The sequence below is a fragment of the Bradyrhizobium jicamae genome (assembly GCF_018130215.1).
Lineage (GTDB): Bacteria > Pseudomonadota > Alphaproteobacteria > Rhizobiales > Xanthobacteraceae > Bradyrhizobium > Bradyrhizobium jicamae_A.
The window spans coordinates 1-105399 of the sequence record NZ_JAFCKQ010000025.1 but is presented as its reverse complement, the minus strand read 5'-3'; the positions used below and the strand labels follow the sequence as shown (position 1 = coordinate 105399).

At 64.5% G+C, this 105399-nt stretch carries 111 protein-coding genes, 1 tRNA gene and 1 pseudogene; 48 read left to right on the top strand and 65 right to left on the bottom strand.

The window, feature by feature from the left end:
• Positions 1–579 (top strand): TCP-1/cpn60 chaperonin family protein (locus JQ586_RS24665; protein ID WP_283815479.1); only part of this gene is annotated, 579 nt, incomplete at its 5' end.
• 84 nt (positions 580–663) lie between these two features.
• Here JQ586_RS24665 and JQ586_RS24660 read toward each other — a convergent pair.
• Together JQ586_RS24660 and JQ586_RS24655 are read right to left on the bottom strand one after the other, a co-directional pair.
• Positions 664–4023, bottom strand: coding sequence for an adenylate/guanylate cyclase domain-containing protein (locus tag JQ586_RS24660; protein WP_212397203.1), 3360 nt, complete (start codon positions 4021–4023; stop codon positions 664–666).
• Positions 4024–4207: 184 nt separating this feature from the next.
• A pseudogene (locus JQ586_RS24655) lies at positions 4208–4407 on the bottom strand (slipin family protein); the annotation flags it as partial.
• Positions 4408–4711: 304 nt separating this feature from the next.
• On the opposite strand from JQ586_RS24655, the gene JQ586_RS24650 reads away from it, so the two are divergent.
• Together JQ586_RS24650 and JQ586_RS24645 are read left to right on the top strand one after the other, a co-directional pair.
• Entirely contained in the window at positions 4712–8053 is a 3342-nt protein-coding gene (locus tag JQ586_RS24650; protein WP_212397202.1) for an AAA family ATPase, read from the top strand.
• 165 nt (positions 8054–8218) lie between these two features.
• Positions 8219–8533 (top strand): hypothetical protein, encoded by a 315-nt coding sequence (locus JQ586_RS24645; protein WP_212397201.1) that lies wholly within the window; start codon positions 8219–8221, stop codon positions 8531–8533.
• A 120-nt stretch (positions 8534–8653) separates the two neighbouring features.
• On the opposite strand, the gene JQ586_RS24640 is transcribed toward JQ586_RS24645, so the two are convergent.
• From JQ586_RS24640 to JQ586_RS24630, 3 genes are all read right to left on the bottom strand, one after another.
• Positions 8654–9817 (bottom strand): slipin family protein, encoded by a 1164-nt coding sequence (locus JQ586_RS24640; protein WP_212397200.1) that lies wholly within the window; start codon positions 9815–9817, stop codon positions 8654–8656.
• Between the two features lie 338 nt (positions 9818–10155).
• A tRNA-Ile gene (locus tag JQ586_RS24635) sits at positions 10156–10221 on the bottom strand.
• 264 nt (positions 10222–10485) lie between these two features.
• Positions 10486–11322, bottom strand: a complete 837-nt coding sequence (locus tag JQ586_RS24630; protein WP_212397199.1) for a LysR family transcriptional regulator — start codon at positions 11320–11322, stop codon at positions 10486–10488.
• A 128-nt stretch (positions 11323–11450) separates the two neighbouring features.
• On the opposite strand from JQ586_RS24630, the gene JQ586_RS24625 reads away from it, so the two are divergent.
• Positions 11451–12044: a cysteine hydrolase family protein gene (locus JQ586_RS24625; protein ID WP_212397198.1), complete on the top strand. Its 594-nt coding sequence runs from the start codon at positions 11451–11453 to the stop codon at positions 12042–12044.
• Positions 12045–12055: 11 nt separating this feature from the next.
• The gene (locus JQ586_RS24620; protein ID WP_212397197.1) at positions 12056–12685 is read left to right on the top strand and encodes a glutathione binding-like protein; all 630 of its coding nucleotides are present in this window, start codon (positions 12056–12058) and stop codon (positions 12683–12685) included.
• A 3-nt stretch (positions 12686–12688) separates the two neighbouring features.
• On the opposite strand, the gene JQ586_RS24615 is transcribed toward JQ586_RS24620, so the two are convergent.
• Positions 12689–14173, bottom strand: a complete 1485-nt coding sequence (locus JQ586_RS24615; protein ID WP_212397196.1) for an AMP nucleosidase — start codon at positions 14171–14173, stop codon at positions 12689–12691.
• A gap of 194 nt (positions 14174–14367) precedes the next feature.
• On the opposite strand from JQ586_RS24615, the gene JQ586_RS24610 reads away from it, so the two are divergent.
• Positions 14368–15072 (top strand): YkgJ family cysteine cluster protein, encoded by a 705-nt coding sequence (locus JQ586_RS24610; RefSeq protein WP_212397195.1) that lies wholly within the window; start codon positions 14368–14370, stop codon positions 15070–15072.
• A gap of 1 nt (position 15073) precedes the next feature.
• Here the strand turns inward: JQ586_RS24610 and JQ586_RS24605 are convergent, their stop codons facing one another.
• From JQ586_RS24605 to JQ586_RS24580, 6 genes are all read right to left on the bottom strand, one after another.
• Complete coding sequence (locus JQ586_RS24605) at positions 15074–16297, bottom strand: DUF2778 domain-containing protein (RefSeq protein WP_212397194.1); 1224 nt, start codon at positions 16295–16297, stop codon at positions 15074–15076.
• 314 nt (positions 16298–16611) lie between these two features.
• The gene (locus JQ586_RS24600) at positions 16612–17304 is read right to left on the bottom strand and encodes a DUF899 family protein (protein ID WP_212397193.1); all 693 of its coding nucleotides are present in this window, start codon (positions 17302–17304) and stop codon (positions 16612–16614) included.
• 78 nt (positions 17305–17382) lie between these two features.
• Entirely contained in the window at positions 17383–18885 is a 1503-nt protein-coding gene (locus tag JQ586_RS24595; protein ID WP_212397192.1) for a glycosyltransferase family 39 protein, read from the bottom strand.
• On the bottom strand, positions 18882–20015 hold the full coding sequence (locus JQ586_RS24590; protein ID WP_212397191.1) for a glycosyltransferase family 2 protein: 1134 nt from the start codon (positions 20013–20015) through the stop codon (positions 18882–18884). Before JQ586_RS24590 ends, JQ586_RS24595 begins: the two co-directional genes overlap by 4 nt.
• Positions 20016–20281: 266 nt before the next feature.
• Positions 20282–20482: a hypothetical protein gene (locus JQ586_RS24585; protein WP_212397190.1), complete on the bottom strand. Its 201-nt coding sequence runs from the start codon at positions 20480–20482 to the stop codon at positions 20282–20284.
• Positions 20483–20552: 70 nt separating this feature from the next.
• Entirely contained in the window at positions 20553–20909 is a 357-nt protein-coding gene (locus JQ586_RS24580; RefSeq protein ID WP_212397189.1) for a hypothetical protein, read from the bottom strand.
• 127 nt (positions 20910–21036) lie between these two features.
• Between JQ586_RS24580 and JQ586_RS24575 the strand changes: the two genes are divergently transcribed.
• Positions 21037–21909, top strand: coding sequence for a DUF72 domain-containing protein (locus JQ586_RS24575; RefSeq protein ID WP_409411007.1), 873 nt, complete (start codon positions 21037–21039; stop codon positions 21907–21909).
• 11 nt (positions 21910–21920) lie between these two features.
• Positions 21921–22382, top strand: a complete 462-nt coding sequence (locus JQ586_RS24570; protein ID WP_212397188.1) for a DUF488 family protein — start codon at positions 21921–21923, stop codon at positions 22380–22382.
• 44 nt (positions 22383–22426) lie between these two features.
• Here the strand turns inward: JQ586_RS24570 and JQ586_RS24565 are convergent, their stop codons facing one another.
• The 17 genes from JQ586_RS24565 to JQ586_RS24485 all read right to left on the bottom strand — a co-directional run bounded on the left by JQ586_RS24565 (position 22427) and on the right by JQ586_RS24485 (position 37920).
• Complete coding sequence (locus JQ586_RS24565; RefSeq protein ID WP_212397187.1) at positions 22427–23341, bottom strand: PhzF family phenazine biosynthesis protein; 915 nt, start codon at positions 23339–23341, stop codon at positions 22427–22429.
• A 145-nt stretch (positions 23342–23486) separates the two neighbouring features.
• On the bottom strand, positions 23487–24797 hold the full coding sequence (locus tag JQ586_RS24560) for an adenylate/guanylate cyclase domain-containing protein (protein WP_212397186.1): 1311 nt from the start codon (positions 24795–24797) through the stop codon (positions 23487–23489).
• A gap of 133 nt (positions 24798–24930) precedes the next feature.
• Positions 24931–26094 carry an ABC transporter permease gene (locus tag JQ586_RS24555; protein WP_212397185.1) on the bottom strand — a complete coding sequence of 388 codons (1164 nt, stop codon included), beginning with the start codon at positions 26092–26094 and terminating at the stop codon, positions 24931–24933.
• Entirely contained in the window at positions 26091–27047 is a 957-nt protein-coding gene (locus JQ586_RS24550; RefSeq protein ID WP_212397184.1) for an ABC transporter ATP-binding protein, read from the bottom strand. Before JQ586_RS24550 ends, JQ586_RS24555 begins: the two co-directional genes overlap by 4 nt.
• Entirely contained in the window at positions 27044–27829 is a 786-nt protein-coding gene (locus tag JQ586_RS24545; protein ID WP_212397183.1) for an HlyD family secretion protein, read from the bottom strand. Before JQ586_RS24545 ends, JQ586_RS24550 begins: the two co-directional genes overlap by 4 nt.
• Entirely contained in the window at positions 27826–28536 is a 711-nt protein-coding gene (locus tag JQ586_RS24540) for a TetR/AcrR family transcriptional regulator (protein WP_212397182.1), read from the bottom strand. The genes JQ586_RS24545 and JQ586_RS24540 overlap by 4 nt, the downstream gene beginning before the upstream one ends.
• A gap of 236 nt (positions 28537–28772) precedes the next feature.
• Positions 28773–29600 (bottom strand): hypothetical protein, encoded by an 828-nt coding sequence (locus tag JQ586_RS24535; protein ID WP_212397181.1) that lies wholly within the window; start codon positions 29598–29600, stop codon positions 28773–28775.
• A gap of 238 nt (positions 29601–29838) precedes the next feature.
• Entirely contained in the window at positions 29839–30249 is a 411-nt protein-coding gene (locus JQ586_RS24530) for a DUF2000 family protein (RefSeq protein ID WP_212397180.1), read from the bottom strand.
• A 275-nt stretch (positions 30250–30524) separates the two neighbouring features.
• Positions 30525–30929: a DUF4189 domain-containing protein gene (locus JQ586_RS24525; RefSeq protein WP_409334524.1), complete on the bottom strand. Its 405-nt coding sequence runs from the start codon at positions 30927–30929 to the stop codon at positions 30525–30527.
• 89 nt (positions 30930–31018) lie between these two features.
• On the bottom strand, positions 31019–32623 hold the full coding sequence (locus tag JQ586_RS24520; protein ID WP_212397178.1) for an NTP transferase domain-containing protein: 1605 nt from the start codon (positions 32621–32623) through the stop codon (positions 31019–31021).
• The gene (locus JQ586_RS24515; RefSeq protein ID WP_212397177.1) at positions 32620–33321 is read right to left on the bottom strand and encodes an XdhC family protein; all 702 of its coding nucleotides are present in this window, start codon (positions 33319–33321) and stop codon (positions 32620–32622) included. The genes JQ586_RS24520 and JQ586_RS24515 overlap by 4 nt, the downstream gene beginning before the upstream one ends.
• A 2-nt stretch (positions 33322–33323) precedes the next feature.
• On the bottom strand, positions 33324–33647 hold the full coding sequence (locus JQ586_RS24510) for an XdhC family protein (protein ID WP_212397176.1): 324 nt from the start codon (positions 33645–33647) through the stop codon (positions 33324–33326).
• A gap of 28 nt (positions 33648–33675) precedes the next feature.
• Positions 33676–34878, bottom strand: a complete 1203-nt coding sequence (locus tag JQ586_RS24505) for a VWA domain-containing protein (RefSeq protein WP_212397175.1) — start codon at positions 34876–34878, stop codon at positions 33676–33678.
• Positions 34879–34986: 108 nt separating this feature from the next.
• Positions 34987–35892, bottom strand: coding sequence for a MoxR family ATPase (locus tag JQ586_RS24500; protein ID WP_212397174.1), 906 nt, complete (start codon positions 35890–35892; stop codon positions 34987–34989).
• Between the two features lie 48 nt (positions 35893–35940).
• Positions 35941–36747: a xanthine dehydrogenase family protein subunit M gene (locus tag JQ586_RS24495; RefSeq protein ID WP_212397173.1), complete on the bottom strand. Its 807-nt coding sequence runs from the start codon at positions 36745–36747 to the stop codon at positions 35941–35943.
• Between the two features lie 70 nt (positions 36748–36817).
• Positions 36818–37303: a (2Fe-2S)-binding protein gene (locus tag JQ586_RS24490; protein ID WP_212397172.1), complete on the bottom strand. Its 486-nt coding sequence runs from the start codon at positions 37301–37303 to the stop codon at positions 36818–36820.
• A 170-nt stretch (positions 37304–37473) separates the two neighbouring features.
• Entirely contained in the window at positions 37474–37920 is a 447-nt protein-coding gene (locus JQ586_RS24485) for a carbon monoxide dehydrogenase subunit G (protein WP_212397171.1), read from the bottom strand.
• Positions 37921–38137: 217 nt separating this feature from the next.
• Between JQ586_RS24485 and JQ586_RS24480 the strand changes: the two genes are divergently transcribed.
• From JQ586_RS24480 to JQ586_RS24470, 3 genes are all read left to right on the top strand, one after another.
• Entirely contained in the window at positions 38138–39493 is a 1356-nt protein-coding gene (locus JQ586_RS24480) for a 3-carboxy-cis,cis-muconate cycloisomerase (protein ID WP_212397170.1), read from the top strand.
• 19 nt (positions 39494–39512) lie between these two features.
• Positions 39513–40295 carry a 3-oxoadipate enol-lactonase gene (gene pcaD, locus JQ586_RS24475; RefSeq protein WP_212397169.1) on the top strand — a complete coding sequence of 261 codons (783 nt, stop codon included), beginning with the start codon at positions 39513–39515 and terminating at the stop codon, positions 40293–40295.
• Between the two features lie 75 nt (positions 40296–40370).
• Positions 40371–40763: a carboxymuconolactone decarboxylase family protein gene (locus tag JQ586_RS24470; protein ID WP_212397168.1), complete on the top strand. Its 393-nt coding sequence runs from the start codon at positions 40371–40373 to the stop codon at positions 40761–40763.
• Here JQ586_RS24470 and JQ586_RS24465 read toward each other — a convergent pair.
• Positions 40743–41267: a hypothetical protein gene (locus tag JQ586_RS24465; protein WP_212397167.1), complete on the bottom strand. Its 525-nt coding sequence runs from the start codon at positions 41265–41267 to the stop codon at positions 40743–40745. The genes JQ586_RS24470 and JQ586_RS24465 overlap by 21 nt on opposite strands.
• 618 nt (positions 41268–41885) lie before the next feature.
• On the opposite strand from JQ586_RS24465, the gene JQ586_RS24460 reads away from it, so the two are divergent.
• From JQ586_RS24460 to JQ586_RS24440, 5 genes are all read left to right on the top strand, one after another.
• Positions 41886–42803: an ABC transporter permease subunit gene (locus JQ586_RS24460; protein WP_212397166.1), complete on the top strand. Its 918-nt coding sequence runs from the start codon at positions 41886–41888 to the stop codon at positions 42801–42803.
• 13 nt (positions 42804–42816) lie between these two features.
• Positions 42817–44142, top strand: coding sequence for a high-affinity branched-chain amino acid ABC transporter permease LivM (livM, locus tag JQ586_RS24455; protein ID WP_212397165.1), 1326 nt, complete (start codon positions 42817–42819; stop codon positions 44140–44142).
• Complete coding sequence (locus JQ586_RS24450; RefSeq protein ID WP_212397164.1) at positions 44139–44972, top strand: ABC transporter ATP-binding protein; 834 nt, start codon at positions 44139–44141, stop codon at positions 44970–44972. Before livM ends, JQ586_RS24450 begins: the two co-directional genes overlap by 4 nt.
• Positions 44969–45715, top strand: a complete 747-nt coding sequence (locus JQ586_RS24445; RefSeq protein WP_212397163.1) for an ABC transporter ATP-binding protein — start codon at positions 44969–44971, stop codon at positions 45713–45715. Before JQ586_RS24450 ends, JQ586_RS24445 begins: the two co-directional genes overlap by 4 nt.
• Positions 45716–45880: 165 nt before the next feature.
• Positions 45881–46999 (top strand): branched-chain amino acid ABC transporter substrate-binding protein, encoded by a 1119-nt coding sequence (locus tag JQ586_RS24440; RefSeq protein ID WP_212397162.1) that lies wholly within the window; start codon positions 45881–45883, stop codon positions 46997–46999.
• Positions 47000–47080: 81 nt separating this feature from the next.
• Here the strand turns inward: JQ586_RS24440 and JQ586_RS24435 are convergent, their stop codons facing one another.
• Complete coding sequence (locus JQ586_RS24435) at positions 47081–47467, bottom strand: response regulator (RefSeq protein WP_212397161.1); 387 nt, start codon at positions 47465–47467, stop codon at positions 47081–47083.
• A 172-nt stretch (positions 47468–47639) separates the two neighbouring features.
• Here JQ586_RS24435 and JQ586_RS24430 point away from each other — a divergent pair, with 172 nt between their 5' ends.
• Positions 47640–48635 (top strand): P1 family peptidase, encoded by a 996-nt coding sequence (locus tag JQ586_RS24430; protein ID WP_212397160.1) that lies wholly within the window; start codon positions 47640–47642, stop codon positions 48633–48635.
• Between the two features lie 64 nt (positions 48636–48699).
• Here JQ586_RS24430 and JQ586_RS24425 read toward each other — a convergent pair whose 3' ends face one another.
• Positions 48700–49479: an EF-hand domain-containing protein gene (locus JQ586_RS24425; RefSeq protein WP_212397159.1), complete on the bottom strand. Its 780-nt coding sequence runs from the start codon at positions 49477–49479 to the stop codon at positions 48700–48702.
• 253 nt (positions 49480–49732) lie between these two features.
• On the opposite strand from JQ586_RS24425, the gene rpe reads away from it, so the two are divergent.
• Both rpe and JQ586_RS24415 read left to right on the top strand, forming a co-directional pair.
• The gene (gene rpe, locus JQ586_RS24420; protein ID WP_212397158.1) at positions 49733–50434 is read left to right on the top strand and encodes a ribulose-phosphate 3-epimerase; all 702 of its coding nucleotides are present in this window, start codon (positions 49733–49735) and stop codon (positions 50432–50434) included.
• A 153-nt stretch (positions 50435–50587) separates the two neighbouring features.
• Positions 50588–50725 (top strand): hypothetical protein, encoded by a 138-nt coding sequence (locus JQ586_RS24415; RefSeq protein WP_212397157.1) that lies wholly within the window; start codon positions 50588–50590, stop codon positions 50723–50725.
• A gap of 32 nt (positions 50726–50757) precedes the next feature.
• Here the strand turns inward: JQ586_RS24415 and JQ586_RS24410 are convergent, their stop codons facing one another.
• Both JQ586_RS24410 and JQ586_RS24405 read right to left on the bottom strand, forming a co-directional pair.
• Positions 50758–52203 (bottom strand): bifunctional serine/threonine-protein kinase/universal stress protein, encoded by a 1446-nt coding sequence (locus tag JQ586_RS24410; protein ID WP_212397215.1) that lies wholly within the window; start codon positions 52201–52203, stop codon positions 50758–50760.
• Between the two features lie 19 nt (positions 52204–52222).
• Complete coding sequence (locus JQ586_RS24405; protein ID WP_212397214.1) at positions 52223–52963, bottom strand: metallophosphoesterase; 741 nt, start codon at positions 52961–52963, stop codon at positions 52223–52225.
• 751 nt (positions 52964–53714) lie between these two features.
• Here JQ586_RS24405 and aepX point away from each other — a divergent pair.
• The 6 genes from aepX (at position 53715) to JQ586_RS24375 (ending at position 59869) form a co-directional block, all read left to right on the top strand.
• Positions 53715–54638 (top strand): phosphoenolpyruvate mutase, encoded by a 924-nt coding sequence (gene aepX / locus JQ586_RS24400; protein WP_312017007.1) that lies wholly within the window; start codon positions 53715–53717, stop codon positions 54636–54638.
• Complete coding sequence (locus JQ586_RS24395; protein ID WP_212397156.1) at positions 54638–55843, top strand: pyridoxal phosphate-dependent aminotransferase; 1206 nt, start codon at positions 54638–54640, stop codon at positions 55841–55843. The genes aepX and JQ586_RS24395 overlap by 1 nt, the downstream gene beginning before the upstream one ends.
• The gene (locus tag JQ586_RS24390; protein ID WP_212397155.1) at positions 55840–57099 is read left to right on the top strand and encodes an ATP-grasp domain-containing protein; all 1260 of its coding nucleotides are present in this window, start codon (positions 55840–55842) and stop codon (positions 57097–57099) included. Before JQ586_RS24395 ends, JQ586_RS24390 begins: the two co-directional genes overlap by 4 nt.
• A gap of 15 nt (positions 57100–57114) precedes the next feature.
• Positions 57115–58344, top strand: a complete 1230-nt coding sequence (locus JQ586_RS24385) for an MFS transporter (protein WP_212397154.1) — start codon at positions 57115–57117, stop codon at positions 58342–58344.
• A 169-nt stretch (positions 58345–58513) separates the two neighbouring features.
• Entirely contained in the window at positions 58514–59149 is a 636-nt protein-coding gene (locus JQ586_RS24380) for a 2OG-Fe(II) oxygenase (protein WP_212397153.1), read from the top strand.
• A 390-nt stretch (positions 59150–59539) separates the two neighbouring features.
• Positions 59540–59869 (top strand): hypothetical protein, encoded by a 330-nt coding sequence (locus JQ586_RS24375; RefSeq protein ID WP_249148050.1) that lies wholly within the window; start codon positions 59540–59542, stop codon positions 59867–59869.
• Between the two features lie 37 nt (positions 59870–59906).
• Here JQ586_RS24375 and JQ586_RS24370 read toward each other — a convergent pair whose 3' ends face one another.
• The 5 genes from JQ586_RS24370 to JQ586_RS24355 form a co-directional block, all read right to left on the bottom strand.
• Positions 59907–60503, bottom strand: a complete 597-nt coding sequence (locus JQ586_RS24370; protein ID WP_212397151.1) for a TetR family transcriptional regulator — start codon at positions 60501–60503, stop codon at positions 59907–59909.
• On the bottom strand, positions 60500–60634 hold the full coding sequence (locus tag JQ586_RS41170; protein WP_283815478.1) for a hypothetical protein: 135 nt from the start codon (positions 60632–60634) through the stop codon (positions 60500–60502). The genes JQ586_RS24370 and JQ586_RS41170 overlap by 4 nt, the downstream gene beginning before the upstream one ends.
• Positions 60635–60822: 188 nt before the next feature.
• Positions 60823–61431: a hypothetical protein gene (locus JQ586_RS24365; RefSeq protein WP_212397150.1), complete on the bottom strand. Its 609-nt coding sequence runs from the start codon at positions 61429–61431 to the stop codon at positions 60823–60825.
• Entirely contained in the window at positions 61424–62098 is a 675-nt protein-coding gene (locus JQ586_RS24360) for a hypothetical protein (protein WP_212397149.1), read from the bottom strand. Before JQ586_RS24360 ends, JQ586_RS24365 begins: the two co-directional genes overlap by 8 nt.
• Positions 62088–62852, bottom strand: coding sequence for a MotA/TolQ/ExbB proton channel family protein (locus JQ586_RS24355; protein WP_212397148.1), 765 nt, complete (start codon positions 62850–62852; stop codon positions 62088–62090). Before JQ586_RS24355 ends, JQ586_RS24360 begins: the two co-directional genes overlap by 11 nt.
• Before the next feature lie 266 nt (positions 62853–63118).
• On the opposite strand from JQ586_RS24355, the gene JQ586_RS24350 reads away from it, so the two are divergent.
• The 4 genes from JQ586_RS24350 (at position 63119) to JQ586_RS24335 (ending at position 68032) form a co-directional block, all read left to right on the top strand.
• Positions 63119–64492, top strand: coding sequence for a sensor histidine kinase (locus JQ586_RS24350; RefSeq protein WP_212397147.1), 1374 nt, complete (start codon positions 63119–63121; stop codon positions 64490–64492).
• Complete coding sequence (locus tag JQ586_RS24345) at positions 64492–65145, top strand: response regulator transcription factor (RefSeq protein ID WP_212397146.1); 654 nt, start codon at positions 64492–64494, stop codon at positions 65143–65145. Before JQ586_RS24350 ends, JQ586_RS24345 begins: the two co-directional genes overlap by 1 nt.
• Before the next feature lie 214 nt (positions 65146–65359).
• Positions 65360–66667: an adenylosuccinate lyase gene (purB, locus tag JQ586_RS24340; RefSeq protein ID WP_212397145.1), complete on the top strand. Its 1308-nt coding sequence runs from the start codon at positions 65360–65362 to the stop codon at positions 66665–66667.
• A 192-nt stretch (positions 66668–66859) separates the two neighbouring features.
• Positions 66860–68032, top strand: coding sequence for a M20 aminoacylase family protein (locus JQ586_RS24335; protein ID WP_212397144.1), 1173 nt, complete (start codon positions 66860–66862; stop codon positions 68030–68032).
• Between the two features lie 99 nt (positions 68033–68131).
• Here JQ586_RS24335 and JQ586_RS24330 read toward each other — a convergent pair whose 3' ends face one another.
• Genes JQ586_RS24330 through JQ586_RS24320 form a run of 3 tightly spaced genes read right to left on the bottom strand, consistent with a single transcriptional unit; the run spans position 68132 to position 69372 of the window.
• Positions 68132–68548 (bottom strand): GFA family protein, encoded by a 417-nt coding sequence (locus tag JQ586_RS24330; RefSeq protein WP_212397143.1) that lies wholly within the window; start codon positions 68546–68548, stop codon positions 68132–68134.
• A 42-nt stretch (positions 68549–68590) separates the two neighbouring features.
• Complete coding sequence (locus tag JQ586_RS24325; protein ID WP_212397142.1) at positions 68591–69055, bottom strand: SRPBCC family protein; 465 nt, start codon at positions 69053–69055, stop codon at positions 68591–68593.
• A 2-nt stretch (positions 69056–69057) separates the two neighbouring features.
• Positions 69058–69372 carry a helix-turn-helix transcriptional regulator gene (locus JQ586_RS24320; protein ID WP_212397141.1) on the bottom strand — a complete coding sequence of 105 codons (315 nt, stop codon included), beginning with the start codon at positions 69370–69372 and terminating at the stop codon, positions 69058–69060.
• 187 nt (positions 69373–69559) lie between these two features.
• Between JQ586_RS24320 and murI the strand changes: the two genes are divergently transcribed.
• Positions 69560–70357, top strand: a complete 798-nt coding sequence (murI, locus tag JQ586_RS24315; RefSeq protein ID WP_212397140.1) for a glutamate racemase — start codon at positions 69560–69562, stop codon at positions 70355–70357.
• Positions 70358–70387: 30 nt separating this feature from the next.
• On the opposite strand, the gene JQ586_RS24310 is transcribed toward murI, so the two are convergent.
• Positions 70388–70933, bottom strand: a complete 546-nt coding sequence (locus tag JQ586_RS24310; RefSeq protein ID WP_249148049.1) for a hydrogenase — start codon at positions 70931–70933, stop codon at positions 70388–70390.
• A 103-nt stretch (positions 70934–71036) separates the two neighbouring features.
• Here JQ586_RS24310 and JQ586_RS24305 point away from each other — a divergent pair, with 103 nt between their 5' ends.
• The 7 genes from JQ586_RS24305 to JQ586_RS24275 all read left to right on the top strand — a co-directional run bounded on the left by JQ586_RS24305 (position 71037) and on the right by JQ586_RS24275 (position 77353).
• Positions 71037–71804 (top strand): aldolase/citrate lyase family protein, encoded by a 768-nt coding sequence (locus JQ586_RS24305; RefSeq protein WP_249148048.1) that lies wholly within the window; start codon positions 71037–71039, stop codon positions 71802–71804.
• 299 nt (positions 71805–72103) lie between these two features.
• Positions 72104–72496, top strand: a complete 393-nt coding sequence (locus tag JQ586_RS24300; RefSeq protein WP_212397139.1) for a PRC-barrel domain-containing protein — start codon at positions 72104–72106, stop codon at positions 72494–72496.
• Positions 72497–72765: 269 nt separating this feature from the next.
• Entirely contained in the window at positions 72766–73056 is a 291-nt protein-coding gene (locus JQ586_RS24295) for a hypothetical protein (RefSeq protein ID WP_212397138.1), read from the top strand.
• A 209-nt stretch (positions 73057–73265) separates the two neighbouring features.
• Positions 73266–74282 (top strand): YihY/virulence factor BrkB family protein, encoded by a 1017-nt coding sequence (locus JQ586_RS24290; protein ID WP_212397210.1) that lies wholly within the window; start codon positions 73266–73268, stop codon positions 74280–74282.
• Between the two features lie 287 nt (positions 74283–74569).
• A complete protein-coding gene (locus JQ586_RS24285) occupies positions 74570–75355 on the top strand; it encodes an acyltransferase (protein ID WP_212397137.1) in 786 nt (261 codons plus the stop codon).
• A 217-nt stretch (positions 75356–75572) separates the two neighbouring features.
• Positions 75573–76190, top strand: a complete 618-nt coding sequence (gene rpsD / locus JQ586_RS24280) for a 30S ribosomal protein S4 (protein ID WP_212397136.1) — start codon at positions 75573–75575, stop codon at positions 76188–76190.
• 95 nt (positions 76191–76285) lie between these two features.
• Positions 76286–77353 (top strand): low specificity L-threonine aldolase, encoded by a 1068-nt coding sequence (locus JQ586_RS24275; RefSeq protein WP_212397135.1) that lies wholly within the window; start codon positions 76286–76288, stop codon positions 77351–77353.
• 118 nt (positions 77354–77471) lie between these two features.
• Here the strand turns inward: JQ586_RS24275 and JQ586_RS24270 are convergent, their stop codons facing one another.
• The 4 genes from JQ586_RS24270 to grxD are packed head-to-tail and all read right to left on the bottom strand — an operon-like array spanning position 77472 to position 80940.
• Positions 77472–78746, bottom strand: a complete 1275-nt coding sequence (locus JQ586_RS24270; RefSeq protein ID WP_249148041.1) for a serine hydrolase domain-containing protein — start codon at positions 78744–78746, stop codon at positions 77472–77474.
• On the bottom strand, positions 78727–80013 hold the full coding sequence (locus JQ586_RS24265; RefSeq protein WP_212397134.1) for a serine hydrolase: 1287 nt from the start codon (positions 80011–80013) through the stop codon (positions 78727–78729). The genes JQ586_RS24270 and JQ586_RS24265 overlap by 20 nt, the downstream gene beginning before the upstream one ends.
• A gap of 46 nt (positions 80014–80059) precedes the next feature.
• Positions 80060–80611, bottom strand: coding sequence for an O-acetyl-ADP-ribose deacetylase (locus JQ586_RS24260; RefSeq protein WP_212397208.1), 552 nt, complete (start codon positions 80609–80611; stop codon positions 80060–80062).
• Complete coding sequence (gene grxD / locus JQ586_RS24255) at positions 80608–80940, bottom strand: Grx4 family monothiol glutaredoxin (protein WP_212397133.1); 333 nt, start codon at positions 80938–80940, stop codon at positions 80608–80610. Before grxD ends, JQ586_RS24260 begins: the two co-directional genes overlap by 4 nt.
• Positions 80941–81237: 297 nt before the next feature.
• Between grxD and egtB the strand changes: the two genes are divergently transcribed.
• From egtB to JQ586_RS24240, 3 genes are read left to right on the top strand one after another with little or no spacing between them, the layout of a single operon-like run.
• Complete coding sequence (gene egtB / locus JQ586_RS24250) at positions 81238–82488, top strand: ergothioneine biosynthesis protein EgtB (protein ID WP_212397132.1); 1251 nt, start codon at positions 81238–81240, stop codon at positions 82486–82488.
• Between the two features lie 53 nt (positions 82489–82541).
• On the top strand, positions 82542–83510 hold the full coding sequence (egtD, locus tag JQ586_RS24245) for an L-histidine N(alpha)-methyltransferase (protein ID WP_212397131.1): 969 nt from the start codon (positions 82542–82544) through the stop codon (positions 83508–83510).
• On the top strand, positions 83507–83962 hold the full coding sequence (locus tag JQ586_RS24240) for a DUF4345 domain-containing protein (RefSeq protein ID WP_249148040.1): 456 nt from the start codon (positions 83507–83509) through the stop codon (positions 83960–83962). Before egtD ends, JQ586_RS24240 begins: the two co-directional genes overlap by 4 nt.
• A gap of 3 nt (positions 83963–83965) precedes the next feature.
• On the opposite strand, the gene JQ586_RS24235 is transcribed toward JQ586_RS24240, so the two are convergent.
• Together JQ586_RS24235 and JQ586_RS24230 are read right to left on the bottom strand one after the other, a co-directional pair.
• Positions 83966–85144, bottom strand: a complete 1179-nt coding sequence (locus JQ586_RS24235) for a low temperature requirement protein A (RefSeq protein WP_249148038.1) — start codon at positions 85142–85144, stop codon at positions 83966–83968.
• A gap of 32 nt (positions 85145–85176) precedes the next feature.
• On the bottom strand, positions 85177–85413 hold the full coding sequence (locus JQ586_RS24230; protein WP_212015434.1) for a BolA family protein: 237 nt from the start codon (positions 85411–85413) through the stop codon (positions 85177–85179).
• Positions 85414–85597: 184 nt separating this feature from the next.
• Here JQ586_RS24230 and JQ586_RS24225 point away from each other — a divergent pair, with 184 nt between their 5' ends.
• Positions 85598–85957 carry a DUF427 domain-containing protein gene (locus JQ586_RS24225; protein ID WP_212397130.1) on the top strand — a complete coding sequence of 120 codons (360 nt, stop codon included), beginning with the start codon at positions 85598–85600 and terminating at the stop codon, positions 85955–85957.
• Positions 85958–86062: 105 nt separating this feature from the next.
• On the opposite strand, the gene JQ586_RS24220 is transcribed toward JQ586_RS24225, so the two are convergent.
• Positions 86063–86236 carry a DUF1328 domain-containing protein gene (locus tag JQ586_RS24220; protein ID WP_212397129.1) on the bottom strand — a complete coding sequence of 58 codons (174 nt, stop codon included), beginning with the start codon at positions 86234–86236 and terminating at the stop codon, positions 86063–86065.
• A gap of 195 nt (positions 86237–86431) precedes the next feature.
• Here JQ586_RS24220 and JQ586_RS24215 point away from each other — a divergent pair, with 195 nt between their 5' ends.
• Positions 86432–87616, top strand: coding sequence for an acyltransferase (locus tag JQ586_RS24215; RefSeq protein ID WP_212397128.1), 1185 nt, complete (start codon positions 86432–86434; stop codon positions 87614–87616).
• 117 nt (positions 87617–87733) lie between these two features.
• The gene (locus JQ586_RS24210) at positions 87734–87991 is read left to right on the top strand and encodes a GlsB/YeaQ/YmgE family stress response membrane protein (RefSeq protein WP_212397127.1); all 258 of its coding nucleotides are present in this window, start codon (positions 87734–87736) and stop codon (positions 87989–87991) included.
• 58 nt (positions 87992–88049) lie between these two features.
• Here the strand turns inward: JQ586_RS24210 and purL are convergent, their stop codons facing one another.
• Complete coding sequence (gene purL / locus JQ586_RS24205; RefSeq protein ID WP_212397126.1) at positions 88050–90257, bottom strand: phosphoribosylformylglycinamidine synthase subunit PurL; 2208 nt, start codon at positions 90255–90257, stop codon at positions 88050–88052.
• A 160-nt stretch (positions 90258–90417) separates the two neighbouring features.
• Here purL and JQ586_RS24200 point away from each other — a divergent pair, with 160 nt between their 5' ends.
• Both JQ586_RS24200 and JQ586_RS24195 read left to right on the top strand, forming a co-directional pair.
• On the top strand, positions 90418–90912 hold the full coding sequence (locus JQ586_RS24200; protein ID WP_212397125.1) for a PaaI family thioesterase: 495 nt from the start codon (positions 90418–90420) through the stop codon (positions 90910–90912).
• 38 nt (positions 90913–90950) lie between these two features.
• A complete protein-coding gene (locus JQ586_RS24195; protein WP_212397124.1) occupies positions 90951–91241 on the top strand; it encodes a putative quinol monooxygenase in 291 nt (96 codons plus the stop codon).
• 43 nt (positions 91242–91284) lie between these two features.
• Here JQ586_RS24195 and pstS read toward each other — a convergent pair whose 3' ends face one another.
• The 5 genes from pstS to purC all read right to left on the bottom strand — a co-directional run bounded on the left by pstS (position 91285) and on the right by purC (position 94818).
• Entirely contained in the window at positions 91285–92337 is a 1053-nt protein-coding gene (gene pstS / locus JQ586_RS24190) for a phosphate ABC transporter substrate-binding protein PstS (protein ID WP_212397123.1), read from the bottom strand.
• 129 nt (positions 92338–92466) lie between these two features.
• Positions 92467–93168 (bottom strand): phosphoribosylformylglycinamidine synthase subunit PurQ, encoded by a 702-nt coding sequence (gene purQ, locus JQ586_RS24185; protein ID WP_212397122.1) that lies wholly within the window; start codon positions 93166–93168, stop codon positions 92467–92469.
• 5 nt (positions 93169–93173) lie between these two features.
• Positions 93174–93518: a hypothetical protein gene (locus tag JQ586_RS24180; protein WP_312017006.1), complete on the bottom strand. Its 345-nt coding sequence runs from the start codon at positions 93516–93518 to the stop codon at positions 93174–93176.
• A gap of 280 nt (positions 93519–93798) precedes the next feature.
• The gene (gene purS / locus JQ586_RS24175) at positions 93799–94041 is read right to left on the bottom strand and encodes a phosphoribosylformylglycinamidine synthase subunit PurS (RefSeq protein ID WP_021077860.1); all 243 of its coding nucleotides are present in this window, start codon (positions 94039–94041) and stop codon (positions 93799–93801) included.
• A 9-nt stretch (positions 94042–94050) separates the two neighbouring features.
• On the bottom strand, positions 94051–94818 hold the full coding sequence (purC, locus tag JQ586_RS24170) for a phosphoribosylaminoimidazolesuccinocarboxamide synthase (protein ID WP_016843454.1): 768 nt from the start codon (positions 94816–94818) through the stop codon (positions 94051–94053).
• Between the two features lie 349 nt (positions 94819–95167).
• On the opposite strand from purC, the gene JQ586_RS24165 reads away from it, so the two are divergent.
• Positions 95168–95491: a DUF1476 domain-containing protein gene (locus JQ586_RS24165; protein ID WP_212397121.1), complete on the top strand. Its 324-nt coding sequence runs from the start codon at positions 95168–95170 to the stop codon at positions 95489–95491.
• A gap of 103 nt (positions 95492–95594) precedes the next feature.
• Here the strand turns inward: JQ586_RS24165 and cynS are convergent, their stop codons facing one another.
• From cynS to JQ586_RS24145, 4 genes are all read right to left on the bottom strand, one after another.
• Positions 95595–96077 carry a cyanase gene (gene cynS, locus JQ586_RS24160; RefSeq protein WP_212397120.1) on the bottom strand — a complete coding sequence of 161 codons (483 nt, stop codon included), beginning with the start codon at positions 96075–96077 and terminating at the stop codon, positions 95595–95597.
• Between the two features lie 65 nt (positions 96078–96142).
• Entirely contained in the window at positions 96143–97021 is an 879-nt protein-coding gene (locus JQ586_RS24155; RefSeq protein WP_212397119.1) for a sulfurtransferase, read from the bottom strand.
• 45 nt (positions 97022–97066) lie between these two features.
• A complete protein-coding gene (locus tag JQ586_RS24150; protein WP_212397118.1) occupies positions 97067–98242 on the bottom strand; it encodes an acyl-CoA dehydrogenase family protein in 1176 nt (391 codons plus the stop codon).
• A gap of 40 nt (positions 98243–98282) precedes the next feature.
• Positions 98283–98825 carry an OsmC family protein gene (locus JQ586_RS24145; protein WP_212397117.1) on the bottom strand — a complete coding sequence of 181 codons (543 nt, stop codon included), beginning with the start codon at positions 98823–98825 and terminating at the stop codon, positions 98283–98285.
• A 254-nt stretch (positions 98826–99079) separates the two neighbouring features.
• Here JQ586_RS24145 and JQ586_RS24140 point away from each other — a divergent pair, with 254 nt between their 5' ends.
• Entirely contained in the window at positions 99080–99742 is a 663-nt protein-coding gene (locus tag JQ586_RS24140; RefSeq protein WP_212397116.1) for a TetR/AcrR family transcriptional regulator, read from the top strand.
• Here JQ586_RS24140 and JQ586_RS24135 read toward each other — a convergent pair.
• Both JQ586_RS24135 and JQ586_RS24130 read right to left on the bottom strand, forming a co-directional pair.
• Positions 99739–100773, bottom strand: a complete 1035-nt coding sequence (locus tag JQ586_RS24135; protein ID WP_212397115.1) for a DUF21 domain-containing protein — start codon at positions 100771–100773, stop codon at positions 99739–99741. The two genes, JQ586_RS24140 and JQ586_RS24135, sit on opposite strands and share 4 nt — an antisense overlap.
• A 121-nt stretch (positions 100774–100894) precedes the next feature.
• Positions 100895–101476 (bottom strand): cation transporter, encoded by a 582-nt coding sequence (locus tag JQ586_RS24130; RefSeq protein ID WP_212397114.1) that lies wholly within the window; start codon positions 101474–101476, stop codon positions 100895–100897.
• A 528-nt stretch (positions 101477–102004) separates the two neighbouring features.
• On the opposite strand from JQ586_RS24130, the gene JQ586_RS24125 reads away from it, so the two are divergent.
• Positions 102005–102859, top strand: coding sequence for a c-type cytochrome (locus JQ586_RS24125; RefSeq protein WP_249148036.1), 855 nt, complete (start codon positions 102005–102007; stop codon positions 102857–102859).
• Positions 102860–102904: 45 nt separating this feature from the next.
• Here the strand turns inward: JQ586_RS24125 and JQ586_RS24120 are convergent, their stop codons facing one another.
• The 3 genes from JQ586_RS24120 to JQ586_RS24110 all read right to left on the bottom strand — a co-directional run bounded on the left by JQ586_RS24120 (position 102905) and on the right by JQ586_RS24110 (position 104952).
• Positions 102905–103633 (bottom strand): SDR family oxidoreductase, encoded by a 729-nt coding sequence (locus JQ586_RS24120; protein ID WP_212397113.1) that lies wholly within the window; start codon positions 103631–103633, stop codon positions 102905–102907.
• An 87-nt stretch (positions 103634–103720) separates the two neighbouring features.
• Entirely contained in the window at positions 103721–104161 is a 441-nt protein-coding gene (locus tag JQ586_RS24115) for a DMT family transporter (RefSeq protein ID WP_212397112.1), read from the bottom strand.
• A 17-nt stretch (positions 104162–104178) separates the two neighbouring features.
• Complete coding sequence (locus JQ586_RS24110) at positions 104179–104952, bottom strand: AraC family transcriptional regulator (protein WP_212397111.1); 774 nt, start codon at positions 104950–104952, stop codon at positions 104179–104181.
• Positions 104953–105399 lie beyond the last annotated feature (447 nt).

Genomic DNA, 105399 nt, shown 5'->3' with positions numbered 1-105399 from the left:
GAGACCACCTCGGACTACGACCGTGAGAAGCTGCAGGAGCGTCTCGCCAAGCTCGCCGGCGGCGTCGCGGTGATCCGCGTCGGCGGCGCGACCGAGGTCGAGGTGAAGGAGCGCAAGGATCGCGTGGACGACGCGATGCATGCGACCCGCGCGGCTGTCGAGGAAGGCATCGTCCCGGGCGGCGGCGTCGCCCTGCTCCGTGCCTCTGAGCAGCTCAAGGGCCTGCGCACCAAGAACGACGACCAGAAGACCGGCGTCGAGATCGTGCGCAAGGCGCTGTCGGCTCCGGCCCGCCAAATCGCGATCAACGCCGGTGAAGACGGTTCCGTCATCGTCGGCAAGATCCTGGAGAACAAGGCCTACAACCACGGCTTCGACTCCCAGTCCGGCGAATATGCCGACCTCGTCAAGAAGGGCATCATCGACCCGACCAAGGTCGTGCGCACCGCGATCCAGAACGCTGCCTCGGTTGCGGCGCTCCTGATCACCACGGAAGCGATGGTCGCCGAGCTGCCGAAGAAGAACGCTGGCGGCCCCGCGATGCCTCCGGGCGGCGGCATGGGCGGCATGGACTTCTAAGGTCCCGGCCTCTCAAGGCAATTCACGACATGCAGAACCCCGGCAGCGATGCCGGGGTTTTTGTTTTCTCGCCGCCGTCGTCCGTCAGGATGCACGAGAGCGGCGGGCCGTCCGATCCACCTCGATGAGCAGCGCGTCGGCGTCCCTGATCTCGTCGAGATCCTGCTCCGCATCGAAGCAGGCGCGAACCGGCGCAAGCACCTCCGGCACCGCGTCCGCCCGGCCCTGGCGGGCGTACAGGCGTGCAACGCCGAGCGCGCTGCGCAGTTCGAACGTCTTCGTCCGTTGCCTTCGAGCAATCTCCAGGGCGCGGTGGAAGGCATGTTCGGCCCCGGCAATGTCAGGGGCGTCGCGACGCGACAACAGCTCACCCCGCACGCGGTATAGCTCGGCATCCAACCAGTGCTGCCCGGACTGCTCCGTCGCGTCGATCAGTTCATTGATGAGGTCGAGCCCCGCCTCCACATGCCCGGCCTCAGCATTCGCCACGGCGATCTGCAATCCCCAGAACGGCTCACAGAGGTAGCAGTCGTTCTCGTGAAGCAACGTCCAGCCACGCTGCATCTCCGCGAAACCTGCCGCTCGGTCGCCGGCGCGCCACTTCGCCAGACCATTGAGATAGGTGCCGGCGGCGACATAGAGCGGCATCGTGTGGTCCTGCGCCAGGCCAAGGGCAAGGATCGTCTCGGTCTGCCGCAACCTGCTGCCGCAAAGCCCGTCGAAAACGGCCTTGTGAACCAGCGCATTGGCACGTGCGAGCGCGCGCTGTTCCCCGGCGATGCTCACCGCTGCGTCCGCGAGCTGACGGGCCCGATCAATCTCGCCACGCGGCCAAAGCACCAGGGCCAGAAATCTCATGATGACGAACGGCAGGTCGAGCGTCGAGGCCTTGAAGGTCGCCGGATCCCGCTCGGTGGTATAGGCCGCGAATGCCTGCTCGAGATGGATACAAGCGTTCAGGTAATCGCCCGCGAACCAGCAGGTCACCCCGCTGGTCCAGCGCGCGACGATGGTCGCGACCGGCGATTCCGGATGCCGTTCCGCCGCGCTCATGATCGCCTCCGCCAGCTCCCGCATCGGCGCGAGCTCGCCATGGGTCAAGCAGGCGTTGAAGAGGCCCGACTGGATTGGCGCCAATTCGATTGGATCATCGATGTCAGCGGCGAACCGCCGGGCGCGCGTCCAGGCAGATACCGTCTCTGGGGCGCTGTGACCAAGACTGCCCCGCAGCGCGCGACCATAGGCGATTTGCAGATGGAGCCGGCCGATCATCCGAGCCGGCTCGTGGGGCAGTTCATCGGCGATGGCGACCGCCTTGCCGAGATGTGCGATCGCCTCGCAATAGGCCGAGCGCTTCAGCGCTTGCTGACCCGCCTTGCGCCACCACGCCAACGCCGTCTCGCCGAGCCCTGCCTCGGTGAAATGGTAGGCAACGACTTCCGGCTCGATCTCGGCGATCTCTGCAAACTTGTCGCGCAGCGCGTCGCCGATAAGCTTGTGGAGCAATTGCCGGCGGCTCTTGAGCAAGCTTTCGTAAGCCGCTTCCTGGACCAACGCGTGCTTGAAACTGTAGCTTGCATCCGGCGGCGTGCCCCGGCGCAACAACAACTCGGCCTGTTCGAGCTGGGCAAGCGCCGCGGCAAGCGTCAGATCATCGCGCCCGGCCACGCTGCGCAGCAGCGCATATGAGAAATCACGGCCTATCGCTGCACCGATCTGCGCCACCTCCTTGACCGGCGCCAGCCGGTCAAGCCGCGCCATCAGCGAGTCGTGCAGCGTCGCCGGAATCGCAAGCGGCGGCATATGATTGTCGAGGCGATAGCGCCCGGCATTCTCGACGAGAAGCCCCGACTCCATGACCATCTTGGTCAGTTCCTCGACGAACAGCGGGATGCCATCCGTCCGCTCGATGATCTGCGTCACCATTTCGCCTGGGAGCAATCGACCGACGGTCACCTGTTCGATCAACGCGCGCGTGTCCTGCCGGTCAAGCCGATCGAGCCGCAGCAGGCTGACATTGGCGAGCCCCGCCCACGGCGGCTCGAACTCTGGCCTGAACGTCATGAGCATGAGGATCGGCAGTCCCCTGATCCGGTCGACCGCGAGGTCGAGCAGTTCGAGCGACGTGGCGTCGGCCCAATGCATGTCTTCGCAGACGACAAGCACCGATTGTTGCCGGGCGAGACCCTCGAGTTGATCGAGCAGCGCTGCGAATGTCTGCCGCCGCTGCTGTGCCGGGCTCAGGCCGAGCGGCGGATAGCGGTCGCCGGTTGGGATCGACAACAGCGCCGCGATCAGCGGTGTCACGGTGGGAACCTGCTGCGTGCCGAGTGCCAGCATGGCTTCGAGCTTGTCCAGCTTCTGCTCCGGCGCATCTTCCGACCTGATCCCAGCGGCACGCTCCAGCTGGGCGACGAAAGGGTACAGCGCGCTGTTACTGTGATAGGGCGAGCATTGGTACCGCACACGGCGGTGTGTCGCGGACGCGAGGCTGTCGGAGAGCATTGCCACGATGCGCGATTTGCCGATACCCGCTTCGCCCGATATCAGCACCGCCTGGCCCTGGCCCTGCCACGCCAGTTGCTGGCGCGACAGCGCAAATTCGATTTCCGCCTTGCGGCCGACGAAGCCGATCGAGCGCGCGGTGCGCACCGCCTCGAAACGACTCTCCGATGCAGGCTCGCCTTCGACGGCCCACACCGCGATCGGCTCGGAGATGCCTTTGACCTCGCGGCGGCCGAGGTTGCGAAGTGTGAACAGATTACCGAGTAGCCGGCGTGTCGAGGCAGCGACAACGACCACGCCGGGCTCCGCCAGGCCCTGCAGCCGTGCGGCGATGTTCGGCGCATCGCCGACCGACGCCTGCTCCTCCGACGCGCCGCCGGAAACGAGGTCGCCGACCACGACAAGCCCGGTCGCGATCGCGATCCGCACCGCGGCTCCCTCGTCGGCGCGGGTCTCGAGCTTGCCGATTGCGGCGATGACGTCGAGGCCGGCGCGCACCGCGCGCTCCGCGTCATCCTCGTGAGCACGGGGATAGCCGAAATAAGCGAGTATCCCATCGCCGACAAATCTGGCAACGACGCCATCGTATGTCGCGATCACCCGCGCACAGGCCGCGCGGTAGGCGCGGATCACCTCCCACATGTCCTCAGGATCGAGACGCGCCGACAGGGCCGTCGAGCCCACCAGGTCGCAGAACATCACGGTGAGATGGCGCCGCTCGGCATCGTGCGGTGAAACCGGCGCGGCAATCAGCTCGGCTTGGCTGAGATCGGCGATCGCGCGCAGCATTTTCCGGCGATGGCCGAGCAGAACCCCGAGCCTGTCGAAGTCTTCATCCGTCAGCTCAGGAAGAACATCAATGTCGATCCCGTTCTCGGCAAAACGCAGCGCGTATTGCCCAAGCCCCAGCTTGTCGAGCCATTCCGCAATCTGCTGCATTGGCTCCACCGACGGGTTGACGGCTAGCCTAATTTCGGACCACGGCGAACAAACGATACCGCAATCTGTCCGGAGTGGCACCTTCTGTTTCGAGAGCCCGCGGTCTCACGATATGCACATTGTGCCTTGGCGGTGCCCCGCTACGGCGGGCCTGCAACCGAACATTCGCAAGGATGCCGGGCTCCGCCTCGCGGATCGCGAATCGCACCAGGCGGTACGGCACGCATCCACGTCGGGCGCCGTGGCCACCACATGCTCGGGATCGACGATCCGGCGGAACGCGGTCAGCGTCACGCGCAGCGTGATGCGATCCTTGGTCGGCATCTCCAGCGCCGTAACCTCGATCGCCTCGGGACGCGGGTCGAGGCGCCTCACCTCGATCTGCGGCATGGGGCAGCATGGACTTCTAAGGTCCGGCCCATCCCAAGGCCCCCACCAAATGCAAGACCCCGGCAGAAATGCCGGGGTTTATGTTTGGGCCGTGGTCCCGAGGTACCGCGATCGACGGTTGTGCCGTGCCCGCCGGCCGAGATGCGTTTTGACTGATGGCGACGGCAAATCTACAACGGACTTCGGAATGCCCTCGTTCCTGCCGCCATGTCGGCGTGAATTCTGAGTACCTTCGAAGCGAAATCCGGCCCCGGAATTCGTCACAAACCGCAAGCCGCAACCGCGAAGAGGCCCCGCGTTGGAAATCGAGAGCTGGCTTCAAAGCATCGGCCTGGAGCGGTACGCGCAGATCTTTCGCGAGAACGCGGTCGATCTCGGCGTCGTTCCGGATCTGACGGACGGGGATCTGGAAAAGCTCGGCATGCTGCTCGGGCATCGCCGCAAGTTTCTGCGCGCTGTTGCGAAGCTTCAGACCCCTGAGGCGAGCGCCGCGCCGGCCACGGCGCAGCCGGCCGCGTCAGCTCGCAGGCATGATACGGCCGAACGACGCCAGTTGACGATCATGTTCTGCGACCTCGTCGGATCGACCGCCCTTTCCACGCGGCTTGATCCCGAAGACCTGCGCGAGGTCATCACCGCCTACCAGCGTTGCTGCACCGACATTATCGTCAACGCCAGCGGTTTCATTGCCCGCTACATGGGTGATGGCGTCCTGGCCTATTTCGGCTATCCCCAAGCCCACGAGCATGAGGCCGAACGCGCCGTCAGGGCCGGCCTGGCGCTCGTTGAAGCCGTGCCGAGACTCGTGACGCCCGCAGATGCTGCGTTGCAGGTCCGCGTGGGCATTGCGACCGGCCTTGTCGTCGTCGGCGACCTGCTTAAGGCCGGCCTCGCGGAGGAACAAGCGGTCATCGGCGAGACCCCCAACCTTGCCGCCCGGCTGCAGACCCTGGCCGAGCCGGGCACGGTGGTGATTTCCGCAAGCACGCGGCGCCTGACCGGCGGCCTGTTCGAATATCGCGACCTCGGGACCCTCACGTTGAAAGGCTTCGACGAGCCCGTCGAGGCATCGTGCGTACTCGGCGAAAGCGCCACCGAAAGCCGCTTCGAGGCGCTGCGCGCCAGCACGATGCCGCTGGTCAACCGCTATGACGAACTCGACCTGCTGATGCGCCGCTGGCGCGAGGTGCAACGCGGACACGGCTCGGTGGTGCTGCTGTCAGGTGAAGCCGGCATTGGCAAATCGCGAATCGCACGGACCGTTCTGGAGCAGCTGGGCCATCAATTGCACACGCCGGTGCGTCAGTTCTGTTCACCCTACCACCAGCACACGGCGCTCTATCCGTTCATCACGCAACTTGAACGGACGGCGGGCTTTCGACGCGACGACAGGGACGAGCAGCGCCTCGTCAAGCTGGAGGCAACGCTGGCGCTTGAATACGGCAACCGCGGCGAGGCCATGTCGCTGCTCGCCGGCCTGCTGTCCATTCCCAACACCGGACGCTATCCGACGCTCGATCTCACGCCGCAAAAGCGCAAGGAGCGGACGCTGCAGACGCTGATCGCGCAGGTCGAAGGCCTTGCGATGCACCGACCGGTGCTGCTGCTGATGGAGGACATCCATTGGGCCGATCCGACGTCGCTCGAACTGTTCGAGCAGATCATGGATCGCGCTCCGGCCCTGCCGCTGCTGGCAATCGCCACGTTCCGCCCCGATTTCATTCCGACCTGGTCGGCTCGCCCCCAGGTGACCACGGTCGGTCTCGATCGCCTGCAGCGGCGGCACTGCAGCGAGATGATCGCGCATCTGACCGCACGCAAGAACCTGCCCCAGGAGATCGCCGACCAGATCACCGAGCGAACCGACGGCGTACCGCTGTTCGTCGAAGAGCTGACCAAGGCCGTGGTGGAAAGCGGCGCACTGGTCGAGCAGGATGACCGCTACGTCGCGACCGCGCCGGTGACCCAGCTCGCCATTCCCACCTCGCTCCAGGAATCGCTGCTGGCTCGGCTCGATCGCTTCGCCAGCACGAGCAATGTGGCACAGATCGCCGCCGCGATCGGACGGCAGTTCTCCTACGAACTCATCAGCGCGGTTGCCGGCCTGGCGCCGGACGTGCTGGACGAGACGTTGCAGCAACTCGAGAGCGCCGAGTTGATCTTCCGGCGCGGCGTGCCGCCGGACGCCGAGTATACGTTCAAGCATGCCCTGGTGCAGGATACGGCTTACGGCACGATGCTCCGCGGCGTTCGTCAGCGGGTCCATGGCAGCATCGCAGCGGCTCTCGAGGCGCAGTTCCCGGAGATCGTCGCCACGCAGCCTGCGTTGCTCGCCCGGCACTGCGCGGAGGCCGCACAGGCCGAGAAGGCGGCCGCCTATTGGCTCAAGGCCGGCCAGCAAGCGCTTGCCCGAGCGGCCATGATCGAAGCCACCGCCCAGCTGCGAAAAGGGCTCGACGCGTTGGGCAGCGTGCGGGATGGTGCTGCACGCCAGAAGCAGGAACTCGACCTGCAGCTGGCGTTGGGATTGGCGCAGATGGCCATGAAGGGCTACTCGGCGCCCGAAGTCGGCGAGACGCTGGGTCGCGCACGAATCCTCGCCGAGCAACTCGACCAGCCGCGGTACCTCTGGCCGGTGATCCTCGGCCAGTCGACGTTCCACCGGGTGCGCGGCGAACATCGGCGCGCGCTCGAGCTCGCGGAGGAGCTTGAGCGGGTCGGCGAGGCACGCAACGATATCTCGGCCCAGCTGGTCGGCCGCTGGGCCAACGGGCGCACCCGCCTCTTCCTGGGCGAATTCGGCATTGCCCGCGAATTGCTGGAACGCTGCCAAGGCCTGGCCGACCCCGCGCATCGCAGCTGGGTATCGTGGTCTGACCCCTACGCGATGACGCTCACGTACCTTGCCTGGACGCTCGCCACGCTCGGCTACATGGACCAGGCGCGGACACGGCTGGACGAGGCATTGGCGGAGGCTCGCCGGCTCAATCATCCCCAGACGCTCGCCGACGTGTTGCTCACGGCTCGCCCGGTCGAGCGCTTCATCGACTCGCCGGACCTGCGGCAGCATGAAGAGGAGTTGCTCGCCCTCTCGACCGAGCGCGGCTTTCCGCTGCACCGGGGATGGGCAATGGGGTATCGGGCGGTGTCGTTGACCCTCGCCGGACAACCGCTGCAAGGACTGTCGCTGATCGAGCAGGCCGCCAAGACGATCCAGACGACCGGAGCCGTGACCGGCACGCCGGACCTTCTGATGATGCGCGCCGGCACCTATGCAGCACTCGAGAGGCCCGCCGACGGGCTGAGTTGCCTTGCCGAAGCAGAACAGATCATGCAGGCAACGGACGAACGGTTCGGCGAGGCCGAACTGCATCGGCTGCGGGGCAGTCTGCTCGACGCCATCGGCGATCAGGCCGCCTCCGAGCAAAGCTATCGTCATGCGATCGAAGTCGCCCGCCTGCAGGCCGCGAAGCCGTTCGAGCTGCGCGCGGCGGCCGGCCTCACGCGCCTGCTGCGCAGGCAAAACCGGCAGGCCGAAGCCGAGGACCTGCTCGCCACGATCTATGCGTGGTTCACCGAAGGGCTCGACTCACCTGATCTCCGGGACGCTCGCGCGTTGCTCGAAGGCCGCGCGTCGTAATCATCCCGATGGCCGGAGCTGGACGAAATTCCCGACGGTCTGCCCGATGCGAACGTCGGTCCAAATTGTGGCACAGCATCAATTCAACCAATATTGACAGGCTCCGCATCTGGTTCGATTGTATCGGTCCGTCTCGCGAACAAAATCATACTGGAGGAACCAATAATGTTTCGGCTTCAGAAGGGCGCGAAGGCGCCGAAGGATGAGATGACGTATTTCTACCTCATCACCCGCACCGAAAAAGGCCGGTCGCAAAGTGTGGCGGCATGGAAGCGCGGCGCAAATGACGTCACCAAGATTGTTAAAAAAGCGGGCGGTCAATGCAGGCTCTTCTCGACCCGCGGGTCGGAAGTTGACTATGTCAGCGTGATCACCGGCGTCAGTGCCGCCGCCACCATCGCCATTGCCGAGGAAATCGAAAAGCTCGGAGCCGTGAAGGCAACGCTGGTCTCGGGCATCGAGATGTTCGGCACCGTCTGAGGCATTATCCGAAAAAGCACGAAGCGTTTTCCCTCGCGACACGCGCGAAACGATCGCGCGCAGTTCATGCTCAAGCCGCAAAGCGTGACGAAGGGCCGCCCGTGGGCGGCCCTTCTTGTTTCATGCGCTCTCGGGCGCCTTCAGGCGGACCAGTCCGGTGAGCAAGGCATCGAGGCCCTGCCCGTCGCCCGCATGCAGGTCGATGCGGCCAACCTTCTCGACCAGGCGCTCGAGTGACTCCAGCTCCTTGAGCCGCAGCAGCAGAGGGTTCTCCTCCATCAGCCTGGCGGTGTTCAGGAGCGAACGCGTCGCCGCGGTCTCCTCCTGGCGGCGGATCAGGTTAGCCTTCGCCACCCGCTCCGCCTCCACCACCTTGTTGACGAGCTCGCGGATCTCGCCGGGCAGGATCACGTCCTTCACGCCGAGCTCAGTGACCTCGACACCGGAGTCCACGACGCGGTCGCGGACATACTGCCGAAGCTCCGCATCCAGCGCCGCCTTGGCCGACAGCACCTCGTCGAGCGTGCGCCCGGCGACCGCCTCGCGGATCGCGAACTGCACCAGGCGGTACAGCCACGCATCCACGTCGGGCACCGTGGCCACGACCCGCTCGGGATCGACGATCCGGCGGAACGCGGTCAGCGTCACGCGCAGCGCGATGCGGTCCCTGGTCAGCATCTCCTGCGCAGTGACCTCGATCGCCTGAGGACGCAGGTCGAGGCGCTTCACCTCGATCTTGCGGCCCGCGATCCAGAACGCGTGCCGGCCAGGCGCGAGCCGCTCGACCAGCTTGCCTTCGACCGTGAGCAGGCCGGCCTCGTGGTTCTCGACCACGGCCTCGGTGATGACGCCGGCCCGGTTGGGCTGGATCATCGCCAGATGCCGCGCCGTCACACGGGGATCCTCAGCCACGTCGATGCGCTCGACGCCGACTGCGGTCGCAACCTTCCAGTAGACGCGCACCTGCCAGGGCGTCATCAGCTGAACGGGTCGGCCGTCGAGGCTGACGATTGCGACCTCGTTCGCCCCGGTCTCGACCGCCTCGAACAGCTCAACGGCGAGATCAGGCCGAGCGGCCTTGATCACCGCGTAGCGATCCGCGGGGAATTCGCTCCGCACGACGCTGAATAGCTCGGCCTTCAGCGAATGCAGGGGATCGAACAGGCTGTAACGTCCGGGCACGAGCACGCGCTCGAGCCGGCCGTTGCGCGTGAGCAATGCGCGCTCGCCATCCTTCACCGTCACGTTGGTCGTCAGGACATGCCAGGTCCTATCTAGAGTCATGGCACACTTCCTTTTGTTTGCCGTCCGGCCCGTGGACCGAAGAGCGGGTTTCAGTTCGCAAAGGACGTGAGGACGCGAACGCGGCTTCCTGTCAGGCCTGCGGGCCGTGGCTTGAGCTCGCCTGATGACGGGCGCACGCGCGCGTTCGCGCGACAAATATCGCGCGGCCGAGCGGAGCCACCCGGCATCAGCGCAAGCGGTATCCACCGCGGCGCAGAGCCGGTCTCACAGTGTCGATGTTCGGACGAAAAGCCTTGCGGCAAGACGACCGGACTGCGACTGAAGCGCGCGTCCGGTCCTCGTCAGAGGTATCAGCTGTTCAGGCTGAAACGGAGCGCTGGAGCGGGATTCGAACCCGCGACCCGATGATTATCATTCACCTGCTCTAACCAACTGAGCTATCCTTCGATGAGCAAGATACCGGAATCGAACCGATCCTTCGGGCTTCTCCCGATGCTCGCCATGAGCTTGATCCTGCACTTCGTTCTGGCGGAACACGACACCGCATCGCGGCACGCGCCGGCCGGGATCTCACGAGCCCGAACCCGAGTCCAAAGCGAAGGAGCGCGCTAATAGACGAAGCAGCTTCGGGTTGCAAGAGGGTGCGCAAGATTTTTTCGCGAGGGTGCGGCGCCGCGGCCCGCCCGTAATGGCGGAATTTGTGCGCATCACCCGCGCGCAGCGTCCTGAAAGCAGGCGCGCACCCACTCTATGGTGACGCGGGCGGCGGCGTCACGCTTGAGATGATTCTGTACCAGGAGCCAGACGTCGCGCCGCTTCGGCAGCAGCGTCGCGCGCAGCCGGCGGTCGGCAAGCAGCGGCGCGCAACTGTGCTCCGGCAAGACGCCGGCGGCACGATGCGACTGGATCAGCGTGCGGATGACGCGGACATTGTCGGTGACGCAGCGCGCGCGAATCCGCCGCGCGCGCAGGAACTGCATTTCGGGAATGCCCTCGAGCTCGTCGGGATAGACGCACGCCACCGGCTCGCGCTCGGCCGCCGCCGCCGGCTCGAAAAAATACAGCCTGACTTCGGCGAGCTTCGAGATCGCGAAGTCGCCCTTGTCGGGCTTGCGCAGGCGGATCGCGAGGTCGGCCTCCCATCGCGAGAACTTCACGTTCTCGCTCGAGGTCAGGAGTTGCAAGGTGACGCCGGGATGCGTTTCCAGGAATTCGGCCGCGCGCGGCGCCAGCACCTCTTCGGCGACTGCGTTGGTGGAGGCGATGCGCAGCCGGCCCACCGGCCCCGGCAGGCTTGCGCCAATGCGGCCGATCTCGTCGGCATGGGTGGCCATAGCCTGGACATGCGCCAGCACCATCTCGCATTGCCGCGTCGGCCTCCGCAACCCGTCGATGGCCTCGAACAGGCGCAGGCCCAGTGCGCGCTCGATGCGCGCCAGCCTGCGGCCAACCGTGGTCTCGTCGATGCGCAGCCTTGCGCTGGCGCCGGCATAGGTGCCCTCGTCCCTGACGGCGGCGATGATGCGAAGGTCATCCCAGTTCATGCGACGAGGCTACATCGCGCCGGCGGCGCCTGCAATAACGCAGCCAATGGCTGCAATATCCCTGCATATCGGCAGGCGGCCGGAGCGCTATGTTTGGCGGATCACATCTCCGGGAGATCCTGAAAGCCATGACCTCGGCCAAAACCCTGTTGCAGCTTGCCGGCGCCGATCCGAACCCGCCTCGCCTCGGCGAGGCCTGCCTGGTGCTGATCGACCTCCAGAACGAATATCTGGCAGGCCCTCTCGCGCTGCCTGACGCCGCGGCCGCAGTCACACGCGCCAGCGCCCTGCTCGGCCGCGCCCGCGAGGCAGGAGCAAAGATCTTCCACATCGCACATCGGGGACGGCCCGGCAGCCTGTTCGACCGCAGCGCCGAGCGTGGCGCGATCGTGGCGTCGCTCACGCCGCGGCCGGGCGAAGCGGTCATCGAGAAGGAGTTGCCGAACGCGTTCGCCGGCACCGACCTCAACGCGCAGCTGGCCGCGACCGGGCGCAAGGAGCTCGTGCTCGCCGGCTTCATGACGCATATGTGCGTCAGCTCCACCGCCCGCGCCGCGCTTGATCTCGGCTTCCGCACCACGATCGACGCCGACAGCTGCGCCACGCGCGACCTGCCCGACGGGCGCGGCGGGACGCTTGACGCTCGGACAATCCACGAGGTCGCGCTCGCGGAGCTCTCCGACCGCTTTGCGATCGTCGCGCGCGGCGATGTCCTGAAGTGACGGAGTGCGCGATGCTGCAGCTCTATTTCTTTCCGATGGCCTGCTCCCTCGCCAGCCGTATCGCGCTGATGGAGGCCGGCATCGAGGCGCGCTATCACCTCGCCAACATCTGGACCAAGAAGGTCGCCGATGACGACCGCGATTTCCGCAGCGTTTCGCCGAAAGGCGCCGTGCCCGTCCTGGTGCTGGAGAACGGTCAACACCTGACCGAGAGTGCCGCGGTGCTGCAGTATATCGCCGACCGCAAGCCCGAGATCGGCCTCGCGCCACCGCCCGGCGATCCCGATCGCTATCGCCTGCAGGAGTGGCTGAGCTTTATCGGCGCCGAGATCCACAAGGCGTTCCTGTTCCCGACCTTCTGGTACAAGGACGATGCTTCGCTCGCCAAGCCGCGCGCCAGGATCGGACAAACATTGTCGGTACCCTCCGCACACCTTGCCGACCGCGAATTCCTGGTCGGCGACCGCTTCACGGTCGCTGACGCGCATCTCACCTGGGCCTTGCTGCTGCTCCGCGCCGCGGGCATCGACGTCGCACAATGGCCGTCTCTGTCAGCCTATCATGCGCGCATGCAGGCGCGGCCGCAGGTCAAGGCCGCCATCGGAATCGAGGCAGCATTGCGCAAGACGCTGGCGGCGTAGGCCTTACTGGAACGCGACCTCGGCAAAGCTACGGAGCTTGCGCGAATGCAGGCGCTCGGACTCCTGCTGCTTGAGCCGTTCGAGCGCCCTGAGGCCGACCTCGAGGTGCTGGCCGACACGGCGGCGGTAGAATTCGCTCGCCATGCCGGCAAGCTTGATCTCGCCATGCAGCGGCTTGTCGGAGACGCACAGCAGCGTGCCGTAGGGAACGCGGAAACGATAACCGTTGGCGGCGATCGCCGCCGATTCCATGTCGAGCGCGATCGCGCGCGACTGCGACATCCGCCGGATCACCTGCGGGCCGCTGATCTCCCAGTTGCGATTGTCGACGCTGGCCACCGTCCCGGTGCGCATCAGCCGCTTGAGCTCGAAGCCGGTCAGCCCGGTCACCTCGCCAACCGCCTCCTCGAGCGCGACCTGCATCTCGGCCAGCGCCGGGATCGGCACCCACAGGGGCAGCTCGTGATCGAGCACGTGATCCTCTCGGACATAACCGTGAGCCAGCACGTAGTCGCCGAGCCGCTGCGTGTTGCGAAGCCCTGCGCAATGCCCGATCATCAGCCACGCATGCGGCCGGAGCACCGCGACGTGATCGGTGACGTTCCGCGCATTCGACGGGCCGATCCCGATGTTGATCAGCGTGATGCCGCGATAACCGGGCTCGACCAGATGAAAGGCGGGCATTTGCGGCGCCCGCTCCGGCGCGGTCCCGGTGGTGCCGCCGCCAAGCCGCGCGTTACACGTGATCACGTTGCCGGGTGCGACGAAGGCTTCGGGACCGATCTCGCCCGCGGCGAGACGCTGCTGACACAGTTGCGCGAAGGTATCGACATAGAACTGGTAGTTCGTGAAGATCACGAAGTTCTGGAAGTGCTCCGGATCCGTGCCGGTGTAGTGATAGAGCCGGCGCAGCGAGTAATCGACCCGTGCCGCACGGAACAGCGCCAGCGGCTCGGACGCGCCCGGCGTCAGCTCGAACGTGCCGTCGGCGATCGCATCGTCCATCGCGGCAAGGTCGGGCGTATCGAAAACGTCACGCAGCGAGCGGGTGAACGCGGAGCTGTCGGCGATGGTCAGCGCCGCCTCGATGTTGATGTCGCGCCGATAGGCGAAATGGATCGGGATAGGCTCGCCGGACTCACCGATCTCGACCGGTACGCCGTGGTTCTTGATCAGCAGCCCGATCTGCTCGGTGAGGTAAGTGCGGAAGATATCCGGCCGCGTGATGCTGGTCTCGTGCACCCCCGGCCCAGCGACGAAGCCGTAGGCAAGCCTTGAATCGAGCCGCGCATGGGACGAGGTCGTGATGCGCACCAGCGGATAGCAGGCGCGCACCCGCGTCGTCAGCGCACCACCGCTGACATAGGCCTCGAAGCGATCGCGCAGGAAGCGCGTATTGCGCTCGTAGATCTCCTCCAGACGGCTGACCGCCGCGTCGGCGTCGACGAAGGTCTCGAAAGCGAAGGTCGGAGGCGTTTCAAAATGCATAGCGGGACCCGTTCGCTTCGCGCCGGATTGACCGGGGATTCGCCCTGTCAATTCTCATGAATATAGCAACACTGGCCCTGAGTTCCAGATCGCACCGGTGCGACAGGCGTTCCATCCGTTACACCACGGTCAGCAATGGTCGTGACGTCCGGCTGATTCGCAACCTATAGAGGAGGACGAAAAGGATCAGCGGCATGAGCGCACAGGACGCCATCGACTTCATCTCTGACGATATTGCCGAAGTCGGCACCTTGATGCGGTCGCTTTCCGGCCGCTACGAGGGCATCTTCGACAATCTCCGCGGCGCCTTTGGCGTCGCGCTCGAACGTGCCGACGGCATCGCCAATGCGGCGCGCGATGCGACAGCCATCGCCGATGCCGCCGCCGCCGGCTTTCGCCGCGACATCCCGAACCAGCCGACGCTGGCGTGCGCCAGCGGCTGCGCGGCCTGCTGTCACCTCTATGTCCAGGTGCCGCCCGGAACGGCCGCTGTGATGGCCGAGCACATCGCCGCACATTTCACACCGGCCGAGCGCGCGTCCTTGCGCGAGCGGCTGGAAGCTGCCGCCGCCGCGGCTCACGCGGTGCCCGATCCCGCCAGGCTGCGGCGGCCCTGCCCCCTGCTCGGCTCCGACAATCGCTGCACGGTCTACGAGGTCCGCCCACTGTCCTGCCGCGCCTTCACGTCGCGCTCGGTGGCGCGCTGTCACGAGGTGGTGTTTGGCGACAATCAGGACGGTAGCGGCGTCGAGCAGAACGCCGCGCATTTCCGCATTCACATGCAGGCGACCTTTGCACTCGAGCAGGCCGCGCGGCACCGCCGACTGCCGGATCGGCAGAAGGGATTGGCTGAGGCGCTGCTCGAGGAGATGGATGCGCTCGGCGTGAAGACTGCGTGACCTACTGGATCTTCGCCAGCACCGCGAGACGGCGGATGCCCTTGTTGCGATAGGCGTCGAGGAACGCGTAGTAATCCCTGAACGAAACACAGCCGTTCGAATCGCCGTTCGGACCCAGCATGAAGGTGTGCGCGAGCAGGCCGACGCGATTGAAGATCTTGCCTTCGCCGCCGATCGGATTGAGGCGGAGCGCCGGCACACCGTGGAATAAGGCTTCGCGCGGCTTCAGCTCGTAGATGTGCGGCGGCGTAACGCCGACCATCTTCATGTGCGAGGAGCGCGGATCGTCGAGCCGGGAGCCGAGGCCGGAATGCGCCTCGAGCCGGGTGCCGTCAGGCAGGTAAACAGTGTGGGCAGACACGTCGTAGACCGCGGTCTGGCGATCATAGGGCGGCGAGCCGCCCAGCATCGGGTTCTGGTCGAGCGTCGAGGGAATGCTGCCGGTGACATTGGCGTCGGCCGACGCGAATGACAGCAGTCCGCCGCTCGACTCGCGCTTGCCCCACAGCTTCTCGACCATGGTCTGGCGTTCGCTCGATGCGATCGACATCACCGCGGCCTTGGCGCGCGCGGCCATGTCACGCACCGTGACACCGGATCTCGGAGCCGGCTTCGCCTCGACGGGCTTGGCCTCGACCGAGATCGATACGGGCGCATTGAGCGCGACCTGCAGATTGGCCGCGGCTTCCTTCTTCGCGACCTCGACCGTCTTCGGAGCGGCAACCGGCTTGGAGGCCTCGGCAAGCTTTGGCGCAGCGGCAGGCTTCGGAGCTTCAGCAACCTTCGGCGCAGCAGCAACCGGCTTGACCGCATCGGTCTGCGGCGCAGCGTCAGCGATGACGCGGGACGGCTCGCCCTGCGGCGAGGCAGCCGCAAACCTTTCGTTAAACATAAGCGGCGGCGGCGCGGCCTCGGTCTTCGCAGTCTCCATTCTGACGGACGAGGATGGCGGCGGCGTCAGCGCAGCGAACACCTCATTGAACGACGGCGGCGCGGGCCGTACCGCGACGGCAACCGGCTGCCGCGTCACCGGCGCATCGAACGCCGCGCTGTTCACCGACGGAAAGACGTTCGCCGCGAAGATATTGGCATAGACGGTCCAGGCGCAGCCAAGTACGAGGCCCGCGACTGCGGCGCTTCCCAGAAAATTCTGAGGGAGGGTCTTACGAGGAGATTTCCTGCGGCTCGGCGCCGCAATGCCATACGCAATCGCACTCGTACTCATACGCCCGCCCGAAACAGTTCCACCTCGTCCCTCGCTTGACTTGGCGCCGAATGATGTTTCGGCTCAGCATCTCGCAGGGGCGCGGATGGCCATTAAGGCGACTTTTAGTTAAATGCGACTTAACTGGATGCGATCCCCTGCAACGCCGGAAGTGCCTGTGGCATGGGGCTTTTTTAAGATCAGATTGGGATGGCAGGTGCGGAATCTTGTCCCATCATGGGACATTGCGGCGAGCCATCTCCGGGCTCGCAGCAGGGAGAATTTCGTTGCCTATCGCCCCGTACTCATGCGGGGATTTTGCAAGAACAGTCTCTTCAGTAGCCAAGTCTCGGATACCAGTCCGTACCGCGTCCTTCAGGCGTGGTGTCGAGAATGGTCCAGAGCGGATCCATATCCGGCGCGCCGCGCGGATCCTGGCCGGGATCAGTGGTACCGGGCCCCATCTCGCCGGCCCAGAAATGACGAATCGTGCCGCCGCGCCGCCAGAAGACGTTGTAGCCGGGCACGTCGGCATCATCCTTGCTGACATAGTCGCGCGTGTAGTCGCCCGACGCATCCGAATAGACCTTGTGGTGCGTCCAGCCGCGCGCGGCCTTCGCCTCGATCAGCCGCGCGATCGGCGAACGCGCCACGAAGACGAAGGAGACGCGCTGCTCGATGTCGGGCAGCTTCGCCTCCCATGTCCCCATGAACGAGGTGCACATCGGACACGGCCTCTCGCGCTGCGGACCGAACATGTAGCTGTAGATGATGAGCGTCTGCTTATTGCCGAACAGATCGGCCAGCGATGCCTGGCCGGACTCGCCGATGAACTGATAGGCCTTCGTCACCTCGCCGCCCGGCGGCAGAGCACGGCGCAACTCGGCGACGCGCTCGATGTGGCGGCGAAGCTCGACCTCCTCGGCGAGGAGCGCCTGACGGGCGCGGCGATACGCGTCGCTTTCATTGGGAAAGCGTGTGGTGTTGGTCTTGGCGAGCTCAGCGGCAGGCTTGAGGGAACCGGTCATGATGGAACCTCGCTTGGTTGACACGCTCCCTTGAAGACGTATAGGAGCGAGACGATCCGACATCGATGACAATGATTTCTATTCCAGTTCCGGTGGCGGGGAGCGATCGAGCACGTCGCCTTTCGTTCCTTCCAGCACGTCAATCGAGTAGGTCTCGATCACGAGCGGTCCGCGCTTGCGTTTGGCCTCGGCGATAGTCTCGATATGCGCGACGTTGTCGCGCACCGACGACGGCACGCTCTGCCCGACTTCATGCACGTAGAGCAGCTTGCCGGAGAGTTGCGCCGGGTCCGGCTCCCGCATGTTGACCCAGCGGATGCGCTGGCCCTGCTGCGCGACGCAGCTTCCCCTCGGGAGATAGAACGCGAGCCAGGCGGTGGTGCCGTAATCAGGCGCCAGAACACAGTTCGCGCCAGCGCGGATCCGCGCCGCTTCGATCTCACGCGCAAGCTCGGACCAGCCGACGCCGACACTGCGGACCGTGGCATCGCGACGGTAGCCCGAGAGCATGCCGGTGTTGGCCTGCACGATCAGAAGCACGAATAGCACGACACCAACGGGCGCCGCCCAGCGTCGGCAGAAATCGACGGTGCGCTGCTCGCGCGGCGCCCATTGCACCTGGATCGCCGCGACGGCCGCCGCGACCACGAAGGCGGGATAAACCGGAGCGAACCAGTTGGCCTCGACCCGCGCATGCAGCGCGTGCCAGGTGAAATAGACGACGATGGTCCAGAACATCGTGCTGACGAGCACCCGCGCCGGCGAAGTGCCGGCGCGCCGCCGGTAGAATGCGTAGAGGCCCATCACGCCGAGGATGAAGACCAGCGGCGTCGCGAACCCAATCTGTGTGGGGATCAGCTCGGCGATGAAAACCGGCCTGAAATCCTCGATCCGGGCGCGGCCCATTTGCTTGATGAAGGACACCCAATGATGATCGGCATTCCAGCGGATCACGGGCGCGAACATCGCAAGCGCAACAACACCGCCGAGATAGAGCCAGGGCGACAGGAACCAGCGCCGCAGCTTCGGCACCATTGCAAGCCAGATCAGGATCGCCGGCCCGAAGAACAACGCGGTATATTTCGACAGCAGCGCGGCGCCTGCACTGGCACCGACAGCCAGCCACCACGCCCCGCGGCCGCTCTCCAGCACCTTCGCGAGCGAGAACAGCAGGAAGCTCGCGGCGACCAGAAGCGGCGCATCCGGCGTCACGATCAACGTGCCGACGGCCGCCATCAGTGTGGCGTTGAGCAGGATCGTGGCGCTCACGGCGACACGCTGGCCGCCGAACAGGATCGCCGCCGACTGGTAGATCGCCCAGCTCATCGGCAGCGCGAGCAGGATCGACACCAGCCGCACGCCGAGTGGGGTGTCGCCCGCGATCATCGTGCCGAGCCGGATCACGACCGCCACCATCGGCGGATGGTCGTAGTAACCGCCGGCCAGCGCCTTCGACCACATCCAGTAATAGGCTTCGTCGAAGGTCAGCGGCGTCCACGCTGCCGCCGCGAGTCGCAACACGACCAGCGCGCAAACCACCAGAACGGTGCCGGGGACGAGCCGCGCCTCGTTCGGGTTCATCGCTTGCGCCAGACGAACAGCCCGGACATCGCATAGTTCCAGACCACGCCCATCAGCGCGCCGGCCGCACCGGCAAGCCACCAGATCGGCTCCTGGTCGTAGACCGAGAACGCGACGCCAACATTGGCGAGCAGGCCGACGCTGCAGACGAGATAGAACAGCAACAGGCCGCGCACGATCCCAAGGCCCTGCAGCCGCTGGTCGCGATAGGTGAGGAAGTTGTTGAGGATGAAGTTGCTGGTCATGGCGACGATCGCGCCGGTGGCCTGCGCCTCGGCAAACGGGGCTTTGAACAGTTCCAGCGCGATGAAGAGCGCCGCGAGATGCACGAGCAGGCCGAGCGCGCCGACCATCCCGAACAGAATGAAGCGCAGCGTGATCACGTCGTGAGTCAGCTTGGCCAGCACGAGACCGAGGAAGTCCAACGCGACCATGGAATCGAGCTTGCTCTCGCCATGCTGGCGGGAGCCAAACGTATAGGGGATCTCGACTGCACGCAGCTTGCCGTGCGCGGTCGCGACCACGTCGAGCAGGATCTTGAAGCCCTGCGTCGAGAGCTGCGGCGCGAGCTGCTCGAACCGGTCGCGGCGGATCATGAAGAAGCCGCTCATGGGATCGGCGATCTCGACGTTGAGGGCGCGGCGCGCGATCTCGGTTGCGAAGGCGCTGGCGCCGGCACGCTGGCTGTTGAAGCCCTCGGTGCGGTAGCCCTCGATGTAGCGGCTGCCGACCACGAGCTCGGCCTCGCCGTTCCTGAGCAGCGCCACCATCTTCGGGAGCTGGGTCTCGTCATGCTGAAGGTCGGCGTCGATCACGGCGGCAAAGGGCGCGCTGGACGCCAGGATGCCCTCGATGCAGGCGCCGGACAGGCCGCGCCGGCCGACGCGGCGGATGCAGCGGACGCGGGAATCCTGCCGCGCCAGGCCACGCACCACATCCCAGGTTCCGTCGGGCGAATTGTCGTCGACGAAGATGACTTCCCAGGGCACGTCCTTCAGCGTCGCGTCGAGCCGCCGGTACAGCACCGTGACATTGTCGCGTTCGTTGAAGGTCGGGACGACCACCGAAAGTAGCGGCAAACCAGCGGCCTGCGACGGGGTTTCGGGGCCCGGCTTGATGACGTCATTCATGAGCGCCAGCGTATAGCCGCAGCCTCATCCGCTGCCAAGGCGGGCAAGCCCAAACACCTTCGGTAAGACGGGAAAACAGCGGCAAATCGCCCCCGAAAATGCCAACGACCACCGACAAGTGGCGCGCGTACATCCGGCGCAGCCGAGTTTGTGGTGGTCGTCCCGGCGCCGGAGCCCCCTGGAAGAGGCTGCAACGTCACCGTTAGCGACCAAATGGGGAGGCCTCGGCCATTCCGCAAGGGCACGGCGCGAGTGTCCGGACGGCGCTAGTTGTTCGGGACCTCGCGGATCACCGGTCCTCGTGGCGTCGGCGCCGGCGCGGGCACCGCGACGGGCGCCGGCTGCCGCGCCGCGGCCGGCTGGGGGTTGCGAATCTGGCTCGGGGACGGCCCGTATATGAACGCCGCCGCCAGCACCACGGCCGCGACCAGGGTACCCAAAAAGCCAGCCGTCGATTGTGAATTCATGTCGACCGTTCCCCTTGCCTGCGCCAGGATTGATATCAAGAAACCAGCGGCGGCAACAGGATCTGGACGGCTATTTGACCGCGGCCCGGCGCCGGACGAAGGCGGTCACGATGTCCTTCTGCGCGAGCTCGATGGCGCGATTGGCGGTTGCGAGGTGCGCGTCGGCATCCTCCTTGGGGAACTGCAGCGCCAGGAAGTCGATCAGCGATACCCGGAAATTCTGCCGCTCCGACGGACAGACCGAGGCGATCAGCGAGGTGAACTCCTGGTCGGACATCGTCTTGTTGGTGTCGCGGGGATATTCGCGGGCGAGGCAACTCCAATAGGCATCGCGGCCGGTGATGGCGAGCTTGTGGGCGTCGTCGACCTCGTCGGCGATTGCCGCCGACGACGTGATCAAGAGGACGGCCGCAACCAGAGTGCGCATTGTTGTTCTCCCGCTTTTTCGCATCCTAGCCAACACGAATAACCACGATAACCACTGCCGCGCCATTCTGGCAAACTGGCCAATCACGATTATTTTGACTACTCTCGATCCCCGTTCCCTCCTCGCGATGAGTGCGGTCGTGGCCAAAACTGCTACCAACAAGACTCCCGGCAACAAGCCTCCTGCCAACAAGACCACCAAGAACGACGCAGGCAGCATCTACATCGGCATCGGCGGCTGGACCTTCGAGCCGTGGCGCGGGGTGTTCTACCCGGAGAAGCTCGCGCAATCGAAGGAGCTCGCTTACGCCGCGTCGAAGCTGACCTCGATCGAGATCAACGGCACCTATTACGGATCGCAGAAGCCGGAGAGCTTCCGCAAATGGGCCAGCGAGGTGCCCGACGGATTCATCTTCTCGCTGAAGGGGCCCCGCTTCGCCACCAACCGCCGCGTGCTGGCGGAGGCCGGCGACTCCGTGAGGCGCTTCTATGACTCGGGCGTCCTCGAGCTGAGGAACCGGCTCGGGCCGGTGCTGTGGCAATTCGCGCCGACCAAGAAGTTCGACGGCGCCGATTTCGGCAAGTTCCTCGAGCTGTTGCCGAAGAAGCTCGACGGCCGCGCGCTGCGTCACGTCGTCGAGGTCAGGCACGACAGCTTCTGCGTCCCCGAGTTCGTCGCGCTGTTGCGCGAATTCGAAATCCCCGTGGTGTTCGCCGAGCACGGCAAGTATCCGGCGATCGCCGACGTCGCCAGCGATTTCGTCTATGCGCGGCTGCAGAAGGGCAATGACGAGCTCGCGACCTGCTATCCGCCGAAGCAGCTCGATGCGTGGGCCAGACGTTTGCAGGACTGGGCCGGGGGCGGCGAGCCGGACGACCTGCCGCGCGTCGACAAGACCAAGCCGCGGAAGGCGCCGCGCGACGTGTTCGCCTATGTGATCCATGAAGGCAAGGTCCGCGCGCCGGCGGGTGCGATGGAATTGATCGAACGCGTCAAATAGGCGGAACTGGGATGGCGAGAGCGAAGACGCTGTTCACTATCGGCTACGAGCAGACGCCGTCGAAGGCGGTGCTCGACGAGCTGGAGCGGGCCGGCGTCAGGCTGCTGGTCGACGTCCGCGCCATCGCCTCGTCGCGCCGACCAGGATTTTCCAAGAACCAGCTCGCCGCCGGCCTCGACGGACGCGGCATCGCCTATCTTCACCTGCGCGGCCTCGGCACGCCAAAGAGCGGCCGTGAAGCAGCGCGCAGCGGGCAATACGCAGTGCTGCGCAAGATCTATTCTGCGCACCTGAAGACGGTACAGGCGAAGGAGGAACTCGACGAGCTGTCGTCGCTGGTCAAGACATCCGGCCCGGTCTGCATCCTCTGCTACGAGCGCGATCATTCCCACTGCCACCGGCAATGGATCGCCGAGATCATCGAGGATCGCGACGGCGTCAAGGTCGAGAACCTGGCGGCGCCGCAGATTTAGACTCTTGGCTTGACGCGTTTACTTCACGCCGGCCGCAACGCTCTCTAGCCTTCACCCGCTACGGTCAGCGTTCCTTCCATCATCTTCACGCAGGCTCCGCCGACATGCACCGACGTGATGGCGCCGCCCTGCTTTCGCACCCGCGTCAGCAGAAGGCTCGGCCGGCCCATGTCGACGCCCTGCCCGATGCGCAAGCGCAGGTCACCGTCACGCGTCGCGTCGAGATCCGCGAGCAGCGCCGCGGCTGCCGCCGTCGCGCTGCCGGTGGCGGGATCCTCGGAAATGCCGCTCGCGCCGGGGTGGAACATACGCGCCTGCAGGTCGAGCGGCTGCTCGTTCGCGGGAACGTCGCGGGTGTAGAAATAGATGACGTCGCGCCCGATCCGCGGCAACGCCTCCGCGAAGGCCGCAGCATCGGGCCGGGCGCGCTTCACCGCCTCGCGTGACGCGATCTCGACCACCAGGAACGGCAGGCCCACCGAGACCACCTGCGGCGCGTGACGGTCGGTCTTGACGTCGCTCGCCGACAGCGAGAGCAGCGCTGCCGCCTCCGCCGCGCCCACCTCGTTGGTCCGCTGCAGCGGTTGCGGCGCCGTCAGTTCGGCGCCGATCACCCGGCCCTGCTCGGACAGGATTTCGACCGGCACCAGACCGGCCTTCTCCTCGAACTTCAGCCGCGCCGGCGCCTTTGCCGCCCGCGTCGCCAGCACGAACGCAGTGCCGACATTGGGATGGCCCGCGAACGGGATTTCGGAACGCATCGTGAAGATGCGGACCTGGGCGTCGTTCGCGGCGTCCTGCGGCGGCAGCACGAAGGTCGTCTCGGAATAGTTGAACTCGGTTGCGATCGCCTGCATCTGCGCCGTCGACAGCCCGGCGGCGTCAAGCACCACGGCGAGCGGATTGCCACCAAACGCCCGATCCGTGAATACGTCGACAGTGATATAGCGCCGCTGCATCGTGCTCGTCCTCATGCCACGCCGGCCGATATCGGCCGGATCGCATGCATCGTAACACGGCTGCAACGCGGCCCTTCAGAGCACTCGGTGCAATTGCACTCCGCTTCACTCTTGTCCGGATCATGTTCTACTCGATACCCGTTCGCTACCCGAGCTGCCAGACCGCCACCGGACGGTCGTAGCCCCTCACCGGCACCTCGCCGCGCGGCACCGCGTCGCTGCAATCGTCTCCCAGCGCATCGCGCACCGCTGACGAGATCAGGAATTGCGAGCCGAGCTCCTTGTTGAGCGCCTCGAGCCGCGCGGCGAAGTTCACGGTGTCGCCGATCACGGTGTACTCCTTGCGCCGTGGCGATCCGATATTGCCGGCGACGACCTCGCCGATATGGATGCCGATGCCGATGCGCAGCGGCCAGCTCGAGGTCGCGTTGACGCGATCGTTGGCGGCGAGCATTTCGCGCGCGGCCGCCACCGCATGATGCGCGGCATCGCCGGTTTCGAACGGCGCGCCGAACAGCGCGAGAAAGCCGTCGCCGAGGAACTTGTTCACGATGCCGCCGTGACGGTCAAGGATGTCGACCAGCACCGCGAAGGCGCCGTCGAGCCGATCGACCACCTCCTGCGGCGAGCGCGTGCGCGCGCTTGCAGTGAAGCTGCGGAAGTCGACGAACATGACCGCGACGCGGCGGATATCGCTTTCGGTGCTCGCGCCCTCCGTCATCAGGCGTTCGACCACCTGCGGCGAGACGTGCTGGCCGAACAGATTGGTGATGCGGTCGCGCGCGGTGGCCGCGAGGATACTCGCGCCAAATTGCCGCCGGAGCTGCATGCCGACGGTCCCGGCGAGCACGCCGGCGATCAGGATCACGACGCTGCGCGCGGCGTGGTAGAACAGGTCCGGCTCGGGATCCAACGTCCCATCTGGCCGATAATACATCGCCATATAAAACAGCTCCGACGCCGCGACGAAGCCCGTGAAGGTCGAGAGCCAGAAGTCCAGCCGCAGGGTCGAGGCGATGATGAAGATGAAATAGACCAGCGGAGCAACCCAGCCGAGCGCCGCGACCGGGCCCATGCTGTCGATATGCAGCGCGAGCGCGACGGTCGGCATCGACGTCTCGATCAACGCGCCGATATAGCGCCGGATCACCGGCAGATCGCGGCCCTGCTTCATGTACCGGCTGATCGCGCCGTGCACCCACAATTCGAACAGGATGAACGGCCCGATGACGGAATAGATATAGGAGGGCTTGAAATTGCCATGCCACACCCGGACCAACGCCTCCGGCGCCAGGACGTAGATCGCCGAGGTGATGACCGAGAACGCCGCGGCGATGCCGATCAAGACCTTGATGCGAAGCAGCTCGGTGGTCATCACCTCCTGCATCAGGGCGTGATGGAAGTCGCCTGATACGGTCGTGTCGCGTCTGTTCTTGGTGCTCCAGAATCCCGCCATTCCCCCACCCTCGTCGTTCCGGGGCGCGAAGCGACCCCGGAATCTCGAGATTCTCGGATGTGCTATCGCACATCCCGGTTCAATGCTTCGCACCGTCCCGGAATGACGATCATCGACGGTCTCCATCATAACCTCAATCGAGCGTGCGGCGGAAGCGCGTCACGGCGATGGTCATGGCGAGCAGCATCAGGGCGGCGAGCGCAATTGTGTCGTATTGCAGGTTTTGCATCTCCGCGCCCTTCAGCATGATGGCGCGCACGATCCGCACGAAATGGGTCAACGGCAGGCCCTCGCCGATATATTGTGCCCAGACCGGCATGCCCGCGAACGGAAACATGAAGCCCGAGAGCAGGATGCTCGGCAGGAAGAACATCATCGAGAGCTGCATCGCCTGCAGCTGGTTCTGCACGATGGTCGAGAAGGTGTAGCCGATCGACAGGTTGGTGGTGATGAAGAGCGTCGTCAGCGCCGCCAGCAGCAGCAGGCTGCCGAGGATCGGCACCCCGAACAGCAGGATGCCGATGCCGATGATCAGCGCGGCCTGGATGAAGCCGACGATCACATAGGGGATGATCTTGCCGAACATCACCTCCACCGGCTTGATCGGCATCGACAGCAGGCTCTCCATGGTGCCGCGCTCGATCTCCCGCGTCACCGACAGCGCGGTGAAGATCAGCATGGTCATCGTGAGGATGGTCCCGACCAGGCCCGGCACGATGTTGAGCCGGGAATCCGCCGCCGGATTGTAGCGGGCGTGGGTGCGGATCTCGAACGGCATCTCCGGCGGATCGCCGATATGCAGGTCATGATCCAGCGCCGACTGCACCAGGGGACCGAGCGCGCCGAGCGCTGAGCCGGCCGCGACCGGATCGGTGGCGTCGGCCGCGACCAGCAGTGCTGGCTTGTCGCCGCGCCGCACCGCGCGCTCGAAACCGCGCGGGATCTCGACGCCGAACAGCACCTTGCCGGATAGCAGCAGTTCGTCGAACTCCGCGACGGTGTGAACCTCGCGGGTGAAGCGGAAATAGGCGGTGTTCTCCATCGCCTTCAGGATCGAGCGGCCGAGGTCGGAATCCTCCTGCATCAGCACCGCCGTCGGCAGATTGCGCGGCGTGGTGTTGATCGCATAGCCGAACAGCGTGAGCTGCATCACCGGCAGCATGATGATCATCGCAAACGAGACGCGGTCGCGGCGAAGCTGGATGAATTCCTTGACCAGCATTGCATAGCTGCGCCGCCAGAAACCGAAGGCCGGCTGCCTCGCCTCACCGTTCCGGATCGTATCGGTTGCACTCATTGGAAATTGTCCCTGGAGCGCCCCATCAGGTCGATAAACACGTCTTCGAGCGACGGCTCGCTGGCCTGCCAGTGCCATTTCGCATTGCTGCGATAGGGGGAGATGGCGGCCTCGAGCGCCGCCCTGTCGCGACCCGAGACGTGCAGGCTGGTGCCGAACGGCGCCACCATGTCGACGCCGGGCTTGGCGGTGAGCTCGGCCATCAGCCCGTTGAAGTCCTCGCCCGTGACGGTCCAGGTCGAAAGCGCCGAGTTCGCGATCACCTCGTCGACCGTGCCGTGGACCAGGAGATTGCCATAGGCGATGTAGGCGATCTCGTGACAGCGCTCGGCCTCGTCCATGTAATGGGTAGAGACCAGCACGGTGAGGCCCTCGGCGGCGAGCGCGTGGATCTCGTTCCAGAAATCGCGCCGCGCCTTCGGATCGACGCCGGCGGTCGGCTCGTCCAGCAGCAGCAATTGCGGGCTCGGCAGCGTGCAGGCGCCGAGCGCGAGCCGCTGCTTCCAGCCGCCGGAGAGATTGCCGGCAAGCTGATCCTCGCGGCCAGCGAGCCCAAGGCGCGCGATCATGCCGCGCGCGGCACCGCGCGCATCGGATAACCCATAGAGCCGCGCGACGAATTCGAGGTTCTCGCGCACCGATAGATCCTGGTACAGGCTGAAGCGCTGGGTCATGTAGCCGACCTTGCGCTTGATCTTGTCGGCGTCGCGCCGGATGTCGTAGCCGAGGCAGCTTCCCTCGCCACTGTCGGGCGTCAGGAGGCCGCACAGCATGCGGATCGTCGTGGTCTTGCCGCTGCCGTTGGGGCCGAGGAAACCGTAGATCGAGCCGCGCTTCACCTGCATCGAGAGATCATGCACGACCTCGCGCCCGCCGAACGATTTCGACAGGCCCTTCACATCGATGGCGATGCGAGACGCGTCGGGCCGCGCGCTGGTGGGGGCGCCGTTCATCGGCGGTCCGCCATCGGCGTCTTGGCATTGGGATAGACGCTGATCGGTTGCCCGACCCGCAAGACGTCGGGCCGGCTCGGCCGCGCCTGGATCAGATAGACCAGCTTGTTGCGTTCATCGAGGCTGTAGATCACGGGCGGGGTGTATTCCGCCGTGGTGGCGATGAAATAGATTTTAGCGGTGAGGTCGGCGGCACAGTTATCGCAGGTCACCCTCACCTCGTCGCCGAGCGCGAGCTTCGGCAGCTCGGTTTCCGGCACGAAGAAGCGCAGCTTCATGTTGCCCGGCGGCATGATCGACAGCACGGGCCGCTGCGCCTGCACCATCTCGCCCTCGCGGAAATAGATCTGCTGGATGGTGCCCGCGATCGGAGCAAGGCCCTTGCGGCGGTCGAGCCGGGTCTGCGAGGTGTTGACGCGCGCCTCCGCAACGCGCAGCGCCGAGACGGCGGAATCCAGATTGGCCTGGGTCCCGGCGCCGGTACCCCGCAAGGAGACTGCGCGATCGTAGGTCTGCTGTGCATTCGCCAGCGTCGCGCTGTTCTGGTTGAGGTCGGCCTTCTGCAGATCGTCGTCGACGGTATAAAGCAGGTCACCGGGCTTGACCTCGTCGCCCTCGTGCACGTTGAGCTTCGTCACGCGGCCGGATTCGTCGGGACTGACGAAGATCATGTCGGCCTCGACCCAGCCCTGGAAACCGGGATCGCGCTTCTCCTGGCAGCCGGCGAGCGCGGTCGCCAGAACGAGCACGAGCAATGATGCCATCATGCGCGACGAGGTCATGTTGTCCTCCGTTCGCCAAAAATCAGATCGAGATGAACCTTGAACATTTCGATCGCATCGAGCGGTGCGTGCCTCGCGAACAGGCTCTGCCAGATCACCGCAACGATCGCGGGCGCGACCAGCAGTTGGGGGAATCGTGCAAGTTCCTTCTGCCTGATTTCGCCGCTGGCGACCCCGAGCTGGATCAATGCGGTGATGCCGGCGAGCCCCCTCGACACCACCTCGCGGAAGTAGAAATCGGCAATCGCCGGGAAGCGCGGCCCCTCGGCGACGATCAGGCGGATGATGTCGCCGCGCCGCGTCGAGACGACTTCGTGAATGAAGGTCGCGGCGAACCGCTCGATCGTCTCGCGCACCGAGCCTCCGGGCGGCGCCATCGTGATGTTGCCGATCAACGGCACGATCGCCGTACGGATCAGCTCCTCGAACATCGATTCCTTGTCGGTGAAATGCAGATAGATCGTGCCCTTGGCGACCCCTGCCCGTTTCGCGACGTCGTCGAGCCGGGTTGCGGCAAAGCCGCGTGCGATGAACTCCTCCATCGCCGCCTCGACGATCGCCGCCCGTCGCTCCGCCGATTTCTCGGCGCGGTTCGCCGCCGGCTTCGGGCGGAGCGGTGCCGATGCCACCTTCGGGACCCTGGCCGTGGCGGCCCGGGTGGTGGTTTCGGACGAACTCCGGGGCGATCGCTTGGTGCGTTTTGTCATATCTCATTATGACTGACTGGTCAGTCATTGTCAACGTCAAATTCATCCCGACCTCGTGCCGGCGAAAGTCAGGACGACGTGAGTTTGTGGCGTGATCCCATGGCAAGTTCGGTGCCATCACCCGCGCCTGCGCACGCGGGTGATCCAGTGTTCCAGAGACGGCAGCGCGTTCGTTCGATGCTCTCAGCGGCCTTATGTGAATCGGCGGGAGTTGTGCCGCCGAAGCGGCTGAACGGTCATTTGGGCGGATGCTCCTCGCCGCGCACATCGGACACGATCCCCGACCGTTTCACCGGAGGCCTGACCACCCAGTAGTCTCGGCCGTTGGTTTCGGGGTCGCTGTTGTCGCTGGACGAGAAAACGAAGATGGAGTTGTCCGTGCCCTTCCAGTGAGAGAAGCGGCCATGGCCAAGGCTGCCGATCTGGTCGTGGGGCGTGCTGTGGGCAGGTCCAAGCGGCTTGCCGTCCTCGTAGATCATGACAGGCGAGGTCGCGTCGAACTGCCCCGGAGTATCGGCCGAGTCGGCGAACCACTCATCCTTGGCGACGACCGCGAAGGACGACTTTCCGAATCGAGCGAATGGCCGCTTCAGCAGATATTTCTCTCCCGACACATCCGGGACAACGCCGGAGCCCTTCGCGATCGGCGGCTTCACCGCCCAATAGGTCCGACCGTTGGTCCGGGGGTCGGTGTTGTCGCTGGACGAGAACACGAAAGTGGAAAAATTGCCCTTCCAGTGCGAGAAGCGCCCATGGCCGAGCGTGGAGATGTCGGAATGGGGCGTGCTGTGAGCGGGACCGAGCGGCCTGTCGTCCTCGTAGAGGATGATCGGCGAACTGGCATCGAATTGCCCGGGAACGTCGGCAAGGTCACCAAACCAGGGATCGACGCTGGTCATGGCGAACGTGGAATTGAACGGGATGAACGGCCGGATCAACTCGTGTCGCTCGCCGCGCACATCAGGCTCCACGAGCGCCGGACCCGCGGCGAACGACAGCCACGCCGCGACCGCAAAGTAGACCGGCACGGCACAAGCGAACAGAATCCAGTATTGGCGCCGCATTGTCCCGCGATCAAGCTACCGGCTTTTGCCCAAGTTTCCAGCTGAGTTCCAGATCAGGTTTTGGCCGATGGTTTGGCCGACCAAAATCACAAACAGTCATAGACACAATCTCATATTCAGAAAAGAGCCGAGAGCCGTACCTGCCGTATTGTTCCGGCTTCGCCGACAACAGTCGGCTGGTTCCGGTTTTAACGCGTTTTCTTCGCGCGAATTGGCCTCAACTTCGCTCGAAAACGCGCTAGCTGTGAAATTTCAGCCCGTCGACGATCTTGTCGACCACTTTGCGCTCGGCACGGATGGCGAGCCCGACGAGGTTGAGTTCGGCACGCGCGACCGCCCTGACCACCTCGCGGTTGGCCGCATCATGCGTTGTCCTGAACATGTCCTCGGTGTAGAGCGCAGGCCGCACGTTGCGCGCCAGCGCGCGTTCCAGCGCACGTGACAGTGCGGCACGATCGGCGCCATAGATCAGGATCGGCTGTCCGATCAGGGACAGGTAGCTGGTTCCCGAGCCGTCCCGATAATTCTCGCCGATACATTCGGGAAAGGAAGCCGCGATACCGCCGGCCAGAAACGATGCGACGTTGAGCTTCTGCCAGACTTCCAGGTCGGTGCGGATGATAACCGCGATCTTGGTGTCGAATTGCATGCCGCAAGTCTAGCGGCCGAGCGTCGGTCAGGACCAGTCCTGACGACGCATACCTTGCCGCCGGCACCGGCCGGGCCGATCGGCCGGACCGGAAAGAAATCCGGCGCAGCGCTGCAATCGGAGAAACAAAACAACTCCTGCCGTCGCCTCTCAAGCGCGATGATATAAGGCTGAATCGTCATCGCACTTTGGTTCTTTGCGTGAGCATGATCTCCGCGCAAACGCGTTCCGCGTTTGTCGCGAGGGAAAACCGCTACACACTTTTCCGGATCATGCTAGCCCCTGGCGTCGCAGGCCCAGGCGCGGATCACGCATTCCTTGCCGCCATACTCGTAGCACTTCTTCGTCGCGGCATTCAGCGAGTTCGAGATCTTCGGTGCCACGGCATAACCGTGCGCGCCGCAGGGATTGGTCATGTCGACCGCGAACGCGGCGCAGGCACGCTTCATGGTCACGGTCGTGCAGTCGCCCTTGCAATGCTTCAGTGCTGCGGTCCGCGCGGCCGCTTCCGCCGGGTAGTCATAGGCCTGGCCATACGCGCCGCACTTGCCGATCGCAAATGCGCCGGCCGCGTGGGCATCTCTGACGAAATTGTCCGCCACGAAGCGCGCGGCGCCGACCAGCAATGTCAGGACAAGCACAATCAACGCGCGGCGCTGCGCGGCGGCAGTCGAAATGATCAAGACGGAAATCCCCCAAGGCCCGGCGCGAATCTAGCCTCGGGTCGTTTCCAGATGGTGAACGACGGATGAAGGCGCGCCGCTCGGCGTTAGCCGCGCCTCGCCGCTTCCAGTGCCTGCGGGGTGTCGATGTCGAGGAAGGCGCTGTCGCCCTCGACCGGAACTTCGGCGACCGCCTCGGCGTGCTTGGCGATCAGATGGCGCGCCCCTATGTCGCCGTCGAGCGTCATCAATTCCTTGAAGAAGCGGCGCGACCACAGCACCGGATTGCCGCGGCGGCCCTCGCTGACGGGCACCGCGATCAGGTGACCGCGGTCGGGCGCGAACGTGTCGATCAGGCGGTCGATCAGTTGCGCATCGATCAGCGGCATGTCGCCGAGGCAGACGATGGCGCCGTCGACCTTGTCGGAGACGGCGGAGATGCCTGACTTCACCGAGCTTGCGAGGCCGCCGGCGAAATCCGGATTGCGGACGAACGTCACCTTCAGGTCCGTCAGCGCCTGCTCGACCAGATCAGCCTGGTGGCCGGTGACGACGATCACCTCCGATACTTTCGACGCCAGCGCCTGCTCGACGACGATGCGCACCAGCTTCTTGCCGTCGAGTTCGGCGAGCAGCTTGTTGGGGCCGCCCATCCGGGTCGAGCGCCCGGCTGCGAGCACGATTCCCGCGACGCTGCGATTGCCCTCGGTGTCGGGAACGGTGCGCGGCTGCGGCCGGGTCACGATCTCCATCAACAGGCCGCCGACGCCCATGCCGGTGAGATCCGATCGCGTCACCTTGATGCCGGCGAGCAGTCGCATCAACACCCAGTCGAAGCCGTTCTCGACCGGCGAGCGTGCGCAGCCGGGCGCGCCCAGGACCGGCACGCCGCCGGCGCTGCCGATCAGAAGCAGATTGCCGGGATCGACCGGCATGCCGAAATGCTCGACCGCGCCACCGATCCCGGCGATGGCCGCCGGGATCACGTCGCGCCGGTCGGCGATCGCGGACGCGCCGAACACGATGACGAGTTCGGCGCCCAGGCCGAGCAATTCCTTGATCGCATCCGCAAGCACGGTCTCATCATGCGGCACGCGACGCTCGGCGATGATGGTCGCGCCGGCCGGCGCGAGACGCTCCGCGGTGACGCGCAGCGTCTTGTCGATGACCTTCGGCGAGAGGCCCGGCAGCAGCGTCGAGACCACGCCGACCTTCCTGATCGCGTAGGGCGCGACGCGCAGCGCGTCCCGGCCTGCCACCGCGACGGCAGCATCGCGCAGCCTGCCCTCGACACCGAACGGGATAAGCTTGACGGTCGCGATCATCTCGCCTTCGACCACCGGCTTGAATGCCGCCAGCGTCGCGAAGGTGATGGCCTCGTCGACACCGTTGATGCGGTCGACCGCGGCGCGGTCGACCACCAGCACGCCGGGACGCGCCGCGAACAAATTGGCGCGGCCGGTGAAGGCGCGTTCGACATTGACGCCCTCGCCTGCCACGGCCTGCGCGATGCTGGCAGCAGCCGTGTCCTCGGAGACGTCGCCCTCTTCCAGCCGCACCACGACGACTTCGGTGACGCCCGCCCTGGTGAGGGCCTCGACCTCGGCAGCGCCGATCGTGGTGCCCTTCTTGAGCACCAGCGCGCCCTGGCGCAGCGTATGGACGGTGACGCCGCCAATCGCGTCGGCCGGACTGGCGGGACCGAATTTCATGCTGCTTCTTCTTTTTCCCTGGGAGCAAGGCGCAGCTGCGCCGTGATCTCGGCCATGATGGCGACCGCGATCTCCGCCGGCGACACCGCGCCGATATCGAGGCCGATAGGCGCATGGATGCGCGCGATGTCGCTGTCTTTCGCACCCTGCGCGCGCAGCCTCTCGGCGCGCTTGGCATGGGTCTTCCGCGAGCCGAGCGCGCCGATGTAGAAGCAGTCGCGATCGAGCGCGTGCATCAGCGCCGGATCGTCGATCTTCGGATCATGCGTCACCGCGACGAAGGCGGTGTAGTGATCGACGTTGAGCGGCGGCAGTGCAACGTCGGGCCACTCGGCGACCAGCGGCACGTCGGGAAAGCGCTCGGGGCTGGCAAACGCGGTGCGCGGATCGACCACCGTGACGTCGTAGTCGAGCGAGCGGGCCAGCGGCGCCAGCGCCTGGCTGATATGGACCGCGCCGATGATCACGAGCTTCGCGGTCGGCGCGTAGACGTTGAGGAACAGTTTTTTGCCGGCGGCTTCGACATTGCCGCTCTTGCCCATCCGCAGCTGCTTTGCAAGCTCGGCGCGCAGCGGGTCGGTGGCGATGTCCTTTGCCTTCACCAGGCGCTGCTCGCCGCTGGCGGTGTCGGTGATGACGATGACCGGGCGGCGCGCGGCGCGCTCGGCGTTGAGCTCTTTCAGGGTCTCGAGCTTCACGGCTAGCCGACCTTCTCGACGAACACGCGGATGGTGCCGCCGCAGGACAGGCCGACATTCCAGGCCGTCTCGTCGGCGACGCCGAATTCCAGGATTCTGGGCTGGCCGCTGGCGATCACGTCGAGCGCCTCGGTGACCACGGCGCCCTCGACGCAGCCGCCCGAAACGCTGCCCAGGAACGTGCCTTCGTCATTGATGACGAGGCTCGAGCCGGCGGGGCGCGGCGCCGAACCCCAGGTATCCACCACGGTGGCCAGCGCCACGCCGTGGCCCGCCTTCTGCCAGGTCTCGGCGGCCTGGAGGATGTCTTCGTCGCGGTTCAGCATGGTGGCCTCCTGCTATGGGTCAGGTTTTTTAGGCTACGGAGCGGATCAGGCTGCGGTGATGCGCTGGCGGCGCGGCAGACAGGGCCTCGATCAACCCCTTGATAGACGTCAAGTTATGCACCGGGCGAAATTCGTCAACGTGGGGCAGCATCATTTTGATGCCCTGCGCCTTGGCCTCGAAGCCGGAATAGCGCAGCAGCGGGTTCAGCCAGATCAGGCGGCGGCAGGAGCGATGCAGCCGGTCCATCTCGAAGGCCAGTTTCGCATCCGCCTCCCGTTCTAGTCCATCGGATATAAGGAGCACGATCGCCCCCTGCCCGAGCACCCGGCGGGCCCAGAGCTGGTTGAACGAATGGAGCGAGGTCGCGATCCGCGTGCCGCCGGCCCAGTCCTCGACGGAGGACGAGCAACTCGCAAGCGCCTCGTCGGGATCGCGCTGCCGCAATGCGCGTGTCACATTGGTCAGGCGGGTGCCGAACAGGAACACCGAGACCCGCTTGCGGGCGTCGGTGATGGCATGCAGGAAGTGCAGGAACAGGCGGGTGTACTCGCTCATCGAGCCGGAGATGTCGAGCAGCGCCACGATCGGCGCCGGCTTCTCGATCCGTCCGAGCTTCCTGATATCGATGATCTCGCCGCCGGTGCGCAGCGAGTTGCGCACCGTGCGGCGCATGTCGAGCCGCAAGCCCCGCGCATCGGGCTGGTAGCGGCGGGTCACGAGCTCGGCCTGCGGCAGCCGCATCAGGGCGATCTCGCGCGTCACCTCGGCGATCTCCGCCGCGGTCATCTGCGCGAAATCCTTCTTCTGCAGGATCTCCTTGTCGGAGACGGAGAGCTTCAGCTCCTGCTCCTGGGCCTGCGGCCGCTCCTCGCGCATCGCAGGCTGCGACATCGCCTCCTGGACGCGGCGCGAGGCCGGCGGCGGCTTCTTCTTGGCGTGATCGGGCAACGGCACCGAGTCGAGCATGCTCTTCCACTCTTCGGCGGCACGGAAGAACAGGTCGAAGGCCTGGCGGAAGATCAGCGCGTGCTCGTGCCGCTTGACGAAGATCGCTTCCAGCGTGGCGTAGAAGTCGGCGCGGTGGCCGACCTCGATCAGTTGCAGGGCGTTGAGCGCATCGATCACCGAGCCCGGCCCCACCGGAAGGCCGGCCGCACGCAGCGCGCGGGCAAAGCCGACGACGTTGTCGGCCATATGCCCGGTCGGAGGCGCAAGGTGATTGATCGCCATCGGTGTCTTGCCTCGTCATTCCGGGGCACGCGAAGCGTGAACCCGGAATCTGGAGCTCGTGGCGCGAGATTCCGGGTTCGACGCTGACGCGCCGCCCCGGAATGACGGCTAGTCGCTCGTCGCTTCCTTCAAGGTCTTCTGCAGCGCATCGCCCTGCATGCGCACGATATCGTCCTGGTACTTCAGCAGCGCGCCCAGCGTGTCGCCGACGACCTGCGGCGTCAGCGAGCGGGCGTCGAGCTCGGACAGTGCGGTCGCCCAGTCGATGGTCTCGGCCACGCCCGGCGACTTGTAGAAATCCTGATCGCGCAGCGCCTGCACGAAGCGCACGACCTGCTGCGACAGCTTTGCCGAGATGCCGGGTACCCGCGACTTGACGATCGCAAGCTCGCGCTCGGCTGTGGGATAGTCCACCCAGTGATAGAGGCAGCGGCGCTTCAGCGCGTCGTGGATCTCGCGGGTGCGATTCGAGGTGATGATCACGATCGGCGGCTCCGGTGCCTTCACGGTGCCGAGCTCGGGGATGGTCACCTGGAAGTCGCTGAGGATCTCCAGCAGGTACGCCTCGAACGCCTCGTCGGCGCGGTCGAGTTCGTCGATCAGGAGCACCGGCGGGCCCGCAACGTCGGGCTCGAGCGCCTGCAGCAACGGCCGCTTGATCAGGAAGCGTTCGGCGAAGATGTCGCTGGCGAGCTGGTCGCGGTCGGTGTCGCCGCTAGCTTCCGCGAGCCGGATCGCGATCATCTGCGCCGCGCTGCTCCACTCATAGACGGCGGAGGCGACGTCGAGGCCTTCATAGCATTGCAGGCGGATCAGCTTGCGTCCTAGCGCCGCCGAGAGGACCTTCGCGATCTCGGTCTTGCCGACGCCCGCCTCGCCTTCCAGGAACAGCGGGCGGCCCATGCGCAGCGCGAGATAGGTCACGGTCGCCAGCGATCGCTCGGAAAGGTAGCCGCGCGACGTCAAGAGCTCCAGCAGGGCATCGACGGAAGTGGGTAACGCCGATGCACTCATGGAACAGCCAATCTTGGAGCAGGGGTTAGCAACATCACGCCTTGGTATTTAGTCCTTGGCGGTCGCGGCTTCCACGGCCCGGCGCGCCAGCACGCCGATCAGATGCGCGCGGTACTCGGCACTGCCGTGGAGGTCGCTGTTCAGGCCATCGGGGGGAACAGTCAGGCCTTCGAGCACCTTGTGCGAGAATCGCTTCTTCAGCGCCTCCTCGAACGCAGCGACGCGGAACACGCCGTCGGAGCCCGCACCGGTCACCGCGACCCGCACGTCCGACGGACGCTTGGCCACGAACACACCTACCAACGCATAACGCGAGGCCTGGTTGCGGAATTTCACATAGGCCGCCTTCTTCGGCAGGGGGAACATCACCCTGGTGATGATCTCGTCGTCCTCCAGCGCGGTCGAGAACAGGCCCTGGAAATACTCCTCGGCCTTCAGCCGGCGCTTGTTGGTGACGATGGTGGCGCCGAGCGCCAGCACCGCGGCCGGATAGTCAGCGGTCGGATCATTGTTGGCGAGCGAGCCGCCGATCGTGCCGCGGTGACGCACCGCGGGATCGCCGATCAGGCTGGCCAGTTCGGCAAGCGCCGGGATCGCCTCGCGGACCGTCGCGGAGCTGGCGACGTCGGCGTGCTTGGCGGTGGCGCCGATCGCGAGCGCACGGCCCTTCATCTCGATCGTGTCTAGGCCATCGATATGGGAGAGATCGACCAGATGCGGCGGGCTGGCGAGCCGCTGCTTCATGACCGGCACCAGAGTGTGGCCGCCGGCGATCAGCTTGGCGTCCTCGTTCTTGACGAGAAGGTTGGCGGCCTGCCGCACGGTCGCCGGACGATGATATTTGAATTCGTACATTGGAATGTCCTGATCGCGGAAAGCGATGTCGGTTGACTGGGCGAGGTCCGATCCTCAGCGGGATCCGACTTCAGGCGAGGTCCGACTTGGCCATCGCCTTGGCCCCGGCGGCTATCGAAGCAACGATGTTCTGGTAGCCGGTGCAACGGCACAGATTGCCTTCCAGCTCCTCGCGGATCATTTCGTCGCTGAGGTCATGGCCCTTGCGATGCACCAGGTCGACGGCGGTCATGATCATGCCCGGTGTGCAGAAGCCGCACTGCAACCCGTGATTCTCGCGGAAAGCCTCCTGCATCGGATGCAGTGGCGCGCCGTCGGCTGCCAGTCCCTCGATGGTCCTGACCTCATGACCGTCGGCCATGACCGCGAGGGTGGTGCACGACTTCACCGCCTTGCCGTCGAGATGCACGACGCAGGCGCCGCACTGCGAGGTATCGCAACCGACATGGGTCCCCGTCAGCCGCAGGCTTTCGCGCAGAAACTGGACCAGAAGGGTACGGGGGTCGACGTTCGCGTTGACGGGGTTGCCGTTCACGATCATGGAAATCTTGGCCATCAGCACTCTCTTATCTGCACCACCGCATATCGGCGGCGCAGGCGGTTTAAATCATTCCAGACGGCATAATATGGGCGGGCCCCCGGATGGGCAACCTTTCGAGCCACCCGTCCAGGGCATGGCCGGACCTGGGAAGGCCAGCCTGCGAGCAGGGCTAGCCCTGCACTGCCTCAACTCTGCACTGCTTTGGCGAAATTGGCAAAGAACTCGTCGGCGAGTTTCTTGGCGGCTCCGTTGATCAGGCGCTGGCCCAGCTGAGCGAGCTTGCCGCCGATCTGCGCCTCGACATTGTAGCTGAGCAGCGTGCCGCCATCCTTGTCGGCAAGCCCCACAGTCGCGCCGCCCTTGGCGAAGCCGGCAACCCCGCCCTCGCCCTCGCCCGTGATCTTGTAGCCGTTCGGCGGATCGAGATCACTCAGGGTGACCTTGCCCTTGAAGCGCGCGGAGACCGGCCCGACCTTCATCTTTGCGGTCGCCCGGAAGCCGTGCTCGTCGGTCTTCTCGAGCTCCTCGCAGCCGGGGATGCAGGCCTTCAGAACCTCGGGGTCGTTGAGCTTGTCCCACACAGCCTGGCGCGGCGCCGCAAGCTGGACTTCGCCGGTCATCGTCATGGCCATGGGGACCTCCTCGATCGCTAGAACCTGAGGTCCCAAGTAAAGCAGCCGGCGGGCAAAGGAAAGGGCACCTTCGGAGGATGAGCGATGCATATTCGCAACCGCAGCAAGACCGTCGCCTCGTTCACGAAATCGCGCTATCCGCTGGTCCGGTTGAAAACCGCGGCAAACCATTCCCGGGCATTGGCAGGCGCTCTGCGGAATGGTTAGGTCGCGCGACATGAGCACAGCCCTCTCCCCCCTGCTGGCCCCGATGCTGTCCAGCGCCGCGATGCGCGCGGTGTGCGACGATGCCACGACGCTCCAGCACATGCTGGACTTCGAGGCCGCCCTCGCCCGCGCCGAGGCCGCCGTCCGTGTGATTCCCGCAACGGCCGCGGGGCCGATCGGCGCCGCCTGCCGGAGCGAATCATTCGACATCGCAGAGCTCGCCGAGGCCGCGACGCGGTCCGGCAATCTGGCAATCCCCCTGGTCAAGGCGCTGACGGCCGAGGTCGCGAAGGCCGATAGCGAGGCCGCCCGCTATGTTCATTGGGGCGCCACCAGCCAGGACGTCATCGACAGCGCCACGATGCTGAGCCTGCGCGCCGGGATCGATGCGCTGCTCGCCGACCTCGATCGCGCCGTCGCCGGCTTCGCAAATCTGGCACGCACGCACCGCAACACCGCCGTGGTGGCGCGCACCTGGCTGCAGCATGCCCTGCCGATGCCGTTCGGGCTCAAGCTCGCCGAATACGCCGCGGCGCTGCACCGCTCGCGCAAGCGTCTGCAACGGCTGCGCAGCGAGGCGCTGGCGTTGCAATTCGGTGGTGCCGCCGGGACGCTGGCCGCGCTTGGCGACAACGGACTCGCGGTCGCCGGGCAACTCGCAGAGGAGCTGGACCTGCCATTGCCCGATGCACCCTGGCATACCCATCGCGACCGCATCGCAGAGGCTGCGTCGGTGTTCGCGATCATTGCGGGCAGCTGCGGCAAGATCGCGCGCGATGTCTCGCTGATGATGCAGACCGACGTCGGCGAAGCCTTCGAGCCGGCGGGCGCCGGCCGCGGCGGCTCCTCCACCATGCCGCACAAGCGCAACCCGGTCGCGTCGGCCAGCGCGCTCGGCTCCGCCACCATGGCCCCCAACCTCGCCGCGACCATCTTCGCCGCACAGGTGCAGGATCACGAGCGCAGCGCCGGCCCCTGGCATGCGGAATGGCCGGCGCTCCCTGGCCTGATGCTGGTGACCTCGGGTGCGCTTGCAGCGGTCGTCGATCTCGCCGAGGGGCTGGAGGTCGATGCGGCCCGGATGCGCCTCAATCTCGACGCGACAGGCGGCCTGATCATGGCGGAAGCGGTCACCTTCGCGCTCGCCGAAAAGATCGGCAAGAGCGACGCGCATCACCTGATCGAGGCTGCGAGCAAGGCGGCGGTCGCAGCGAAAACGCATTTGCGCGACGTGCTGAGTGCGGACGCCCAAGTCACCGCGCATCTCGACGCCGCCACCATTGCAAAACTGTTCGAGCCGATGGCCTATCAGGGCGCCTCGCAGGCGCTGATCGACCGCCTGCTGACCACGCTCGACCAGCCATGAAAAACCGGAGAACTGTCCGATGCCCATGATCGACGCCGACGGGTGCCTGCTTAACGTCCAGGTCGACGGCCGTGATGGCGGTCCGACCTTGATGCTGTCGAATTCACTCGGCTGCACCTTGAAGATGTGGGAGCCGCAGATGCCGGCGCTGACGCAATTGTTCCGCGTCATCCGCTATGACCGCCGCGGCCACGGCAAATCGAGCGTTCCGCCCGGGCCCTATTCGATGGAGCGGTTCGGCCGCGACGTGCTTGCGATCCTCGACGATCTCAACATCGAGAAGGTGCATTGGTGCGGCCTGTCGATGGGCGGCATGGTCGGGCAATGGCTCGGCGCCAAGGCACCCGAGCGCTTCGGCAAGATCATTCTCGCCAACACCTCCTGCTATTATCCCGATCCGACCAACTGGCTGAACCGCATCAAGGCGGTGAAGGAAGGCGGCATCGCCGCTGTCGCCGACGCCGTGATATCAGGCTGGCTGACCGCCGACTTCCGCGAGCGTGAGCCGCAGACCGCGGCCAACATGAAGGCGATGCTGCTGGCCTCGCCGGTCGAGGGGTACCTCGCCTGCTGCGAGGCGCTCTCCACCCTCGACCAGCGCGCGCTGCTGCCGAACATCAAGAGCCCGACGCTGGTGATCGCGGGACGCCAGGACATGGCAACACCGGTCTCGGCGGCGGAGCTGATCCGCAGCGGTATTCCCGGCGCCAGCATGACGCTGCTCGACGCCGCGCACATCTCCAATGTCGAGCAGTCGCACGCCTTCACCGAAGCCGTGGTCGGCTTTCTCACGCAACGCTAGCAAGGAGCGCCGACGAAGGCTGCGTAGCCGGATGGAGCGCAGCGAAATCCGGCTACGATTTCAGGAGGGCTCGCAATGGACGACAATCAGCGCCGCGACGACGGCATGGTGCAACGCCGCAAGGTGCTCGGCAATGAATGGGTCGACAGGTCGATCACCAGCCGCAACACGTTCAACACCGACTTCCAGGACCTGATCACGCGCTATGCATGGGGCGAGATCTGGACGCGGCCGCATTTCGATCACCGCACGCGGCGGGTGCTCGTCATCGGCACCATGGTCGCGCTCGGCCAGTGGGACGAATTCCGCCTGCATGTCCGCGCGGCGCTCGCCGAGGGCGGCTTCACGCCCGACGACATCAAGGAAATCCTGCTGCAGCAGGCGATCTATTGCGGAGTGCCTGCGGCCAATCACGCCGTCAAGGAAGCAAACGCGATCATCACAGAACTAGGGCTGCTGAAGCAATAGCTCGCCGGCCGGCGCGCTGGCCCCGGCGGTATCAGCCTCCGCGGTTCGCTTTGGCGAGGTCTCCACCAGCATCACGATCGCGGTGCCGAGCAGCATCAGCAGCTCGGCGGCATGCACGCGCAGCGCTTCCATCTCGCCGACCTTCGAGGCCAGCAGCATGCTGGCGAAGCTGAGCACGCTGCCGAGGCAAAGCGCAACCGCAAGCGCCTCGTCCGCGGCCCCACTCTTGCGCTTCGACGGAAACACGACCATGGCGAGGAACACCGCGAAGAACGCCACCACGGTGATGCGCGCCAGCGCGAGCAGCCAGGCGAGCCGCACCGTCGCCATCTTGGCGAGTTGCATGTGGTCGCTGGCATACAGCGCGATCGAGACGCTTGGCCGCTCATAGAGCCCGTGGATCGGCGACACCATGATGCTGAGCGCAATGACGGTCCAGACCGGGATGAAATAGGTCGCGAGCAACGCGCCGTTGAGTGAACTAATCCGCCAATTGCTGGACATGAAGCCTTCCCAATGCTTGCCACGGCCCCGGGGACGGGCAACGGGCTTGGGGAGCGAGGTAACGCCGTTAGACAGCCAGCGGCAATTTAAACCCTTCGTTTACCTTAACTGCCTTGGCGGCTTTTTGGGGATCGCCTGGGGATTGTCGGGAGACCACGGAGGGCCTGTCAAAACGAGCCAAAAAAGAAGGGTCCCGCTCGCGGCGAGCCCCTTCTGTTGCGCTCAACTTCGCCTTTTTCCGAATTAGCAGTGCCGGTTGACCGCCCGGATCCTGCTGCTGTTGACCGGCTTCCGACCCGGATTCCGGTTCTGCTGAGCCGGGTTCGGGTTCTGGCTGCTCATTCGGGATGATCCCTGCTGCATGGCAGCAGAGACATTGCGGCCGCATCGTCCGAGGTTGCGCAGGGAACTCCGGTTCCGTCGCGATCATTCCAAGGCGGAGCCTGGCACCGTGTGACCAAGGAACCTCACCCGCCAAACTACCTATGTACAAATCCTCCGGGCCATGCGCGACGCTGTTGCCGCCAGCGGTATTCCGCTGTTAGAAAATGACACGACGCGACGGATCAGGCTGCCGAGGGGGCCCTGGTCGCGTCATTCTTCGAGCGACGGCAGCGCATGGATTATTTCGCCCAGCAGTTGATCAACGGCCTCGTACTCGGCTCAATCTACGGCCTCATCGCCATCGGCTACACGATGGTCTACGGCATCGTCGGCATGATCAATTTCGCTCATGGCGACATCTTCATGATCGGCGGCTTCATCGCACTGATCACGTTCCTGATCCTGGTCTCGTTCGGGCTGACCGCAATTCCGGTGATCCTGCTGATCGTGCTGCTGGTTTCGATGGCGATCACCTCGCTTTATGGCTGGACCATCGAGCGGATCGCCTACCGCCCGTTGCGGCATTCGTTCCGCCTCGCGCCGATGCTCTCCGCAATCGGCATGTCGTTCATCCTGGTCAACTTCTCGCAGGTGTCGCAGGGCGCGCGGGTCAAGCCGGTGCCGCCGATCATCGCCGGCGGTTACACGCTGCATGAAGGCGCCAGTGGCTTCGCGGTGCAGCTCTCCAACGTCCAGATCCTGGTAGTGGTCGCCACCATCGTGGTGCTTGCCCTGTTCACCTGGCTGGTCTCGCGCACCCGGCTCGGCCGCGACATGCGCGCCTGCGAGCAGGACCAGACCATGGCCGCACTGCTCGGCGTCGACGTCGACCGCACCATCTCGATGACCTTCGTGATCGGCGCGGCGCTCGCCGCCGTCGCCGGCATAATGTACCTGCTCTATTATGGCGTGGTGGATTTCTTCATGGGCTTCGTCGCCGGCATCAAGGCGTTCACCGCAGCCGTGCTCGGCGGCATCGGCTCGCTGCCGGGCGCGATGCTCGGCGGGCTCGCGATCGGGCTGATCGAGACGTTCTGGTCGGCCTATTTCTCGGTCGAGTACAAGGACGTCGCCGCGTTCTCGATCCTGATCGTGGTGCTGATCTTCATGCCGACCGGCCTGCTCGGTCGTCCCGAAGTCGAAAAAGTCTGACGGACAGTCCTCAGTGAGCGTCACCCCAGCAACCTCGTCGCACACTTCGCAGCCTCTCGGCAGCGCCTTCATCCTCAAGAAAGCCCTGATCAGCGCGCTGGTCGCGCTGGTCCTGTTCTCACTGATGATCGGCATCCGCACCGAAGCCGGCAATCAGGGCGGCCTGATCTACTGGACGCGGTTCGGCGACCTCGCCACCATGGTGGGTGTCGTGTTCGGCGGCAGCATCATCGTCGAGCTGCTGCGGCAATGGTTCGGACCAGTCGAGACCGACAAGGTCGTGCCGAAGCCGGTCCGCGCGGCGATGTCGTTCGTGGGGCACTGGCTGGCGCCGGCGCTGCTGGCCTTCGCACTGTTCGTCCCCGTCATCTTCTACCACCAGCGCTACATTCTCGACCTCGCCATCCTGGTGCTGACCTATGTGATGCTGGGCTGGGGGCTCAACGTCGTGGTCGGCCTCGCCGGCCTGCTCGACCTCGGCTACGTCGCCTTCTACGCCGTCGGCGCCTATTCCTACGCGCTGCTCGCCACCAATTTCGGCCTGTCGTTCTGGGTCTGCCTGCCGCTCGCCGGCATCCTGGCTTCGTTCTGGGGCGTGCTGCTCGGCTTCCCGGTGCTGCGTCTGCGCGGCGACTACCTGGCGATCGTCACACTCGCTTTCGGCGAGATCATCCGCCTCGTCATCACCAACTGGCAGAGCCTGACCGGCGGCCCCAACGGCGTATCGGGCATTCCGCGCCCGACCCTGTTCGGCATCCCGCTCGACAACAGCGATGACGGGCTCGCCGCCAAGCTCGGCATCGAGTTCTCGCCGACGCATCGCCTCGTCTTCCTGTTCTATCTGATCCTGGCGATGGCGCTGCTCACCAACTGGGTGACGATCCGGCTGCGGCGGCTGCCGATCGGCCGCGCCTGGGAGGCGCTGCGCGAGGACGAGGTAGCCTGCCGCGCGCTCGGCATCAACACCACCACGACCAAGCTGACCGCGTTCGCCACCGGCGCCATGTTCGGCGGCTTTGCCGGCGCGTTCTTCGCCACGCGGCAGGGCTTCATCAGCCCGGAATCCTTCACCTTCCAGGAATCGGCGCTGGTGCTCGCGATCGTCGTGCTCGGCGGCATGGGCTCGCAGCTCGGCGTGGCACTTGCGGCGCTGGCGATGATAGGCGGCTTCGAATTGTTCCGCGGCTTCGATCAGTACCGCATGCTGGTGTTCGGCATGGCGATGGTGATCCTGATGATCTGGCGGCCGCGCGGCCTGGTCGGACACCGTGCGCCGACCGTGTATCTGGAACGCAGCGAGGCGATCTCGTCCGATCTCGTCAAGGAGGGCCACGGATGAGCGACGCCCCGATCCTCACCGTGGAACACCTGATGATGCGCTTCGGCGGCATCGTCGCCGTCAACGATCTCTCCTTCAACGCCGACCGGCGCAAGATCACCGCGCTGATCGGACCGAACGGCGCCGGCAAGACCACGGTGTTCAACTGCATCACCGGGTTCTATCGCCCGAGCGGTGGCGCGATCCGCCTCAACCACGATGACGGTCGCACCATCCATCTCGAGCGGCTCAACGATTTCCGCATCTCCAAGCAGGCCAGCGTCGCCCGCACCTTCCAGAACATCCGCCTGTTTCCAGGCATGACCGCGCTCGAGAACCTGATGGTGGCGCAGCACAACGCCTTGATGCGCGCCTCCGGCCTGACCGTGCTCGGCCTGATCGGCGCGCCGTCATGGCGCAGCGCCGAACGAGCCGCCATTGAGCTGGCGCGGACCTGGCTGGCGCGCGTCGGGCTGCTCGATCGCGCCGATGATGCGGCGGGCAACCTCGCCTATGGCGACCAGCGCCGTCTCGAGATCGCCCGCGCGATGTGCACCGAGCCCACGCTGCTCTGCCTCGACGAGCCGGCAGCCGGCCTGAATGCGCGCGAAAGCGGCGCGCTCAACGAATTGCTGCTGTCGATCCGCGCCGAGCAGGGCACCTCGATCCTGCTGATCGAGCACGACATGTCGGTCGTGATGGAGATCTCCGATCACGTCGTGGTCATGGACTACGGCGTCAAGATCGCCGAAGGCACGCCGCAGGCCGTGCGCGACGATCCCAAGGTGATCGCCGCCTATCTCGGCGCCGACGAGGACGAGGCGATCGCCGTGATGGAGAAGGCCAATTGAGCGCGGCGACCACCACTATACCCCTCCTCGCGGTGCGTGGGCTGCGGGCGGCCTATGGCAAGATCGAGGCGCTGAAGGGCGTCGACGTCGAGATCAATCCCGGCGAGATCGTCGCCCTGATCGGCGCCAATGGCGCCGGCAAATCGACGCTGATGATGACGATCTTCGGCAGGCCGCGCGCCCGCGCCGGCCGGATCGAATATGACGGCCGCGACATCACCGGCGCGCCGACCCACGAGATCGCGCGGATGCGGATTGCGCAGTCGCCCGAGGGACGGCGCATCTTCCCGCGCATGAGCGTGGCGGAGAACCTGCAAATGGGCGCGGATGCGACCGAAACGAGCGAGGCCGAGCGCGAGGCCGGGCTCGAGCGGGTGTTTGCGCTGTTTCCGCGGCTCAAGGAGCGCATTGCGCAGCGCGGCGGCACGCTGTCGGGCGGCGAACAGCAGATGCTCGCGATCGGCCGCGCCCTGATGAGCCGGCCGCGCCTCTTGATGCTGGACGAGCCCTCGCTCGGCCTTGCACCGCTGATCGCCAAGCAGATCTTCGAGGCGATCCGTACGCTGAACCGGCAGGACGGCCTCACCGTGCTGATCGTCGAGCAGAACGCCAACCATGCGCTGAAGCTCGCCAATCGCGGCTACGTCATGGTCAACGGCCTGATCACGCTGGCCGGGACCGGCGCCGAGTTGTTGCAGCGCCCCGAAATCCGCTCCGCCTATCTGGAGGGTGGCCGGCACTAGAGCCATTTCCGTTCGGACGGAAGCCGGCCCCCCGTGGCGGCTGAAGCGTCGTTTTACCTGAAAATTGCCGGTGACTTCGCCGCGAATTCATCCGAGAATGGCGCCGGTTATTGTACCCGGCCCGCCGGGTCCTTCCCCAAAAGGCAACGACCACGAGGACTTGTCATGAAATCACTGAAGATCATCGGCCTGGCATTGGGCGCTTCGTTCGCATTGTCGGCGAGCGCGTTCGCGCAGGACATCACCATTGCAGTGGCCGGCCCGATGACGGGCGACGAAGCCGCCTTCGGCCGGCAGATGCAGAACGGCGCCGAGCAGGCCGTCGCCGACATCAACGCGGCCGGCGGCATCCTTGGCAAGAAGCTCGCGCTGCAAGCCAACGACGATGCCTGCGATCCGAAGCAGGCGCGCTCGATCGCGGAAAAGATCGGCAGCGCGAAGATTCCGTTCGTCGCCGGTCACTTCTGCTCGTCGTCCTCGATCCCGGCGTCCGAGGCTTATGCCGACGCCAACGTCCTGCAGATCACGCCGGCTTCGACCAACCCGCTGTTCACCGAGCGCAAACTCTGGAACGTGGCGCGCGTCTGCGGTCGCGACGACCAGCAGGGCATCGTCGCCGCCGACTACATCATCAAGAACTTCAAGGGCAAGAACATCGCGATCCTGAACGACAAGACCACTTACGGCAAAGGCCTCGCCGACGAGACCAAGAAGTCGCTGAACAAGGCCGGCGTCCAGGAGAAGCTCTATGAGTCCTACAACAAGGGCGACAAGGACTTCAACGCGATCGTCTCGCGCCTGAAGAAGGAGAACATCGATCTCGTCTATGTCGGCGGCTACCATCAGGAATCCGGCCTGATCCTGCGCCAGATGCGTGACCAGGGTCTGCAAGCCGTGCTGATGGCGGGCGACGCCTTGAACGACAAGGAGTTCGCCTCGATCGCCGGCCCCGCCGCTGAAGGCACTCTGTTCACCTTCGGCCCGGATCCGCGCAACAAGCCGACCGCGAAGGCGATCGTCGAGAAGTTCAAGGCCAAGAACATCGATCCCGAAGGCTACACGCTCTACACCTACGCGGCGATCCAGGTCTGGACCCAGGCTGCCGCCAAGGCCGGCACCACCGACCCCAAGAAGGTGATGGCCACCATCAAGGCCGGCGATTGGGACACCGTGCTCGGCAAGCTGGGCTTCGATGCCAAGGGCGACATCAAGCAGATCGACTACGTCGTCTACAAGTGGGACAACAAGGGCAACTACTACGAGATCAACCAGAAGGGGACCTGACGGGGCACCCGATCGGGATTGCTGATCTCCCGACGCTCTCATTCAAACGCCCCGGCTTGCCGGGGCGTTTTTTGTTGCGCATCAGCCCGCGGCGACCATCGTGTGCATCACGGAGCCGAGCGCAGCGTCGATCGCCTGCTGCAACTGGTTCGGCCGGAACGGTTTCTGCAGGCCGACGATGTCGGCGAGGTCGGCCGATCCCGGCAGGAAATCGAGCGCCGTGATCCCCGAGATCGCGACGATCGGAAATCGCGGCACGCGCGCACGCATGGCGAGGATGACGTCGACCCCGCTCCTGCCGTCCAGGAAGATGTCGACGATGGCGAGATCGCAGGGCGAAGCCTCGAACGCGGCCAGCGCCTCGGCGGCGTTCGACGCCTCGATCACCTCAAAACGCTGAACACGCAGCAGGATCGCGATCATTGCCCGAACGTCGGCCTGATCGTCGATCACGAGAATACGGGGCATAATGGCCCTCCCAGTGCTTCCGCGCGGAAGGCTAATGGCGGAGATCGGGAATCAAGATGTAAACCCGCGCATTGTCCCGATTGTCGGTAAAGGGCGGGTTACCTGCCTTGCTGCATTCCTTGCGGCTGTTATACCGGAATCATCCGGATGGCAGGCGGGAACGGAACGCATCGTGAAAAACCTTCTCACCGATATCGCCGGCGTCAGCGTCGGCCACGCCCATGACGGCGCGATCGCCTCGGGCGTGACCGCCATCATCTTCGATCGACCGGCGGTGGCCTCAATCGATGTCCGCGGCGGTGGCCCCGGCCTGCGCGAGGACGCGCTGCTTGCGCCGCAGAACGTCGTCGAGGCGATCGACGCCATCGCGCTGTCCGGCGGCTCCGCGCTCGGGCTCGACGCCGCCGGCGGCGTGCAGGCCTGGCTCGCCGAGCGCGGCCGCGGCTTTCGCGTCCGCGATGCGGTGATCCCGATCGTGCCAGGCGCGATCTGCTTCGATGTTCTCAACGGCGGCAACAAGGCGTGGGGACGCTTTCCGCCCTATCGCGATCTTGGCTACGCGGCTGCGGATGCGGCGACGGGCGATTTCAACCTCGGCAGCGTCGGCGCCGGCATGGGCGCGACCACCGCGACCCTGAAGGGCGGCCTCGGCTCGGCCTCCGTGCAGGCCGACGACGGCGTCACGGTCGCTGCGCTTGCGGTCGTCAACGCAGTCGGCAGCGTAACCGTCGGCACAGGCCCCTGGTTCTGGGCCGCGCCGTTCGAGGTAGGCCACGAGTTCGGCGGACGTGGCCTGCCGCCGGCCTTCACCGAGGACATGCTGAAGGTGCGGCTGAAAGGCGGCGCTGACGCGACGGCGGCGGAGAGCACCACGCTGGTCGTCGTGGTCACCGACGCGCAACTGACCAAGGCGCAGGCCAAGCGGCTGGCGATGATCGCGCAGACCGGCATGGCACGTGCGATCTACCCGGTGCATGCACCGCTCGACGGCGACGTGGTGTTTGCCGCTGCGACCGGCGCGAAACCGATCGACCCGCTGTTCGGCCTCACCAGGCTCGGCGCGCTGGCCGCCAACACGGTGGCGCGTGCCATCGCCCGCGGCGTCTATGCAGCGACCGCGCTGCCCTTCCCCGGCGCGCTGCCGAGCTGGCAGGATCGGTTCGGTTAGATCGCGTGGAGATCGTTACGCGCAGCTTCGCTCGCAATGAGAGACGCGGAAGAGCCCCGGGCCGCTACGCGCTCACCGCTACCGACGAACTCGCCTGCGCCGACACCGCCTGCGATTGGCGCTGGATCAGCTGCTCGATGAAATTGTAGGACGAGGTCGCGTTGTTCTGGCTTGACGAGTTGGACGGGGCTGCCGGCGTCGTCATCGTCACCTTGGAGCCGTCGGCATAGGTCAACGTGGTCGTGGTCGAGCCGTCGGCGTTGGTCACGGTCGTGCTGGTGGTTCCGGAGTTCGAGCCATCCGATCCGCTGGAACCCGCGCCGCCGCTGGCGCCGCTGTCCGCGTGATGATGGTGATGGCCGCCGGCACGCTGCGTCCCCTGCTGCAGCTCGCTGAGGCTGACCGAGCCGTCGCCATTGGTGTCGAGCTTGGCGAACAGCGCGTCGGCCTGGGTGGTGCCGATGCCGTCGGCGGCGAGCGTGCTCTCGAATTGCGACTTGCTGATCGTGCCTGTGCTGCTGGCTGCGATCTGCGAGAACAGGCTCTGCAGCGGATTGGAGGAATTCGTCGTCGTCGTACCCGTCGTTCCGCTCGACGACGCCTGGCTTTGCGCCGACAGCAGCGCGCTCATCGTCGCCGGCGAGATCTGCGACCACCCGCTGTTGGAACCGGTTCCGGCGCTGGTGCTGGTCGAACTCGAGGACGCCATCGAGGGGTCGAACAGGCCGGTGGCCTGGGTCGTGCCCTGGCTCGTGCTCGTGGTCTGCGCGGATGCCGACTTCGACGACATCAGCGACTGGAGAAGGTCGATCGCTGACGAAGCAGCGCCGATGGCAAACAACATGGCAACACCCCAAACACCGCCGCGCGCGGCGGTTCGAACTCTCGTCCATTGTTGAGCAAGGCGCGTGCCAGCGAAAAAACCCAATGAAATCCGGCATTCCCGCGAAATGGACAAGTTGGCGCACCCGGCAAGAGCTGCCGCTGCGGCAGATTTTTCCGCTGCCGGTTCCGTCCCCTCGTCGCATTGCCCGTCCCGCGTCTGCGTGATAGGCGGGGCCATCGCCACGGCCGCAACGCCTTTCGGGAAAGCGCTCATGTCCCAGCCATTCACCCCGCGTCCCCTCGTCATCGCGCCCTCGATCCTGGCGTCGGACTTCTCAAGGCTCGGCGAGGAAGTCCGCGCCGTCGACCAGGCCGGCGCCGACTGGATCCATCTCGACGTGATGGACGGGCATTTCGTTCCCAACATCTCCTACGGTCCGGATGTCATCAAGGCGATGCGACCGCATACGAAGAAGATCTTCGACGCGCATCTGATGATCTCGCCGTGCGATCCCTATCTCGAAGCCTTCGCCAAGGCGGGCTGCGACCACATCACGGTGCATGCCGAAGCCGGCCCGCATCTGCATCGCTCGCTGCAGGCGATCCGGGCGCTGGGCAAGAAGGCCGGCGTGTCGCTCAATCCGGCGACGCCGGCGAGCGCGATCGAATATGTGCTCGACCTCGTCGACCTCGTGCTGGTGATGTCGGTCAATCCGGGCTTCGGCGGCCAGGCCTTCATCCGCTCGGCGCTCGGCAAGGTGAGCGACGTCAAGGCGATGACGGCCGGACGGGAGATCGATATCGAGGTCGATGGCGGGGTTGCGCCTGACGTGGCGGGCCAGCTCGCCGCCGCCGGGGCCAACGCCTTCGTCGCAGGCTCCGCGGTATTCAAGGGCGGTACCATCGAGAGCTACCGCACCAATATTTCGGCGATCCGCAACTCCGCGGCGCTGGCTCGGGGTGAAGCGATCTGACCGACGGCGCGCCTGCTGCCCGCAAGTGCGGCGCACACCAGGCTGCTGCGTTGCCGCATGCACAACATTTCTGCGGTACCCCGTGGTCATGCGGGCTTCACAGACTCATCTCAATTGATGCACAACTTCCTCAAAGTTTGGGGAGGCGCAATCGTGACAGCGATCCTGATTTGGGGCGGCCTGGCATTATGGCTCGGCCTGAACGCAGCCTTTGTGGCGCGGCGCGCCTACGTAACGTCGCCCCGTGCCAAGGCAGCACGCACCACCTATACTCGTCTGCATCGCGCCTGACCGCCCGCGGCCGCGTGGGAGCCAACGCGTAGTCAGAACAGTCCAGGCGGGGTGATCGCCGCCCCATCGCTTGCGCCGGCCGTCGCCTGCAGTTCGAGCCGCGAAGGCCGCACCACGGTCACGGTGCATGGCGCCTCGGATGCGACCTTGGCCGAGACACTGCCGAGCAGCGAACGCCTCATCGAGCTCTGCCGCGCCCCGATGATGATGTGGTCGACCAGATTGGCCGTGGCGAATTCCAAGATGGCGCTGGCGGGATCGATCGCTTCGAGAACATGAACGGTGAGCCGGCTCTCGTCGAGCCGGAACGGCCGCGCCCAATGCTGGAGCGCCACCAGCCGGTCGACATGCTTGTTCTGGCCTTGCTCGTCCAGAGTCCGGTCGATCGACAGCAGGTTGAGCTTCAGCACGTTCACGCAGGCCAGCCGCGCCGACGGCGAGGTCGACAACACCTGCTCGGCGGTGACGCGAATGGCGTCGTTCAGCACCTCGGAACCATGGGATGGATCCAGCGCGACGGCGACGATCGGGCTTGCCGCGAGTTGGGCGGCGACATTGGACTTCGGCTGCGGCGCTACCGCGCCGAGATTGAAGCGTCGGCGCCAGACCGTACCGAGCGGATCGCGCGTCAGGCGCTGCGACCGCGAGGTCAGCTTCACCTTTTCAGGATGGGCGAGATCGAAGGCGAGCTGCGCTGCGGTCGGATACCGCGCGGCAGGGTCGATCTCGAGGCACCGCAGCACGATCTCCTGCAGCCAGGGGGGATAGTCAGCTCTCAGCCTGCGCGGCGGATAGGGATCGCGCCACAGCCGCCGGCGCATGCCGCGCAGCGACTCGGTCTCGCCGAACGGCCGCACGCCCGTGGTGAAGAAGTAGAGCAGCACGCCGAGCGAGAACAGGTCGCTGCGCGGATCGTCGCGTATGCCGAGCAGGCGCTCGGGCGCCATGTAGGGTGCGGTGCCGTAAGGCAGGCGGAACTCCTCCTGCAGCAGATCAGGCAGATGATTGTGGTGCGAGAGCCCGAAGTCGATCAGCACCGCCGCCTCGCCGCGCTCACGGAACATGATGCTGCTCGGCTTGATGTCGTGATGGATGACGTTCTGGCGGTGCAGGCTGGCGAGCGCGGAGGCGATCTTGCCGGCAATCGCCCTCGCCGCCTCGTAAGGCAGCGGCAAATCGTCGAGCCGCTTGTAGAGCGTCTGCCCGGGAATGCGCTCCATCGCCACATAGGCCTGCCGCTCGAAATCGCCGGAGCCGAAACAGGCCGGCACGTGCGGCCCGGACAGCCGCGGCAGGATCATCTGCTCCATCTCGAAGCTGACGATCGCCGCCGGATCCTCGCCCTCGGATGTCAGCGGCACCTTCATCAGGAGCGGCACATCGATGCCGGGATGGGTGACGCTCCACAGCGTCGCCATGCCGCCGCGGTGGACCCGTTCGCCGACGGTGAACCCATCGATCACCGCGCCCGGGCGCATCGGCTGCGTCGCCACCGCCTCACCTGCCGATCAGCAGGCGATCGGCGAGCCAGCGCGGCAGGCCGCTCGCCCTGATCCGCGCTGCCGCGGTCTCGACATCGTAGGGAACCCGAAGATAGGTGATCTCGCGGCTGACGGTGTCGAACATCGCGAATGACGCGGCCGGGTCGCCATCGCGCGGCTGCCCGACCGCGCCGAGCACCGCGAGCCAGCGCCGCCCGGCCAGCAGCTGCACCGCGATGCCTGCCGTCGGAACAAAGCTCGTCATCTTGGCGGCCGACGACATCGAATAGAGGCCCGGACGATGGATGTGGCCGCAGAAGGTGATCTGGAGCTCGGTCGCCAACATGCTCCGCGCAGCATCCGACGTGTCGCGGACATAGCGCCATCGCTCCGGATCCGAGGCCTCGGAGTGGACGTAAAGGCGGTTGTCCTCCTCGCGCAGGATCGGCAGGCCGGCGAGGAAGCGCTTCTGCTCGGCGCTGAGCTGGCCGCGGGTCCAGTCAACAGCGGCCTGCGCGTCGTCATTCATGCTGTCGCTCGGAGCGCCGATCGCATTGTCATGGTTGCCGCGCACCGCGATTGCGCCCTTGGCCACGAGGTCCATCACCATGTCGACGGCCCATTCCGGATCGGCGCCGTAGCCGACGATGTCGCCGAGGCAGATCAGCCGCTCGGCACCGCGCGCATGCGCGGCCTCGAGGCAGGCGGTGAAGGCCTGCCGGTTGGCGTGGATGTCGGTAAACAGCGCGAGCAGCATCGGTATCAGCCAGTTGGTACCACGAAAGCTAACCTGACCTTGATCGGCATCAAACACGTGCAGCCGCAAGTTCGCAATCGGGCCCATGGATGCATCGCGACGTCGAGGCTCCTGAGCGGATCGCGTTCCGTTCACGGGCCGCACATAATCAGAACTGATCACCCCTGATCCACAAAGACGATTTCCATTCCAGGAATCGCTCAACTATGGATGACCGCTCGGGGGTTTCTATCATGCGTGGCGAGCTACTGGCTGACTTTCGAACGGTCTTCATCTTGGACAGAACGCGCTTTGGAGCCAGACGTGCTCTCGAATTTCGGGCGGGCTCCTCGCCGGCGCTGGATCTATCCGAAAGTCCGGGTGCTGCGATCCTTGCGCGATCGCGCTCGCCCTCAAGACCATACGCGCCGACGATGCTGACGTCCACTTGAGCCCGCTGACCAATCCGCAAACGGGGATGGTGTGCCTTGCAGCGGGAGAACCGCCCGACAAAGCAATGGCCCCGCGTTGGCGACTTCCATCAACTAGGTCGGGAGCCATCTCGGTACGATATGTGCCAAGCTCGGCATCGGCCGGCGCAGCCTGAGCATCGCTTTATTGAAGTGATCCGAGCGGCATAGCACGAACGTGTCACGAACCGGCGCTCGCGGTTGTGGTGTTTGGTCGTCCTCGTGGCCCCCTCAAATCCGCATCGTCAGATCGTGTCTCGAGGCTCCGCATGGAGCTCGCAACCAGAGTGTGAGAGGTACAAGTGCATTTGAGCAAGAACGTCCATGCGTGCGCGATCTCCAATCAGGCCACGATATTCGGTCGATTTAGATCGATGATAAACTCCAATGTGCTGGAATTCATCATGGAAGCGCATGACGGATTGAGCGCAAAGATCGTTGCCGAAAGCGGGTTCAGAGGAATTTGGGCGTCGGGCTTGTCAATCTCAACTGCCCTCGGATTGCGCGATGCAAATGAGGCGTCATGGACTGAAGTGGTTGATGTTTTGGACAGGATGCAAGAGTCCGTGAGCATTCCCATAATGCTGGATGGGGACACCGGCTTTGGCAATTTCAACAACGTTCGACGTCTAGTCCAAAGGCTCTGCACGATCGGTGTCGCTGCAGTCTGTATCGAGGATAAGACTTTCCCGAAGACAAATTCATTCATTGGCGATCGCCAGCCGCTGGCGTCGATTGCAGAGTTTCAAGGGAAGATTCGAGCAGCAAAAGACAGTCAGCTGCATGACGCCTTTACGGTCGTGGCGCGCGTTGAAGCTCTCATCGCCGGGCACGGTATGGATGCTGCGCTTGAGCGGGCCCATGCATATTGCGATGCGGGTGCAGATGCCGTTTTGATTCACTCGAAGAAGGCCACCGCCGATGAAGTCCTCCAATTCGCTGAACAATGGCAGAATCGCGCGCCGCTGGTGATCGTGCCAACCAAATACCATGCGACACCGACCTCGCGATATCGCGACGCAAGTGTAAGCATGGTCATCTGGGCCAACCACAATCTGCGCGCCGCCCTGCAAGCTATGCGTTCTGTAACAAGGAGGATTCAGGCTGCCGAAGCGATTGCCGACGTCGAGAAAGATATAGCCTCCGTGGACGACGTCTTCTCGTTGATGAACTATCAGGAGTTGGAGGTTGCCGAATCTCGGTATCTGGCGGGAGAGGAGCGCTGATGAATCCGACAATGCTTGCAGGTCGAGCGAACTCGCTGGCGCAGTCCAAGACGTCGGCCATGCGCTCAATCGCCAACCGCCTCGCCGAACAAGGTGTGACAATTATCAATTTCGCAGCCGGCGAGATCGGTGACGATACTGCAACTGAAATCAAGAATGGCGCCAAGGACGCGATCGACCGTGCGACGAATGGCTATACGGACACAGCGGGGCTGAACGACCTCAGGAGCGGGATTGCCGCCAATTTTTTTGGAGATGCGCATCGGGTGATAAGCGCAGATAACGTGATGGTCACCGGCGGTGCAAAACCTGCCCTGTTTAACGCCGCGCTATTGCTTTTTCAGGAAGGAAATGAGGTCCTCATCCCAAGTCCCTACTGGACCACATTTGCCACACAGATCGAACTCGTCGGCGCCAAGGCCGTCGGGATTGACTCGCGGCGACCGGACTTTGGACTCGACGTTGCTGCGATAGCGGAGGCAATTTCGCCAAAGACACGAGGGATCATTGTCAACTCTCCCTGCAACCCGACAGGTTCAGTGATCTCGGAGCACGATCTGGATTCACTCATAAAACTAATAAAGCCTCTCAACATCTACCTGATCTTTGACGAATGCTATTCCACATTCCTTTATGACGGACGGCGTCATATTCGGCCATTCGACCTGGATCCGGGAATATTTGACCGCACAGTCGTCATAAATTCCTTCTCGAAAAGTCACGCACTGGCCGGATGGCGTCTTGGCTATATGATGGCCAGCGAGACAATCATCAAGAAAGCGACCGCGCTCCAAAGTCATACCAACTCCAATCCGAATAGCATCGCGCAGCACGCAATGCTCAGAGCCCTGGAGTCATCACACATCTCCTATCCTCGCGAACTTCACGCTCGCCTGACGAAGAACAGATCCATCGGCGTGACTTCGTTGCATGGCATACAGCATGTGAGCGCGATTACGCCGCAAGGCGGATTCTATTTCTATCTTCAGCTTGGCAAGCTCAAGGGCCGAAAGCTGTTCGGAACGACTGTATCGGATGCAGACCAAGTCGCATCGTTGCTTCTTGAGCATGCTTACGTTTCGACCGTACCCGGCTCGGCGTTTGCTGATCCCTGGGGGCTTCGGGTCTCCTTCTCTCTATCGGAAAGCCAGGTTGCCGACGGAATGAACCGGCTGCGCGACGCTTTTGTAGGGAACGTAAGGTGACGCGCGTGACCTCGGGTACTGCGCTCTTTCTGGGGGCAGTTCGGCCGGCCGACTATAGGCCTCTGCGCCAGATGGGGTACGAGATTGCACTCCTACGGGACAATAATTGTCCGGTGCCCGCTCCCGACCCCAACGACGTTGGATTCGTTGCGTCGGTCGATTTTTCAACGAGCCAGCCAGACGAGCTGATTCAGGTCCTTGCTGGATGGCGTGAGCGAACGATACTGCTGACTACAATTGAGACATCGGTTCACGACCATGCCCGCTTGACCCAAAAATACGGATATCCGGGACCGACGCCAGAAGCGGCGTCGATCGCATTGGACAAGTTCAGGATGCGCGAGCGTTTTGCGCGCAAGTTGCCACCTGCGAACACTGTTCAATTTGCCGAGATCAACAATTTGGACGAACTGAGGACTTTTGCGAACCGCGTCGAGTTTCCGATCGTTCTGAAGCCGGCAAACCTCTTCGGAAGCATGTTTGTGTCGCTGTGCAGGGACGAGCACGCCCTCGTGGAAGCGTATCAGCGCGACTGTCCCGAGGTACGCAGGTTGCTCGACAAGCTCGGGAAGACGAAAACTCCCGCCAAGATGCAAGCCGAGGAGTTCATAACGGGCAGGTGTGTTTCGGTGGACGTCGTCGTGAGCCGCGACGGCACGCCTTATTGCAGTCCGATTGTCGACATCTGGACAAATATGGACTTCGACCAAGTGGGGTTTGCACACATTGCGAGACTGGTCCCCAGTTCACTTTCAACAGAACAGCAAGGAGAGGCATTTGCTCTAGCCGAATCCTCTGTAAGGGCAATCGGCCTCGCCAACTGCATCGCGCATGTCGAAATCGTCGTTGGCGACAACGGGCCAAAGCTTCTTGAGGTTGCCGCTCGCGTGGGGGGCGGGCGCAACGCACTCATGGAGAGAGCCTTTGGAATATCCCTCATCGAGCAATACGCTCGCGTCCTGGAGGGACACGACCCGGAAATCGTCCACGTACTTTCCAATAGCGTCGCGGTGATTTCCCCGTTTCCGCTCAAAGCGGGGAACTATCTCGGTTCGCCCGGCATCGAGAGAGTGAAACGGAATTGCGCTGGTTTGGAAGCCGTCAACGTCCGCGCGAAGGTCGGCGAACGTGTGGGGCCAGCTCATGAAGGATTCCTGCCGCCGTCCAGCATCACGTTGACTTCCGAGGCGCGCTTCGAGCTTGAGACGACCGTACGCTCCATATTGAGCGACCAAGATTTCTACTCGGTTGGCTAGAGGAACTGCGAAGCTATGCGTCAGTTCTTCACGGGCATCGAAACGGGTGGAGCGTGGGCGGCTATTTCAAGCGGCCTGATATTCATGGCCCGAGGCGCGCTGCTGCCGTACTTCTTCGTAGTCTTTCATGATATCGGCAATTTCACATATGGAAAGATTGCACTCCTGTTGAATGTGTTTGTGATCGCTCAATCCGCTTGTGCCGTATTGGCCGGCGGAGCAGTCGAGCGCTCAACCGCACGCACAGCATCACTGGTTCTGCTCGCCATCTACCTGGGAGTCTTTGCGTGCTTCTATCTGGCGCGGTCCCTCATGCCGCTGTCGATCGCGCTTGCCGCCCTCGGCGCAGCCTTCGCAGCGGCGCGAGTGCTGTTCAACAGAAGGATCATTGCCACACAGGACCGAACTGGAATGCGGCAAACGATCTCCCTCCGCGCAGTATTGATGACATCCGGATCACTGTGCGGAAATTTGGCTGCCGCCTACATATTGTCGGCACTGGGTTGGAAGAGCTTTATCGCTTTCCTGCTTTGTTTGTTCGCTGCGTCAGTCGTCTTGTTTGGTGTGGGCACTCGTAAGAAGCCTGATGAAGCGACGAACCAGTCAGCTCCGGGGGGATCCATCATCGAGGCGCTTGGAAACGGTGACTTCTACCATGATATTTTGCGACTCGTTCCTCCGCTGATCCTCTACGGCAACTGGGGAACGATAATTCCGAAGTATATATCCGACTCGGTGAACGATATTCATATTATCGCCTGCCTGTACACCGCGACCGCAATATCAGCTCTTTTTTTGACGTTTGGGTTTAACGGCTATCTGTTCAAGAGATTTGATCAGACATTTCTGAAGATCGACCGGTATCCCGGTTTGGCGACAACATTCTTCACACTAGGGCTATTGTTGATGACGCTCACGGAAACGTGGACCCTGATCGTCATTGGCGGCGTCGTGTTCATTGTTGGTGAGATTATTATCGTTCCATATCTCGACGAAATTTCACGAAAGCACGGGGGTGCCAGTGCCGGGTCATACATTGGTCTGGTGATGGCGGCCGAGGGAGCCATGCGTTCAATCGGAATGGTGATCGGTACACTCTCTTACGGATACCTTTCGGACAACGGCGCTCGCAGTTGGTCATTTGTGGCTGTGATCGCCGTGGCGCTGGGTCTGGCCACCTTGATCCACTTCATCGGTATCGCTGGTAAAAGAAGGAAGAGTGCTATTGACACGGAGTTTGGTTGAACCAGGCCGTATTTTGGCCGGGAACTCCCGGGTACGGGCTGCGGAAAGGCTTACGCTCACGGATCTGCAGGATCTCTTGGGCGGCCAGTTGTTGGCGCTCAGGATACCGCACTACTTTCCCCCGGAGCGGTCACCTGAATTGGTGGAAGCGCTATAGCGCAGGTTCAAAGTGAACGCTTACGAGCGCGCCACCAATCTGAACCGTATCGGTACGCCATTTGTAAATGCGCGTGGCAATGAAGCCGTTCGAGAGCTGTATCTCGCCAGCGCACCAGATTTTCTCCGAGAGCTGCGCGCGGTTTGCAACGTATGTGCATGGCCAATCGACAGGCTTCGCCTTGAAATGGACGAGCTGTGGCCCGCAGGATCCGTCACTCTCAAGATTGATGGTCGAACATGCTTCGTCGGGCTCACCCGGATTTTCGAGAATGGAAGCTTTGCGAGACCGCATCAGGATTCACTCAGGCGCGACGGCCCGGACCTGATCATCGCCCGATCGATTAAAGACCAGCTGGCGGCCAACATCTATCTGGACAAGGCAGATGCTGGAGGGGTGCTTCAGCTCTGGTCGAGACGCCTGCCAGACGATGAATATGAAGCGATGAAGCAGGCAGGTGGTCATGGCATAGATCCCGAGTCGCTTGGCGCGCCTGATGCACAAATTGCACCGGAGGTGGGCGATCTGATTCTCTTTCGGTCGAGCCATCTGCATGCGGTCTCGAAAATCGAAGGACGGCCACGCGTCGCAGCCTCGGCTTTCATTGGCTACTGGGGCGCTCAAGAGCCGTTGAGGTTTTGGAGCTGATGTCGAACCTTAGGGCTGGGGTGGCTATGCAGACCAGGCCGCCCGCCTTCGCATTTTCCGGGATCGAACCAACTCGCTCACGCCACCGTCTTCTTCAGGTGATCTGTGCTGCGCTCGATTGAAGGCTGATGTGAAGAAACGTCGGGAAGGCCGCGCAACAATGGACGCGGTCGACGCCGTCGTTAGTCTTGATACGGGAAAGCTGCAAAGCCCCGGCTCGCAATCGGGCCGCGCAGGCGCGAAGACCTATCGGCCCACGACACGGTAACCTTCACCATCCTGTACTTCAGCATCCGGCTGCAGATAGACTGACGGAGCGGCCGGCAAGGATGCCGCCGCAAAGGCGGGGAAACCGCAGCAATGAACAATTGGATATTGTCGACGTGTTTCTTGGCGCTCACGGCAGTTCCTGCCGCCGCCGCCGATGTGCGCCTGGATTCCTATCGCAATCCGAAGAACGAGACGTTTCGCTTCTTCAATCAGATGTATCTCGACGGCGTGAGGGGCGGCCTGATGGCCACCAATGCGTGGTTGCGGCGCCATGGCGGCCAAATGGCGTTCTGCATGCCCGAAAACCTCGCACTGACCACCGAGCAGACCGAGGAGATCATGCTCAAGTCGGCCGACAAGCGGTCAGCGAAAGGTGATTGGTTGGTCGCGTCCCTGCTGCTGTGGGGGTTGCAGGATGCCTACCCGTGCGAGAAGGCCGGCAGCCAATGACGGAGCACGCGCCTGCGGCATTCAATCCGGAGGCAGATTAATGCTTGCACGGCGCCTGCAGGCCACGCAGCAATAGCGAGATCAGCGCTTCGATCCGTGCCGGACATTCCGGCTTGGCCCATTCCTCGGCATGCGCGGGGTGATGGTAGCGGACGGTGGAATCGAACACCGCGCGCGCGGTCGCCTTGACGTCGTCGATTTCGAACACGCCCTGCGCGACGCCATCAGACAGGATCTTCGCAAGCAGGTCGACCTGCTTGTCCTTGTAGGACTCCACTACCTCGCGCGCTTCCTGCGCCAGCGCCAGATAGGTCGCGAACATCTCGGGATCGTCACAGACCTTCTTCTGCTTGATCGCAAACATCGTGCGCAGCCATTTCTCCAGCCGCTCCGGCGCCGGGCCATCGGCCGCTGCGAGCTTGCACAGCGGCTCATTGGCCCGGTCAAGCCAGCGCTTGGCGACGGCATCGCGCAGCGAGGCCTTGCTGGGGAAGTGGCGGTAGACGCTGCCGTGGCTGACATCCAGCGCGCGGGCAACGTCGACGACGGTGGCCTTGGCGAGCCCGAAGCGCCGCAAAACATCCTCGGTTGCTTCGAGGATCCGCTCGGGAGTCAGGACCACCGCCTCGTTCATGCGTTCACCGTCTGGTTCTCGCTGTCATGGCCGCGGGTGAATTTGGCGGCCTGGGCGGCCAAATGGCGGGCGACGCGATGATTGAGCCACTGTTGAATCTGGGCGGTCAATTGAAAGATTTCTATCGTCATTTCGGTAGTCCTTAGAGGTAGTCACTTAAACGTTGGATCCCGGCCAGGTGCCGGAAAACCCGCACACCCCCAGCCTGGAGCCAAAGGGAATATACCATCGCGCTGACAGATTTCAATATCTGTCATCGAACTTTTTAAGTTCGTTGGCCGGCGACCCGCGCAGGGAACCGGCCCGGCGGACAGCCCCGCTATTGCTGTGCGTCCTTGGGCGGCATCCGGGGCGGCGGCAGGGGGTTGAAGACCGAGCCCTGGGCGCCCGCCGGCGGAGGCACGAAGACGCCGGTCGTGGAATCCCCGCCTGAGGTTTCGAGAACCGTCTTCGGGGTGATGTATTCCCTGACGAGGTCCAGAATGGTCCCCTCGCCGCCGCCGAAATCCGCTGCCCGCCCGCCCTGCGGGTGCCCGGCCTTGACTTCGGTGTCGGCGGTGTGGGTCTGCTCGGCGAGCGCCTCGCTGTAGGGAATTCGGAAGGCACGCGGAATCGCGCTCGGCCGATTGTCGTCATCGAGTTCCTCGACCCAGAGATAGATCGAGCCCGGGTCGCCTTCCAGCGAATGCGGCTCCACGATCCGCGTGGCCAGCAGCTTGAAGTTGGCCGGCAGCGTTTCCGTCGAGGCCCAGCCGAGCAGCCCGCGCATGCCGCCAAAGCTGATGACATAGAAAGCGCTGGTCACGACGATCGCCACGGCCTTCAGCGACCAGTGCAGGCGCGCATAGACCAGCACGATCAACAAGAGCGCACCGATCACCGCATAGGCGACCGCGAGCGTGAGGATGACCGACTGCAGGCTAGTCACGGCCCAGAGTCCTCACGCCGGTCTTCGGATCGATGTCGGCGCCATTGCGCCAGCCCATGCGGAACGTCTCCAGCAGCGACTTCGGCCGCTGGTCGACGTTGACCACCTTGCCCTCGGCGTCGAGACGGAAGCGGACCGCGGTCTTCTCGTCGCCGGTGTGATTGACCGTGAGCTTGTCGTCGAAGATCACCTGCGCCGTCGGATTGAGCTTCTGCACCTTCACATTGGCCTCGACCGGTTCGCCTGTCGTGGCCGAGAAATGCGAGACGTTGACGGTGTATTCGCCGGCCAGGATGCCGCGCACGGTGACGATCTCCTCGCGGATGGGCGAGGCGATCTTCTTGCCGTTGACGACGATGAAATCGTTGGCGCCGCCGCGATCGTCGCGGTCAAGCGTCAGGAAGCCGGCCTCGCGGTGCCGGTACCAGGCGATGTTGCCGGCGGGGTCCTGCACGAACAGGTCCAGATCGTCAGGGTGGTTGTCCGGCCAGTCCATCGTGATGATGAATTCGGCCTTGGAGTCGATCTTGCCGTCCTTTGAATCCGGCGACACCGCAAGCAGCGCCAGGAAGAACAGGAAGGCGATCACCTGCAGCGCCTTGAAAAGCATCACGCCGAGCGGGTCGAATGGCTCCTCGCGCGGATAGAGGCCGAACTCATCCATCATGACGGCGTTCCAGGGCCGGGGTGACGTGCGTCTCGGTCAGCACGACGGCGTCGGAAAACACCCGCTGGGTCGCGCTATCCAGCATGTAGTACTGGATCCGCACCAGGATCGAGCCGATCAGCCCGGCCAGCGTCGTGTACATCGCGACTGCCATGCCGTCGCTCATCAGCCCCATCGACGATTTCATCGCGACCTTGTCGGCGGCATCAAGGGTCGCGATCGGCGCCAGCATGATGATGAAGCCGATGATGGTGCCGAGCAGGCCGAGTTTCATCAGCGTGTCGGAGACGAAGGCGCCAAAGCCGTTGGAACCACGCAGGCGGTCCGCCAGCGTCCGGAGCAGCAGCGTCTGGTCGATCCGGCCCGAGCCTTTCCCCATGCCCTGTGCCTCGGCCTTCTGCACCAGGCTCTTGATGTGATCGGTCACCAACCCGCCGGGCAGGCCGCGCGCACCGGCGTCGAGCGCCCTGGTGCCATCGGGCGAGGCCAGAATCGCGCGACAGCCGCGCGCAACCTCCCCTTCACGCGCGATCGCCCGGGTCCGCCAGAAGCAATGGATGCAGGTCACGATGTAGAGGACGGCGATGACGCTCGAGATATAGGTGCGGTCGGAACTGACCATGCGGCGGATCAGCCCGTAGCGCCAGAGCAGGAAAGCGGCGAAGACGGACAGGCCGGTGAAGATCATCCAGATCAGCAGCACGCTGCGTTCCGCGGCGTCCGTGCCGGCCACAGCTTCGATCCTGGCGCTCATGCTGCGTCACCTCTCCTTGCGAGACCGTCACGTTACACCAGAGCGGGCCGGCGCCGTCCAAAGACATCTGCCCAAACTTGGTCGGGCAAATTTCCCGACCTGCATCTCCTTAGGCCTGTTTCGATTGGCCGGAAACGGCCCTGCTGTTAGGCTTCGCCCTGCAACGCGCGAAACATATCGCGCTGTGACTTCTCTTTCGAGCAAGACGGCCGGAGAAAACCGCTTAACACCTTTCCGGGTCATGCTCTGGCACTGGAGTGGATCGCATGCGCCTCGTGCTTCAACTGGTCGCCCGCCTGCTCGTCATCGTCGCGCTGTGCCTTGGGGCCGCGACCATCTGGGCCACGATCGACGCCTATCGCAGCGTCGATCGCTCGACATCAGCCTCCGCCGAGCGCGTCTCGCAGGCGCTCGAAGCGCTGTACTGGCGCGAACTGCTGTTGCGCAGCAACCGCATGCGCGACCAATTGCTGCCGGCGCCGGACTGGCGCACCATCGAGACGATGGGGCTGATCTCGCCCGGAATCTGCGTGCAGTTCGAGCCGTCAGGTGCATTCGAGAAGCCGCTGTGCGGTCAGAGCAAGGGTATCGGCACGGCGCCGCCGCGCTGGTTCGCGGCGACGGTGCAGACCGTCCTCGGCAACCACGCAACCGTCTCCCGGCCGATCAGCGCCCGTGCCGCGACCGCGGGAACCGTGCTTGCAAACGCCGATCCGCAGGCCGCGATCGCGCTGGCCTGGCGGCACATCCTGGAGAACATCCACGTTGCGCTCCTGATGGCGCTGGCGATCGCGCTGCTGGCGTCACTGGCGATCGCGCATACGCTGGCGCCGGCCCGCTCGATCGTCTCGGCGCTGCAGCGGATGGCTGATGGCCAATACCGCACCGCACTGCCGCGCATCCGCTCGATGGAACTCGCGATGATCGGACAGGCCGTCAGCGATCTCGGCGACCGCCTGGCGCAGGCCCAGGAGGAACGCGCCGTCCTGACCCGCCGCCTGCTCGAGATCCGCAGCGACGAGCGGCGTGCGCTGGCGCGCGAGTTGCATGATGAATTCGGTCAGAACCTCACCGCGATCCTCGCCTTCGCCACCACGATCGAGGCGAGCGCCGGGGATAAATACGCCGCAGGTACCGAGATCGCGCAGGATGCGCGCATGATCTCGCAGGCGACGCGCCGCATCATCGCGTGCCTGCGCGATACGCTGAAGCGGCTGCGGCATCCGCCGGCCGAGGAACTCGGGCTGGAAGCGAGCCTGGTCGATCTCGTCGACAGCTGGCGCTCGCAGGCCACGACGCAGCCGATGATCCAGCTCGACCTGCAGGGCGACCTGGCCGACGTGCGCGGCACGGTGGCCGCCACCGCCTATCGCGTCGCGCAGGAGTGCCTGACCAATGCGCTGCGCCATAGCGCGGCGCGCGAGATCGTGCTTCGGATCGAGCGGCGCACCGAACCGGAGAATGCGCTGCTGGTCCGGGTCGAGGACGACGGCGGCGGGGACGCAGCCAAGGTGGCGCAGTCAGCGGGCTTCGGCCTCACCGGCGTCAGCGAGCGCGTGGCGGCGCTCGGCGGCTCGCTGTCGATCGCCCGCGCCAGCCGTGGCCTTTCCGTCGCCGCCACCATCCCGCTCGCCGCCTGATGAGCGCGGTAGGCACCAGCGGCATCTCGATCCTGCTGGTCGACGACCATCCCGTGGTCCGGCAGGGATACCGGCGCGTGCTCGAGCATCAGGACGATTTCCGCGTGGTCGCCGAGGCCGACAACGCGGCGGGCGCCTACCGCGCGTTCAAGGCACACCAACCCGACGTCGTGGTGATGGACATCTCGATGCCCGGGGCGAGCGGCCTGGAGGCAATCCGCAACATCCGCGCGCGCGACGCCGATGCGCGCGTCCTGGTGTTCAGCATGCACAGCGAGGTCGCGCAGGTGAAGGCGGCATTCGGCGCCGGCGCGAGCGGCTTCGTCACCAAGGGCAGCGAGCCGGCGGAGCTGATCGCCGCGATCCGCTCGGTGGTACGCGGCGAACATGCCATGAGCGACGATGTCGCCCGGGTGCTGGCGCTGGAGAGCCTGGTGCCGACGAAATCGGCGCTCGACGAGCTCGGCGAGCGGGAGATCGAGATCCTGCGGCAGCTGGTCGCCGGCGCGACCAAGGAGCAGATCGCGGAAAATCTCAACCTCAGCACCAAGACCGTGCAGAACTACCACTATCTGATCAAGGCCAAGACCGGGATGCGGACCGATGCGCAGCTGGTCCGCCTCGCCGTCGAATGCGGGCTGGCGAATCTGTAGAGGGACGGTCGCCCCATAGCGCGCTGTGCCTCCCCTCCCCAGGCGGGGAGAGGGGGACCGGCGCCCTGCGCGGTTCACTATCGCCCACCCTGTTTTCCCCTCCAAATCCCCCATACGGGTGGCCTCTCCGGCCCTGATTTGCTAAAGCACGGCGTAAAAAACAATTTGGCCGGGAGCCGCGCCCGTTGCGCCCCCGCCCCCTTTGGAGTTGTCGATGATCCCCCGCTATACCCGCCCGGAAATGGCCTCCATCTGGGAGCCGCAGACGCGTTTCAAGATCTGGTTCGAGATCGAGGCGCATGCCGCCGACGCCCAGGCCGAGCTTGGCGTGATCCCGAAGGAGGCCGCGAGGACGATCTGGGCCAAGGCCAAGGACGCCAAATTCGACGTGGCGCGGATCGACGAGATCGAGCGCGAGACCAAGCACGACGTGATCGCCTTCCTGACCCATCTCGCCGAGATCGTCGGCCCCGAGGCGCGTTTCGTGCACCAGGGCATGACCTCCTCCGACGTGCTCGATACCACCCTCAACGTCCAGCTCAAGCGCGCCGCCGACCTCCTGCTCGCCGACCTCGACCGGGTGCTCGCGGCGCTGAAGACGCGGGCCTTCGAGCACAAGATGACGCCGACCATCGGCCGTTCCCACGGCATCCACGCTGAGCCCGTCACCTTCGGCCTCAAGCTCGCCTATGCCTATGCCGAGTTCAGCCGCGCCCGCGCCCGTCTCGTCGCGGCGCGCGACGAGATTTCGACCTGCGCGATCTCGGGCGCGGTCGGCACTTTCGCCCAGATCGACCCCCGCGTCGAAGAGCACGTCGCCAAGGCGATGGGGCTGAAGCCGGAGCCGGTCTCGACGCAGGTGATCCCGCGCGACCGCCACGCGATCTACTTCGCCACGCTCGGCGTGATCGCGGCCTCGGTCGACCGGCTCGCCGTCGAGATCCGCCACCTGCAACGCACCGAGGTGCTGGAAGCCGAAGAATTCTTCTCGGAGGGCCAGAAGGGCTCGTCCGCGATGCCGCACAAGCGCAACCCGGTGCTGTCGGAAAACCTCTCCGGCCTGTCGCGCATGGTGCGCGCCTATGTGACGCCGGCGCTGGAGAACGTCGCGCTCTGGCACGAGCGCGATATCTCGCATTCATCGGCCGAACGAATGATGGGCCCCGATGCCACCGTGACGCTCGACTTCGCGCTGGTCCGCCTCGCCGGCCTGGTCGAGAAGCTGCTGGTCTATCCGGCGAACATGCAGAAGAACCTCGACCGTCTCGGCGGTCTCGTGCATTCGCAGCGCGTGCTGATCGCGCTGACCCAGAAGGGCGCGAGCCGCGAGGACGCCTACAAGTTCGTGCAGCGCAACGCGATGCCGGTCTGGCGCGGCGAAGGGGACTTCCTGACGCTGCTGAAGCAGGACGCCGACGTGAAGAAGTACATGACGGACGCCGAGCTCGAGGAGAAGTTCGACCTCGGCTATCACCTGAAGCATGTCGACACGATCTTCAAGCGGGTGTTCGGCGAAAGCTGAACGCTTTACGGCGGTGATGCGGCGCAGCGAAATCCGGGGGGAGCCGACCACACGGGACGATTTCGCTGCGCTGCATCAGGGCTACCGGATCGAGGGCGGGATAGCGTGGCGTAACCCGCCATTTCCATGCACATCGCGGCGGGTTACGCTACGCTCACCGACCCTGCCGACAACAAGAAACGGACCCCTCCCATGCCGATCGTCAATCGCGTTGCCGCCCTCTCGGATGAAATGGCCGCATGGCGCCACGACTTCCACGAGAATCCCGAATTGCTCTACGAGGTGCACCGCACCGCAGGCATCGTCGCAGACAAGCTGCGCGAGTTCGGCTGCGACGAGGTGGTGACCGGCATCGGCCGCACCGGCGTGGTCGGCGTGATCCGCGGCCGCAAGAGCACCTCAGGCAAGACCATCGGTCTGCGCGCCGACATGGACGCGCTGCCGATCTTGGAGGCCGCAGACGTACCCTACGCCTCGAAGGTCCCGGGCAAGATGCACGCCTGTGGCCATGACGGCCACACCGCGATGCTGCTCGGCGCCGCGAAATACCTCGCCGAGACCCGGAATTTCGACGGCACGGCGATCATGATCTTCCAGCCCGCCGAGGAAGGCGGCGCCGGCGGCAAGGCGATGGTCGACGACGGGCTGATGACGCGGTGGGGCATCGAGCAGGTCTACGGCCTGCACAACATGCCGGGCCTGCCGGAGGGCCATTTTGCGACGACGCCGGGCGCAATGCTCGCCTCCTCCGACTCGGTGCAGATCTTCGTCCACGGCAAGGGCGGCCACGCCGGCGCCGCGCCGCACGAGGCGATCGACAGCGTCCTGATCGGCGCTCAGATCATCAATGCGCTGCAATCGATCGTGTCGCGCAACGTCGACCCGCTCAAATCGGCCGTCGTCTCGATCACGATGTTCGAAGCCGGCACGGCGTTCAACGTGATCCCGGCGACGGTCACGCTCGGCGGGACCGTGCGTACGCTCGCTCCCGAGATCCGCGATCTGGTCGAACGCCGGATCGGCGAGGTCGCCGAGAGCGTCGCCCGCGCCTATGGCGGATCGGCCGAGACGAAATACACCCGCCTCTATCCGGCGACCGTGAACCACGCGCGCGAGGCCGGCATCGCCGCCGAAATCGCCCGCGACGTGGTCGGCGCCGACCGGGTCGACGACAACGCGGTGCCGGTGATGGGCGGCGAGGATTTCGCCTTCATGCTGGAAGCGCGCCCCGGCGCCTTCGTGTTCCTGGGCATGGGCGACGGCCCGATGTGCCACCACCCCGCCTACAAGTTCAACGACAACATCCTCGGCCATGGCGCCTCCTACTGGGTGCGCCTGGTCGAGAAGCAGATGCCCGCAGGGTAATCTCTCGCGGACCGTTCAGAAGGCCGAGCCGGCCGGAATCAACTCCCGGCCGGCTCGATCTTTTTCGATCACGACGTCAGCGCATGCGCCCGGCCGAAATCATCCGGGCGGCATCCGCTCGAATTTCTGCAACGAGGGATCAACCTCGTCCCATGCAAGGCCGCGGATGCTGTAGGTGAGCACTTGCGGGTTGAATTGGCTTGGGTCGTCGAGGCTCGTCGCGGGAATCGAAAACAGGTCCGGCATCGCAGCGAATGTCAGGTAGACCGGCGTGCCGCATGTCGGGCAGAAGGCGTGGATCTTTTCATTCCCGCTATCGCCGGCCACGCGCCACTCCGACGCCGTGCCGGTCACCCTGACGTCGGCTCGCTGCGCGAAGGTCAGATATGATCCGTGCCCGGTGCCGCTTCGTTTCTGGCAATCCCTGCACTGGCAGTGGTTCTCGAAGACAGGCGCGCTGCTCGTCTCGTAACGGATCGCGCCACACGCGCATCCGCCTGAATATAACCTGGTCATGATGATGCTCCTCGGGTGCTCCGGATTCGACGTCGCGCCGGATCAGGCCGTCTTTGGCTTGGCGAACACGTCGAGCCCGCGGCCGGTTTCCAGCAGGGATTTCAGGCTGGAGAGAACCACCGGCCAACCCTTGCTGATTCCCTTCGCCATGCTGCCGCCGGCTTCGAGCTCGTCATGGGTGACGGTCAGCCGGACCATGTTCTCGTATTCTTCGATCTCGAACGTCACGCGGCTGTAGCTTGCCGGATCAGAAGCCTGCGAAGGGCTTGCCCAGGTGATCACCAGGCGGGTCGGCGGCGAGACCTCGACGACCTTGCCAACGATCTGGACCGGCCGTTGATCGTCGGCGCGAACATGCTCCCATTTCGATCCGACCTTCCAGTCGGAGACGTTCTCGTGGCCCCAGTAGCGCCTTGCGACATCCGGTCTGGTGATGGCCTCGAACACCTTTTCCGGTGTCGAGAGAATGTAGGTCACGTAGACAAAGCTGGTCGTCTCTTTGGTCATCATCACTCTCCTTCGAGCTCTTTCTTCAGATCGTGCAGCAGGCTGAGCCGCTCACGTTCGAACTTCCGCACCCACCGCTCGTAGACGTCATGGAGCGGCACCGGATTGATGAAATGCAGCTTCTCCCGGCCACGCCTGACCGTGCTCACCAGACTGGCTTCTTCCAGTATCCCGAGGTGCTGCGTGGCGGATTGCCGGGCCATGTCGAGGTTCTCGCAAAGCTGGCCGAGCGTCTGCCCGTTCCTCTCGCAGAGAAGGTCGAGCAGCTTCCTGCGCGTCGCGTCGCCCAGCGCCTTGAAAACCTTGTCCGCGTCCATTGGTCTCGCTCGTCTGCGAGGACATTATGCAGGTAGTTACCTGCATGTCAAGGGCAGGTATTTGCCTGCATGTCATGGTGACGGGCGGTATCGGCCAGGGCCATCTGAAATTCCGCAATTTCACCGCCTTGTGCGGCGAGAGAGCCAAACAACCGAATGGTAACCCCGACCAGGATAGGCTGTTCTCGTGCCCGCTTCCCCGACCATCCTTGTGTTCGATTCCGGCCTCGGCGGCCTCACCGTGCTCCGCGAGGTGGTTCGCGTCAGGCCCGAGGCGCACTACGTCTATGTCGCCGACGACGCCTTCTTCCCCTACGGCCACCACACCGAGGCTGAGATCATCGAGCGAGTGGTGCCGCTGGTCGGTGAGTTGATCGAGGCGCATGCACCGGACCTCGTCGTGATTGCCTGCAACACCGCGTCCACGCTGGTCATGTCGCATCTGCGCGATGCTTACCGCTTGCCGTTCGTCGGCACCGTGCCGGCGATCAAGCCGGCCTGCGCCTCCTCGAAGACCCGGCGTGTCTCGGTGCTCGGCACCAGGGGCACCGTGAAACGGGAATATACCCGCAAGCTGATCCATGATTTTGCGCAAGGTTGCGAAGTCACGCTCGTCGGCTCGGGCGAGCTCGCCTCCCTCGCCGAGGCTGCGCTGAGCGGCCAGGCCGTGCGCGACGAGGCCATCGCCGCCGAGCTCGCGCCCTGCTTCATCGGCGATGGCGTCGGCGATCCAGCTCGCACCGACACTGTCGTGCTCGCCTGCACGCATTACCCGCTGCTGCTGGACCGGTTGACGCAGCTCGCGCCGTGGCCGGTCGACTGGATCGATCCCGCGCCCGCGATCGCCCGCCGCGTCTCCGACCTGCTCGGCCCCATAGGCTCCGAACGCGACACGGCCGGCGCCGAGATGATCTTCACCTCGAAGCGCCCGCACGCGCTTTCGCAGGCATTGATGCCGTTCTTCGGCGGCCGCGTCCCGGCCTGAGCGTTCCGCCGGCGCGTGCCTGTCTCCCTGTCAGCCGGGTGGTGGCGCCTTCCCTCGCAGCCCCCAGAGCAGCAAGACGCTTGCGGCGATGATCGCGAGGCCGATCGTGATAAAGCCGGCCGTCACAAGCGATTCCTGCCACTGTGGAGCGCTGTGCCCTGCCCCGGTTATCGGTGAAAGCGCGGCGGTCCCCAAACTGGCGGCGAGTGTCGTCACCGCCCAATTGCCATAAGTCCCGCCAAGCAGCGTCCAGTAGGCCGCCGCGCTTGCGCGGGATGAAAGCTTCACGTCGCGCCAGACCGCGCCGACGGCGAGCAGGAACGTCCCATTCATCACGCCTTCCAGATGCGCCGCCAGCGCCATTCGCACGTTCGCAAAATGCTGCTCGGCGAGCCCGGTGAAAAGCCCGATCAGGAAGAGACATATTCCGTGGAAGAGAAGCCGTCGCCGATAGTCCATTCCTGTCCCCTCGATGATCAGCCGGTCAGGACCGCTGAGCGTCGCGAGATAGTAGGAAGAGGACAGACGCTCCGCCAGCGGCTTCGTACTATCGCGTCCGCCTGCGGCCGAATACATTGAGATTGCCGTGTCGGCGTTCTGCCGGTGTCGGGGCCAGGCGACCACGAGCGATTTGCGTGTACACTTGGCCTCCGAGTCACCTCTGGAAGGGAAGATCGCATTGTCCCCCTCACCGCTCAACCGGCTGCGCAAGCAATGGCGCGAGAAGCGCCCGACCTTCGGCGCGATCGCCACGATGCCGAGCATCCAGGCCGTGCAGATCATGGCGCAGTCGCTCGACTGGATCATCGTCGACCTCGAGCACGGGCCGATCGATCTCACCGCGGCGCACGCGATGATCGTCGCCACGTCGGGCACGCCGTGCGTGCCGATGGTGCGGATCGCGGCCAATGAGCCATGGCTGGCGAAAGCGCCGATGGATCTCGGCGCGCTCGGCATCAATTTCCCGATGATCTGCAACCGCGCGGACGCCGAGAAGGCGGCGCGCAGCGTACGCTACCCGCCGAAGGGTGACCGGCTCTGGGGTCCGTTTCACGCGCCGTTCCGCTGGGGCGTCTCGATGGCCGACTATATGGCGACATCGGACGACGACATGATCTGCATGATCACGATCGAGCATGTCGAGGCGGTGAACCGCATCGACGAGATCATGGCAACGCCCGGCATCGATCTCGCGGTGATCGGCCCCGGCGATCTCGCCACCTCGATCAACAAGCGCGGCCTGCCCGACGATCCCGAGGTGATGGCGCTGATGCAGCGCGCCGAGGAAGGCATCCTTCGCAGCGGCGTGCCGATCGGCGGCGTCGCACGCACCGCCGAACAGGCCAACGCGATGATCGATCGCGGTTACCTTGCTCTCGCGCTCGGCTTCGACTGGTCGCTATTCCAGCGCGGGATCGCGGCCGCGTTCGCGGGGATCAAGCGATAACGGCCACCTGTCTCCGACCATGGCAACATCCGCTCGCGCACGGTCCGCCCTTGGGCTGAAGGACTTGAGGCGAGACCGTGCAGGCCAGGCCCCAGAGGAGTCCCGCCTGTTTGTTAACCCGCCGCGACCATGAAGTTCCTAAGCTGGGAGGCGGCCGGTCAGGCGACCAGCCTTCCAGGCTCCATCACGACCGAATTCGCACGCCACATAACTTCGACGATCGTCGACGTGGAATAGCTTCAGGAACTGCAGACCTCGTTGGTTGTTTATTGAGCTCACTTTTCAAGAGGAGCCCAACAATGAAAAAAATCGCGACGGGAATTGCTTTCGCTTCCATCCTGACGACCGCTGCGTATGCGGCAACGACGACGATGTCGGCGGCCCCATCGGAAAGCTGGACGGTGACCAACTACTACAAGCAGTCGGTATACGATCCGAAGCAGAGCAAGATCGGCGACGTCGATGACGTGCTCGTCAACAAGCAAGGACAAGTGACCGGCCTCGTCGTCGGCGTCGGCGGATTCCTCGGCGCGGGGGAAAAAGACGTCATCGTGCCGTTCACGGCCGTGAAGTCCGAGAAGAAGAACGACAAGTGGTGGCTCACGCTCGACCAGACCAAGGATGAACTGAAGAGCGCGCCCGGATTCAAATACGACAAGGCAAGCACTGCCTGGGTGCCGGAGAGCAAGTGAGCGAGGTTGATCGACCCGCGCCCAAGGACTCACGCTCACGGTCGAGCTGCCCGAGTTCGAAGCCGCGAGCCCTGTCTCCGATGATGGATCGCGGCTCGTCGCCGCCTGTTCTTCACCGGAGTTCGAGCCCAGCAGTCGCCTCGTCGAAGCCATTGCGAAGGATATCGCGTGCCCGTCGTTGTCGACGGGCGCGCAATCCCTCCGGAAATAGCAACCCTCGACCGGGTGCCGAATTGATGTAGACGCCAATCGTTTCGAAGGAAGTTCACATGAGAAGATCGACGATGATTGCCGCCGCTCTCGCCATTGCCGCAGTCACGGTAGCCGCCCCCGCCGAAGCCGGAGGCTGGCGAGGCGGCTGGGGTCCGGGAATTGGGTTCGGCATCGCTGCCGGCGCGCTGGCGGCGGGTGCCTACGGTGCCTATGGCCCGTATGGTTACGGCTACGGGCCGGGTTATTATTATGGCCCGAGCTACGCCTATTACGGCGGCCCGTACTATGGCCCGCACCGATACTACCGCCACTACTATTATCACCACCACTACCATCACTACCGGTGACCGAGGTTTGGGGCGGACGGCTCGCTCCGGGCCGCCTCCGATCTCCGCTCGCGAGAGCCCCGGTCTCCCATGGAGAGCGATGGTAGCTGCGGCCGTCGCTGCCGGTATCGAGGCAGCGACGCGATGCAGGATGAGCAATGGCCGCGCGCCCCAACTGGCCGAACTGGCAAAGCGATCTGGCGCTCCTTGCGGCAGCGATATTAGGTGCGATGACGGTCCACCGGCATTTGACGCGGTTGCCGCGGTCGCCGAAGGCCGGACCGCACACCGTGCCGGTGAACACCGACGCGGGGAAGCCCGGATGGTTGTCCCAGGGCCCGCTGGAGATAACGGCGGCGGGCTGGAGGAACATCCTTTTCCGCACCTATCGGCAGATCGATGAGGACCGGCTCATCCCAACAGCGGCCGGGATCGTGTTCTACGGTCTGCTCGCGACCTTCCCGGCCATCACGGCTCTGGTCTCGAGCTACGGTCTGTTTGCCGATCCATCGACGATCTCGGCCAATCTGCAAAGCCTGGCTCTCATGTTGCCGGAAGGCTCCTTCGCCATCGTCCGGGATCAGATTGCCCGCGTGCTCGCCAAGGGTACGTCGACGCTCAGCCTCACCTTCATCCTCGGGTTGCTGATGGCGATCTGGAGCGCGAACGCCGGCATGAAGGCGATCATCGATGCGCTCAATGTGGTCTACGAGGAGAAAGAGAAGCGCGGCGTTCTCAAGTTGAATCTTGTGTCGCTCGCATTCACGGTCGCCTCCCTCGCCGCAATTCTGGTGATGGTCGGTGCGATCGTCGTCATCCCGCTTCTGCTGCAGCAGGTTGGATTGGGCGCGCGTGCCGAGCTCATCATCCGGTTCGGGCGGTGGCCAATCCTGACGGCGCTCCTGCTCACTGCGCTGGCGGTGCTCTACCGCTACGCCCCGAGCCGCACCGAGCCGCGCTGGCAGTGGCTCAGCGTCGGAGCGGTCGCGGCCGCAGTGCTGTGGCTGGTCGGCTCGTCGCTGCTGTCCTGGTATCTTTCGAATTTCGGCAATTACAACGCGACCTACGGATCGCTGGGTGCGGCGATCGGCCTCATGACATGGATGTGGATGTCAGCGATCATCCTGCTCTGTGGCGCGGAATTGAACTCCGAGATCGAGCATCAGACGAACGTCGATTCCACCAAGGGCCGGCCCTTGGGAGCGCGCGACGCAGCGAGGGACAAGACGATCGGCAAGGCCGTATGAGACATTCACGGTTGCGTCGGTTTCGCCACGCAAAATCCTGGGGACAGACTGCCGCGATAGATGAACGACCAAGATGAACGATATTGGCCGAACGTCTGATATTCCACAGGCATACCGCCTGCTTTTCGCCCTCAATCTGCGCTGTTAGACTTTCGAGGACGCTGCCAGGAGCAAACCAATCCCACCCCCAAGCCTACCCACTCATGCTATCAAGGAGCCGGCGGTCAGCGGATCGGGCCTGCCTTGCTTTCGATTTTTTGCCTGTTACGGGATTTTGAGCCGAACGGATGCGCGGTAAGCCACGCAAGATATCGCTGCCGCGCCGCCTCGTCGCCGATCTCATGCGCGCATCGGCCCGCGTGGCCTTTGTTTCCCTGACCCGCCGCCTGAATGTCCGCGCCGTGGCCGAGGCCCGCACGCAGGCGGCAGGCGCGCCGGGTTGGGCGGCCATCTTCATCAAGGCTTTCGCGCTGGTGGCCAGGGACGAGCCGACCCTGCGCACGCTCTACGTCAAATGGCCCTGGCCGGCGCTGTACGAAATGCCGCGCAGCGTCGCCATGGTGGCGATTGCCCGCGTCGAGGACGGCGAGGATTGTGTGCTGTTCGAGCGGGTCTGCGCACCGGACCAGATGACGCTCGCCGATATCGACGCGCTGATCCGGCGCGCCAAGACCGCGCCGCTGAAGGAGATCCCCTCGTTCCGCAAGACCTTGTGCGTGGCAAGCCTGCCGCTGCCGCTGCGGCGCCTGGCCTGGGCGATCGGGATGAATGTCGGCCGCCAGCGCGCCAATTTCTGCGGCAATTTCGGCGTGACCTCGGTTGCGGCGATCGGGCCGGGCGAACTGCATGCACTGAGCCCAGGGCCGTTCCTCCTCAGCTACGGCGTCATCAAGCCGGATCAGACCGTCGATGTCGTGCTGCGCTGGGACCATCTGGTCTGCGACGCCGCCCTGATGACCAGGACCCTGAGCCGGCTGGAGCAGGTGCTGAACTCGGAGATATCGGCCGAATTGCGCGCGATTTGCCCGCAAACCGGCACGAGGCCGGTACGGACGGCCGCAAACCGGGCGTAAGGGGCCGAAAACGACCGATTTTACCGGCTGTTTCGTTTGACAGCGCAGCGCTTTCTCCTTAAGACCACCCCTGCTCGCGGGCCGGTTTCGGCCCGCGAAGCGTTTCGCGACCCGTGGTTCGTCCCCGAGCTTTCGAGGCGGACCTGTCGGTACGGGCCTTTCGGCCGGTACACAGGAGGGCGCGTTTCCTCAAAACCTGAAACCTGAAGAGGACGCGATGACAAAGCGCAGTGAGGCGAAGTACAAGATCGATCGCCGCATGGGCCAGAACATCTGGGGCCGCCCGAAGAGCCCCGTGAACCGCCGCGAATACGGCCCCGGCCAGCATGGCCAGCGCCGCAAGGGCAAGCTCTCCGACTTCGGCGTGCAGCTCCGCGCCAAGCAGAAGCTCAAGGGCTACTATGCCAACATCTCCGAGCGCCAGTTCCACGGCATCTATGTCGAGGCCGGCCGCATGAAGGGCGACACCGGCGAGAACCTGATCGGCCTCCTGGAGCGCCGTCTCGACACCGTGGTCTATCGCGCCAAGTTCGTCTCCACGATGTTCGCCGCGCGCCAGTTCATCAACCACGGCCACGTCAAGGTGAACGGCCGCAAGGTCAACATCGGCAGCTACAAGCTGAAGGTCGGCGACACCATCGAGGTCAAGGAAGCCTCCAAGCAGCTCACCCCGGTGCTGGAAGCGAGCCAGCTTCCCGAGCGCGACGTGCCCGACTTCCTCGAGGTCGATCACGGCAAGATGACCGCGAAGTTCGCGCGCATCCCGGCGCTCGGCGACGTGCCGTTCCCGGTGCAGATGGAGCCGCATCTGATCGTCGAATTCTATTCGCGCTGATCATTGCAGGATTGCGAGATACAGAAGGCCCCGGTTTTGCCGGGGCCTTTTTGTTTGGCTAAACTCGCCCCGCACCGAGCGAGAGACACATCATCATGTTCTACACCCCTGCCCCGCCCGATCCGAAGGCCGCGCCCGTCCGCATCAACCTGCTGTCGGACACCCAGACCAAGCCGACGCCCGCGATGCGCGAAGCGATGGCCAAAGCCGAGGTCGGCGACGAGCAGGTCGGCGACGATCCGACCACCAACGAGCTCTGCGCGCGCGTTGCCGGTCTGCTCGGCAAGGAAGCCGCCGTGTTCATGCCCTCGGGCACGATGTGCAACGTCGCGGCGACGCTGGCCTACTGCCGGCCCGGCGACGAGATCCTGGCGCATGCGACCGCACACATCATCGCGCGCGAGGGCGGCGCGCATGCGGCGCTCGGCGGCTTCCAGATCATGCCGCTGCCGGGCGACGACGGCCAGTTCACCCCCGAGGCATTGCGCGCGGCGCTGCATCCGCGCACCCGCTACCAGCCGCCGCAGGTCCTCGTCAGCGTCGAGCAGACCGCCAATATCGGCGGCGGCACGATCTGGAAGAAGGCTGCGCTCGACGAAGTCGTGAGCATCGCCAAGGCGCACGGCCTCGCCACGCACATGGACGGCGCGCGGCTGTTGAATGCCACCGTCGCGTCCGGCATTTCGCCGCGCGACATGACGGCGGGCTGGGATTCCGCCTGGATCGATTTCTCCAAGGGGCTCGGCGCCCCGATCGGCGGAGTGATCGCCGGAACGAGAGCCTTCATCGATGACGTCTGGCGCTGGAAGCAGCGGCTCGGCGGCTCGATGCGGCAGTCCGGCGTATGTGCCGCGGCCTGCATCCACGCACTCGACCACCATGTCGACCGCCTCGCCGAGGATCATGCCAACGCCCGCGCGCTGGCGCGCGGGCTGTCGCAGATCAACGGCATCGAGGTGCAGGCGCCCGAGACCAACCTCGTCTTCTTCAAGCCCGACGGCGCGGGCGTCGCCGGCACCAGGATGGTCTCCGAGCTGCGCAAGCGCGGCGTCATGCTGGCGATGATGGACGGCCGCATCAGGGCCTGCACGCATCTCGACGTGACGGCGGCCCAGATCGAGGAGATGGTCGGCCACGTGCGCGATATCGTGCGCGGGGCCTAGGCTCGCGGTAGCCCGGAGGGAGCGCAGCGCAATTCGGGGTGCGGTGTCGGCGAAAAGACTTGTCCCGGATTTCGCTACGCTCCATCCGGGCTACGAAACTACGAAACGACCTAATTCGCTACCGCCCCATCGCCTTGTAGATCAGCGTCTTCAGCTCGAGCTGGATCCGGCCGCGCTGCGACGGCGTCTGCGCCATGAAGATCCCGAACAGATCGTCCTCGGGATCGACGAAGAAGAAAGTGCCGCCGACACCGTCCCAGCGATATTCGCCCAGCGGCCACGAGGTGTATTCCGGCACCGAGGTGCGCACGGCAAAGCCGAGGCCGAAGCCCGAATTCGGGCCCGGGTAATAGTTCTTGTCGCGCTCGACGCCGGTTTCGGGGCCGACATGGTCCGACGTCATCAGCGCGACGGTTTCCGGCTTCAGATAGCGCCGGCCGTCATAGATCCCGCCGTTGAGCAGCATCTGCGAGAAGCGCGCATAGTCGCCGATGGTGCCGACCATCCCGCCACCGCCGGACTGCCATTTCAGCGGCTGCCTCGGATCGCGGATCTGCGCAACCGGACTGAGCATGCGATCGTTCGGCATCGGCTCGGCGATGCGCGGCCATTTGGCGGGATCGGTGACGTAGAACTCCGTCTCGTGCATTCCGAGCGGTTCAAGCAGCCGTTCCTTCTCGAAGGCGAGCAGCGATTTGCCTGAAATGATCTCGATGATGCGGCCGAGCACGTCGGTGGAATGCCCGTAGTCCCAGAGCGTTCCGGGCTGCTCGGCCAGCGGCAGCGCCGTGAGCCGCGCCACGAATTCGGCATTGTCGGGATCGTTGTTGAACAGGCCGGCCTGGGCATAGTCCTTGTTCACGACACCGCCGCCGAAATAGCCGTAGGGAAGCCCTGCGGTGTGGCGCATCAGGTCCTCGATGGTGACGGGCCGCTTCAGCGGCGCCAGCGTCAGCGTCGCCTTGCCGTCCTCGCCGCGCTTCTCCACGCCGACCTTCATGTCGGCGAACGCAGGAATGTATTTCGAGACCGGATCGCTGAGAGCGAGCTTGCCCTCCTCGACCAGCATCATCGCCGTCACCGAAGTGATCGGCTTCGACATCGAATAGAGACGGAAGATGGTGTCGGCGCTCATCGAGAGTTCGGTTGCGACGTCGCGAACGCCGAAATTCTCGGAATAGACCGGCTTGCCGTGCTGCTGCAGCAGCAGGATCGCGCCGGCGAGCTTGCCGGCCGCGATCTCGTTCCTGATATAGTCGGAGACCTTGGCGAGCCCTTCCGGCGAGAAATGATGCGCGACGTAGCTCGCTCTCGCATCGACCGCACCGAACAGGAGCATGAGCGCCGCGACCAGTGCGCGGCGCCCGCCAATCTCAATTTTCCAGCGCTTCATAGATCAATTGCTTCAACTTCACCTGGATGGGCTGGCGCTGGCTCGGCGACTGCTCCAGCAGGATGAAGAACATGTCCTGCTTGCGGTCTATCACGTAATAGCAGCCGCTGGCGCCGTCCCACTTCAGCTCGCCGAGGTCGCCGGGCGGCGGTGGCTTCGCATTGCCGGGATCGGTGCGGACAGCGATGCCGAGCCCGAAGCCGAAACCGTCACCGGGAAAATAGAAATTGTCGCGCGCGACGCCGGAGCCCGGGCCGACCCGGTCGGTCGTCAATTCCTTGAACGTCTCGGGTTTGAGGATGGTCTTGCCCTCGTAGGTGCCGCCATTGAGCAGCATCTGAGCGAAGTGCGCATAATCCGCCATGGTCGAGACCATGCCACCGCTGGCGGACTCCCACTTCTTGACCTTGGTCGGGTCGTTGACCCGGCCGACGTGGAAATCGCTGTCGTTCGGCATCGGCTCGGCCATCAGCTTCACCTTCTCCGGGTCGGTGACGAAGAAGCCGGTGTCCTTCATGCCGAGCGGTTCGAACAGATTCTTGCGCTCGATCGTCGAGAGCTTCTCGCCGGTGACGATCTCCATCACCCGCGCCAGAATGTCGGTGGAGTGGCCGTATTGCCAGAGCGCGCCGGGCTGGTTGTGCAAAGGCAGCTTGGCGATGCGCTCGGCGAACTCGGCGAGGTCGAAATCGCCGCCATAGATGTTAGCGTCGCGATAGGCCTTGCGGACCAGGCTGTCGCCATAGAAGCCGTAGGTGATCCCCGACGTATGCGTCATCAGATCGAGGATCGTGATCGGCCGGTTCGGCGGCACCAGCTCGAGCGTCTTGGTGCCGTCCTCGGCCTTCTTCTCGACCCCGACCTTCACATCGGCAAAGGACGGAATGTATTTCGAGACGGGATCATCGAGCTTGTACTTGCCCTGTTCGAGCAACTGCATCGATGCGACTGCGGTGATCGATTTCGACATCGAGGCCAGCCGGAAGATGGTCTGGTCGGTGATCGGCGTCTTGCTGACCACGTCCTGGACCCCGAAGGCTTCGTGGTAGACCGGCTTGCCGTGCTGCTGGATCAGGACGATCGCACCGGGGATCTTGCCGGACGCGATCTCCTCCCTGAAGAACTCGCCGATCCTGGCGAGCTTCTCCTGGTTGAAATGCGCGCCGGCCGGAATTTCAAAAGTACCCTCGGTGTGAGTGTACGCTGGCGAGGCCGCCAGCAACGCCGCGCCGGCCGCCACACCACACCACCATCGAAATGAACGCATCACAATCCCTCCCCGGAAATCACGGGGAAGTGTATCCGCCGTGGCATCACGCACAAGGGCTCCCAAAGGCGGACAATGAATCTTCGTGCAATTCGGCGCTGGGGGCAGAAAAGCAGCAGAAGGTCACGCGCGTCACACCGGGTGACGAGGTCAACGCATCGACCACGGTCCTGACGGCAATTTTGGCGGCCCGATCCGCGGGAAACCGGAAAGCGCCGGTCGAAATGGCCGGGAATGCGATCGACGCGAGATTGTCGGCACGACACAGCTCGATGCTGCGGCGATAGCAGGATGCGAGTTGCGCGTCCTCGTCGCGGTTGCCGCCGTACCAGATCGGCCCAACGGCATGGATGACGTACTTCGCGGGAAGCCGATAGCCCAGGGTGATCTTGGCGTCGCCGGTCGCGCAGCCGCCGAGTGTTCGACACTCGCCCAGCAAATCGGGACCGGCCGCCCGATGGATCGCCCCATCGACGCCGCCCCCGCCGAGAAGCGAAGAATTGGCGGCGTTGACGATGGCGTCAACGCCAAGTGTCGTGATGTCAGCAACGATGACGTCGAGCCGCGCCTTGCCGATGCGGCGCGCGGTCAAGGTCAGACCGCCGCGTCGACCGCGATGCCCTTGTCGGAGAACAGCTGCTGCAATTCGCCGGCCTGGAACATCTCGCGGATGATGTCGCAACCGCCGACGAACTCGCCCTTCACATAGAGCTGCGGAATCGTCGGCCAGTTCGAATAGACCTTGATGCCGTTGCGCAGTTCGGCGGATTCGAGCACGTTGAGCCCCTTGTAGCCGACACCGATGTGGTCGAGGATCTGCACGACCTGGCCGGAGAACCCGCATTGCGGGAATTGCGGCGTGCCCTTCATGAACAGCACGACGTCGTTCGACTTCACTTCGTTGTCGATGAATTGCTCGATGCTCATTTTCGCTTCCTTGTTCGGGCGGCGCTCTCAAGCCTTACGGACCGGCCCGCCCTGTTTAACCCGTGACATGCCATATATGTAGCCCAAACCATTGTGCATCCAAAGCAAAATGGCGGAAATCTGGCATGCGGCGGACGCCGGGCGAGGTCCGCCGGACGGGCGGTCCATCATCTGATGGCGCTAATATCATCGCCTGAGAGGGCTTTTTTCCTGTAACCCAGCCCCTATCTAGGACGAACTGTCCGTCAAGGAACCAGTCCGCCGAAGCAACGTTCTCCACCTGAACCGGAGACCATCGTGACGAAACCAGCCTCTGCCGCGGCGAATTCCACCGCTTCCCCGTCACTGTCTTCCGAGTCCAGGCCCCTGACCCAGCGGCTGGTGGACGCCTATCTCGCCGTCCGCGACGAGACCGAGCGCCGGGCTGCGCCGTTGTCGCCGGAAGACCAGCTGATCCAGTCGATGCCGGATGCGAGCCCGGCCAAATGGCACCGCGCCCACACCACCTGGTTCTTCGAGCAGTTTCTGCTGGGAGAGCATGTTCAGGGCTACACGCCGTTCCATCCCGACTATGCCTATCTGTTCAATTCCTATTACGTCAGCGCCGGCCCCCGGCACGCCCGTCACCAGCGCGGCCATCTGACCCGCCCGACCGCCGACGAAGTCACCGCCTATCGCCGCCACGTCGACGCCGAGGTCGTCAGATTCTTCCAGACCACCGATGAAGCGAAGCTGGCGGCGCTGGTGCCGCTGGTCGAGGTCGGCCTCAATCACGAGCAGCAGCATCAGGAATTGATGTTCACCGACATCCTGCATGCGTTTGCGCAGAACCCGATCCCGCCGGCCTATGATGCCGCATGGCGTTTTCCCGCTTCAAGTCGTGCCGCCGCGGAATGGGTCACGCTCAGCGAAGGCATCCACACTGTCGGGCATGGCGACGACAGCTTCCATTTCGACAATGAGAAGCCCGCGCATCGCGCGCTGGTCGGGCCGGTCAGGCTCGCGAAGAACCTCGTCACCAATGCCGAGTGGCTCGCCTTCATCAAGGATGGCGGCTATTCGAGCGCCACGCTGTGGCTGATGGACGGCTTCGGCACCGCGAGCGGCGAAGGCTGGCGGGCGCCCGGCCACTGGCGCGAGGTCGACGGCGAATGGACCATCATGACGCTGGGCGGCCTGCAGCCGATCGACCCGCAGGCGCCGGTCTGCCATGTCAGCTACTACGAAGCCGACGCCTTCGCCCGCTGGTCCGGCAAGCACCTGCCGACCGAGATGGAATGGGAGGTCGCCGCCCGCGCCGGCCAGCTCAACGACGCCTATGGCATCGTCTGGCAGTGGACCCGCAGCGCCTATTCGCCCTATCCCGGCTATCGCGCGATCGAGGGTGCGCTCGGCGAGTACAACGGCAAGTTCATGGTCAACCAGCTGGTGCTGCGCGGCTCGTCGCTGGCGACCCCGGACGGTCACAGCCGCGTCACCTATCGCAACTTCTTCTATCCCCACCATCGCTGGCAATTCACGGGGTTACGCCTCGCAGACTACGCCTGATTGTGTCCTGTCGACATCAATAGCGCGCCGGTAAGCGCGTTCGGGAGAGTATCATGAATGTGCATGCCGCCGCCTTGGCCAAGGTGTATCCGTTCGACGAGGCGACCTCGGCGTTCGCCGGTGACGTGATCGGCGATCTCGCCCGTCACCCGAAACGGCTGTCGCCGAAATATTTCTACGACGCTGCAGGCTCGGAGCTGTTCGAGCAGATCACGGTGCTGCCGGAATATTATCCGACGCGCACCGAGCTCGGCATCCTGCGTGACCGCGGCAACGAGATCGCCGCGATCATTCCGCAAGGCGCGGCGCTGGTCGAATTCGGCGCCGGCGCGACCACCAAGGTGCGGCTTCTGCTCGAGCACTGTGAATTCGGCGCCTATGTGCCGGTCGACATCTCGGGCGACTTCCTGAAGGCCCAGGCCGACGGCCTGCGCAGGGATTTTCCCGATCTCGGGATCTATCCGGTCGCAGCCGATTTCACCACGCCGTTCGCGCTGCCGGAGGCGATATCAGCGATGCCGAAGGTCGGCTTCTTCCCGGGCTCGACACTCGGCAATTTCGAGCCCGGCGAGGCCGCCGCCTTCCTGCGCAGCGCGCGCAAGATCCTCGGCCATGGCGCGCAGATGATCATCGGCGTCGACCTGGAGAAGGATGAGCGCGTGCTGTACGACGCCTACAACGACGCGGCCGGCGTCACCGCGCGCTTCAACCTCAATGTGCTGGTCCGGATCAACCGCGAGCTCGGCGGCAATTTCGATCTGTCGGGATTCACCCACCGCTCGATCTACAACCGCGACCGCCACCGCATCGAGATGCACCTGATCAGCCGCAAGGCGCAGACCGTGCGTATCCTCGGCAGCAGCTTTGCGTTCCGCCCTGGCGAGAGCATTCACACCGAGAACAGCTACAAATATTCGCTCGAGCGCTTCACCGCGCTCGCCCGCGCCTCAGGCTGGCAGGTCCGCAACAGCTGGACCGATGGCGACAAGATGTTCTCGGTGCACGCGCTCAGGGCGGATTGAGCGCGACGGTGTTTCAACCTTGTTTCGACGCGTGCTGGAACGAAACCGAAAGCGTCATGGGCAAGCGAGCACTGCAGATCATCACCGCCTTGCTTGCCCTGGTGCCGATCCTGACCGGCGTGATCACGATGCTGGGGGTTCACGATCCGCTCTACGCATCCGCGGGTGTTCCTGCCCTGCCGGTGCTCGACAGCAATCTTCGATTCTTCGGCGGAGTGTGGTTCGGCCTCGGCATCGCGATGCTCTGGCTGGTTCCCCGCATCGAAAGCCAAACGGTGCTCTACCGCGTGATCTGGGGCGCCATCTTTCTTGGCGGCATCGGCCGGCTGCTGTCGATGCCGCTGATCGGCTCACCGCCGCTCCCGTTCATCGGATTCACCGCGCTCGAGCTGATCGGCGCGCCGCTGTTCGTCTATTGGCAGGATCGGGTGGCGACGGCCGCCGCCAAATGAACGCTATTCCTCCGCCGGCGACCGCAACGAGATCGTCTCCCACGCGGCGACCACGATCATGATCAGCGTCGTTGTCATCGACAGCCACAGCGGCGACAGGTCGCTGGCGAAATAGGCGGCGACGGCAAGCGCGATGATGCCGACGCCGTGCGACAGCTGCAGGAAATTGCGGACCACGTGCTTGAACAGGATGCTCCCGACCAGGAACAGAATGGGACCGCCGACCGCGCTCACGATCGTCTTGAGATCGGAATGGCCGGACGGATGCTTCAGCACCAGCTCGTCGGCGACCGCGCTCAGGATGATGCCGCCGACGATCGGCATGTGCAGATAGGTATAGGCGATCCGCGCCACCCGTCCGGACTCGGCCGATTTCGCGATCATCGCCGAGCCGGCCTCGGCCCCCTTGTTGAAATAGATCCACCACATCGCGATGCTGCCGACCAGGGCGGAGAGGAATGCGGCCACATTCTCCGGCGTCCAGGTCAGGTCGGCGAAGGTCGCGCCGTCGACGACGATGGCCTCGCCGAGCGCGATCAGGATGAATCCGGCGCAGCGCTCGGCCATGTGGCTGCCCTCGACCGACCATGCCTCGATCGAGGAGAAGCCGAGCTTCGGCGTCCAGAACCGTACCGCCGGCGCGACATATTCGATCGCCAGTGCCGCGATCCACAGCCACAGCCGCGCATTGCCCTCGGACAGGCCACCCAGGATCCACAACACGGCCGAGCCGGACAGCCAGGTCAGGATGCGGATCGCGTTGTGGCGCACCGCGGTTCGGTGCGACGGCGTCACCAGCAGCCAGAACAGGGTGCGGCCGACCTGCATGACCGCGTAGGTGACGGCGAACCACAGCCCGCGCCCGTCGAAGGCCGATGGAATCGAGGTCGACAGCACCAGCCCGCCCAGCATCATGAGGAAGAGCAGGATGCGGACCGGCGTCAACTCGGGATCGAGCCAGTTGGTGACCCAGGTGGTGTAGACCCACACCCACCATACCGCGAGAAAGAGCAGCGTGACCTGGACGGCGCCGAGTGGGGTGAAATGCTGCAGCAGCGTGTGCGACAGCTGCGTGACGGCAAAGACGAAAACCAGATCGAAGAACAGCTCGGCGTTGGTGACGCGGCTCGCCTGGTTCGGCACGATCACGCGAAACATCGCGCCGCGCGGATTATCCGCCATCGATGCGGCCCCCTCGCCCGCCGCCGTCGCGGCTAGCCTCCGGGCACCCCGGTCTGCAGCGCCAGCGCGTGCAGTACCCCGCCCATCTGCCCCTTCAGCGACTGGTAGACGATCTGGTGCTGCTGAACGCGGGACTTGCCGCGAAAGGATTCGGAGATGACGGTCGCCGCGTAGTGGTCGCCATCGCCGGCCAGATCGCGGATCGTCACCTCGGCGTCCGGGATCGCTGCCTTGATCATCGATTCGATATCGCGGGCGTCCATCGGCATCCCAGTCCACCTCCATCAGGTCATTCGAATCATGGCCGGCATGGCAGCCATGATAAAGAAAACCTAGCGCCTGCGGTCTTCTAGGTCATCCCGGGCGACACTATATTCCCATTCCCAGCGTTTTAAACCTGCATCAATCGGTCACGAGCGATCACGCGGAAATGACCAAAAAGGGCGCAGAATCATGAAGCTTCCAGGTCCCGACCATCCGATCACGATCACGCCGAATCCGAAGCGCGTCCGCGTCACGGCCGACGGCGTCGTCATCGCCGAGACGACCCATGCGTTGACCCTGAAGGAAGCGAGCTATCCCGCCGTGCAATATGTCCCGCGGCAGGACGCCAACATGGCACTGCTGGCCCGCACCGAGCGCACCACGCATTGCCCCTACAAGGGCGACGCGAGCTATTTCAGCGTCAAGGCCAACGGCAAGACGCTGGACAATGCGATCTGGACCTATGAGACGCCATTCCCGGCGATGGCCGAGATATCGGGCCATCTGGCGTTCTATCCGGACAAGGTGAAGATCGAGGAAGTGGCCTAAGTCTCACAAATTCCGGGCCGGCAAGCAGCAAACCCCAGGTGCGCGATCGCGCACCTGGGGTTTGGCGCCGCGGAATGACGACGCATGTTGAAGCAATATCGCCCGCTACGCACGGAATACCGTGAGCCCGAGGATCAGCAGCACCAGGAAGATCACGACAAAGATGTAGAACAGGAAGCGTGCGATGTCGGCGGAAGCCGCCGAAATGCCGGTGAAGCCGAGCAGACCCGCGATGATCGAGACGACAAGGAAGATCAGCGCCCATTTCAGAATCGTCATTGCTAGCTCCTCAACCTGCGCGTACGCCGCGCCTCCGCCGGTCGTTCCGACAACACCAGCGAACGACCGCAGTTCCTAAAGCTGAACAGACCCGCGTAGATGACAGACTCCGACACCCTGGAATTGGGACAAATCGTTCTTGCTGAATCAAGTTCCCGATTGCAACATCCAGCCGCAGACCCTGCTGGGGGCACCATGAAATCGATTGCTCACGCGGCTCCGACCGTCGACGTCCAGGCAGCACCGAAAGCCCATAAACGCAACGTGTCGCTCGATCGTGCCCGCACGTTCCTGACACTGGTCGTGCTGCTGCATCACGCGGTGATCCCCTATACCTATTTCGGGCACACCGATCCGACGTCCTGGATCGGCTTCGACTGCATCGTGCTCGCCACCGACAGCTTCTTCATGGCGATGTTCTTCTTCCTGTCGGGGCTGTTCGTGTGGCCGGGCATCGGCCGCAAATCATTGCCGATCTTCCTGCGCGACCGGCTGCTGCGACTCGGCCTGCCGTTCGTGGTCTGCGCCTTCACGGTGATCCCGCTCGCCTATTATGCGATTGCGCTGCGCGCGACGCCTGATCTCACCTTCTCCGAATTCTGGTGGAAGACCATGACGGTCGGGCCGTGGCCGAGCGGCCCGATCTGGTTCGTTTATGTATTGATGACTTTCGATGTAACCGCGAGCCTGCTCCACCGGGTGTCGTCGAAGCTGCTCGAACCCATCAACAGATTGTCGTTGAAGGCGTTCGAATGGCCCTGGAAGTTCTGGCTGTTCATGGTCGTCGTCAGCGCGATCGTCTATATTCCGATGCTTGTCTACTACGGCCCGTACCACTGGTTCGAGTCCGGACCGTTTTCGGTTCAGGCGAGCCGCGTCCTGCTCTATGCGTCCTATTTCTTCATCGGTGCTGGCGTTGGTTCGGCAAACCTCGAGAGCGGCCTGCTCAGCGCGAATGGAAGGCTGACCCAGCGGCGCTGGTTCTGGACGTTCGTCACGCTGATCCCCTATGCGCTGATGTGGGTGATGGTCTACATCAAGCGCCAGATCCTCGGTAATCCCGATCCGCTGCCGGCCTGGTATCTGGCGATCTACGGCACCTTCTTCGTGCTGTTCAGCGCTTCGATCCTGTTCGCAATCCTGGCCTACTTCCTGCAATCGAGGTCACCGGGCCCAACCCTGCTCGACCGCATGCAGGGCGATGCCTATGGCATGTTCCTGGTGCACTACCCGATCGTGCTGTGGCTGCATTACTGGCTGTTCGACTTCGACCTGCCGGCGATCCCAAAGGCCGCGATCGCATTCTTTGCCACTGTCGTCCTGAGCTGGGGCGTCACGGCGGCGCTGCGCAAGATCCCCGGGGCAGGATACGTACTGTAGCAGCGCAACCGCGCCGCCACAGGGCCGATAATTTGGGTACAACCCTGCCATTGGTCACATGCGGGCGGACGACTCTCGGCTATGCTGCCCGGACTGATCGACCGCAGGGAGTCCAAGATGAACGACCCTCAAATTGGCTGGATCGCCGCAATCATCGTCGGCGGATTGGCCGGCTGGCTTGCCGAGATGTTCATGAAGTCCGGAACGGGCATCCTGATGAACATCATTCTCGGCATCGTCGGCGCCGCGCTGGCGAACTGGCTGCTCGCGCTCGTAGGCGTGTCGCTCGGCGGAGGCTGGATCAGCTACCTCGTCGCCGGCTTCATCGGCGCCTGCATCATCATCTTCCTGTGGCGCGCCATTCGCGGCAGGTAGCCGTCGCGGTTGGTAGTCGTCGCGGTTTCTTCGGACGGGAACGGCTGATCCTCCCGGATCAGGCGGCGGCACCGCGCATGTAATTCGGCAGCCAGTGCTCGAAGGCGCGGGACAGTTCGGCGACCGCGACCGGCGTCTCGCCGGCAACCGCGATGGCATCGCCGCCGGTAGTACCGATGCGGGCACACGGCACGCCCGCCCCCTTCATCTTCGCCAGCACGAGACCGGCATCCGCCACCGGGACGGTGACGATGTAGCGGGCCTGATCCTCGCCGAACCAGTAGGCATGCGGCACGATCGCTGACGGCGCCGCCAGCAGCTGTGCGCCGATGCCGCTCGCGATCGCCATCTCGGCCAGCGCAATCAGCAGCCCGCCGTCGGAGACGTCATGCACTGCGGTGGCGGTACCGGCATGGATCATGCCTCTGACAACGTCGCCATTGCGCTTCTCGGCGGCGAGATCGACCGGCGGCGGAGCGCCCTCCTCGCGGCCGCAGACGTCGCGCAGGAAGACCGACTGGCCAAGCCAGCCTTGCGTGTCGCCCAACAGCAGGATCGCCTCGTCAGCAGCCTTGAAGGCCAGCGTCGCGGACCTGGTGAAGTCGTCGAGCACGCCGACGCCGCCAATCGAGGGCGTCGGCAGAATGCCGCGGCCGTTGGTCTCGTTGTAGAGCGAGACGTTGCCGGAGACGACCGGAAAGTCCAGCGCGCGGCAGGCGTCCGAAATGCCCTTCAGGCAGCCGACGAACTGGCCCATGATCTCGGGCCGTTCAGGATTGCCGAAATTGAGATTGTCGGTGATCGCGAGCGGACGGCCGCCGACCGCGGTGATGTTGCGCCAGGCCTCCGCCACCGCCTGCTTGCCGCCCTCGAACGGGTCGGCCTCGCAATAGCGCGGCGTGACGTCGACGGTAAGTGCGAGGCCCTTGGGCCCATCCTCGATGCGCACGACCGCGGCATCCCCGCCGGGGCGCTGCACGGTATTGCCGAGGATGACGTGGTCGTACTGCTCCCACACCCAGCGCTTCGAGCACAGTTCGGGCGTGCCGATCAGCTTGATCAGCGCAGCCGCAATTCCGAGCGGCGGCTTGACGTCCTGCGCGCGGATCACGGGCTGCGCGTTCGAGGCCACATGCGGGCGGTCGTAGACCGGCGCCTCGTCGCCGAGCTCCTTGATCGGCAGGTCGGCCATCACGTCGCCGCCATGCCTGACGACGAAGCGCTTGGTCGGCGTGGTGTAGCCGACGATGGCGAAATCGAGCCCCCATTTGCGGAAGATCGCCTCGGCCTGCTTTTCCTTCTCGGGCTTGAGCACCATGAGCATGCGCTCCTGGCTTTCCGAGAGCATCATCTCGTAGGCGCTCATGCCGGTCTCGCGGGTCGGCACTGCGTTGAGGTCGAGCTCGACGCCGAGGTCGCCCTTGGCACCCATCTCGACCGCCGAGCAGGTCAGGCCCGCCGCACCCATGTCCTGGATCGCGATCACGCAACCCTGCTCCATGATCTCGAGGCAGGCTTCCAGCAGCAGCTTTTCGGCGAAGGGATCGCCGACCTGCACGGTCGGGCGCTTCTCCTCGGAGGCGTCGTCGAATTCGGCCGACGCCATCGAGGCGCCGTGGATACCGTCGCGGCCGGTCTTGGAGCCGAGATAGACGATCGGCATGTTCACGCCGGAGGCGGCCGCGTAGAAGATCTTGTCGGCGTCGGCGAGCCCCACCGCCATCGCGTTGACGAGGATGTTGCCGTCATAACGGGTGTGGAAGCGCACCTGGCCGCCGACCGTCGGCACGCCGAAGGAATTGCCGTAGCCGCCGACGCCAGCGACCACGCCCGACACCAGGTGCCGGGTCTTGGGATGTTCGGGCGCGCCGAAGCTCAGTGCGTTGAGGCAGGCGATCGGCCGTGCGCCCATGGTGAAAACGTCGCGTAGAATGCCGCCGACGCCTGTTGTCGCACCCTGATAGGGCTCGATGTAGCTCGGGTGGTTGTGGCTCTCCATCTTGAAGACCACGGCCTGGCCGTCGCCGATGTCGATCACGCCGGCATTCTCGCCCGGTCCCTGGATCACCCAGGGCGCCTTCGTCGGCAATCCGCGCAAATGGATGCGGGACGATTTGTATGAGCAGTGCTCGTTCCACATCGCCGAGAAGATGCCGAGCTCCGTGAAGGTCGGGACCCGCCCGATCAGCTTCAGGATGCGCTCATACTCGTCCGGCTTCAGCCCGTGGGCGGCGACGAGTTCGGGGGTGATCTGGGGCTCGTTCATGGGTCCCTTAATAGGTAGATCGAACGGGGCGGAAAAGGCCTTTTAGGGGGCATTTTGGGCCTGTCCAGAGCTTTGCGGCGGCTGGCCGCGGGTACAGGATTTGCACATCGGGGATGGATCGGATTTAAGAACCAAAACCCGAAAATTGAAGGCCAATACCGTGAACGAGCTCGCCAACACCGCACTCAAGACCGCATTCAACCGTCGCCCCGATCTGCACGTCGAAACCGAGGGCGAATTCGCCGGCTGGCGGACCTGGACACGCGACAGCTTCGAGACCCATACCGGCCCCTTCTACCACCGGATGGACGAGACCGGCCGCATCACCTGCGCGTTCCGGGTCGGCAAGAAGCACCTCAACGGCTCCGGCAACGTCCACGGTGGCTGCCTCATGACCTTTGCCGATTATTCCCTGTTCGCCCTCGCCGGCCCGGTGCTGCAGGGCCCGGGCGTCACGGTGTCGTTCTCCTCCGAGTTCCTCGACGCGGCCCGCGAGGGCGACCTGGTCGAATGCACCGGCGAGATCACCCGCGCGGGCGGATCGCTGATCTTCGTGCGCGGCATGCTGACCTCGGGCGAGCGTGCGTTGCTCACCTTCTCCGGCACCATCAAGCGGGTGAAGCGGAAGCCCCCGGTTGACGCCTCCACGCCGTAGCGACCATCCTGCGCCGGCAGGAATTTGCGAGGCGCTCGATGCAACTGTATTTCTTCGCGCAGTTTCACGCCGCTCCGGGCAACGAACTCGCCCTCGAGGCGGCGCTCAACAAGGTCGCGATCCCCTCGCGCACGGAGACTGGATGCAGGCAGTTTCACGCCTTCCGCAGCAGCCGCGACCAGGCGAGGTTCGTCATCCATTCGGTATGGGCCGACGAAGCGGCGTTCGATCACCACGCCACGCTTCCGCATACGGTCGAGTTCCTCGCCACGGTAGACGGGCTTGTCGACCGCCCGCCGGACCTGTGCCGCACCGAGATGATCCTCTGAAGCGTTTTCTTCGAACGGAGTGGATACCGGTTCGCGTGCGGCGTCAGCGCTTGTCGCTCGCTGATGCCGACTGGGCGAGCGCTTCAGAGCCTTGTTGCCAATAGAGCTCGATCCGCGCGACCAGGGCGGACGGCAGAGGAACGTAGTTGAGCCTTTCGGCCTGAGACCTTCCACCCACCAGTGACCAGCGGAGGAAGTCGATCGCGGTGGCAGCCCTCTCAGGCGATTTTGGCTGCCTGGGCATCAACACGAATGTCGTGGCCGTGATCGGATACGCATTGTCCCCCGCCGCATTGGTGAGAACCAGGCAGAAATCCTTCGCGCTCTTCCAGTCTGCGCCCGACGCTGCGGCCAGGAAGGATGCGGCGTCGGGGGCGACGAAATTGCCGGCACTGTTTTGCACCACGGCGAATGAGATCCTGTCGAGCCGCTGCAGCGCGTAGGCATATTCGAGGTAACCGATCGAGCCCGGGATCAGGCTGACGAGCGAGGCGACGCCGTCATTGCCTTTCCCGCCGAGGCCAAGCGGCCATTCGACGAAGGTGCCTTCGCCAACACTGGCCTTCCATTGCGGGCTGACCTTCGAGAGATAGTTCGACCAGTTGAACGTCGTTCCGGACCCATCGATGCGATGAACCACTGATATCGGCGTGTTCGGCAGCATCAGGTCGGGATTGATCGCACGAATGGCCGGATCGCTCCACGATCTGACCTTGCCGAGATAGATGTCGGCGAGCACCTGCCCCGTGAAGTGGATCTGGCCCGGCCTGACGCCCTGGAGATTGACCACCGGCACGACGCCTCCGATCACGATCGGAAACTGCATCATGCCCAGCCTTTCCAGCTCCTTCGGATCAAGCGGCATGTCGCTGGTGCCGAAATCGACCGCGGCCTTCTTGACCAGGGTGACGCCGACGCTCGAGCCGACCGGCTGATAGCTGACGTCGTTACCGGTCGTTGCCTTGTAGGCCTCTATCCACTTCGCCATGACAGGCGAAACGAAGGTTGAGCCCGCGCCCCTGGTCTCCGCCGCAAGGCTTTGCGTCGCAACGACCAGGGCGGCGAAGATGATCGGCAGCCTGAAATGCTTCGTCATGCCTCGACCCTAGCGGGCCGGCGAAGAAGCCAATGTGGGCCATGTCACAAGATTGCAATATTCGCCAAGCCGATCATGCGGTTGCCGCCCGGGCCGACACCCGGCGGCAGCGTCCGGCATGTCGCGGCGTCACGCCGCCCTTTCGTGATGCTGCACGAGCCCTGCGAACAGGCCGCGGCCATCGGTGCAGCCCATGATCTCTTCGACATGGTTCTCGGGGTGCGGCATCATCCCGAGCACGTTGCCGCCCTCGTTGACGATGCCGGCGATCGAATGCGCGGCACCGTTGAAGTTGGAGGCCTCGTCGACCACGCCCTCCGCCGAGCAGTAGCGATAGAGCACCCGCCCGTCGCCTTCTAGGCGCTTCAGCGTCTCCTCGTCGGCCTCGTAATTGCCCTCGCCATGGGCGACCGGCACGCGGATCACCTGACCGGCATTGTAGCCGCGGGTGAACGGCGTGCCGGAACGCTCGACCCGCATATGCACATCGCGGCAGACGAACTTCAGTTGCGCATTGCGCATCAGGACGCCGGGCAGGAGGCCAGACTCGCAGAGGATCTGGAAGCCGTTGCAGACACCGAGCACGAGACCACCTTTTGCCGCGAAGTCGCGCACCGCATCCATCACCGGCGCGCGCGCCGCGATCGCGCCGCAGCGCAGGTAGTCGCCATAGGAGAAGCCGCCGGGCACCACCACGAGGTCGGTCCCCGCCGGCAGCGACGTCTCGGCGTGCCAGACCATCGCGGTCTCGTTGCCCGACGCCAGCTTGAGCGCACGCGCCATGTCGCGCTCGCGGTTGATGCCGGGGAAGACGAGGACGGCTGATTTCATTGTTGTCACCGGGTTTTGGGCGCCAGAACGAGCATGGCTGCGGCCGCGAACTTCGCGTAATTGGCGTTGCTGATCTTCTCGTCGCGCGCCGAACTGATCAGGCTGGCAGAGGCGCGCGTGCCGAACAGCAAACCGTTCACCTGGTATTCGCTGACGCCGTCCGGTGTCACCGTCAGGCGCCGGGCCCGATACATCCGCGGCAACGCCGTGCCTTTCGCACCGTCAACGCCGAGAAGCGTGATCTTCTGATCCGGTTTGCGCTGCTCCAGCGCCTTGATGATCTGGGCCTGGCTCTCGCGGAACTGATCCAGGGTCATCGGATTGTTGGCAGCATAGAGGCGGTAGGTCACCTTGGAGCCGGCGCCGCAGCTCGCTTGTTCGCAGTGGAAGATATGCACATCGGAGCTGCTGCGCTGATAACGCCACCCACTGACCGAGATCGGTGGCGCCGAGATCGGTGGCGCCGAAATCGGTGGCGCCGGTGACGCGGCCGCTGGTGGCGGCGGCGCCGATTGGGCCGACGCCGCGCCAATTCCGGCAACCGTCAGCAACGCAAGCAACGACGATCGGACAAGAGCACGATTGCGGCCGGGAGAGGCGGGAGCGGCTGTTCTCATCTGGCGCGCTCGCTCAGCTCAGAACCTCGACCCGGTAGTTCTCGATCACGGTGTTGGCCAGCAGCTTGTCGGCCGCCGCCTTCAGCGCGGCTTCCGCCTTGGCCTTGTCGGTGGCGGCCAGCTCGATGTCGAACACCTTGCCCTGGCGAACGCTGGCGATGCCATCGACGCCGAGCGATTTCAGCGCACCCTCGATCGCCTTGCCCTGGGGATCGAGGATGCCCGACTTCAACGTCACAGTCACACGTGCCTTCACGATCGCCCCTTAGCTTTTCACCAGCACCGGGCCGCTTCCGGCCGGCCGTTCATTCTCGATCAGGATGCCGAGCCGCTTGGCCACTTCGGTATAGGCCTCGAGCAAGCCGCCGAGGTCGCGGCGGAAGCGGTCCTTGTCGAGCTTCTCGTTCGACTTGATGTCCCACAGCCGGCAGGAGTCCGGCGAGATCTCGTCGGCGACGATGATCCGCATCATCTCGTTCTCGAACAGGCGCCCGCATTCCATCTTGAAATCGACGAGGCGAATGCCGATGCCGAGGAAGAGACCGGTCAGGAAGTCGTTGACGCGGATGGCGAGCGCCATGATGTCGTCGATCTCCTGCGGGGTCGCCCAGCCGAAGGCGGTGATGTGCTCTTCCGACACCATGGGGTCGTTGAGCTGGTCGTTCTTGTAATAGAACTCGATGATCGAGCGCGGCAGCTGGGTGCCCTCCTCGATGCCGAGGCGCTGCGACAGCGAGCCGGCCGCGACGTTCCGCACCACCACCTCGAGCGGCACGATTTCGACCTCGCGAATCAACTGCTCGCGCATGTTGAGGCGGCGGATGAAGTGCGTCGGCACCCCGATGTCGTTGAGGTGCTGGAACAGGTACTCCGAAATCCGGTTGTTGAGGACGCCCTTGCCCTCGATCACCTGGTGTTTCTTGGCGTTGAACGCGGTCGCATCGTCCTTGAAGTGCTGGATCAGGGTTCCCGGCTCCGGACCTTCGTAAAGGACCTTGGCCTTGCCTTCATAAATACGGCGTCGACGGCTCATTGGGATGTACCGTGTTTTGTTGAAATCCATGAATTTGGGTGCTCCGGATGACTTGGGGTTGCGACCCACGACGGAGCTGCCGCGGAGGCCTGGAACCTGGGTAGTCCAAGAGGAAACAGAACAAGAACCGAGCCTGCAGGCAACCTATCCGATTGGCCCATGGAGCACAATCGATACGGCCCTATCCAGGCCACTTATACCGCCCTAACGTAAAGGCCCGATTCCGCCTGTTTTGCCTGCGGCTTAACGGCTCGTTGTGTCGCCGATTCCACGCTCTTATCTAGGCAGAGTTCGGGGCTGCCGCAACGGAAGCTGCGGCCCGCCATTTGCGCACGGGGAACTTGAGGCCATGACCACATTCGACGAGCGCGAGGAAGGCTTCGAGAAGAAATTCGCCGTCGACGAGGAGCTGAAATTCAAGGCCGAAGCCCGCCGCAACAAGCTGCTCGGCCTGTGGGCGGCCGAGAAGCTCGGAATATCCGGCGACGTCGCCACCGCCTATGCCAAGGAAGTGGTGGCCGCCGACTTCGAGGCGGCGGCCGACAGGGGCGCCCTGCACAAGGTGCTGAAGGACCTCACCGCCAAGGGTAACGCCGTCACCGAGGGCGATATCCGCGCCAAGATGGACGAGCTGCTGATCCAGGCGGTGGCGCAGGTGAAGGCCGGCGTCTGAGACCCGCCTTCAACGCCGCCGCCGCAGCGACGGGCGGCAGCGAGTGGCGAGCAGCGACGGAACAAACCGTCCGGTCGCTAATCGCCATGCGCCCTTTCCTGGCTCATCCCTCCTTGAAGCCGTATTCCGGCACATTGCCGCTGGCGCCGTAATATTTGTACGGCAGGAACTTGCCCGACATCGTGATCTTGACGCGATCGCCCTTCGGATTCGGCAGCCGCTCCATCACCATGTCGAAGTCGATGGCCGACATGATGCCGTCGCCATATTCCTCCTCGATCAGCGCCTTCCACGCCGGGCCGTTGACCATCACGAGTTCGTAGAAGCGATAGATCAGGGGATCGGTCGGCGGCATCGGCATGCCGCGCATCGGCGTCTCGTTCAGCATCGCGATCTCGGACTTCGACAGGCCGAACAGCTCGCCGGCATTGGCGGCCTGCGGCTTCGTCAGTTTCATCTGGCCGAGGATCGCGCCTGTTATCAGGACTTCGGAATAGCCGCCGATCTTCTCGCAGATGTGTTTCCAGCTCCAGCCCTTCTCGCGCTTGATGTCGAGCAGCTTCTCGGTGAGGTCTTCGCGTTTCATCAGGTTTCCTCCTTGCACCGTCCGGCGGCACCTTGCACCGCCGGGCGGCCGCAATCATGCAGATTCTATGCCGCCTTGCCCGTCACGACGGACGCGGTCGGCAGGCCCTCGTCGATCGGCAGCGACGGGTCGCGCGACCACTCGTTCCAGGAGCCGAAATACATCCGCACGTCCTTCACGCCGGCGTTCTTCAGTGCGAGGAAGGTGTTGGAGGCGCGCGCCCCCTTGAAGCAATAGAGATAGACCGGCGTGGCCTGCGAGATGCCGACGGTGGCACATTCCGCCAGGATCTCGTCCTTCGACTTGAAGCGCGGTCCTTCCGCGGTCGGCTTCATCATGCGGTACCATTCGAGCCAGACCGCGCCGGGGATGCGGCCCTTGCGCGGGCAGAAGTCCTTGCCGTAGGGCGAGGAGCTGTCGCCGATCCACTCGTCGACGTCGCGCACGTCGAGGATTGCGATGCCGGGCTTGTCGAGCGCGGCCAGCATGGCCTTGGCATCGATCAGGATGTCGCCCGCCTCGGCCACGATCGAGAACGACGCCTTCACCGGCACCGGGACGTCGGTGGTCACGGGAAGGTCGGCCGCCTTCCAGGCCTCGAAGCCGCCATGCAGCACCTTGACCCTGGGATAGCCGAGCATCGTCAGCAGGTAGTAGCCGCGGCAGGACTGGCCGAAGCCGGAGTTCATCGACTGCTCGTAGACCACCGCGGTCTCCTTGCCGGACAGACCGGCAGCGCCGAACGCAGCGGCGAACTTGGTCTTCAGCTCGTGCATGCCCTCCGGCGTCGAGGTCGCCAGATAGGTGAAGATGTCATGCACGTTGACGGCGCCGGGCAGGTGTCCCGCCGCATAGGCATCCGGATTCCGCGTGTCGATGATGACACACGCTTCTTTGGTGATGAGCTCGGCAAGCTCGCCGGCGGTGATCAGAACGTCCGTCATGGCTCTCTCCTGTGTGGTTGCAGTCTTGGTGGTCCCGAACTTTCGTCAGCCATCCGCCAGCATCTTGCGCAGCTGCTTGGTGGCGGGCGTGACGATGGCGACGAAATAGGCCTCGCGCAGCCGGCGTTGCGCGCGGTGGCTCTTCAGGTAGCCGCGCGCGCCGCAATGGAGCATCGCCGCATGCGCGACCGCGACCGTGGCATCGCCGATGCGCAGGCGCAGCGCTACGACGCGGCGCCAATAGCTGTCGTCTTCATTGTAGGGATCGCGCGCGAGCGCCATCGCCTCCTTCTCGAACTCCGCATGGAGCTCGCGGAATTGCAGGGGTTGCTGCGGCAAATAGCGATTGACGTGGCCGAGCGGCGCATGGACCTCGTCCATGATGTTGATGCAGTCGCGCATCAGCCCGAGACCCATGCCGGTTTGCAGCAGGATGAAGCCGGCGCGGATCTTCTTCACGAACGGTGCGGCCGGCGCAGCCAGGATCAACTCGTCAGGGACGAACACGTCGCGGAACTGGACGCTGTAGGTGCCGGTGCCGTCCATGGCGAGAAACGGCTTGCAGGGTTGCAAGCTGATCGCGGGATCGGAGCAGTCGGCGAGGAACATCACCGTGCCCGGCTCGCCTCTCGCGATGCCGCCCGGCTCGCCTCTTGCGATGCCGTCCGGCTCCTCGCCGGCGACGCCGCCATCCTCGCGCTCGAAGATCGTGCCGAAGTAGTGGTCGGGGCCGAGATTCGAGACCCAGGGCAGCGCGCCGCGGACGATGTAGCCGCCCTCGACCCTGCGGCCCTTCAGCTTCAGCCGCTCGATGCCGAAGAAGCTCTTCATCGGGTTGGACAGCCCGGTGCCGCCGAGCACGCGCCCGCTCGAAAAGCCGTCGCCGAAACGCGAAGCGAGCTTCATGTTGGTGGAATTCGCCGCGTACCAGACCAGCGTGTTCTGGCACCACGCGATGAAGGCGGTGGCGCCGCAGACCTCGCCGAGCGCGGCGATCGACTGGATCGCGCAGCACAAATCGGCAGGTCCCTCCTGCGGGACGTGACTGCTCCAGGCGCCGAGGCTGCCGAGACCGCGCAGGAACGCGCCCGGGTAGACCGAGCCGGCATCGATCGCCGACGCAAGCGGTGCCAGCTCCCGACGGGCCAGCCGGGCGACCTCGTCGGCAATCGTCGGTGCGGGATCGGCAAGGTCGACCCGCGATAAAGCCAATGAACCCATTGATCGTCTCCGCACCTTCTGTTGATGCCCGTCCGGCGCCTCAGGCGCCGACCTCGAGATTGACGGGACGGGTGAAGGTGTTGGCGACCGGCGACCATTTCTTCACATGGGCCACCAGCGCGTTGATCTCGTCCTGCGAGACGCCCTCGCATTCCATGTCGACCTTGACACGGACGTCGGTGAAGCCGACCGGTTTCTCGCTGACGTCGCCGGTGCCCCACACCGCCGTGATGTTGAGGTCGCCCTCGAGCTCGAGCTCGAGCTTGTTGACGATCCAGCCACGATGCACGGCGTTGGCGTGCAGGCCGACCGCAAGGCAGGAGCCGAGCGCGGCCAGCGAGGCTTCCGACGGATTGGGCGCGGTGTCGTCGCCGAGCAGGCCGGGCGGCTCGTCGACGATGTAGGGTGCGAGGTTGCGGATGTAGTTGGCGTGGCGGAACCTGCCCTCCGCCACCGTCTTGCACTTCAAGGTCTTGACGACCTTCGGGTTGGCCTTGCCGTTGGCAATGAGCTGCTCGAGCCCGCCTCTGTCGATCGGCGCGAGGCAGCCGGTCAGTGCGGTTTTTTGAGCGACAGCAGTCATCAGTTTTCTCCCTGGGAGCGATGGATTGGTCAGGATACCGAACGGTCTGTTTCCTGCATAAGCTGTGCCAGTCCGCCGCCGGATCGAAAGCCGAAATCCCGCAAGCGCTTAGCCTGCAGTGCCCGGGAATTGATCAGCCCGCGCATGCTCAATCGCAAAGCAAATGCCGCGCGGACGCGATTATTTTGAGCGCAGCTGTGCACGCATGAAGATGCGACTTGATGATTGCGCCTCGGTCCGATTTACTGCCGCGCATGGGCAGATCGCTGACAAAGAAAAAACCTGCCGCGGCGTTCGCCGCCGGTGACGATGAATCCGCGCGCGGGCGCCTGCTGAACGCCGCGACGCGGCTGTTCTGCAAGAACGGGATCAACGCCACCGGCATCGATGCGATCATCGACGAGGCCGGAACCGCGAAGACCACGCTCTACAAACTGTTCGGCTCGAAGACCAACCTCGTCCATGCGGTGCTGGAGAGCGAAGGCCGGCAGTGGCGCGAATGGTTCATCGGCTCCATCGAAGCCGGCGGCGGCGATCCGCAGACCAAGCTTTCGCGGATCTTCCCCGCCCTTAAGGTCTGGTTCGCCGAGGAGCGCTTCTACGGCTGCCCGTTCATCAATGCGGTTGCCGAGCACGACAAGGATGCGAAGCAGTTCCGCACCATCGCGATGCGCCACAAGAAGGTGGTGCTGGCGCACATCGAGAAGCTTGCAGCCGACATGGGCGCCGCAGAGCCGGCGGTGCTGGCGCATCAGCTCGCACTGCTGATCGACGGCGCCATCGTCGCCGCGATGGTGTCCTGCGATCCCGGCGTCGCCGACACCGCAGGGCTTGCGGCGAGCAATCTGTTTGCGCCGGCAAAGCTGAAGAAGGCGAAACGCGCGGGCAGCGCAGCCGGGCAGCTCGTCGCGGTCTAGGCCGCCGACATCTTCTCCACGGTCGCGATGCCGCGCAACAGCCGGCCGAGCAGATCCGAGCCGGTGATGATGCGCTTTTGCCCGCTCCAGATCAGGATCAGGTCATGCTCGATCACGTCGTCGCCGGGCGCTTCCGGCACGACCTTCATGAGCCCGATGACGTCGCCGAGCCGCGCCTTCGCATCGCGCACGATGATCGGTCGGTGCCAATAGGCGGTCGGATCGCTCTCGAGTTCGCCGAACAAGGCGTCGCGCAGGAAATGATCGGCGTCGAGCACGAACGCCGGCTCTCCGGCGGGATCGGTCACGATCACCCATTTCATGCCTGACGCGTCGATCTTGCGCAGGAACGGATCGTCCGGAACGCGGTCGAATTTCGGCAGCACGCAACGCTGATTGGCCAGCGGCAGGCTCAGGATGCTGTCGGGATGGATCACCTCGCCTTCATCGCAGACCGATATGTCGTCGAGATCGAGGAAATTCTGGGCGCCGGTCGCCTCCAGCTTGCTGATGTCGCCGCCGGCGACGACATGGCGGGCAATCATCCGCCTGATATCCTGCTCGCGCATATAGGCGATGCCTTCCGAGCCCAGCCACCAGTCGAGCACCATGGCGGTCGGCTTCGCCAGCGGAAACAGCACGATCCGATAGAAATTCAGGAACGGCAGGAACCGCGCGGTCATCGCCAGCGCGTTGCGCGAGAAATAGGCCTGCGGAAAGATCTCGCCGAGCAGCGTGATGGCGAAGGCCGAGAACAGGAACGCGCCGACGCCGGCGAGAACCGAGTCCGAGAGCAGCGTCAGGGCAACGTTGGTGGTGACGTTGCCCCAGATGATGGTGGCCAGGATCAGGTTGGTGTTCTTGCGGAGTTCGAGCACCTTTGCCGCGTTGGTGTTGCCGCTGTCCGCTTCGATCTGAAGCCGCAGCAGGCTGAGGCTGAACACCGCGAGGTTCAATCCGGAAAACAGGGCCGACTGCAGGATGCAGGCGGCGATCCCGATCCAGGTCGGGATGGTCCCAAGTAAAGCCATTGCCGTGCCGCCTCGATGTTGCAGACCTTGCAGACGCTATCACAGTCGAACGCGATGACGGCCGAATGACCGCATCGTGATCCGGCGACGCGGCGCGACTGCCGCCGCACTCGCCCGCGGATCACGCCTGTGCAGCGCCTGCCGAGCGTTCCTCGCGCGCAGCCAGATAGACTTCGCGTGCGGCGTCCATGTTCATGATCGCGATACCGACCCCGACCGCAAGGTCGGGCCAGGGCGAGCTCGACAGCGCGGTCACGACGCCGGCGCCGACGATCGCGACATTGGCGATGGCATCGTTGCGGGCCGAGAGGAATGCCGCACGGGTCAGGCTGCCGTGGTGATCGCGGAATCGCGCCAAGAGGAACGCGCAACCGAGATTGACGGCCAACGCCCCGAGACCGGTGATGCCGAGCGGAACGGGCGCCGGCGCCACCGGGCTCATGAACTTGGCGACAGCCGTCCAGACCGTGGCAATGGCAGGAACCAGCAGAACGCCGGCCAGCAAGGTCCCGAGCCTGCCCCGGTTGACCTCACTCCACCCAATCCCGATCAGGATCAGGAGATTGATCGATGCATCCTCGAGAAAATCCACGCTGTCGGCAAACAGCGAGACCGAGCCGATCGACGTGGCCACCGCGAACTCGATGCCGAAATAGCTGAGATTGGCGAGCGCGACGATGAGGACTGTTTGTCGAACGTTCATGCTGCCGATCCCGGAAACCGAGGGCCCCGTGCTCCCAGAGATCGAAATTCGTTGCTATCATCACGGCGTCTTCGACGACGCATGGACCGCCTCCCCACATAGTCGTCGACATCAATACAACACCTCACCGTGTTGCGCCCGTTCATGGCCGTACCTTGGCACGACTGCTGAATTTTACCGCCCGACGCTGTGCTCCGCGCCGGCGATCCCGACGTTCGCTCCGGGATGGCCGTGCCTGAGACTTGCCACGGCTCCCTTCCCGAGGCCGCGAAAGTCATGTAGCGTCTTGCCTGAGCTGCCAACGGGACGTGCGGAATCCCTGATTTGAGCGGCAGCGCTCATGCCGTCCGCGGGCATCCAACTCGTTCATTCATGAATGCTCTGCACATGTCGACGTGTCCGGGACGCCGACGTGAGGTACGCAGGGACGGTTGAATAGTCCTTATCGTTGAATTGCCTTGCACGCTTGCATTGCGGACGACCGCGAGGTCGCCGACCACTCATTCTTTGAAGCTATTGGAGCTCGTCATGGCAAAGCGCATGACAACAATCTCCATACTTGTCTCGGTCGCCGGCATTTTGAGCGTCACAGCCCAGGCAGAGACGCCGGTCGAACGCGGGCATTATCTGGTGGAGGGCGTACTGACGTGCGGCAACTGCCATTCGCCCAGCGGACCGGGCGGCGTGATCGACAGCACGAAGCTGTATTCGGGTGGGCCGCAAACGTGGGATGAACCGACCTTCACCGTCAGGGGCGCGAACATCACGCCGGATGCGGCAAGCGGCATCGGCAAGTGGAGTGACGACGACATCAAGAAAGCCCTGAGCGAGGGAATTCGGCCGTCCGGTGGTCCGCTCGCGCCGATCATGCCCTACGGCTTCTACAAGATTTTCACCACCGGCGATCTCGAGGCGATCGTCGCCTATCTTCGCTCGGTACCCGCGGTTTCAAATGCGGTCCAGCCGCCGGTCTACAAGGCGGCCCTCCACGTCGACACTCCTCCCGGCGCCGACAAGCCGATGACCGAAGCCGACTTGCGCGATCCCGTCAGACACGGCTTCTATCTCGTCACGGTCGCCCATTGCATGGAGTGCCACACGCCCAGGGTGAACGACCGTCTGGATTTCGCGAACCTCGGCAAGGGCGGTCAGACGTTTCGAGGCCCATGGGGAGAGACGATGTCCCGCAACATCACGTCTCATCCGGAAAAGGGCATAGGCGCATGGAGCGATGACGACATCAAGCGGGCCATCACCCAGGGCATCCGCAAGGACGGCAGCCATCTCAAGCCGCCGATGGGCTTTGCCTGGTATGCCCGCATGACCGATGCCGATCTCGGCGACATCGTCGCCTATCTGCGCACCGTGCCGGCACGGGAATGATCATTCATCGGAGGGGCGCGGGGCTCGATCCGGCTGTCTTTCGACCTACAGATCGAAATTCGTCGGCATCATCACGACGTCGCGGATGGTCATGCCGCGCGGCCGCGTCAGCATGAACATCACGACGTCAGCGACTTCCTTGGCCTCCAGCAGGCTGCCCTGCTCCTTGGCCTCCTTCAGCTTCTCGGCCGGCCAGTCCGCGAGCAGCGAGGTGATGACGGGTCCCGGCGAGATGGAGCCGACGCGGATGCCGTGCCTGAAGACCTGGCGGCGCACGGTCTGGACGAAGCAGTTGATCGCCCATTTCGACGACGCATAGACCGGCTCCCAAGGCGTCGGATAATGCGCGGCCAGCGAGCTGGTGACGATGATGTCGCCGGTCGCCCGCGCGATCATGTGCTGCAGCACGTCGTGCACGTTCTTCATCACGACGTTGACGTTCAGATTCAGCATCCGGTCGATCGCGCCGCTGTCGGCGTCGACCAGATCGCCGCCGACATAGGTGCCCGCATTGGCATGGAAGATGTCGAGCCGGCCCTCCTTCTCCAGGATTTTCGGCAGCAGCGTCGCGCAATCCCTGGGGTCCAGCAAGTCGATGACCAGGGGGATGACGGCCTCACCGAGCTTGCCGCGAAGCGCCTGCAGCGCGGCGGCGTCGCGATCGACCATCACCACCCGGGCACCTGCCGCCAGCATCGCCTCGCTGCTCGCCAGTCCGATGCCCGACGCCGCGCCGGTCACGGCCGCAACCTTGCCTTCCAGTTCCTTCGCCATGAGCACTCCACCTTGCCGACGTCACCCCAAACTGGCTGCAGTATAGCACTCAAGGCGGCGGTGTCGGGGCAAAGGGCGTCCGGCGCTTCACGCGCGGATCATCGCAGCGCCTGCAATCAGGCATGCAGCTCCAAGCAGGCGTACGACCGTCGCCTGATGTTGCGGGGTGCCGAGCAGGCCGAAATGGTCGAAGACCAGCGAGCTGAGCAGTTGGCCCACGACGACTAGGGTCACGACGGAGGCAACGCCGAGGCGCGGGATCATGAAGACGCATGTTGCGATGAAGGCCGCTCCGAACAAGCCGCCGGTCCACGTGATCAAGGGCGCACGCGCGGCGGATGCAGAGCTGAACAATGGTTCGCGCAGGACGACGAGCACCGCCGCCAGCGCGATCGTTCCTCCGAGGTAGCTGACGAAGGCCGACCACCAGACGGATTGCAGGGTTCTCCCGAGATTCGCATTCAAGAGCTGCTGGAAGGCGACGCTGCAGCCGGCTGCGAGGACCAGAAGGGGCGCAAGGACATTCATGGCTGACCGCGACAGGACTATGTTGTTGGGCTGACGTCGTGACCCGACCTTAGGCGCGGCGGCCGCGACCTGTCTGGAACGAAATCGACCCCACACGCCGGCGTGAATGCCGACCGGTAGGTGGCTGGCGTCGCGCCATAGGCTCGGCGGAACAGCCGCCCGAAATGACTCTGGTCCGCAAAGCATGTCGCATAGGCGACATCGGCTACGGCGCAGCCCTGCTTGAGCTGCGCGCGAGCCCTCGTCAGCCGGTGCGCGACGCGGTAGGCGGCAGGTGTCATCCCGAACTGCCGCTTGAACGCTCGGATGAAGCCGTCGGTCGAGTAGCCGAACTGCGCGGCCATCGCGCCGACATCGATGTCCTGGTCGAGAAACTGCTTCGGCAACACGACCGTCGCGGCATGCCGATCGTCAAGGTCCCCTTCCCTGCGCACCGAACCGACGGCATCGATGATCTCGCCCGGCGATCGGGCGCGCATGCCGCGGATGATCTGCGGGACCAAGACGTCATGCGCCGCCGGATGGCCGCACGGAAGGTAGAGATGGATGATCGACGCCGCACTGCCATGGGAAGCGTGTGGCAGGCCGGATGGGATCATCACAATGTCGCCCGCGGACGCGCGGAACTCCCCCCGCGGGGTCCAATATGCACGCCATCCGTGGCAGACGGCCGCAACCTGAATCTCATCGTGGAAGTGAGCCGCCTGCGACATCGGGCGCGCGGTTTCGAGCCGCCCCATCTCGACGCCGTCCGCACGGTGATACGGACGATAGCTCCACGATGCGCTCATTGGCATCCAGCCCATCTAAAACCGACCGGGAATCATCTCAGCCGGAGTCCTGATCCCGCACAAGGTGCGACAGGATGACCCGACGGGCAAATCAGGGAAACCTGTCAATCCCCAGCCGCGAAAATATTTCGGTTTATCGGAACGATACCTTGATGTATAGACTTGGGCATCTCACCCGCTCGAGGGGCGCTCGCGATCGTCACGAACGTTGCGGTGGGATGCGGTGGACGCTGCGTGCGTGACTGACGAGAGCGCATGCAGCGGACGGCGAAATCGTGCAGGCCTGACGCCCTGGTGGCAGGTGTCCTCTCGCAAGATGCGAAAGCATCTTCGCGAAAGCGGTGACAAAAAAGCCCAGTCTCGCCGGGGCGAGCACGTATAAGCCGTAACCCATCGCGCAGGGAAAGCCGGATTGCTCCGGTTACACCTGTGGTCCTACCCCCGTGC

Excerpts from the sequence above, each read along its gene's own strand:
- JQ586_RS24660 (WP_212397203.1), bottom strand. The coding sequence starts at position 4,023 with ATGCAGCAGATTGCGGAATGGCTCGACAAGCTGGGGCTTGGGCAATAC.
- JQ586_RS24645 (WP_212397201.1), top strand. The coding sequence starts at position 8,219 with ATGTTTCGGCTTCAGAAGGGCGCGAAGGCGCCGAAGGATGAGATGACG.
- JQ586_RS24640 (WP_212397200.1), bottom strand. The coding sequence starts at position 9,817 with ATGACTCTAGATAGGACCTGGCATGTCCTGACGACCAACGTGACGGTG.
- JQ586_RS24630 (WP_212397199.1), bottom strand. The coding sequence starts at position 11,322 with ATGAACTGGGATGACCTTCGCATCATCGCCGCCGTCAGGGACGAGGGC.
- JQ586_RS24625 (WP_212397198.1), top strand. The coding sequence starts at position 11,451 with ATGACCTCGGCCAAAACCCTGTTGCAGCTTGCCGGCGCCGATCCGAAC.
- JQ586_RS24620 (WP_212397197.1), top strand. The coding sequence starts at position 12,056 with ATGCTGCAGCTCTATTTCTTTCCGATGGCCTGCTCCCTCGCCAGCCGT.
- JQ586_RS24615 (WP_212397196.1), bottom strand. The coding sequence starts at position 14,173 with ATGCATTTTGAAACGCCTCCGACCTTCGCTTTCGAGACCTTCGTCGAC.
- JQ586_RS24610 (WP_212397195.1), top strand. The coding sequence starts at position 14,368 with ATGAGCGCACAGGACGCCATCGACTTCATCTCTGACGATATTGCCGAA.
- JQ586_RS24605 (WP_212397194.1), bottom strand. The coding sequence starts at position 16,297 with ATGAGTACGAGTGCGATTGCGTATGGCATTGCGGCGCCGAGCCGCAGG.
- JQ586_RS24600 (WP_212397193.1), bottom strand. The coding sequence starts at position 17,304 with ATGACCGGTTCCCTCAAGCCTGCCGCTGAGCTCGCCAAGACCAACACC.
- JQ586_RS24595 (WP_212397192.1), bottom strand. The coding sequence starts at position 18,885 with ATGAACCCGAACGAGGCGCGGCTCGTCCCCGGCACCGTTCTGGTGGTT.
- JQ586_RS24590 (WP_212397191.1), bottom strand. The coding sequence starts at position 20,015 with ATGAATGACGTCATCAAGCCGGGCCCCGAAACCCCGTCGCAGGCCGCT.
- JQ586_RS24585 (WP_212397190.1), bottom strand. The coding sequence starts at position 20,482 with ATGAATTCACAATCGACGGCTGGCTTTTTGGGTACCCTGGTCGCGGCC.
- JQ586_RS24580 (WP_212397189.1), bottom strand. The coding sequence starts at position 20,909 with ATGCGCACTCTGGTTGCGGCCGTCCTCTTGATCACGTCGTCGGCGGCA.
- JQ586_RS24575 (WP_409411007.1), top strand. The coding sequence starts at position 21,037 with ATGAGTGCGGTCGTGGCCAAAACTGCTACCAACAAGACTCCCGGCAAC.
- JQ586_RS24570 (WP_212397188.1), top strand. The coding sequence starts at position 21,921 with ATGGCGAGAGCGAAGACGCTGTTCACTATCGGCTACGAGCAGACGCCG.
- JQ586_RS24565 (WP_212397187.1), bottom strand. The coding sequence starts at position 23,341 with ATGCAGCGGCGCTATATCACTGTCGACGTATTCACGGATCGGGCGTTT.
- JQ586_RS24560 (WP_212397186.1), bottom strand. The coding sequence starts at position 24,797 with ATGGCGGGATTCTGGAGCACCAAGAACAGACGCGACACGACCGTATCA.
- JQ586_RS24555 (WP_212397185.1), bottom strand. The coding sequence starts at position 26,094 with ATGAGTGCAACCGATACGATCCGGAACGGTGAGGCGAGGCAGCCGGCC.
- JQ586_RS24550 (WP_212397184.1), bottom strand. The coding sequence starts at position 27,047 with ATGAACGGCGCCCCCACCAGCGCGCGGCCCGACGCGTCTCGCATCGCC.
- JQ586_RS24545 (WP_212397183.1), bottom strand. The coding sequence starts at position 27,829 with ATGACCTCGTCGCGCATGATGGCATCATTGCTCGTGCTCGTTCTGGCG.
- JQ586_RS24540 (WP_212397182.1), bottom strand. The coding sequence starts at position 28,536 with ATGACAAAACGCACCAAGCGATCGCCCCGGAGTTCGTCCGAAACCACC.
- JQ586_RS24535 (WP_212397181.1), bottom strand. The coding sequence starts at position 29,600 with ATGCGGCGCCAATACTGGATTCTGTTCGCTTGTGCCGTGCCGGTCTAC.
- JQ586_RS24530 (WP_212397180.1), bottom strand. The coding sequence starts at position 30,249 with ATGCAATTCGACACCAAGATCGCGGTTATCATCCGCACCGACCTGGAA.
- JQ586_RS24520 (WP_212397178.1), bottom strand. The coding sequence starts at position 32,623 with ATGAAATTCGGTCCCGCCAGTCCGGCCGACGCGATTGGCGGCGTCACC.
- JQ586_RS24510 (WP_212397176.1), bottom strand. The coding sequence starts at position 33,647 with ATGCTGAACCGCGACGAAGACATCCTCCAGGCCGCCGAGACCTGGCAG.
- JQ586_RS24505 (WP_212397175.1), bottom strand. The coding sequence starts at position 34,878 with ATGGCGATCAATCACCTTGCGCCTCCGACCGGGCATATGGCCGACAAC.
- JQ586_RS24500 (WP_212397174.1), bottom strand. The coding sequence starts at position 35,892 with ATGAGTGCATCGGCGTTACCCACTTCCGTCGATGCCCTGCTGGAGCTC.
- JQ586_RS24495 (WP_212397173.1), bottom strand. The coding sequence starts at position 36,747 with ATGTACGAATTCAAATATCATCGTCCGGCGACCGTGCGGCAGGCCGCC.
- JQ586_RS24490 (WP_212397172.1), bottom strand. The coding sequence starts at position 37,303 with ATGGCCAAGATTTCCATGATCGTGAACGGCAACCCCGTCAACGCGAAC.
- JQ586_RS24485 (WP_212397171.1), bottom strand. The coding sequence starts at position 37,920 with ATGGCCATGACGATGACCGGCGAAGTCCAGCTTGCGGCGCCGCGCCAG.
- JQ586_RS24480 (WP_212397170.1), top strand. The coding sequence starts at position 38,138 with ATGAGCACAGCCCTCTCCCCCCTGCTGGCCCCGATGCTGTCCAGCGCC.
- pcaD (WP_212397169.1), top strand. The coding sequence starts at position 39,513 with ATGCCCATGATCGACGCCGACGGGTGCCTGCTTAACGTCCAGGTCGAC.
- JQ586_RS24470 (WP_212397168.1), top strand. The coding sequence starts at position 40,371 with ATGGACGACAATCAGCGCCGCGACGACGGCATGGTGCAACGCCGCAAG.
- JQ586_RS24465 (WP_212397167.1), bottom strand. The coding sequence starts at position 41,267 with ATGTCCAGCAATTGGCGGATTAGTTCACTCAACGGCGCGTTGCTCGCG.
- JQ586_RS24460 (WP_212397166.1), top strand. The coding sequence starts at position 41,886 with ATGGATTATTTCGCCCAGCAGTTGATCAACGGCCTCGTACTCGGCTCA.
- JQ586_RS24450 (WP_212397164.1), top strand. The coding sequence starts at position 44,139 with ATGAGCGACGCCCCGATCCTCACCGTGGAACACCTGATGATGCGCTTC.
- JQ586_RS24440 (WP_212397162.1), top strand. The coding sequence starts at position 45,881 with ATGAAATCACTGAAGATCATCGGCCTGGCATTGGGCGCTTCGTTCGCA.
- JQ586_RS24435 (WP_212397161.1), bottom strand. The coding sequence starts at position 47,467 with ATGCCCCGTATTCTCGTGATCGACGATCAGGCCGACGTTCGGGCAATG.
- JQ586_RS24425 (WP_212397159.1), bottom strand. The coding sequence starts at position 49,479 with ATGTTGTTTGCCATCGGCGCTGCTTCGTCAGCGATCGACCTTCTCCAG.
- rpe (WP_212397158.1), top strand. The coding sequence starts at position 49,733 with ATGTCCCAGCCATTCACCCCGCGTCCCCTCGTCATCGCGCCCTCGATC.
- JQ586_RS24410 (WP_212397215.1), bottom strand. The coding sequence starts at position 52,203 with ATGCGCCCGGGCGCGGTGATCGATGGGTTCACCGTCGGCGAACGGGTC.
- JQ586_RS24405 (WP_212397214.1), bottom strand. The coding sequence starts at position 52,963 with ATGCTGCTCGCGCTGTTTACCGACATCCACGCCAACCGGCAGGCCTTC.
- JQ586_RS24395 (WP_212397156.1), top strand. The coding sequence starts at position 54,638 with ATGAATCCGACAATGCTTGCAGGTCGAGCGAACTCGCTGGCGCAGTCC.
- JQ586_RS24385 (WP_212397154.1), top strand. The coding sequence starts at position 57,115 with ATGCGTCAGTTCTTCACGGGCATCGAAACGGGTGGAGCGTGGGCGGCT.
- JQ586_RS24370 (WP_212397151.1), bottom strand. The coding sequence starts at position 60,503 with ATGAACGAGGCGGTGGTCCTGACTCCCGAGCGGATCCTCGAAGCAACC.
- JQ586_RS41170 (WP_283815478.1), bottom strand. The coding sequence starts at position 60,634 with ATGACGATAGAAATCTTTCAATTGACCGCCCAGATTCAACAGTGGCTC.
- JQ586_RS24360 (WP_212397149.1), bottom strand. The coding sequence starts at position 62,098 with ATGATGGATGAGTTCGGCCTCTATCCGCGCGAGGAGCCATTCGACCCG.
- JQ586_RS24355 (WP_212397148.1), bottom strand. The coding sequence starts at position 62,852 with ATGAGCGCCAGGATCGAAGCTGTGGCCGGCACGGACGCCGCGGAACGC.
- JQ586_RS24350 (WP_212397147.1), top strand. The coding sequence starts at position 63,119 with ATGCGCCTCGTGCTTCAACTGGTCGCCCGCCTGCTCGTCATCGTCGCG.
- JQ586_RS24345 (WP_212397146.1), top strand. The coding sequence starts at position 64,492 with ATGAGCGCGGTAGGCACCAGCGGCATCTCGATCCTGCTGGTCGACGAC.
- purB (WP_212397145.1), top strand. The coding sequence starts at position 65,360 with ATGATCCCCCGCTATACCCGCCCGGAAATGGCCTCCATCTGGGAGCCG.
- JQ586_RS24335 (WP_212397144.1), top strand. The coding sequence starts at position 66,860 with ATGCCGATCGTCAATCGCGTTGCCGCCCTCTCGGATGAAATGGCCGCA.
- JQ586_RS24330 (WP_212397143.1), bottom strand. The coding sequence starts at position 68,548 with ATGACCAGGTTATATTCAGGCGGATGCGCGTGTGGCGCGATCCGTTAC.
- JQ586_RS24325 (WP_212397142.1), bottom strand. The coding sequence starts at position 69,055 with ATGACCAAAGAGACGACCAGCTTTGTCTACGTGACCTACATTCTCTCG.
- JQ586_RS24320 (WP_212397141.1), bottom strand. The coding sequence starts at position 69,372 with ATGGACGCGGACAAGGTTTTCAAGGCGCTGGGCGACGCGACGCGCAGG.
- JQ586_RS24310 (WP_249148049.1), bottom strand. The coding sequence starts at position 70,933 with ATGTATTCGGCCGCAGGCGGACGCGATAGTACGAAGCCGCTGGCGGAG.
- JQ586_RS24300 (WP_212397139.1), top strand. The coding sequence starts at position 72,104 with ATGAAAAAAATCGCGACGGGAATTGCTTTCGCTTCCATCCTGACGACC.
- JQ586_RS24295 (WP_212397138.1), top strand. The coding sequence starts at position 72,766 with ATGAGAAGATCGACGATGATTGCCGCCGCTCTCGCCATTGCCGCAGTC.
- JQ586_RS24290 (WP_212397210.1), top strand. The coding sequence starts at position 73,266 with ATGACGGTCCACCGGCATTTGACGCGGTTGCCGCGGTCGCCGAAGGCC.
- JQ586_RS24285 (WP_212397137.1), top strand. The coding sequence starts at position 74,570 with ATGCGCGGTAAGCCACGCAAGATATCGCTGCCGCGCCGCCTCGTCGCC.
- rpsD (WP_212397136.1), top strand. The coding sequence starts at position 75,573 with ATGACAAAGCGCAGTGAGGCGAAGTACAAGATCGATCGCCGCATGGGC.
- JQ586_RS24275 (WP_212397135.1), top strand. The coding sequence starts at position 76,286 with ATGTTCTACACCCCTGCCCCGCCCGATCCGAAGGCCGCGCCCGTCCGC.
- JQ586_RS24270 (WP_249148041.1), bottom strand. The coding sequence starts at position 78,746 with ATGAAGCGCTGGAAAATTGAGATTGGCGGGCGCCGCGCACTGGTCGCG.
- JQ586_RS24265 (WP_212397134.1), bottom strand. The coding sequence starts at position 80,013 with ATGCGTTCATTTCGATGGTGGTGTGGTGTGGCGGCCGGCGCGGCGTTG.
- grxD (WP_212397133.1), bottom strand. The coding sequence starts at position 80,940 with ATGAGCATCGAGCAATTCATCGACAACGAAGTGAAGTCGAACGACGTC.
- egtD (WP_212397131.1), top strand. The coding sequence starts at position 82,542 with ATGAATGTGCATGCCGCCGCCTTGGCCAAGGTGTATCCGTTCGACGAG.
- JQ586_RS24235 (WP_249148038.1), bottom strand. The coding sequence starts at position 85,144 with ATGGCGGATAATCCGCGCGGCGCGATGTTTCGCGTGATCGTGCCGAAC.
- JQ586_RS24230 (WP_212015434.1), bottom strand. The coding sequence starts at position 85,413 with ATGCCGATGGACGCCCGCGATATCGAATCGATGATCAAGGCAGCGATC.
- JQ586_RS24225 (WP_212397130.1), top strand. The coding sequence starts at position 85,598 with ATGAAGCTTCCAGGTCCCGACCATCCGATCACGATCACGCCGAATCCG.
- JQ586_RS24220 (WP_212397129.1), bottom strand. The coding sequence starts at position 86,236 with ATGACGATTCTGAAATGGGCGCTGATCTTCCTTGTCGTCTCGATCATC.
- JQ586_RS24215 (WP_212397128.1), top strand. The coding sequence starts at position 86,432 with ATGAAATCGATTGCTCACGCGGCTCCGACCGTCGACGTCCAGGCAGCA.
- JQ586_RS24210 (WP_212397127.1), top strand. The coding sequence starts at position 87,734 with ATGAACGACCCTCAAATTGGCTGGATCGCCGCAATCATCGTCGGCGGA.
- purL (WP_212397126.1), bottom strand. The coding sequence starts at position 90,257 with ATGAACGAGCCCCAGATCACCCCCGAACTCGTCGCCGCCCACGGGCTG.
- JQ586_RS24195 (WP_212397124.1), top strand. The coding sequence starts at position 90,951 with ATGCAACTGTATTTCTTCGCGCAGTTTCACGCCGCTCCGGGCAACGAA.
- pstS (WP_212397123.1), bottom strand. The coding sequence starts at position 92,337 with ATGACGAAGCATTTCAGGCTGCCGATCATCTTCGCCGCCCTGGTCGTT.
- purQ (WP_212397122.1), bottom strand. The coding sequence starts at position 93,168 with ATGAAATCAGCCGTCCTCGTCTTCCCCGGCATCAACCGCGAGCGCGAC.
- purC (WP_016843454.1), bottom strand. The coding sequence starts at position 94,818 with ATGAGCCGTCGACGCCGTATTTATGAAGGCAAGGCCAAGGTCCTTTAC.
- JQ586_RS24165 (WP_212397121.1), top strand. The coding sequence starts at position 95,168 with ATGACCACATTCGACGAGCGCGAGGAAGGCTTCGAGAAGAAATTCGCC.
- cynS (WP_212397120.1), bottom strand. The coding sequence starts at position 96,077 with ATGAAACGCGAAGACCTCACCGAGAAGCTGCTCGACATCAAGCGCGAG.
- JQ586_RS24155 (WP_212397119.1), bottom strand. The coding sequence starts at position 97,021 with ATGACGGACGTTCTGATCACCGCCGGCGAGCTTGCCGAGCTCATCACC.
- JQ586_RS24150 (WP_212397118.1), bottom strand. The coding sequence starts at position 98,242 with ATGGGTTCATTGGCTTTATCGCGGGTCGACCTTGCCGATCCCGCACCG.
- JQ586_RS24145 (WP_212397117.1), bottom strand. The coding sequence starts at position 98,825 with ATGACTGCTGTCGCTCAAAAAACCGCACTGACCGGCTGCCTCGCGCCG.
- JQ586_RS24140 (WP_212397116.1), top strand. The coding sequence starts at position 99,080 with ATGGGCAGATCGCTGACAAAGAAAAAACCTGCCGCGGCGTTCGCCGCC.
- JQ586_RS24135 (WP_212397115.1), bottom strand. The coding sequence starts at position 100,773 with ATGGCTTTACTTGGGACCATCCCGACCTGGATCGGGATCGCCGCCTGC.
- JQ586_RS24130 (WP_212397114.1), bottom strand. The coding sequence starts at position 101,476 with ATGAACGTTCGACAAACAGTCCTCATCGTCGCGCTCGCCAATCTCAGC.
- JQ586_RS24125 (WP_249148036.1), top strand. The coding sequence starts at position 102,005 with ATGGCAAAGCGCATGACAACAATCTCCATACTTGTCTCGGTCGCCGGC.
- JQ586_RS24120 (WP_212397113.1), bottom strand. The coding sequence starts at position 103,633 with ATGGCGAAGGAACTGGAAGGCAAGGTTGCGGCCGTGACCGGCGCGGCG.
- JQ586_RS24115 (WP_212397112.1), bottom strand. The coding sequence starts at position 104,161 with ATGAATGTCCTTGCGCCCCTTCTGGTCCTCGCAGCCGGCTGCAGCGTC.
- JQ586_RS24110 (WP_212397111.1), bottom strand. The coding sequence starts at position 104,952 with ATGAGCGCATCGTGGAGCTATCGTCCGTATCACCGTGCGGACGGCGTC.